Consider the following 111,260-nt stretch of genomic DNA (forward strand, 5'->3'; position numbering starts at 1 on the left):
AATGAGGGTCCGCTTGGCCTGCTGAACGGCCTTCTCCACGGCGTGCATCTGCTGCGCGATGTCGAGGCACGGACGCTCCGCCTCGATCATCGCAATGATGCTCTTGAGATGTCCTTCAGCGCGCTTGAGGCGCTTGACGATGTCGGGGTGAGAGGCATGAAGGTCGGCATGAGTCATTGCAGGAAGCTATCCCCCGGGGAGGATAGGGCAAGCGCCATCATCTCGCCACCGAATCGCGGGAAAGGTGCTCTTAACCATTGCGGGGGTATCGCTGGCACTATGGTCAACCGTCTTCAAAGCGTCGCGCTGCGCGTCGTCATCGCCTGTGCGATGGCGTTGTCGCTTATGCTGGCGCCGCCGACGGGATCAATGTCCCATGATCCGTTCACGGTTGCGCAGGCCGAGGCCGAACGCCATCAGGCGCTTTCCGCAGAAATTGCAGAACACGGACATTCCCATGACGATGGCTGGAGCGATGAGGCCCACTCGGGCCATCTCCACGGTCATGATGCGTCGGACCATCTGCACGACACGCCGGGCGACCCACCCGCAACGCCGGCCATGCTTATCGCCGTCAGCGAGAGCTGGGATGTCGCGAGCTTCTACGATATTCTCCCATTGCAGATATTCGAACTGGATCGACCGCCACGCGCCTGAGCGATAGCCCGGCCTCGGAAAACCAAGGCTCGTTCTTCCTCAATGCGGATATTGATCCATGACACGACCACCTTCTCGGGGTGGCGGTCGAACGCTTCCGGCGTTCGCTCCCCACCTCACGACCGGGCTCATCGCGCTCGGCTTGATGCTCGCCTTCGCGTCCTCGGCGCTGGCCCACGCGGTCACCGCCGGCGACCAGGGCTACATCCAGGAAATCAGCGGGGTGAATCTCATTCCGTTTATCTATCTGGGGGCCAAGCACATGGTCACCGGCTACGACCACATCCTGTTCCTGCTCGGCGTGATCTTCTTCCTTTACCGGATGCAGCACATCGCCATTTACGTGACGCTGTTTGCCATCGGTCATTCGACGACCATGCTTCTCGGCGTCTACTTCAACATCGGCATCAACAGCTACATCATCGATGCCATCATCGGCCTGTCGGTCGTCTACAAGGCGCTCGACAATATGGGCGCCTACCAGCGCTGGTTCGGCTTTCAGCCAAACACCAAGGCTGCGACGCTGATCTTCGGTCTGTTCCACGGCTTCGGACTGTCGACCAAGATTTTGGAATACGACATCGCTCCCGATGGCCTTGTTCCGAACCTCCTGGCTTTCAACGTCGGGGTGGAGATCGGCCAGCTTCTTGCTCTGGGCGCGATCCTGATCGTCATGGGCTTCTGGCGCAGGAGCTCAAGCTTCTTTCGCCATGCCTATACCGCCAACGTCGCCATGATGACCGCCGGCTTCGTGCTCTTCGGCTACCAGGTCGCTGGCTATTTCGTCTCCTGAGACATCTGAAAGGACAATTCCATGTACAACACAGACATGCCCACCCGCGCCGAACTTCCCTCGACGGGCAAACTTCTGCGCTCCACCGCGATCGCCGTCGTCACCGCGGCAGCTCTCCTCGTTACCATCGTGCTTCCGTCCGAATACGGGATTGATCCGACAGGCGTCGGCACCGCTCTCAATCTGACCGAGATGGGCGAGATCAAGATGCAGCTCGCCGAGGAAGCGGAAGCCGATGCTGCGATGGACGCGGCAAACCGTGCCAATCCGCCTGCGGTCGATACTGATTCTTCGATGCGCACCGAAACCACCACGGTTGCCCCGGTCGTCGCCCCTGTCGCTCCGCCGCCGCCACCGGCACCACCGGCACCCGAGCGCCAGTCCAGCATCCTCGGCACGATCGGCGCGCTGATCGTCTCGCCCGCCGCAGCGCAGGAGCAGCGCCAGGATGAGATGACCATCGTCCTCCAGCCTGGCGAGGGCGCGGAGATCAAGCTGACGATGGTCGAAGGTGAGGTTGCGGCCTTCGCATGGGCCGTCTCAGAAGGCGGCACCGTGAACTACGACACGCATGGTGATGGCAGTGGGCAAAACATCAGCTACGAAAAGGGTCGCAGCGTTGCCGCCGACGACGGTCAGCTTCAGGCGGCCTTCACCGGAAAGCACGGCTGGTTCTGGCGCAATCGTGGCGATGCACCCATATCGCTGACCTTGCGCACCAGCGGGACCTACACCGCCATCGAGCGGCTGGTCTAACCAAAATTGCGGTGGCGCCTGATCGACGCGCCGCCGCATTCTCAACCGAAAAGGACCTGCAGGATCAGCTTCGGCTTCTTCAAGGCCCCATAATTCCATGCGGTTCTGGCCGCAACGGGAGTTTCTGCAATGGCGATAAAGGGTCGATTTCGGCGGGCAGCTGCATCAAATGCGCCATGACCGCTTCGAAGAGGCAATGTGCGATCGTTGCCGATCAATTTGGGTGTTTGATACGCGGGAAATCCGGACGCTCACTCTGCCGCTTCTGCATAATGTGCGTTCGTGGAACGGTATGCGAGATAGTATGGTGGGCCGCAATATTCACTCGAAAGCAGATCAATCATGAGAATTTTCCAGTCAGCATTTTTGACTGTCTTCGTCTTCAGCCTTGCGATGCCGGCCCAGGGGCAGTCACTTCCATCTGGCGTACTCGGCAGTTGGGACATCTCGGCCGAGGGCTGTCGCACTCCTGGGATTTCGATGACTCAGATCGATGTCACAGTCGACAAGATCGAGATGTATGCTGGCAATGCGATTGTCAGAACGGTAGATCGATCCGGTCAGGTGACTTTTGTTGCTGCGGACTTCCTACAAACCGAAGGGGCCGTTGCTCTTGGAGAGCGGGAACGATCATATTTTCGATTTACCCAACGTGATGGAGCGGACCGCCTGAACTTCGTATGGAAGGACGTTCAGACCGTGGATCTCGTCCGTTGCGACGACATCAACGCCGGGTTCGAGGAAGCAATCGCCGAACGAAATTCTGCGGAGATAGTCAGTCATTTTGACCGGATTTTGCCCATACCGACCGGTCTTTGGGTCGTCGCCGGAAACGATTGCGATAGGCCGGCCAACGCATCGTGGCGCAGCTATGACGGGCAAGGTCTTTATGGCGCACGGAGCCGACGTTGCCGCATCGACAGCGTTTCCAGCGAAGGCAGCCGTTATGTCATCGAGCAGATTTGTTCTGCCACATACGACGGCAGCGAGACGAAGCACCGGGACACAATCGACATACAAGCACCAAAGCGTTTCGGCCTCATAGAAGACGGGGAATTGACGACACAGGACTTCAACTGGTGCGGGCCGCGCCTGCGGCCGTGATAGGCCGGTGGTGTGGCGGCCAAGAGGTGAAAAACCCGACTGTTCGTTCTTGGCCAGCGAACGGAAGCGGAAGTTGAAAGGGGGCAACATCTAATGAGCCAGAAAACCAGTAAGGCGGAAACGCCGGTGTGTCAGATGAACAACCTGACGGGTAGCTGGCCTTCAAGATTTATCGGGCTATAGCGTAAAATCGACGGTTTTGCATGTCGATTGGTGGGTTTGCGGTGATCGGCGGCAACATCGTACCATAGAAGGCAATCGTCGGTTATGGCGGGCCGAGACCAACGAAACTGAGAACTACATCTACGCTATAGCCCTCTGACTCTGGCTGGTGTTGGGGCCAGGTGAGGGGGATTGCCGCCTATTCGCCTTTGGCCAACGGAGGCGGAAAAGCAGCCATCCAGGTAGTCTATCGACTTCGACCGCAATGCGCCCCCATCCCGGTCATTCTTCACCCGCGTGCGCTATACTGAAAGCGGCCGTTTGCTTGGTGCACCCGCGAGCGTGTGCGACCGAGCGGAAAGTGGAGATCGTCCTTAAAACCGGCCCGGTGGCAAGCCGCGCTTTGCTGCATCGTCGGTGCCTGCGTCGCCTCATTTCTTCAGTTTCCTTTGCGGACGCGCCGCTTCCGCCGTGATCTTCGCGGTTTTAAGATCCTCTATCAACTCCTCGAGCTCAGCGAGGTGCGCAATGAATTCATCGGGCTTGGGCACCGGCACCGTATCGGATGCGGGATTGTCATGACTGTGCGTGTTTCCGACCACGCGATGATGTCTTTGATCGGCTCGTTCGCCATTGCCCCCACGTTGCTCTCAACTATGCTTCGAAGCGGCGTAGCTCACCACTTCGAATTTCATTAACCGGTTGATCTCGAGCTATTGCCGGCAGCATGGAAAGCAGATGTGCGCCTGACCACGGGCAGCTTCCAGACGACTATCGGCTGAAAGCCGACAGTCAACAAGCGGCCCCCCATACATCGGCAGGAAATCGGTTCCTAAGCACGGTTGCTAGACCGCTAGACCGGACGCGAATGACCAGAAAGCGGTGGCAAGACGACTGTCGGCTTTTGGACAGACTTGTCGCGATAACAGACATTTTCCCTTGCGGGATCAGCTCGTGTTATCAATGATCAAGCATGATCGTGTTTACCGATCATGATGCCTACATTGCTGCGGCGCCGGAAGCTCTCCGACCACTCCTTAAGCTCGTGCGGGCGCGGTTGGCTCTAACTCTTCCCGACGCTGACGAGGTAATTCAGTATGGCATGCCCGGCTTCTGCTCCGCAGGCTTGGTGATCGCAGGCTATGCCGCATTCAGCAAGCAGTGCGGTCTGTATGTTAGCAAGGGCGCCATCAGCACACATTTGGACGAGGTCGCGGCGGCCGGGCTCAAAGCATCGAAGACCGGTGTCACATTCTCACCAGCAAAACCGATCCCCAACGAATTGATTGCATCACTCGCCCTAGCTTCGCGAAAGGAACTAGGCGTCTGAACCTCCATTCCGCCGGGTCCGGTGAGAGGTGGCTTGCTCTCTTTGCGGTTTGACTCCCCTAGCTCGTCCGCGTCGCATTGCCCAAGTATGGCTTCATTGTCCTCAGTGCACGTGCTTCTGCGTTGTTGGCGGGCTTTCCATCTTCTTGGTCTATCCAACTCCAAGCAAGGGCGCCCCTACGGGTCAGATCTTGACCATCGGGTGTGCTCGCGAATTCTTGCATTTCATTGGGAGCACATCAGCGTCGCCAGCGAGATACAGCGAAAGAGCGCGCAAGGACTCTTCCCATCCAACACCTGCAGCGGCGGGACCGTAGGTTTCCCAATGGTCGTTGGGCAGAACATGGTGACTCACGCGGAGCATAGTCCATTTCTTGTTAGCAGGAACAAGATCGACATCGACGCGGCTGACATCTCCCTGATACTCCCAAGTGATCGCGAGGCGTCGGTCTGGTTCGCATTCCAGGATCGTGCCCTCGGTGCTGCTTCTTGTCAGTGTATACCTGCCCCCAGGTGCTAGACTAGCCGCTAACCGGCGAACGATTGGGGACGCCCTCGGGCAAAATCTCTGGGACGGTGAAGAACACGCCGTCCATAGTGGGATTCGGCGTCGGGGTGATTGACGTCTGCGGCGATCCGGCGACACCGGTCAGGAGCTGGATGCGAGCCAGCATCGCGAAATCCTCATGCACCGTGTTGTGGCAGTGATTGACGTAGGCACCGCCGTACTCGCCGAATTGCACCTGGAACGTAACGCTCCCGCTTTCACCGAGGCGCCAGACGTCCTTGCGGGCGAGATGCTCGGTGGCCGGGAAGGGCGCACCCTTTCGAGACATGGTCACGCCCTCTTCGAAATGCAAATGGATCGGGTGGTCCCATCCACCGCCGCTATTCACGTAGGTCCAGTGCTCGACGTCACCTGCCTGCGGAATCACCAACGATATGCGGTTGGCATTGAAGGAATGTGCCGCTTCCCCATTGATCTTGACCGTCCAGGGAAAAGAGGAGGTTTCCGGACAGTCTGGCGTGCATTGGTTATCGGAGCCTCGGGAGTCACCACCGCCCGATCGCCCGAATTGCACCACACGTGTACGTACCGGCGGTACGATAGGGATCTGTTCGGTCAGCGTTGTTGGCACCAAGCTGCGATCCGGCGTGGTAGAGCGATGGATGAAGCCGGGCACGTCGACGCTCTCCAACGATCCGACGATCCGGAACTCCATGAAAGGACCCACGACCGGGTCAGTCCGGTCGCCGCGTAGCGCCTTGGCGAGTGACAACTCCTTGTCGGGTCCGCGCCCGTTCTTGTGATGAAGTGTATTTACGAAGTTGAGCTTGTCGCCAATACGAAATTGGGAGAAGTCAACGACTATATCGTAACGCTCCGCTATGCCCTGCTTATCGAGCGAGGTCAGCGTGATTGGGTGAACGAACAGATTGCCGTCGTTGGCAATCTGCTTGATCGGCACGGCACGGCCATGAGCATCGACTAACGCAATCTTCCAAAAGCGCGATATACTCGCGTTGAGAATGCGAAACCGGTATTTGCGAGGCAACACTGACATGAACGGCGCATATGACCCGTTGACGATGGGCATATCGCCGAGTGTTCCGTCAGTGTTGAATATGTCAAAGAACAGCTGACCCTCGGCGTCAAAGCAGGCATCCCAGACGATGAGATTTACGTCGAAGTCCGTATTGCCCCAGTCGAGTAAAACACCACTTGGCAGCCGTAGATTAACGCCGTCTGCCAGCTCCTCATTGCCTCGATCAGGGCCGCTAGACATGTTGATTGCGCCGAGGTTGCCTTTGTAGACGTTCTCCGCCGTGAAGAAAAAGCGGTGGTCGTGCGCCCACATCGAACCCTGGATTTCGCGGAAGTCACCCTTGACGTTTACGAGACCGCCATTGCCGTCTGGCCCTGAGGCACGCCTGTCAGTCGCCTGGGTGTTAATACGGTCAGCCCGAGCCAGCGTGGTGCTCCAACGGTAGTCATAGAATGTGCCTGGAAAATGGTGCACATTTGCCGCTCCGTCGCTCTCAGCGCCATTATGCGCATTATGGAAATGCAACTGCGTCTCGTTGCGACCGAAGCCGTGGTTCTGAGACCGATCGATGGGAAGATTGTTGTAGATGCGCGTAAGTATCGGTTCGCCGTAGCGCGCCTTTATAAGGAAAGGAGGCAGCCGGCCCGCCGCGTTGCGACCGGAACCGTAACACCAGAAGCTGTCTGGATCTTGATACGGCAAAAGCTCGTGACATCGAGTATCGCCGCCTGTCTCGCCGATGGTCATGATGTAGCCGACCTCAGGGAAATATTCGTCCCAGCGTTGATGCGCAAAAGTCTCCCCTGGTGGTCTGCCCTCTATCGGTACCCGGCCCGTCAGAGGGTTACGGAAAGGTGAATTCTTCGGATCAAGCGAGAAGTCAGTGTGATAGGAGAGGCGACGTGCCGGGAGCTCATTAAGGCTCCTCGGGAATTTTGCAACGAACCCGCGACCGTCCTGGGAGTAGCTGCGCTCCAGTGGGATCGGCTGCTGTAGGTTGCAGCGATACAACTCCGTTGTGAATTTCTTGGCGCCATACAGTGGGCTGCGGGGTATTCCGGTCGGCACCTGCGCATAGGCACTCTGCGCGAATGGGCTGAGCCCGTTCTTTAGCGCCAGGGCGCCCGTGGCCGTGAATATTCCCCAACGGATCAGGTCGCGCCGCGACACCTGCTCCTGACCGAGCGCAAGAACAATTTCAGCTCGATTTCGCCGAGCCCTCTCTGCTTCGAGTTGTCGAATACGTGAAGCACCATCCGTTATAAACATTGCGTCGCCCCTCGCTTAGTTTCGATAGAGACTTCACGATAATTAATATCTTATATTGGTGATCTTTTGTGGTCATGCGCTTAAATATTGAGCGGGTCAATTCGTAAAACTACTTACGGCTGCAGCAAAATATCTAGTTCATCACTTTCGCTCAGAAGACCGCGCCATGTTGGGAGAGTGAGGCGCGAGCCGACTGCTGTCTGAGCGCGTAAGCAAACCTCAGTTTTGTCCGGGATGGGCGCGCTTTTTATAAGCATGCCGAAGTCGAGCCAGCGATATGCGTCTTGGGGATACGCGGTCACGGCGTGTTCAGGCGGCGTCAGGATATTCTATCGCGGATGCCGGCGCCGACGGGTTCGCCGAGGGCGTTAGAAGCCTGGGCGGGCCTGCAAGCCGATTTTTATAGCGTAGCGTATCGGCCCGGCAGAAATAATGCTGCTCAGGACATGAACGTTGTCGGCCAATCGCGACATTGCCCGGAACTCGATGACAAACAAATCAAATACCAGATCCCTGAAGCTGAGTGGAGCGATCCACGTCCACACGCGGATCGCTCCACCAAATGGACTTTATTAGGCTTTTTTCCTGCGACGGCCGGACGCGGTTTGGCGATCTGATCTGTCTCACGTTCGCGCCAGTTTATCACATCTGCGACCTGCGAGAGCATTCGCCACTTGTCTGGATCTGGGTGAATCTCGGAGGCAACTCGATCGACTTATCGAAAAGGTCGACCATTATTGATCACTTAAATGGTGGTGGTCGTTTCGCCCGGACCACTTCCCAGACTTTTGCGAGTTCTTCGATCGATGAAAAATGCTCCATCTTTCGACCTTCAGTGAATACCGAGGCAAGATCGAAGTTGCGGATAACGCCGAGTCGTCGCTCGCCGAGCGGGCGACCGACGGAACTTTGACGGCGCACAGCCAGTGTCGGTCCCGTCCACTCCGCCGTATCGTTGATCGCTGCGATGTCCGCCGCAGCTGCACGCGTGGGGATGGTCATATAAATCCTCTGACCGAGAAATTTGGAAAGGCGGCAGACTGCCGCCTTCACGTTGATCGTTAGAGCGACGGCATGATGAGCAGCGCGGCAGTTGAGATGATCGCAGCCATCAGAACAAGGACGCACGCCAGTTTCACGTCCTGCGTCCGCCCGCTCACTGCGTCTGCGTTTCAGCCGGGATCGGGGCGATCGCGTCCATAGGGGCGGTTACATACCAAAGATATCCGAAGGCTACTGCAGCAAGGATAAGAATGCCGCCCATGATGTTTCGCTGATTTTCCGGCGTTTGAACTTGGGTCATTGGATGTCGCCTTTGATAATGGAAGTTGTGCCGCTCGCTTTCACGACGGTTTAGACTTCACTGTTCTAGGCTAGGTGGCGGCGCGATGATGTTGTGCGGCTGACCGGTCAACGCTTTTGCCGAGGTATTTGCCAGTCGGCTGGAGTCCTAACACACTATCGCTATCGGGAGAGATCAATTCGTTCGGCTGCGGATTGCAGCGATGCGTCCAGCCGCTGTCGACCTTCTTGACCTTCAGCATAAATTGCGGCGACGATGCTCCATCGGGCCAAACTACTCGCGCCCTCGGTCGCTCCGGTGCGGACGATGGGCGTCGGCTAGTCGGGGAAGCTGCCGGGCAGGGGCGGAAGATTACTCGTCTGGTCGCGCATGGTGCGAGCAAGCTCAATGATTGCCGCCTAGCCCTATGCCATTGAGTCGAGGTTGCACATGGCGGCGAGGACGCCTAAATTTCATATCAACAGCCAGTAGCAGCCGGCGGACAGTCATTACGAACAGAGTGAACGCGAGCAAGATGGCTTTCTTGGACCACACGCCGCCGATGTCGTTGGTGGCAACATACTCCAGATTCGCAAAGGTTATGTCGTCAGCGTCCTCGCCCTCGCAAGCGGCTGCACACCATGCTTCCAATGCGGATGACTTGCCAGCAGGTTCGCATGTAAGTGTTCGACGATCTCGGGTCGCCGGCAGGCCACGGCTGGCGCCGGCCCGTCCGCCAAGCGGTAGTTGATGAGCAAGCACGTCTGGGACAGGACGAATTGAGCAACGAACAAAGCCGGATGATTTTCCAGATGGGGCGAGTGCCTGCCAAGGTGGCCAGACGGCGTGATCAACTACGAAAAAGACGGAAGCGTTGCTGCCGATGACGGTAAGCTCCACGCGGCCTTCACCGTCCAGCAGGGCTGGTTCTAGCACAGTCGTGGAGATGCTCCATGTCACTGACCTTGCTCATCAGCGGGACCTGTTCGACAATCGAACGGCTGGTTTAACCATAGGCGGTGTGGCAGGGTCGGCTGCAGCGTTGATGTTGACGGTGTAGAACAGAACGGCAGGTTTACGGCCGCCACGTGAGCATCTGGGACGGCGACAATGAGGTCGCTTCTTTCCGTTCTTGGTCTGCAAGAAGGATCGAGTTGGCCGCAGATTCGACGGTTCTCATTCCCGCTTGACGGAGACGCGGTGATCGGCGGCGAAAGCGCACCTCCGAGGACAATCGGCGGCTAATGGCGGGCCATGCGAGATAGCGATGAGAACTATGTCTACTCCATAGCCCTCTATCCCTCTCCTAAATAGCGACGTCTGCTTTCCACCCCATTTTTGGTCATTCAAGACTAGCTGGGGAATCTTCGAATGCAGCCATTCGCTTAGGAGGTGACAACAACGAATCCAAAGACCGGCGACGAGCACCTACCAACTACCCACTGACGATCCTATTCCATGCGCTTGGGGGCGTCATAAATAATAGTCTTCCCTCCACGGATCGCTCCCCCGTCAGTCACCGCCCTTGTCGTCGCCCCGGCTGTGATCCAAGACGACAAGATCGGGTAGCCGGTGCTCAAAGACATCGAATGGATGCATGCCGTCCGCAACAAACGCATCAATCATCGCCTCGCGCTCAGGATCGCTGCGCCAGTGGCCCTGCGGAAATTCGAGCAGCGGGCTCACCGTGACGGCCTCATAGGCGACGCTCAGCGAACCGAGCTGAAACTCGATCATCTTGGTAACCAGCGCCTCATCGGCATGTTCGGCATAGGTCCGCAGCACATGCTGGATCAGAGCTAGGTCGCCATCGGAACGCCGTAGTAGCCGCTCGAGCGTGCGAAAATTGATCACCCTGGTGCTCTCGGCACCGAAGAACATGCCGGCATTGTCGGAGGTGATGATCAGATGCTCGATTCCGACGACAACGCCCTTGAAGTGCGGATGGCCTTCCTTCGGCAGCATCCGCGAGAGAAAACGCATGCCGTCCTCGGTTTGGATGAAGCGCTTCAGCACCTCCACCTGCCGGAAGGCCTTGGACACGCTGTCCTTGTTGAGCACCTTGAGCTGATCCTTCGCCCAGCGCGGCGGCACCGGGCATTTCAGCTCGCACACGAACATCATATAGCCGAGCGTCGGCTCGACCGAGATTACAAGGAGGTCGATATCCGGCAACGACGCGTCGAATTCGCGCAGCGACACTTCGCTGTGGCAGATGAAGCCCTCCGCCTCCCACGCCGACTTGACGCGTCGGACGAACGCGCTGCCGATCTCGTTGCTGACTTGCTCGAGGAAGGCGTTCGGGCGCCGCTGGGCGATGACGCGCAGCACGTTCACCAGCCCCTCCGCGATCGCGAAATGATGCGGCCGCATGACGATCCTGCCATCCGGCTCCCCCTCCCGCATCAGCGAGAAATAGCTCGCATCGACCCGTCCTGCCGTCGCGTCGCGGTCGTACACCATGTCCTTCAGGATCTTTCGCGCGGTATCAGGGCCGATGCCCAGATCCTCCTCGATCCCGTGGAGCAGATCTGTTTCCGGCATGTAGACGGCGCCGACTGCGTCCTGCGCGCGCGCAAAATAGCGGTGGTATAGCGCCTTCATCAGCAGCATTCGGTAGACGCTCAGGAACTGCTCGTAGGTGTATCCACCCAGATCGATCTGGCTGTCGGGCGATATCAGGGAAAAATAGGCAGCGAGCTTGAGATCAGCCTCTTCGCGCATCAGCGGCTCGGCCGTTTCCAGATTGGACGTGACTACGCCCTCCGGCTCATCCTTGAGCAGGCGCAGGATCTCTTCCGAGTGGTTGAAGTCGCGGAAATAATGCTTCGACCCGAGCAACTGATCATTGTGTACCGTGAAAAACTGCCGCGGGATCGATTTGTCCGCGAACCGAATCTCGACCCGTCCGTCCTGAAACGACCAACTCATCGCGCCGGCAACATTGTACGAGTAATACAGGTACTCGCGGATCATGTAGAAATGCGACGCGAAGACGAGGTCCTCCATCATCTGCCTCTGGTCGGTCTCGCGTTCGATATCCGACGCGGCACCGTCCTCGCCCGAAACGAAGCGGTCCGCGAGTATCGAATAGCCGCGATCAATGTAGCCCACCTCATCGATACCCTTCTTGAAGGCGCCGATCTCGTGAAGCTCCGACGCGAGTCGGAGCGCGCTGGTGCCCGACCAGCCTCGCGTTGGAAGCGCGTCAAGCGCCGCATCCAGCTGGCGCTCGAAATCCTGCACCTGCTTTTTCAGTTCCCGGTCCATCATCGCCCAGCTTCGTGTTGGTCGCGCGCTAGGTTTACATGCACGCAGTCATGAAGGTCCCGCACTTCAGGTTCCGGGCGGTGACATGCCGAGCCCTTCGTAGATGCCCTTTAACTTGGCCCAAGCCGCATCGAGCATGGGCTTTGCGGCGTCACGGCTATAGCTGTAGTCATCGTTGGTCGCGTTTGTGCGAACAACGAGACACCACTCGCCCTTCGCAATGACGTGTGAGCTATTCCTCCGGCATTTGCGCTGGCGCTGTGCCTGCTCAATCTTCACGTCGATCAGAATGTCCCTGACTTTAGCCATCCTTCTTCCCCTTCAGGGCGTCGCGCACACTGTCTCCCAGCATGTCGAGCGCAGCCAGTGCGTCCTCGTTGTCGCCTGCGTCAGGCGCCTTACGGCTCCCAGATTTGATGCCGAGATGTTCGTTGATCGCCTTGTTCAGCAGCGACGTAACGGCAGCCCGGTTATCACGCCCTGCGACGGTCTTATCGCGCTGGCCGACTTCTCGGCCGGCGGGCGAGAGTTTCAGATCCTTGAGAATGCGGGCGACGACGGAGCCCGTGCGTTCGGAGAGCCGCTTGCGCGCGCCAACCCGCCGCGCCTGCGGCTGCACCGGAAGGTCGCCCGCACTGCTGACTTGGGACAGCTCTTCCTGCTTTCGGCGCAGCGTCTCCCTGAGCTTGTCCTTCGCGATGACGTCGCGCAGGCGCAGGCCCGCGCCGATCTCATGTTCCAGCATCTCTTCCAGAACGCGATCATCTTCTGGATCAAGGAACGACCGATTGATGAACGAGCCGACGATCTCGTTATCGACCAGCATCCCGATGTCGAAGCGACGAGGCTCTCCCGATCCGTCGCCATCGCCATTCTCGTCACCGGCCTCCAGCCACTTCTTGACCATCGCCTGGTCATCGAAATCGAGTTCGCGGAAATCGTCCCAATGGGCGTCGGTGTTCAAGCCCACATGGGAGACCACGAAGGCGTGGTTGTCCGGGTGGTCGGGCTTCGTCTCATGGACGACGCGCATCACGCGCCCAACGAACTGGATGTAGGGCGACAAGCTTGCGAACGGCCGGAAGATGGCCGCCACGCTCAGGGGCGGATGATCAAAGCCTTCGCCGAGCATCTGCACCTGCACGATGCAATCGAGCTTGCCGCTGCGCAGATCGGCAAGAACCGCGTCCTGCTTGTCTCGATCCATCTCACCGTAGATTTCGGCCGCCTTCAGGCCCCGCTCTTCATACAGCCCGCGCACCTGGCGGGCATGGTCGACTGAACAGGCGACGGCGATGATCTGGTGGCGGAAACCGCTGCGCTCACGCAGCTCCTGGAGGTATTTGATGCTGGCGTCGACGATGTGGCGATTGCAGTCCGGCGCCAACGCGACACCACGTCGAAACCATGCATGTTCCCGCAAGGCCATCACCTCCTCCAAGGTGTGCCGTTTCGTATCGTCGCGGTAGGTGAAGGACAGCTCTGAAGGCGCGACGTTCCGGGAGTGGATTTGCTTGATGTACCCCTTCACCATCGCCCGGGTGAAGGGGTAGCGATAGATCACTTTGCCGACCGGCCGCGTTCCGTCACCCCGGAACGGCGTCGCCGTCAAGCTGACGACCTTGGCGTTCGGAAAACGATCGAAGACCTTCGCCCAGCTCGGGGCCACGTTGTGGTGGCCCTCGTCGATCATGATCATGTCGAAATAGTTCGGTGGAAACTGCGGGAGCCAGCGATCGGCCGCGCTGGCCAATTGGTGGATGTTGGTCACGACGAATTGGCTCGCGTTGCAGTCGTGGAGATTGGCGTCGACGCCATCCAAGACAGCCCGGAATGGACCCGCCGAAAAATCGTGGAGCGCCCCCGTTCTCCGCCAGAAATTCTTCGGGTTGCTGATGTCGAGCGACTCCGCGACGCCCGACCGGATCGTCAAATTCGGTGTGATGACGAGCGCGCGGCCTTTGGCGACGCCGAAGGGCAATGTCGCAATGACGCCGGTCTTTCCGCACCCGACAGGAATCTGCAGGATCACCGGCTCGTTCGAGGCTTCGAAGTGGGTCCGTACTGCCCGGTGGGCGCCCTGCTGCGGCTCGCGGATCTTGGGGTTCGCCTCAATGTCCGCGGTGAGGGTCTGAAACATGTGGTTTGGCTCGTCGGCGGCCTGTTCAGCTCGCCGATACTCGAGCCGGAAGGGTTCAAGATCGGGTCGCCGATAGAAGCGATAGCCGCTTCCCGGACGACGCACCGGCTTGAGCTTGTCGGAGGCATCCCACCGTCGAAGCGTGTCCTTCGAGACGCCGACATACTCGGCGGCCTCGGCAAGGGTTAGGAAATCAGGGGCATCATTCTGTGACATGCTGCAACCTTATGCAAAACTATGCATTCAGTCAAGCTTTTGGGCAACGCTTCTCGCGCACTTGGGAGCTTCGGATGCCAATAATGACGCTGCCATAAATCTCTTGCGCTCATACAATATTTTGTATAAATCTATCGTGGCCCCGCAGGCGGCGTTCCGGGGGGAGCCTGCAAGGAACACTTTTCGTCATGCAGGTTCAGGTTCGAAAGCTCGAAGGCAGTTGGGATCTCGGTTACGCGCTCCACAAGCATACGCTGTCGAGCGTCTACCTAGGCGACGACGAATACGGCCACCCTCGATTTGACACGACGCGCTCAGAGCCCGGCGAGGCGCTATTCCAAATTAAATATCGAGCCGATTGGAATCAGGTGCAGCCACTCGCAGCGCAAGTGCAGCAATCCTTGCTGCCGTTGTTCGGCAAGATCGGCCTGATTATCCCGATGCCCGCCTCAACGGTGCGTGCGCGCCAGCCAGTCAATGAGATCGCCAACGAACTCGGCAAACTGACGAAAACGCCAGTGTTCGACGACATCATCGTCAAGGCGCCCGCGCCCGAAGGCAGCTCGCAGCTCAAGAACCTGCACGGCCGCGAGGCGAAGGACGCCGCATTGGAGGGACGGTTCAGCATCAACCCGTCCATCACCAATGAAGGGTGCTGGAACGCGCTTGTCCTTGACGATCTCTTTGACACGGGCGCCACGATGGACGCCGTCTGCAAAACGCTGCGCACGTACAAGAAGATCAACCACGTCTACGCCGCTTCGATCACATGGAAGTAATGCCATGACCACTGTCTTCATCGCCGGATCAATCTCCATCAACCGCCTACATGAGAAGGTGGCGGATAGGATCAACAAGATCGTGTCTTCAGACTTCAACGTCGTGGTCGGAGACGCCGATGGTGCCGATACCTCAATTCAGGAATGCCTCCAGCGGTACCAAGCCGGAAAGGTGACCGTGTATTGCACCGGGGACTCGCCCCGAAACAATGTCGCAGAATGGCCGGTCCATAGGGTCGTCTCGAAGGCGAAGGCGGGCACGCGCGCCTATTTTACCGCCAAAGACCTGGAGATGGCGCGCCACAGCGACTATGGCCTCATGGTCTGGGATTGCAAAAGCACCGGCACACTCAGCAATGTCATCGAGCTTCTTCGAGAAAAGAAGAAGTCCGTGGTCTTCGTGAACAAGAACAAGGATTTTGTCACCATATCGGACAAGGACGGCTTGGAGCGCCTTGTCGCCTTCATGTCGGATCATGCTCGCGCAAAGGCAGAAGAGAAGATTGGCCTCACCGCGAAGATCGCCAACATCGCCCACGAACAATTCTCGCTGGACATCGGTGCGAACAGCGAATTTTCAGCAAGCCCGGTGAAGGATCTGGAGCCGTCAGCACCAGCCGAGGCGAGCCCGGAGCAGACCGAGAGCGTAAAGTTACGCGCGGCGCTCATGACGGCGCTCAAAGAGCATATTTCCCGCGCGCATCTCAGCCAGTCTCAAGCGGCCAAAGTCTTTGGGGTGACCCAGCCGCGGATCTCAGACCTTACGCGTGGCAAGGTCGACCTGTTCGGCCTCGACGCCTTGGTTAACATGGCCGCTACGGCGGGCTTGCGCGTGGAGATGCACGTTCGCGAACCTCGCGTCACTGTCGGCTGACACTGTTCGAGTCGGTTAGTAATGTTAGTCTGGGTGCTTCTGGGTTGCTCAGAAAGTGAGAGTAATCCGATATAACCCACTGCTCTGCCTAATGTTAAGGCATGTTGTCCTGTGTCGAGGGATGCTTTTTGAGCAAATCTATTGGATCAACGCCAAGCACATTGGCGAGCGCTTCGACGGTCTCCAGCGTTGCGTTTCTACGCCCAGCTTCAGCACCGCTTAGATAGGCTCGCGCTAGTCCGGCCTTTGCCGCCAGCTCTTCTTGCGACATGCCCTGTCCGCGTCTGATGCGCTGAAGGTTGATCCCAAAACTCGATTTAAGGCTCATCGGACACAAAAGTAGCATCTCTTCCTTTAATGCAACGCACTATAGTGTAGATTTTAGCGGCAGGGGGGTCTATGGTTCTAAGCCAGCGACGCGTGAAGATTGGTCAGGACGTGCGTGCTGGCCGATGGCTAAACCTCACGACAGGAGTGGCAGCGTGAATCTGAGACTGGCAGGATACGCGTGCCTTCGATGTGAAAGTCGGTTCCCGGCAGAGCTTTCAGTCGATTCCACGGGCTGTCCCAATTGTCGTGCCGTTGCGCCGGCAAACCTATTTCCAGTCAGTTCTCCTGACGTGCTGGACAGCGCCCCAGCGAAAAAGTCGGCGGTGGCTGCCGCTTCATCGCTGTGGCGGTATGCGGACGCACTTCCTGTAGAGAGCCACGAGTCTGTGAGTCTGGGGGAGGGATTGACGCCGCTTCTTCATCTTGAGCGCATGGGACGGCATTTTGGACTTGAACGCCTGTTCGTCAAGGATGAGGGACGAAATCCCACCTGGTCGCACAAGGATCGGTTCTCGACGGTCATGGTGTCATACGCGCGATTGATGAACGCGAAGGTCGTGGCAACGGCCTCGTCAGGAAATGCCGGCGCCTCGCTTGCCGCCTACGCGGCGGCGGCGGGTATCGGCTGCGTTGTCTCGACCTTCGCCGCGACATCGGGAGCGATGGTCTCTCAGGCAAGGAGATATGGTGCCACCGTGATACCGTTCGAATCCAAACGAGATCGTTGGTCATTTCTTGCCGAGGGAGCCAAGCGACATGATTGGCTGATTGCCTCCCCCTACCATGCTCCCGTTGTCGGCAGTCATCCCATCGGGGTCGCCGGCTACAAGACCCTGGCCTACGAGATTGTCGATCAACTGGGCGGCCCGCCGGATTGGTGCATTCTGCCTGTCTGCTACGGGGACGCGCTGATCGGCCTCTGGCATGGGTTCAAGGAACTCAAACAATCCGGAAGACTGGATCGACTTCCCAAATTGGCTGCGGCCGAAGTCTATGGCTCTCTTGGCCAGGCTCTGAAAGTGAAGTCGGATGTCCTTGTCGACTGCCCGATGCCGTTCGAAACGCTTGCGGTATCGATCGGGACGCAGCGAAGCACATTTCAGGCTTTGCATGCCTTGCGTCAGTCGGGCGGTGTCGCTGTTTCCGTCGTCAATGAAGAGCTTCTGGACATGCAGGGCCAGCTTGCGCGTCGGGAAGGTTTATTTGTCGAACTGACGTCGGCCGCGCCCCTTGTTGCGATGCAGAAGCTGATCGGCGATGGCGTCATCCGGTCGGATGAGCGGGTGGTCGCCATTGCGACTGCCAGCGGTTTAAAAGATATGGATCTGTCGGGGGGGTCGACAAAGACGCCTGTCAAACCGTTCCCTTCAATCGGCGCCGCGCTAGCTCATGTGGAAGAACGGGGCGTTTGACGGTGGACTGTATCGTTGCGCATGACGTCTTCAAGAGACCGACGCGCCCATGGGAAACAGGTCCAATCTGCCTCACTCCCTGCAGTAATCTCTGATATCGGCGTGGGCGCATCCAACGTTGCGCTGGTCCATTCCGGATGGTTGTCGAGCCAAGCCTCACTGAACACCGTGTCGATGTGACGATAACCCTCATCGGGCATGATGATTGCGACGCGCGCACCCGGGTGCGCGTTGCCGATCCATTGACCGACAAGACCTGCAGCACCGCTGGTTGGTCCGACGAATAACCCGTAGCGACGAAGGAGATGGTGGCAATGCTGCCAGGCTGGATAAGCGCCAACCCAGTGGATCTCATCCACCAGTTCGTGTCGTACATTGGCGGGCAGGACGCTGTTACCAAGGCCTCGAAGCAGGCGCTTTCCGACTGGATGACCAAAGAGCACGCTGCGGTGTGTGTCGACTGCCGCGATCTGAAGTCCTGGAAAAATAGCGCGTAAAAAGTGGCCGGTACCGCAAAGCGACCCACCCGTGCCAATACAGCCGACCAGCCAGTCGATCTGTCCCATCGCCTTGGTGAGCTGTTCCGCCAGACGTGCATAAGCCAGCCAATTCCCATCACTGTCATACTGGCGTGTCCAGTAGACGGCTGGGTCTTCCCGGACCAGACCACTGATTGCCTCGAGGCGTCCTGTCTGGTTGCCGTCCCCTCTTGGATCATCAACCGCGATGACCTTGGCTCCCAGCAGTTGCAAGCGATGCTGATACTTCGCATCGATCAAACTCGAGGCGGTGACAAGCGTAAGACGATAGTCTCGCGCAGCGGCCAACAATGCGACTGCCATGCCAAATGTACCCGATGTCGTTTCGACAATACGGCCACCCGGTCGCAGGTCCCTTTGACGCGCTGCCCGATCGAGAATGTATCGGGCCGGCATCAATTTCATGATTGGAAACGATGCGGCCAACACACTCTTCGATAAATTGTAAAGACGGGGCGTTTCCAGATCACGAAAATAGTCAGCATCAACGGTCATCGAAGTTGTGCTCCGCAGAGATCGAGAGCTGTTCGACGTCGGTGAATCCGGCGTTCTGGATGTCCAGTGCGATTGCCGAAAGACGGGCGTTCAGTTTCGGTTGACTGGCATCCATCATGATTCCGAAAAGGCTTCCGCTGTGGGAGACCTGCAGCCCGCTGGCGCCGTGCCGGTCAGCCACTTCCTGCGCTCTGCTGAAGCCATTTTTTGCCAAGTGTTGCTGACTGATCCGTGCACTCAATGACGCAGCTCGACCCAACAGCATCGGATCCTGGTACAGTACTGCGCGCCTGACCGCGCTGAGGGCGCAGCGAAAAGCTTGAATCTCGTCCGCGTTGTACCGGGCTCTCGAAAGGGCGGTGGTGCTGATGGGCGAGGCGTCGCTGGACTTGAAACTAATCAGCGCGAGCGGAGGCAGGTCTCCGCCGAGGTACTCCAGAACGATCCCATCACGGTGCGCGAACAAGACGCTGGTCTCTTCGAACGCTATCGCATCGGATGCGCGTTCCGCCGCCACAGCGATCTCACTTGCTATCGTCGCTGATGCGGTGCGGCCGAACGCATCGAACACTGCCTTTACGGCTGCAACGACGTCCGCGCTGGAGGAGCCGTATCCATGTCCGATGGGGATATCGCTACGAATTTCCAAAGAACCGCCGTGGACGTTCAAATTCAATTTCTGAAGCGCGAGTTCCGCCGCTCGCGCCGCCTTGTGACGATCGGTCGGCTGAACGCGCACACCGATTTGGGAGTCGGGCTTGAAGGTCGCAAAGGCGTGTTTGGAGCGCAGAGGCAGGCTCACCAGCGCCCGTCTGAGAGATCCATCATGCCATTCGAACGCTCCCTGGATCAGTTCACCGTGATGTGCGCAAGCATAGGCTGAGCCAGCGACTTGGCCATCCGGCCGTTGGTTGATCGTTAAAGATGAGCTTTGAGCCTTCATGACCAAGGTGGTTCCGAAACGTCAGCAGGAAACAAGCTTGGCAAGAATGCAGATGGTCGTCACTTCATGGATTTATGTATTGTCCACCCCACCCGAATTTGATCTTTGGATTTACGAATTCGCCTTCCACAAGCGACGCTTCTACACTGGTGAGTGATTGCTCCATGTAGTGGTGCCTGCTCTGGATGAAGGAGAGGCAGTGTGAAAACTGAAGGTCCCACCACCCGTTACTTTCCCCTGTCTTTCCCGTCGGTGGACCTAAAGGTCTGCGAACGGTTCATCCCAGACTACTTTGCCGGGGGAGCTGTGGCAGCGAGGCTCAACCGGCCAAAAACGACGGCCGCACGCACGTGCTTCGAAGAAAATTAGATCTTCGTTGCGATGACGCGGATTTCGACAGCTGTAGACATTCGCCAATTGCGGTACTTCGTGGTCGCGGCCGAACAGTGCAGCTTTCGCAAAGCGGCCGATTACATGCGTGTTCAGGCATCGTCGGTCAGTCGAGGGATCAGGGACCTTGAAGATGAAATTGGTGCTTCATTGTTTCAGCGGTGTTGCAGCGGCGTGACGCTGACGGAGGCCGGAAAAAGCTTCCTGGAGGGAGCAACGCAAGTCCTCGCAATCATCGAACGTGAAGCGCAGCAGGTGTCTCGGGTGGGACGAGGCGAGAAGGGTCGCATAAGGATCGGCGTCTTCGCATCGTTATCGTCTCAGTTTCTCAATGATCTGATCGAGACTTACGCGACGCTTTATGAAGATGTGGAACTCGAGTTCATTGACGGCGTACCGGAGCGGCACGTCGCTGGTATCAGGCAGGGCAGTCTGGATGTCGCGTTTTTGCCCGGTACGAATGATTGGGTCGAATGTGCCTGCGTTCATCTCTGGTCAGAACGCATGTTCGTCGTCTTACCCGTTGATCACCCACTGCGGCGAAAAAGGCAGGTGAGTTGGCACGATTTAAAGTCTGAGATCTTCCTCGTGAACGAAATCGGGCCATGGACGATGTTCGAAAAGCATGTCGTGCGCCGTTTCGTGGAACTTGGCTATCAGCCGAATGTCCGTCTGCATTCGGTCGATCGGGAAAACTTGCTGCCACTCGTGGCTCTGGGTCATGGCCTCTGTGTCACACCGGAATCCGTGACAAGGCTGCGGAGGCCACGGCTTATATACCGCCCGATCTGCCAGGAAATCATTGCGTTCAGAGCCGTATGGTCGCCCAGAAACGATAACCCGGCTTTGCGAAGACTCCTCAGTCTGTCTAGAGCGAAAGCGGTTTGACGTTTCTTCCTGTTCGCCCAACGTCGACGGTCAATGAACCAATTTGTGATCGGGAAGACGACCACGCAGTCACATTGCGGATCTCTATACGTCTGTGCTGAACCGAGCAAACTCGACGCGATGCGTTTCCTCGGAGACCGCGAATGGTGACAGTGGCCATGATGGCATTCGTCAAAGCTGGTTTGCAGCACTGTCAAAACTGACGAGATGGTAGCCATCGTCGGGCGTCTTTCAGAAGCTCAGTTGCTGCCAAACCTCCAAACCGGGATGCCAAGCTTCTTCGCTTTGTCCGCGAGGTTGTCCTGGATGCCGGTGCCGGGAAAGACGATGACCCCGATCGGCACTACGTCCAGCATCTGATCGTTGCGCTTGAACGGGGCGGAGCGGCCGTGCTTGGTCCAGTCGGGGGCAAAACCGATCTGCGCGACGCCGCGGTGGTCGGCCCAGCGGGCAGCGATCTTCTCAGCCCCTTTCGGAGACTTGCCGTGCATTAGCACCATGTCAGGGTGCTTCGCGAGGACTTGGTCGAGCTTGGCCCAGATCAGTTGGTGGTTGTTGAAGTCGAGCCCGCCGGTCAGCGCGATCTTCGGCCCGGCGGGCAGCAGCACCTCGCGATCGGCGCGCTTGCGTGCGGCGATGAAGTCGCGGCTGTCGATCATCGCAGAGGTGAGCTGGCGATGGTTGACGCGTGAGCCATGGCGGGGAAACCAGTTCGAGCCGGTCGTCTTGCGGTAGAGGTCGGCGCCAGTGTCGCGGAAAAGTTCGAGGGCGTCGCGGCGTTCGATGAGCCGCTGTCCTGTGGCGATCAGCGCTTCGAGCTGCACGGCCTTCACCTCGGAGCCATCCTGTTCACGCTGTCCTTGCTTTTGGGCCTGCTCGTTGTCATCGAGTGTGCGTTCGACCCGTTCGACGGCGCGGTGGAAGGTGTTGACCGTTGACCACAGCAGGTCGTCGAGATCTGCGTCGAGGCCGGTATCGGCCATGGTGGCAATCAGCGCGTCGAAGATGTCGGCGACGGCGCCGGTGATCACGCGATCTTCCGGGATCGGTCGAGGATCGGGTTCATCGTCGCGGGGATGGAAGCCGTAGAGTTGAAGCTCGGTCAGAACGTGGTCGGTGGGAGAAGAGATGTGGTCGGGCTCAAATTCGTCATGCTCGCTCATGGGAAGCTCCGTTCGCTGAACCGCTTGCCATCGCGGCCTTCATGGCGACGAAGCCGTCGGACGGGCTGGACTGGCACCCGGAGCGTAGCGAGGGGCCGCAGCGTGAGCGAAGGACCGCAGGGGCCGGTTATTTTGTCTCGCGATGGAAAGGCCCGAGCCGGGTCCCCGCGCGGCTTTACCGCGTGGGGTGGAACGGGCCGCCGGAAAATAGTCGGCCACAAGGTTGCCTGGATGGTCCGTCTGATGGCCGATCGCCCTCTGGAAGGCCGGGGCGCGGTTCTCTGGCGAAACGGTCATCCCATGTGCGAGCGTGTTGATCGAAATGATCGACCGACCGCCACCTGCCTCCGTCCCGGTAAGGCTGCATGCTCCACGAAGCGTGCGACGTCCTGGGGCGCGATCTGGACACGGATGGCCGCCCGAAGCGCCGCCAGCCCCAGCAGCCGGAGGTCTTCATTGAAGTCGCCAAGCGTCGGAGACAGGATGACCGCATCGATGCCCGCGTCCTGCGCGCGGGTCATCAAGGTCGTCACTGCTGCATCGCCGGCGGGATCGTCATCACGCGCGACATACAGCCGGTGCAGGGTGTCGGGGAACTTGATGGCGGCGAGATGCGCCGCCGACAGCGCGGCCGCCATCGGCATGGTCGGCAGGACGCAACGCAGCGACAGCATGGTCTCGACGCCTTCGCCGGCCGCCATAACCGAGCCCGGCAGTCCGAAGCGCAGGGCAGACCCGAGGAGATTGCCCATCGCCCGTCTCGGTGTCTCGACTGGCGCCTTGCCCAGGGTCGCCCCGTTGAGGCCGTTGGGGTCAAGCCAGGTGCGATGTGCGCCAGTGAGCTCGCCATTGAGATCCGTGACGGCAGCGATCATCGCCGGCCAGATCTCGGTCGGGGAATGCTCATCGGGGCGGAAGAAGCAGCGGGGATGGAAGCGCAGCGATCCGGTTTCGTGCAAAGACGTAATGCCGCGTGCGCGCAGATACGTCTCGGCCAGGGTACCCTTGATCGGCTGCGCCATCGCGAAGAGACGCCTCGCGGCTTCAGGCGATCCCATTGGCGCCGCGGACTTCCTGCCTCGCCGCGGTTCTCGAACCGGCTCTGGATGCGAGCGGCTCAGGAAGCGCCGCGCTTCCTCGGCCACCTGCCTGAAGTCGAGCAGGCCGCAGGTTTCGCGAATGACATCGAGCAGATCGCCATGCTCGCCGGTCGCGGCGTCGGTCCATTTCCCGGCAGCACCTTTGCCGGACATTGGTCCCTCAAGCCGCACGAACATCGAGCGGCCTGGGGTGTTGCGAACGTCGCCAACCAGCCAGTAACCTCCCTGCCTTGTACCTTTGGACAGATAGTTCCGGCACACGGCTTCGGCGTGGCCGGCGAGGCGAGCGGCGAGATCGGATGCGTCAAAGCTGGCCATCACGCGGCCTCCCGTTCGGATATCCGCGTGACCGGATGGCGCTCCATCACCTTGGCCAGGACAGTAACGCCGGTCGCGTCGGTGGGCACGAATATCCGGAGCCCGCAGCAGATGATCTCGTGGAAGAGGCCGTGGGACCAAAAACGATCGCGCATTGTGGCGAGGAACTCCGATAGCCGCTCCAAGAGCGCCTGATCGTTCTGCGACAGATCGGCCTTCCATGCGTCCTGGCCCGTCGCGAGCGCAGGGGAGGAGAATATGGTTTGGATGGGACGGGCATTCGTCGGCGAGAGCGTGAGCTTGGTGAAGGCTATGTCGCGCGATGGGGAAAAGACGATCTTCCTGATTATGCTGGACATCACTGGTCTCCGCGACGGGCGGCCGAGAGCCTCTCTCTCGACCTCCAACCCGTCGCAAAAATCAGCGCAGCCCGCTTTCTCTTCGCAACCGACGAGCCGGAAGGTTTAAAGCCAGAGAGACGGGACTACGCCGATGTTGAAGCGAGAGTGAGAGGTCAGGCCGCCTGACGTGCGGCCTTGGGTTCAGTGGCAATTGCCTGACCCGGTTCGACGGCGTTCGGTGCAAAGGACAGCAACCAGTCCGCAGCCTTGCTCGCCTGGCTTGCTGCACGGACGATGGCGCGATTGTTCTCACGTAGGACCTCAGCCCAGGAACCGATGTAGTCTGCGTGACGGACGGTCGGGACAATGCCGAGGGCTGCGCAGCAGAAGGCCGAGGTGATCTCGGCGACCAGCTCCTCAAACGCGTATTTCTTGGAGCCGAACGATCCAGTGAGGTCACGTCCCAGCCGATGCGCCGCGCCGCTGGCATGGGCGCATTCATGCAGCGCCGTGCGATGCCAGTTGATTGGCTCGAAGAAGGCCTGGGGCGGCGGAACCATCACATGGTCGGAGTCCGGGGCGTAGTAGGCCCGGTTGCCGCCGATGCGAAAGTCGATTCCGCTTGCTCGGATCAGCGCCTCGACCGTGGGCTCGATCAGCCCGAGTTCGGGCGCCGGCCCGGCGGCTGCGAGGTCCTCGGGCAGGCCGTCGCACTGCGCGACGTTGAAGACCGTGAAGCGCTTCAGGAATGGGATCGACTGCGTTTCGTCGCCTGTCTCTCGGGCACGCCGGCGTTCATCGCCCGGCACGAATTGGTCGGCATAGACGACGGTGGTGCCGCGCTCGCCCTTCCGGACATTTCCACCCAGCGACAAGGCCTGGCGGAATGTGAGCCAACCTTGGCTCGGAAAACCATTGGAGATCACCGCTCCCCAGAGGATCAGCACATTGACGCCCGAATAACCGCGTCTGGTTGCGGCGTTGGTTGGCATGGCCAGCGGGGCCTTGGCTGCGGCGGTCCCCCATGGCTGGACCCAGGGCAACCGCCTCGCGTCCAGTTCGGCAAGGATTTTGCCGGTGATTTCGTCATACAGGTTCGTCCGATTGGTGTTCGGCCGGTCGCGTGGATCAAGTTTCGACATCGCGGTTCTCCGCGACGGGCGCCGGGAGCCTTTCTCCCAGCCCTCAACCCGTCACGAAACACCCGGCCTACTTTCACTCTAGGGAGCGGCGGCTTCACCAGTGTTGGGCGACGATGACAACGCTCCATAAAAAGCGCGCGCTATAGCGCCAGCGCCCGTTTGAGATCGTCATGATCGAAGGCGCTGGCCATCCGGGCTATTTCGGCCGGACGTGCGCCGACCGTCCTGGCCGTGTCGCGCCAAGTCGCGGTTACCGTTGCGACATCTTTGATGATTGCGCGGGCCTGAGCGAGCGTGAGCGCGAAGTACTCTGATGCCTTCTCTAAAAGATCGAGCGAGCAGGTACCCTCGTCGAGATCGATGTTTGTCGTAAGGACGCGCGCCTTGAGGTCTGCGGGCACCGGATTAAGGTCGTAAGCGGGCGAGAGCGACCATCCAGCCTTGCCGAGCCAAAGAAATCCATGGTTGCGCAGATGATCGTCGACATTAGAGATCAGGACGTTGAAGACGACGCGCCGATAGAGCGCGTGAGCGTCGGTCTTACCCTTAGCGCCATGCCTGGCGAGCGCATCGACGATCTCCGGATAGCTGCCCCGATCGCCATCCTTGGCGCCCATCATTGCCATGGCTGAAAGAAAGGGGATGCGGACCGGGCCATCCCGGTCGAATCGTCTTGAAAGCATCACCGACTTGCCGGCGATTTCGACCAGTTGGTGTTGTGGTGTGACTATGCTGGCTTGTCCAGCCAGTCGCAGCGCGATCTCCTCCCAGGTTTCAATGCTATATTCGTCCGTCTCTTTCGGAAACTTGGCGATGGAGAGATGGTCATGGTGATCGATGATCGACGCTTTCGGTCGCGCGCCCCCGAGAGACGAACCAGGTGCGAAGATGAGTTGAAGATCTTCGTCTGTTTCCTCGTCTCGCAGGATACGCTCGGTGATCTGAAGCAAACGGCCAAGTTCCATCATCGCCGGCACGCCGTCCCTGATCGGCGCCTGGAAGGTCTCATCGCCAACCCGTCGAAACCGGAGGGCGCCGAGTCGGGTCTGATCTGCAACTCCGAGCAAGTAGTCGCTTTCCGCGAGCGTGCGAATGGCGCGGCTCTCATGATCGGCGAGGCGACGCTCGGCGCGCTGCATGAGGCGCCGGCCCCAGGTGTCCGGCGCCGAGTCGCCTATCGAACCAAAGGTCGCGAGGCCAGCAGGCGGAGCAAAGGCCCCGCGCGTCAGCGCAAGCGCCGGCTCCAGCGAAAAGCGATCGGGATCCTCCAGCCATGCGCGGTCGTACTCAAAGAGAATGGTCTCCGTTCCGCGGACACGATTGCTCCTGGCCAATCCAATTGAGCGTGTGCGGCCGTGCAGATCGATGTGAACTTCGAAGTCAGTCATCCGAAGACGATCCGGTTGGCCGCTTGATATGAACATGCTTGGGCAGGTCGGCACTGGCCAGCACCTGTCCGACACTGTCGTTGCTGATGTCGGCGACCCGGCCTAGCTCTTCAAGCAAGCCAAGGGCTTGAAGGACGCCTGCATAGATGCCGATGCTGACACTGGTGTCTCCAGCTTCGATCTTTTGCAGGGTTGAGCGGGAGGTAAAGGCACGCTCCGCCACTACCGCCATCGGCAGTTTGCGGCGGCGGCGGGCATCTCGGATATCCGCCCCGAGTTTGCGCAGAACGCGGCGCACAGCCGCTGGAGGAGTATGGGGAGTGGGCATTGTCACCTTCGCACTACAGATCCGGAAAATATGTAGCACGAAGATTACATTTTATCCAGAGTCGGTCACGGTCTCTCCGAGACGATCTGTGATGGCACCACGCAGTTTCACGTCGCGCTTAAGACACGTACACCGAAGCTGCATCGCAATTTCAACTCGGCAAATTGTTGGTCACGACCAGATCCGTGTCGAGAAGGCGCGCCATACTGGCCAGGCGCGCCTTGCGATCCAACGCATAGGTCATCCGCCTGAACTGAACGCCGTTCAGCAGGCCTTGAATGTACCCTGCAACTGTGTCGGCGGCCGTGATCAGTGCTGTGTCAACGTTGTGGATGTAACGGCTTGTAATGGTCCCTTGTGCGTGACCAAGCAGCGCCGCCACAGTGGACTCGGTAAATCCGAGATCGTTGGCGATGCTCGCAAAGCTGTGCCGAAGCACATGCGGGGTGATATCGGCCAATGGGGAGTCACCAAGGATCTTATTCCAGTGCTTCGGAAAACCAATAAGCGGTTTGCCAGCGATGGTGCCCTCGAAGACCGGACCAGCGAGGGCGTCCGAGCCCCGCTGCTCCAACAGGTCGACAACGGGTAGTCCGACTGGCCGCACCGAGGCGCCTTCCTTGCTGTCCCGGAGCCGAAGACAGCTGTTCTCGGTGTCCACCTCGCGCCAGTCGAGGTCGATGATTTCACCTCGTCGGCAGCCGGTTAAGGCGATCGCACGGGCAATCGCGGCGGCGGTCGCAAGCTGATCATCAGCGGACGCCTTCCGGAGCAACTGACCAAGAATCCGGTATTCCGCTTCGGATAGACGGCGACTACGCTTCTGATAGGCGGCTTTTCTGATCCCGTGTGCGGGATTGATCTCAATAATTCCGTTCTCGCGCGCGTATGTCAGAAGGGCTCCGAGAAATCCAACCGTCCGCGTACCGGTGCCGATGCCTCCCCGGACGATTGCTCGGCCGCGCTGACATGTCTTCTGATTTGCTCTTGTTTTCCCTGACGCGACATCACGCATGAAGCGCGTAATGTCGGCAGGGGTGAGGTCCTTCACGCGGCGTGTCCCTAGCAACGGTATAATGTGCCGTCTGATCCGCCCCTCGTCAGTGTAGATCGTTGACGCTTTTTTGGGTCGTCGCCCTTTGCCAAGGATCAAGCCAGCCTTCGCGTCATCGATGTAAAGCGTGCACAGTTCCTTGACGGTGATTGCTTTGTGATCGAGCTGCTTCTCCTCGGCGGGGTTGGCTCCGTCCGCTATGCGGCCAAGGAGAACACGCGCTTCCTTGCGCGCCGTTTCCGGCGTCCAAACGCCATGCGGACCTATTGTGAACCGGCGGGTGCGGCCCTTCGCTCGATATTGGAGGACATAACTGCGCTTGCCTGTCGCGAACACGCGCAGTCCGAAACCGGACAAATCATCATCCCAGACAATGTAGTCGTTCGCCCTGATTTCGAGTTGGTCGACTGTGCGCTTATTGAGTTTCGGCATCTCGAACATCCCCAGGTTTGACGCCACGCAGGCGTTTTTCACGGAAGCACCACGGAAGCAGTCAAGAGGAAACTTTGACGAATTATTGGATACGCGCTTCGGCTAGGCAAGCAAGAAAATTCAATCTACGTAGTAGGTTATCGGGCTTTCTTCGTAAAAAAGAAACGCTGGCAAAAACCTTCCGGACACGCTCCGAAGGCAGAGGTCACAAGTTCGAATCTTGTCGGGTGCACCAATCGTTCCCAAAACCGTGATGCTGTCGCTACTTCAGTGGTTCGCGCTGGTTTGCGACATCGGCGCAACGTATTTGGCGTTCGCAAGTTCTCCACGGCAGACCTTCGCCCCTGTCGCTTCTGGAGACGACGATGACCGATCGAACGCTTGAGCAGATTTCAAAGACGATGCGCGACATCGATTTCACGATGTTGTTCACGCGCACGGAGAATGGTGCGCTGGCCGGGCGGCCGATGAGCAACAACCGGGATGTGGAATTCCAAGGTGACAGCTATTTCTTCACCTATGATTCGACACGAACCGTTTCGGATATCGAAAGTGACCCCAAGGTCTCCATGTCGCTTCAAGGGTCCGCAGGGTGGCTTGGCAAGCCGCCGATTTTCATCGCGATCGAGGGGACAGCCGAACTCATCCGCGACAAGAACGCCTTCGAGGAGCATTGGACGAAAGATCTGGAGCGCTGGTTCGAGAAAGGCGTCGATACGCCGGGCATGGTCCTGATCAAGGTGCACGCCGATCGTATTCATTACTGGGACGGTGAGGAAGAAGGCGACATCATCGTCTGAGGCGTGCAGCGCGCGATCCGAACGCGCTGGCGGCGCCTCAAAACGCCTTCAGCCACCCCAGACCGTCCTCTGTCCGCCCGCAAGGCTTGTATTCCGCGCCGAACGGGCGGTCGTAACCGGCGTCGGCAAGCGCCTTCAACAACCAGGAAAAATCGATCTCGCCGTGGTCGGGCTCGGTGCGGTCGGGAACGGCGGCAAACTGGATGTGGCCGATTTTGGGTAGGTGATGCGTCAGCCGCGTCAGGAGATCGCCGCCCACGATCTGCATGTGGTAGCAATCGGCCATGATGCGGAGATTGGGCGCGCCGACGCGGTCGATGATCCTCGCAGCGTGCGCTATGTCCGTCAGAAAATAGCCGGGCACGTCGCGTGCGTTGAGCGGCTCGATGAGAATGCCGATGCCATGGGCGTCAGCCGCCGTGCAGGCATAGGCGAGGTTGTCGGCGAAAGTACGCTCGGCGGTCTCGCCTTCTGCGCGCCCGGCCATGACATGGACGTTCTGTGCTCCGATTGCCCGCGCGTACGCGATCGCTTCGTCGATGGCAGCGCGCGCAGCGGTCTCGCGGCCGGGCAATGCGGCGAGGCCGAATTCGCCCTTGTCCAGATCGCCGCGCACCGTATTCAGCCCGAGGACGGGGAGCCCAGTTTCGTTGAGAGCCGCGCGCAGGTCTGCGGCAGGCGTCGCATAGGGCCAGTGCAGTTCAACGGCTTTAAAACCCGCACGGCTTGCCGCGCGCACCGCATCCGGCAATGCGTATTCGGTGAAGAGGAAGCCGAGATTGGCGGAAAAGGCGATGGGCATCGTGCAGCCCTCAATCCCACTCGACGTCGAACGTGTCGACGATGTCGCGAATTTCACTGTCGTTGAGCAGGCGCGGGTTCATGCCACGCGTCAGCAGCGCCAGGCGGGCGGTCTCCTCCAGCTCTTCCATCGCGTAGACGGCGGCCTCGAGGTCCTTGGCGGCGACGACCGGGCCATGATTGGCGAGCAGCACGGCGCTGCGCTTGCCGGCGAGGCCGCGGATCGCCGCGCCCATGGCGGCGTCGCCGGGACGGAAATAGGGAAGTAGTCTCACCTTGCCGAGCCGCATGATCGAATAGGGCGTCAACGGCGGCAGCACGTTGTCCGGGTCCGTCTCCGGCAGCATGGAAAGCGCGACCGAGTGGCTTGAATGGAGATGCACGACCGCGCCGGTCTTTGCGCCGCGCGTTTCATAGAAGGCAATGTGCAGCGCCATTTCCTTTGTGGGTTGATCGCCGGAAACGAGCGTTCCGGACGCGTCGAAGTGAGAAAGCCGCGCCGGATCGAGCCGCCCCATGGAGCTGCCGGTCGGTGTCACCAGCAAGCCACCGTCGGCGAGCCGCATGGAGATGTTGCCCGATGCGCCGCCGGTCAAGCCGCGTTCGAAAAGCGATCGCGCCAGCGTGCAGACGAGTTCGCGCGCTTTCACCTCCTCGCTGCTCATGTTTGTGCCCCCAACGCCGTAACCGCTTTGTCAAAGAAGTTGTCCGCACCGAAATTGCCGGATTTCAGCGCCACCGCAAGCGGCTTTCCGGTGACGCGCATGGCCGGAACGCCGGGGTCGATCTCTGGGCCGATCTGCAGCGCTTCGATGCCGAGCCCACGCACCACCGCGCCCGAGGTCTCGCCGCCGGCTGACACGATGCGGGTGAAGCCCGTTGCGGCGAGTGCACCGGCCAGATCGGAAAAAAGCGTCTCGATCGCATGGGCCAGCGGCTCGGTGCCATAGCGTGATTGAGCGGCTTTCACGGTTGCGGGATCGGCGGACGAATAGACCAGCGGTACGGCATCGCGATGCTTTTCGACGAAGTGCACCAATGCGTCGACATCGACGCTGCTATCCATGACCGCGTCGGCGGTCACCTCGAAGGACAGGTGCGCCTGCCGGTATCGCTCGACCTGGCGTCGCGTGGCGTTGGAACAGGAGCCAGAGAGCACGACTGCCGGACCGTCGACGCCTTCCCATGCCTCTCGTGCATCCGCCAGAAGACCGCGTTGGCGGAAATTGCCGGGCAGTCCGGTCGCGATACCGGAGCCTCCGGTCAGAAGTGGGATATTGTGCGCCGCCGCACCGATGGCTGTGAGGTCGTCGTCGGTCAGCGCGTCGACGACGATCAGGCGATGGCCGGCTTGGTCTTCACGGGTAAGGGCCGCGGCGATCGTTTCCGCGCCTCCCGCAACTTGCCCATAGGCCACATGGCCGACGCTGCCCTTGACCTGCAGGCCGAGCCAACGGCGGATATCGGGATCGGTCATCGGTGTCAGTGGATGGTTTTCCATGCCGGATTCGCTCAGCAGTCGGTCCTGCACGAACAGGTGTCCCTGATAGAGCGTGCGTCCGGCACCGGGGAAGGCCGGGCAGACGATGACCTTGCGGGCGCCCAGCCGATCGGCCAGCGCCTCGGCGACCGGACCGATATTGCCCTCAGGTGTCGAATCGAATGTCGAGCAGTATTTGAACAGAAACTGCGTGCAGCCCTGCCGCTGAAGCCATTCCAGTGCTTGCAGGGATTCTTCGATGGCCTCCTCGACCGGGATGCTGCGCGTCTTAAGCGCGACGACGCCGGCTTCGACGTCCGCTCCGGCATCGGCCTGCGGCAGTCCGCAATATTGCGTCGTGCGCATGCCGTTCTTGACGAGCGTGTTGGCGAGGTCGGAAGAGCCGGTGAAATCGTCGCCGATGCAGCCGAGCAGCATGGTCAGTCCTTCGTCGTCTTATCGGGCAGGGCGATCCCACCTTCTTGTGCATAGAGCTTGGCAACGGCCACATCGCCAATCCGGCCAAGACCCTGTTCCTTGGCTTGCGCAAACCGGGCAAAGGCGGCATCGGCGAGCGTCACCGACAGCCCTGTCGCCTGAGCCATGTCGCGCACGATGCCGAGATCCTTGACGAAGATGTCGACGGCCGAATGCGGCCGGTAATCGCCGTCGGCGATGTAGGGTGCGCGGTTCTGGAACATCCAGGAGGAGCCCGCCGAACGGGAGATCACCTCGATCATGCGGTGCGGATCGATCCCCTGGCCGATGCCGAATGCCATCGCTTCAGCCGTCGAGACCACGTGGATGCCGGCGAGCAGCTGGTTGACGATCTTCATCGCCGAACCTGGGCCTGCCTTGTCGCCGAGCTCGAAAACGGTCTCCGCCATGGCGTCGAGTGCTGGGCGGGCGCGGTCGAATGCTTCCGCGCTGCCGGCGGCCATGATGGAAAGCTTGCCTTCCGCTGCCCGGGCCGACCCACCGGAGATCGGCGCATCGAGATAATGAATGCCGCATTCCGCCAGTCGCGCCTCGAAGTCGATAGCGTGCTCTGGTGCGAAAGTCGCGCAGGATATGACGACGGCGCCTTGCCTCAGGCGCTTCGCAATGCCGTCATCACCGAACAGGATCGCCTCCGTTTGCGCCGCATTGACGACGACCAGAACGGCGATATCGGCCTCACTTGCCGCATCGCCAAGAGCCGCCGTCCTGCCACCTTCGGCGGCAAAGCGCGCCATCGCATCGGCGTCGATGTCGTGGCCGCAGACCTCATGGCCGGCGCGCAGGAGCGATTGCCCCATGCCGAAGCCCATGGCGCCGAGGCCGACCAGAAGCACGCGGCTCATGCGGACAGCTCGATCTGTTCGTCCGCGATGTGCGCGTCGAGGATCGCGTCAAACGACATGTCGGGCGTGAAGCCGAGTTCGAGGGCGCGGCGCGCATCGAAGGCTTTTGGCCAGGTGGAGATGATGGCGTCGATCGCCGCGTCCGGCTCGTGGCGAATGCGCGCCACGGCGGCATCACCTGCCACGCGGCGTAGCGCCTCGATCTCCTCCGCGACCGTTGCCGTGACGCCAGGCATGGTGAGGTTGCGGCGCGTGCCGATCGTGTCAGCTGCAATGTCGCCGGCATGGACCAGGAAGCCGATCGCGGCGCGGGGGCTCGCAAACCAGTGCCGCACATCCGGCGAAACAGGCAGCACGGCGTCTTCGCCCACCAGCGGTTCTCGCAGGATGCTGGAGAAGAAGCCCGAGGCGGCCGCGTTCGGCTTGCCGGGTCGGATGCAGATGGTCGGCAGGCGGATACCGATGCCATCCATGAAACCGCGGCGCGTGTAATCTGCCAAAAGCAATTCGCCGATCGCCTTTTGCGTGCCGTAGCTCGACATCGGCGTCAGCACCTGGTCGTCGCCGATCACATCGGGCAGAGGCGCGCCGAAGACGGCGAGCGAAGAGGAGAACACCACGCGCGGGCAGTATCCTGTCCTGAGATGCTCTTGCCGGATCGCCTCGAACAGATGGCGGGTGCCGTCGAGATTGATGCGGTAACCCTTGTCGAAATCGCGCTCCGCCTCACCAGAAACAATGGCCGCCAGATGGTAGATGATCGCCGGGCGGCTCGCGATGAGCGCGTCTGCCGCACCGGGTGCCGTCAGGTCACCGGTTCTAGTGGTGACCTCTATCGCAGCCTCGATGGTCGGCGCCTCGACCACATCAAAAAGCGTGAGGGCATCGAGTTGCGTGCCGCCAATCGCGCCCTTGGCTGCAAGCGCTTTTGCCAGCCTGAGGCCCAGCATGCCGGCTCCGCCGATGATGAGGCATTCGCCCATGTCGATCGCACTCCAGAAAAAGCAAAGGAAGGCTGCCCGATAGAACAGCCTTCCCGTTCAAACATTATCAGATGCAGCGGCCGCCATCGACTTCCAGGCAGACGCCTGTGATGAATTCGGCTTCGTCGGAGGCGAGGAAGCCACAGGCTTTCGCGATATCGAGCGGGCGCGAGAGGCGGCCGAGCGGAATGCCGGCAATGACCTTGGCGCGGGTCTCGGGCGTGTCGTCACCCGGCAGAAAATGGTCGGTGAGCCCCGTTTCACCCATCACCGGATTGACGCCGCAGACGCGGATTTTCCGATCGGCGAGTTCGACGGCCATCGACTTGGTGATCGCGATCGCAGCACCCTTCGAGCCGTTGTACCAGACGAGGCCCGGACGCGGACGCACACCGGCGGTGGATGCGATGTTGATGATGACGCCGCCGCCGTTTTTTTCGAGCACGGGCACGCCGTGGATGGCGGCATGGTAGAGCGACTTGACGTTGACCGCATAGACCTTGTCGAAAGTGGCCTCGTCCACGTTCAGCATCGACTGGTTCTTGTGCGTCGTGCCCGCATTGTTGACGATGATGTCGAGCTTGCCGAAGCGCTCCACGGCCGCGTCGATCATCGCTTTGGTGTCGTCGCTCTTCGTCACGTCGGCGGTGAAGGCGGAGGCGTTCTCGCCGATGGCGGCAGCGACTGTCTCGGCAGCGTCGGCGCGAATATCGACCGCGAGCACCTTGGCGCCCTCCTGGGCGAAATAGTGCGCGATGCCTTCGCCATAACCACCGCCGGCTCCGGTGATAAGTGCGACTTTGTCTTTCAGTTTCATGATGGTCTCCTCGAGAATGTCGTCGCGATGGTCAGCGATAGAAAAGTTCTACAAGTCCCAGCGAGATGAAGGGGACGTAGGTGACGAGCAGCACGCAGCCCATGACGACCAGCACCATGGGCACCAAGGGCGGGATGATCGTTTGCAGGGATATGCGGGCGACGGCGCAGGCGGCGAAAAGATTGACCCCCACCGGTGGCGTGATCATGCCGAGCGCCAGGTTGACGACGATGATCAGCCCGAAATGGACCGGATCGACACCGTAGGCGATTGCGATCGGGGCAAGCAGCGGTGCGAGCACCAGGATCGCCGCCGATGTCTCGATGAACATCCCGACCATGAACAGGAAAACGTTGACCGCAAGCAGGAAGCTCCACTTGTCGGTGAACATCTCCTGCACCCATTCTGCCACGATCGAGGGCAGGCCGCTTCTCGTGATGAGGAAGGAGAAGAGGCCCGCACCGGCAATGATGATCATGATGACGGTGGACGAGATCGCCGACGAGCGCAGCGCTTCGTGGATCTTGCGGAATGTCAGCACGCGATAGACGAACATGCCGACGACCAGGGCATAGACCACGGCCACGGCCGAGGCTTCGGTCGGCGTGAAGACGCCGCCATAGATGCCGCCAAGCACGATGAAGGGCATCAGGATCGCCCAGAAGGACCGGCGCAGCGCGCGGAAGAAGGGTTGGCTGTCGAGGCCGTCTTCCTTGCCGTAGCCTTTGATGCGGCAGAGGACGAGCAGATAGATGAAGAGCGCTGCGGCAACAAGAAGCCCAGGTCCGATGCCGGCGAGGAAGAGCTGGCCGATCGATGTCTCGGTTGCGACACCATAGAGGATGAGCGGGATCGACGGCGGAATGAGTACGCCAAGCTCCGCCGACGAAGCCTGGACGGCAGCTGCCGTGCCGACGGGATAGCCATGCCTCACCATGGCCGGGATCAGGATGACGCCGATCGCGAAGGTCGTGGCGACGGAAGAGCCTGAGACCGAGGCGAAGATCATGCAGGTGATGACGCAGGTGCAGGCAAGCCCGCCCTGGATGCCGCCCACCATCGACTTTGCGAGATCAACGAGGCGTTCGGAGATGCCGCCCGCTGCCATGAGATTGCCGGACAGGATGAAGAGCGGCACTGCGAGCAGCGGAAAGGAATCGAGGCTGGTGAAGACGCGTTGCGCCACCAGGAGCAGCGGTACCGTGGAAAAGAAATGGATACCGAAGGCGCTCGCAAGCACCAGCGAAACGCCGATCGGGACCGCCAGCGCAAAGAGCGTGATCAGCGAAAAGGCGAGGGCGGCGTTCATATCGCGCTCTCCACATCCTTGAGCTCGCTCTTGGTTGTGGTGTCGGCTTCATTCCAGACTTCGATGAACCGGGCGATGACGCCGAGCGTTGCCAATGCCGAGCCCACGGGAAGCGCGGCATAGACCCAGGCGATCGTCACTTGCAGGCCGGCCAGGTTCTGGCTGCGCACCCGCATCGTCATGCCCCAGCCGTACCAGATGAGGATGGCCAGGAAGATCAGCGAGGCGATGAGGATCACGACGTAGAGCACGCGCCGGAATGCATTCGGGCTGACATCGACGAGAAAATCGACCGCGATCATCGTGCCCTGGCGAAACGCTGCGGCGAAGCCCAGAAAAACCATCCAGATCATCGCCGAACGTGCAGCGACTTCCGACCAAGCGGAGGGGTGGCCGAACACGAAGCGGGTGACGACCTGATAGAAGGCCAGTGCCACGACGATCGCGAGCGCGAGGATCGCAAGCTCCAGCGCGACGCGCGTCAGCCGCCGCTCGACTGCGAGAAACCACTGCATGGGACAAGCTCCGTGAGGAACGGCCGCGTGAGCGGCCGTTCGCACATCGTTTCGATGTCGAGGACTATTCCTGCGCGGCCTGGATGCGCGTCAGCATCTCGTCGCCATACTGGCCGACGAAGGTGTCGTAGGCAGGCGAGACCGCTTCGCGGAATGCTGCCTGGTCGACCTCTTCGATCACTTCCATGCCGCGTTCGCGCAGCATCGCGACGCCGGTCTGCTCGTCTTCCTCGACCTTTGCCCGGGTCGCGGCGACAGCCGTATCGGCAGCTTCCTCGAACCATGCCTTTTCTTCATCCGACAGCGAGTCCCACAGGCTCGGCGACGCGATGATGATGGCCGGCGAATAGACGTGGCCGGTCAGCGTGAGGTGGTCCTGGACTTCCCACATATTGGCGGAGGTGATGATCGGGATCGGATTTTCCTGCCCGTCGATCACGCGCTGCTGCAGGGCTGCGAAGACTTCCGGAAACGCCATCGGCGTCGGCGATGCGCCGGCAGCCGAGAATGCTTCCATGTGCACGCTGTTTTCCATGGTGCGGATCTTCAGACCGTTGAGGTCTTCCGGCGCATCGATCGCGCGGCTGGAATTGGTGATGTGGCGGAAGCCGTTTTCGCTCCAGGCGAGCGCGACGAGCCCTTGCGCATTCACGGCCTCGAGAAGCTCGTCACCGATCTCGCCATCGAGGATCGAACGCGCCGCGGCGTAATCCTTGAAGAGGAAGGGCAGGTCGAGCACCAGCGTTTCAGGCGCGAAGTTGCCCAGCGGGCCGGTCGAGGAATAGACGAGCTCGACTGAGCCGATCTGCAGGCCTTCGATCATGTCGCGCTCACCGCCAAGCGCGCCCGCGGCCTGTTCGCGGATTTCGAACTTTCCGTCCGACAATTCGGCCAGTTTCTCACCGAAGGCCTGGACGCCGACGCTGTAGTGCGAGCCTTGTGCGGTGGTATGCGCGAAATTCAAGGTTGTCTGGGCAAGGGCGCTCCCGGCCACCCCGGCAGACAAGGCGAATACGGCAGCAGCCGTAATGGTGCGAAAACGAAACATGGTTCTCCTCCCTCAGTTTCGGTCATCACTGGCTTCGACATTGACCTTGAACCCATTTCCAGTCAACCTGTTTTACAACTTTCTAACGGTGTGCCGCCGTGGGGATTTCAGGTGTCAGGTCACCTGTGCCGGGTCGCGGGCTTGACCGTAACCACCGATCGGGAAATTCCTGTTTCAGGAGCAAGACCTTTTTCATGCCGAGCAAAACCGCCGATATCGTCGTTTCCGATCTTCCCAGCAATAAAGGCGAGCGGCTTTCGGAACGGGTCTATGAAAACCTGTTCCACGCGATCGTGACGGGCATGATCGCGGCCGGTGCAAAGCTTCCGTCGGAGAACGAGTTGGCGCGTCAGTTCGAGGTGTCGCGCCCGGTATTGCGCGAGGCCCTGGATAAGCTGCGCGACGACGGGCTGATTTCGTCGGTGCGCGGATCGGGCAATTACGTGCTGAACGCGCTCGGCTCGCGGGTCGACGACGTGCCGAGCGACGAGGCGGACCGCGACGCGCTGCAGCGGATCGGCGACCTTCTGGCCGGCATCGAGCTGCGCATGATCGTCGAGCCACAGGCCGCCTATCTCGCAGCAAAACGTCGGGGACCATCCGATATCGAAAGCATGCGGGCGGCGCTCGATCGGTTCGATCAGGCGATGAAGCAGAATGCCATTCTGCACCATCACGACTATGCGTTTCACGAGGCTATCGCGACAGCCACGTGCAATGCGCGCATCGTCCAGACGCTGAAATCGCTCGAATACGACGTCACGCGATCGGTCAATCTCATGCGCTTCCTGGTGCAATTCCAGCCCTTCATCCGCAACGAAGCGGTGAGGGACGAGCATGAGGAGATTTTCCGGCACATCGAGGCCGGCGCGGCCACAAAGGCCAAGCGCGCCATGCGCAACCACATCGAGCATGCGCGCATCCGCATGATGAGCAACCGGCCGGGCTTCTAGGATCATTGGGATCGACAAAAAAGGCGCCGCAGCCGGAGCTGCGACGCCGTCCCGGGAGGGACTATGCTTGTCGTCCTCAACCGTGCTTGAGGACGACCGTCTTGATGGTGGTGAAGCTGATCATGCCTTCGAAGGCCTTTTCGCGGCCATAGCCGGATCGCTTCATGCCGCCGAAGGGCAGCTCGATGCCGCCGCCGGCGCCGTAGTTGTTGACGAAGACCTGGCCCGCCTCGATGGCGTTGGCGCAGCGCATCTGCCGTCCACCATCCCGCGTCCAGACTGACGCCGTCAGGCCGTAGGGTGTCGCATTGGCAATGCGGATGGCGTCTTTTTCATCGTCGAACGGGAAGGCGGCGAGAACCGGGCCAAAAACCTCGTCCTGGCCGATCCGGCTTTCGGGCGCTGCGCCATCGAGCAGCATCGGCGGGTAGAAGAACCCTCCTTCAGGTGCATTCTCGGCCATGCTGGCGGAGGCGACGACCTTGGCCCCGTCGGCAAGTGCGGCGTCGACCAGTGACGTGACCCGCTCCAGCTGTTTAGCGCTGATGATGGGGCCGCAGTCGAGATCATCGACACCTGCGCCCACCTTCAGCGCCGAGAAGCGCTCCGAAAGCCTCGCCAGAACCTCGTCATAGATCGAGCGTTCGATCAGTACGCGGCTGCCGGCGGCGCAGGTCTGGCCCGCATTCTGGATGATCGCGTTGACGATGACGGGCAGCGCTTCGTCCAGATCGGCATCGGCGAAGATCACTTGAGGCGACTTGCCCCCAAGTTCGAGCGTCACCTGCACATGGTTTTCCGCAGCCGCCTTGGCGACAGCTGTTCCCGTCTGTGGCGAGCCGGTGAAGGAGATGTGGTTGATGCCCGGATGAGCGGCGAGCGCCGCGCCGGCCTCGGTGCCAAGCCCGCAAACGACATTCAACGCCCCTGCGGGCAGGCCGGCTTCGAGTGCCAGTTCCGAGATCCGAAGCGGCGTGAGGCAGGCGTCTTCGGCCGGTTTGACGACGCAGGCATTGCCCGCTGCAAGTGCGCCGCCGACCGAGCGGCCGTAAATCTGCGAAGGGTAGTTCCAGGGGATGATGTGCGCCGTCACGCCGTGCGGCACGCGCAAGGCCAGAACCGTCATGCCCTTGCTGTAGGGGATCGTCTCGCCATGGTGCTTGTCGGCGGCCGACCCGTAATACTCGAAATAGCGGGCAGTCGCGGTGATGTCGGCGCGCGCCTGCTTCATCGGCTTGCCGGTATCGCGCGATTCAAGCGCTGCCAGCTCCTCGAAATTCTCGATGATCAGCGCCGAGATCTTCATCAGGATGCGGCCGCGTTCCAGCGCCGATTTCGCGCCCCATTCCCCTTCGAAAGCGCTGCGCGCAGCATCGATGGCACGATCGACTTCGGCGGCGCCGCCCCTTGGAATACGGGCAAAAACCTTGCCGGTCGACGGGTCGAGCACGTCGATGCCGCCCGCAGTCGCGCGGTCGATGGTTTCACCGTTGATGAGATGGCCATAGGCCGTGACGGATGTCTGATCCAGCATCGGGCTGGCCTCCTCGTTCGTGGTCCTCCCGGCCGAGCGCCTTAAAGCGCTTCATCGATGCATCGGATCCACGCGTTCCGTGCCATCTGCCGACGCAGCAAAACTATCGGCGCCTGCGCCGATCAGTCAATTGGCTTTACAAATTTCTCGCTACCGACCTCAGTGGTGGCGGTAGAGCGCCGCCGATCGATTGAGGTGACCGCGCATGGCGTCAGCCGCGCCATCCGCTTCTCCGGCAGCGAGACGATCGACTATCGCGGCATGTTCCCGCAAGGTGGTTTCTTCCTGACCCGACCAGATCAGCAGGTCGGTGTGATAGGTGAACAGCCAGTTCAGCATCGCGTCACCGACGGCGGCAAAGATCGGGTTGCCGGCCATGCGGGTGATCTTGGCATGGAAGGCGATGTCGGCGCGAATGAACGCCTTCGGGTCATCGATCTTGCTGCGCTGCTTCTCGATGAGATCGGTCAGTTCGGCGATGTCTTCGGCCGTTGCATTCTGCGCCGCGATGCGCACCATGCCGAGTTCGAAAAGGCGCCGTGCCTCCTTGAGGTGCTCGAGATTGTCGGGGGAGGCCGAAAGCAGCAGCCTCGCCACCGCATCCATCTGCCGGAACGCGATATCGGCCGACAAGGCGCTGACTCTCGACCGCTCTCCGTGGGATATCGTGATGAGGCCCATGGTCTGCATGGACTGCAGCGCCTCGCGCACGGCAGGTCGACCAACGCCAAAGCGCTCCATCAGTTCGCGCTCCGAAGGCATCGGATCGCCGGCTCCCATTTCCCCACGCACGATCATTTCACGCAAGCGTTCGAATACCTGGTCGGAGAGCTTGCGGCGCACGATCCGGTCGTCAATCGCTTTGAGGTCGCTTAGCTTTTCCATCGTGATCAACGCGTCTCGAATGTTGCTTCAGCCGATACTTGCAGCGGATTTCTGCGGTCGTCCATCCGCGGCCAGGACAGTGTCAGGTGATCCGGCGAATGCTCTCGGTGATTTCGTGGGTCTCGAACACGCCGAGCCAGTCGTCGCGCATGAGGCGCGGCTTGCCGTTCACGATCGCCTTGTTGCAGGCATCGGAGAAGACGCCATCGACTTCTTCCATGACGACAGCCGCGAGAATGTTCAGGTGCCCAAGCAGGAAATCGCGTGCTGCCACCCGGTCGACGCCGCGGCGCACCACCTCGTCCATCGCATCCTTCATCACGACCAGAAGCGTCGCGCACACGGTCTCCGACAGGCCGGGCTCCAGCAGCGCCATCTGCTCGACGGTCACGCGATGGGACCGCAGGATCGGCTGGAAGATCGTCTTGGCGATCTCTTCGCCGATGGCAAAATGCTCTTCCGGGCCCTGCATCAGCGCGCTGACAATCGCCTGGCGCGCTGCAATGCCGCCGAAATAATCGCGCTTGGCCGCAAGATCGGTTTCATCGTTGAAGATCGGCGGATGGCAGGGATGGGTGACGAAATAGGTGACGTCCGCGCGCTCGGGGAAATGCCCGGCAAAGGGAGCCGCGGCATCGAGCGCGATCACGATCGTGCCGGGCGCGACCTTGGGCACGATATCGGCGCCGACCTTCCGGATCGCCGTGTCCGGCACAGCCAGGATTACGGCTTTCGCATCCTTCAACGCCTCATCGACGGCGACGCAGTCTGCGCCGACCTCATCCTTCAGCCGCTTTTGGCCGATTTCGCTGACTTCGACATGGGCAACGTCATAACGCGACCCTTTCAGGTTGCGCGACAGACGCACTCCCATTTTCCCACCGGCGCCGATCAAAGCGATTTTCATGCTACTTGCCTCCCTCATTCGTGCCGGACGATTGCAAAGGAAAGAGCATGTTGTCAACTGGTATGATGAGATGATATTGCCTCTCGTCGTCAGGGGAGAGCGTTAGCAATGGCGCGATTGTTCGCAGAGTACGAGGTCGAGAGCCCGGTCGGGCTCGAAAGGGCCGCGCGCGTCATTGCGGGCGAACAGTCCTGCGGCACCTTCATGCGGCTACCGGGCGAGACCGATGATCTCAGAAGCCGCGCCGGTGCCAATGTCGAGGACGTCATTGTCGACGAGGTGCGGGACAAGCCATCGCTGCCGGTGCGGAAACCGGGCACAGCCTATGAGCGCGGGCGCATCGTTCTGTCCTGGCCTCTCGCCAATATGGGCCCGTCGCTTACCAACACGCTCGCGACGGTCGCCGGCAATCTGTTCGAGCTCGCCGAAGTCTCCGCCATCCGGCTGACCGACGTCACGTTTCCCGACGCGTTCGCCGATGCGTGTCCGGGGCCGGCGTTCGGCGTCGAGGGCACGCAGCGGCTCGCCGACGTGTCCGACCGGCCGATGATCGGTACCATCATCAAGCCGAGCGTCGGCCTTTCTCCGGATGAGACGGCGGCGCTCGTGCAACAGCTCTGCGATGGCGGCATCGATTTCATCAAGGACGACGAACTGCAGGCGAACGGGCCCCACTGCCCGCTTGCCGAGCGGGTGAGGGCCGTGATGGACGTGATCAACGCTCATGCGGAAAAGACCGGCAAGAAGGTTATGTACGCGTTCAACATCACCGACGAAGTCGATGAGATGAAACGCAATGCCGATCTGGTGCTGGCGCAAGGCGGCACCTGCCTGATGGTCAGCCTTCATTCCATTGGCCTTGCGGGTCTCGGCGCGATCCGGCGGCATTCGCAACTGCCGCTGCACTGCCACCGCAATGGCTGGGGGCTGTTCCAGCGCTCGCCCGACATCGGTCTGTCCTACCGCGCCTGGCAGAAGTTTTGGCGGCTTGCGGGGGCGGACCACCTGCACGTCAACGGGCTCGGCAACAAGTTCAGCGAGAGCGACGACAGCGTCATCGATTCCGCCCGCGCCGTAGCCGAGCCGATGTTTTGCGGCAAGCGGGCAAGTTTTGCGGCGATGCCGGTGTTTTCGTCGGGCCAGACGGCGGTTCAGATCGAGCCGACCTACAGGGCGATCGGCACCACCGGCTTCATCTACTGCGGCGGCGGCGGCATCATGGGGCATCCGGGCGGCGTCGCCGGCGGTGTCGAGAGCCTGCGTCAGGCGGCAGAGGCAGCGGTCAAGGGCATTTCCGCCGCCGACTATGCGCGGGATCACAGGGAACTCGCCGATGCTCTGAAGGTCTTCGGAGACCGCTTCGGATGAGCGGCGCGCCGCTGATCAGCTTCTACGGCGATGACTTCACTGGCTCCACCGACGCCATGGAGGCGCTGTCTTCGAATGGCATTGAAACGGTGCTCTTCACGCGCGTGCCAAACGCCGAAGAGTTTGCCCCTTTCGCCCATTGCCGGGCCGTTGGCCTCGCCGGAACCAGTCGCAGCCAGAGCCCCATTTGGATGGATCGGGAGCTGCGGGATGCGCTTTTCTGGTTGAAATCGCTGAACGCTGCGCACTGCCATTACAAGGTCTGCTCGACCTTCGACAGCGCGCCGCACCAGGGCCCGATCGGCCGCGCGCTGGAAATCGGCCTCGATATCTTCGACCAGGACATGGCGGCGATCATCGTCGGCGTGCCGCAGCTGCGCCGCTACACCTTCTTCGGACACCTTTTCGCAGGCTATCGCGACGCGGTCTATCGCATCGATCGCCACCCGGTGATGAGCCGCCATCCCGCGACACCGATGCGGGAGGCCGATCTCGTGCTTCATCTCGCGGGACAGACCGAGTTGCCGCTCGCGCGGACTGGCGGCACCGAAGCCACGCCGGCAAGCCTTGCTGCACTTCGCGACGAGGGCATTCGGGGCGTGCTGCTCGACGTGCACGATCTTGCGACACAACGGGCGGCCGGCGAGCTCATCCTTGCCGGGGAGGGCGGGCTTGGCCCCTTCATCATTGGATCGTCCGGCGTCGATTACGCCTTGATCGCCGCTTGGCGGGCCCGCGGCGTGCTTTCGCCGGAACTGCCTTCATTCGAGCCGCTTCAGCGCGAGGCGCGCATTGCCGTCGTTTCCGGCAGCTGCTCGCCGACCACCGAACGGCAGATCCGGACGGCTGCGCACGCCGGCTTCCTGCCCATCGAGGTCGATTACCGCGCCATCGCCTCCGGCATGAACGCGGATGCCGTCATCGATGCTGCGCTGTCTCGGGCGCTGCCCGCCCTGGAGGCTGGACAGAGCCCGATCCTGCACACGGCACTTGGCCCCGACACCACCGTGTCGATCGACGCTGCCGAGAACGACGCGGTGGGACGCGCTCTCGGTCACATGCTCGATCAGATCATCGCCCGAACAGGCCTCGCGCGGGTGGCGGTGGCGGGTGGCGACACATCGAGTCACGCCCTCTCGCAACTCGGCATCTTCGCCCTGACGCTTCGCCACCCCATCACCCAATCCCCCGGCTCCCCCGTCTGCCTCGCCCATCGCTACACGGGCGGCACGATCGAAATGACGCTGAAGGGCGGCCAGATCGGCAACGACGACTATCTAGTGAGGATCCGGGACGGCATGGTTGGGTGAGGGGCGCTTGTGGTATCGCGTCTGGCCATTCGGCCATCGTCCCGTTGATCGACAGGCTGTCATCCGCATCGATTAGAAAGAGAGCAGCCTCAACTTTTTATGGCTCAATTCCGCAACCGCGCACTTTCTTCGCAGCTGCCATAATTTGACGATGTCCTTGTGAAAGACGCATATTGGGTTTCAGGAAGCGCGAGATTCGAGAGACGGCGAGTGGTCAGGATTGGGGCGGATTGGGAAGAGCGACGGGGGCGCCGCTTGCGTGCGACCGATTTTGCCGCCTATGCGCTGCTGCTTCTCGCCTTGCTCGGCTATGCCTGCCTTCCGTCGAAGCCGTCGAACGGCATCGAAATCGCCGAGCGGCTCGCCCCGGTTTCCCTGTCGGCCGCTCTCTCTGCCGATCTGACCCAGAAATACCGCATCCCCAAGCAAGAGCAGGAATATCGCGCCCGTAGCGTCAGCTTCGACGCAATCGCAGCCGAGACGGCCGATGTGCCGTCCTCTGCCCTGGCGCGGGTAGTGACGCTGGTGCTGCCGGAGATCGAGACAGCGATCGTGCGGATCGGGCCGACTCCTGCCGGCAGCGAGCAGGCACGCGTCACGCCGGCGGCGAGGGGCCCCCCTTCGATCGTCTGAGCCTTGCCAAGCGTCCAACGACGCTGCCGGCTTGGCCTCTCTCTTCGAATGGCACATGAAACGTGCATGCAGGAGCCAAGGACCCTCGCTTTTACGCGGTGGTTGCAACCGTTAGGCTTCCTGTACGATGCGTTCAATTGCCCCACTTCAAGCGTCAGTTCCGGTAAGTCTCCATGTGGTCTAGTGAATGGCTCATCCTGCTCGTCGGTCTTCCGTTTCTCGGAAGCCTGCTGACGGCTTTGTTGCCGAGCCATTCGCGCAGTGCGGCCAACTGGCTGGCCGGTGCCATGGCCCTTGCCTGTTTCGGCATTGCGATCAGTGCTTATTCGGCAGTGACCGATGGCATGGTGGTGCGCCATCAGGTGGAGTGGGTACCGCATCTTGGTCTCTCGCTCACGCTGCGGCTCGATGGCTTCGCCTGGATGTTCTCCATGCTGATCACGGGCATCGGCGCCCTCGTGATCCTTTATGCGCGCTACTACATGTCGCCCAAGGATCCGGTCGTTCGCTTCTACGCCCTTCTGCTGGCGTTCATGGGGGCGATGCAGGGGCTCGTGGTTTCCGGCAACATCATCCTGCTCGCGGTGTTCTGGGAGTTGACGAGCATCTTCTCGTTCCTCCTGATCGGCTACTGGCACCATAACCAGGCGGCGCGCGATGGTGCGCGCATGGCGCTGACGATCACCGGAGCGGGCGGTCTGTGCCTGCTGGCCGGCATGGTGCTGCTCGGCCAGATCGTCGGCAGCTACGATCTTGATGTGGTGCTGCAGTCCGGCGACCTGATCCGCGCGAGCGATCTCTATCTGCCGACCTTGCTCCTCATCCTCGCCGGCGCGCTGACGAAGAGCGCGCAGTTTCCGTTCCATTTCTGGCTGCCGAATGCGATGGCCGCGCCGACACCGGTTTCGGCCTATCTCCACTCCGCGACGATGGTCAAGGCGGGCGTCTTCCTGCTCACGCGGTTCTGGCCGGTGCTTTCCGGCACCGATGCGTGGTTCTTCATCGTCGGCTTCGCCGGCCTCAGCACGCTTTTGATCGGTGCCTACTTCGCCATTTTCCAGCATGATCTCAAAGGCCTGCTCGCCTATTCGACCATCAGCCATCTCGGTCTGGTCACGACGTTGCTTAGCCTGGGAAGCCCGCTCGCGGCCGTTGCGGCCATCTTCCACATGGTCAATCACGCGACCTTCAAGGCGTCGCTCTTCATGGCGGCCGGCATCATCGACCACGAGGCCGGAACCCGCGACATGCGGCGATTGAGCGGGCTCTTCAGTTTCCTGCCGATCACTGCGACGCTCGCCATGGTCGCAAGCGCGGCCATGGCCGGGGTGCCGCTTCTCAACGGCTTCCTGTCGAAGGAAATGTTCTTTGCCGAAACGCTCGAGCAGCACCGTGCATCGGTACTCGACACGCTGACGCCCTATGTGGCGACCATTGCCGCAGCATTCGCCGTTACCTATTCCATCCGCCTGATCCACACGGTCTTCTTCGGCCCGCGCGCAAGCGACCTGCCCAAGGTTCCGCACGAGCCGCCGCGCTGGATGCGATTGCCGATCGAGCTTCTCGTCCTGGCCTGCCTCGTCGTCGGCACCATTCCGGGCCTGAGCATCGGCTCCTATCTCGACACGGCGGTGGTATCGGTGCTGGGCGATGCGACGCCTGTTTACAGCCTGTCGATCTGGCACGGCTTCAACCTGCCCTTAGCGATGAGCATAGTCGCTCTCTTGGGCGGCATCGTTCTCTACATGGCGCTGAAATCCTATCTCGACCGGTGCGAAGAGGGGCCGCCGATTTTCCGTCGCCTCAAGGGGCAGCGCATCTTCGAGCGCATTCTCGTCGCCGTCAGCTGGCGCTGGGCGCGTGTGGCGGAGCGCTTTTTGGGCACGCGGCGGCTTCAACCGCAGCTGCGGCTGATCGTGGTGGCGGCAATTCTTGCCGGTGTGTGGGCCATGTGGGGTGCGCGGCATCTCGCGCCGCAACTGACCATCTCCGGCGTCGACCCGGTTCTCGCCATGATGTGGCTGGTCGGCGGAGGCTGTGCCGTTGCCGCCGCCTACCAGGCAAAATTCCACCGGCTCGCCGCGCTCATCTTTCTGGGCGTTGCGGGCCTCGTCACCTGCATCACCTTCGTCTGGCTCTCGGCCCCCGATCTTGGTGTGACGCAGCTTCTGGTGGAGATCGTCACCACCGTGCTCATCCTTCTCGGGCTTCGCTGGCTGCCGAAGCGCGACGATCAGATAGAGCGGCATGGCTTCTGGGTTCGGCTGCGGCGCGGGCGCGACTTCTTCATCGCTGTCATCGCCGGTGCGGGGATGGCGCTGCTCGCCTATTACATGATGATGACGCCGCTGCCGCCGTCGGTCGGAGACTACTACCTGCAGCACGCCTATAGCGAAGGAGGCGGCACCAACGTCGTCAACGTCATCCTCGTCGATTTCCGCGGCTTCGATACGCTCGGCGAGATCGTCGTGCTGGCCGTCGTCGCGCTGACGGTATTTGCACTGCTGCGCCGTTTCCGGCCGGCGGAGGACAATTCCGAACTGCCGTACCAGCAGCGCGAACAGAACGAATATGACAGCATCCAGCGCGATCGCGAGGTGGGCGAGACGCTGAAAGACTACCTGCTCGTGCCGTCGGTCATCATGCGCTGGATGTTCGCCGCAATCACGCTTCTAGCGGCATACCTGTTCCTGCGCGGTCACGATCTGCCGGGCGGCGGCTTTGCGGCAGGCGTCGCGATGGCGATCGGCTTCCTTCTGCAGTATCTCGCTGGTGGCACGCGCTGGGTGGAAGAGCGCCTGCGCATTCGGCCAGTGCAGTGGATCGGCTTCGGGTTGCTTGCGGCGACGGCGACGGGTCTCGGCTCGCTCACCGTGGGCTACCCGTTCCTGACATCCTATTTCCAGTATACGGAGATCCCCTTCATCGGCGGCGTACCAACGGCTTCGGCTCTGTTCTTCGATCTCGGCGTCTTCAGCCTTGTGGTCGGTGCGACTGTCCTGATGCTCGTCGCCATCGCCCACCAGTCGCTCCGTGCACCGAAAGCGCGGCCAGATCGGGCGGTGGCCGAGCGGACTGCGGTCGAGCAGGGAGAAAGCTGATGGAATTCGTCATTGCATTCGCCATCGGCGTGCTCGGTGCTTCGGGCGTCTGGCTCATCCTGCGGCCGCGGACCTATCAGGTCGTCATGGGGCTCGCGCTTCTGTCCTATGGCGTCAACCTCTTCATCTTCGGCATGGGCCGGCTGCGGGTCAACGCGCCGCCCGTGCTGCCTGGCGGTGACGCCATCGATCCGGCCGCTTTCACCGATCCGCTTCCGCAGGCGTTGGTTCTCACCGCGATCGTCATCAGCTTTGCCACGACCGCGCTGTTTCTGGTGGTGCTGATCGCTTCACGGGGCCTCACCGGAACGGACCATGTGGATGGCCGGGAGGGCGAGCGATGACCGGTCAGTTCCCTCAATTGATCGTCGCACCGATCATCCTGCCCTTGATCGTGGGCGCCTTGCTGCTGTTCTTCGACGACCGCGAACGGCGGCTGAAGACGTCGCTTGCGATCCTGTCGGTCCTGGCCCAGCTTGCGATCGGGCTTACCCTTCTGTTCAGGGTCCACTGGTCGGACGACGCGACGGCGCTTGTCTACCTGCTGGGCAACTGGCCCGCACCGATCGCGATCAACCTGATCGCCGACCGGCTGTCGAGCATCATGCTGGTGCTTGGCTCGCTGCTCGCGATCCCGGCGCTCGTATTCGCCACCGCCCGCTGGGACAAGGCGGGACCGCACTTCCATTCGATGTTCCAGTTCATGCTGGTCGGCATCAATGGAGCCTTCCTGACGGGTGACCTGTTCAACCTGTTCGTTTTCTTCGAAGTGATGCTGGCCGCGTCCTACGGGCTCGTGCTGCACGGGTCGGGACCGGCGCGCGTGAAGGCGGGGCTGCACTACATCGCCATCAATCTCGCTGCGTCGCTCGTTTTCCTGATCGGCATCGCGATGGTGTTCGGCGCGACCGGCAGCTTGAACATGGCCGAGATCTCCATGCGCGCCGCGGAGATCGAGGGATTTGCGACGCCTGGTCTGCATGTCGGGCTCTCGATGCTTGGTCTCGCCTTCCTGGTGAAAGCGGCGATGTGGCCGCTCGGGAACTGGCTGGTTCCGGCATATTCCGCATCTGCGGGACCGGTCGCAGCCATCATGGCGATCCTCAGCAAGGTCGGGATCTATGCCCTGATCCGTCTGTCGCTTCTGGTGCCGGCGGAAGGCGAGGTCTTCGGATCGCTCGTCATCTTCATCGGCGGTGCCGCCACGCTCGTCTTCGCATCGATCGGTCTTCTGGCCACGCAATCGATCCGCACGGCGACGGCCTATCTCGTCATGGTTTCTTCCGGCACCATCCTCGCGACGCTTGGTCTCTCAGAACCCGCGAGCACGACTGGCGCGCTCTATTACCTCGTGACCTCCACGCTTGCGACAGGTGCGCTCTTCCTGCTTGCCGAGTTGCTGGAGCGGGACCAGGATCCATTGTCGGCGATGTTGTCCGTCACGATGGAAGCCTTTGGCGAGAACAGCCAGTTCGTCGATCCGGAAGAGGAGGTGGGTCGACCGATGCCGCAGGCGGCCGCGGTGCTCGGCGCCGGCTTTGGTATCCTCGCCATGGTCCTGATTGGCCTGCCGCCGCTTGCAGGATTCCTTGCCAAATTCGCGATCCTGCATTCTGTCATCGGGCCGGGTGCAGAGGCGATGTCGGAGGCGGTGACGATGCGTCTTGGGCTAGCGGCCTTGCTCATCTTCTCGGGGCTGACGGCGCTGATCGCGCTGTCTCGCGCAGGCATCCGAACCTTCTGGGCGCCGGTCGAGCCGTTCATGCCACGGGTCTCCATCGTTGAGGTGGCGCCGGTGCTGTTCCTCCTCGTCGTGATCGTGCTTCTCTCGGTCTATGCCGGACCCGCGGTAGACCTGATGGCGGCCACAGCCAATGATCTCCACATTCCCAACGGCTATCTCGATGCCGTGCTCGGTGCCGAACGCGTGCCCCCATACGCTGGAGGTGAAGAATGAGCAGAATCTTCCCTTATCCGGTCATGACGCTTGGCCTGTTCGTCATGTGGATCGCGCTTGCCGGGGCAACGCCCGGTCATACGGTGCTGGCATTTATCGTGAGCACGGGCAGCGCGCTTACCTTGAAGGCGCTCGGTGAAAAGAGCACCCGGGTCAAGCGCGTCGACGCCATCGTCACGCTTGCAAGCGTGGTCTTCGTGGACATCCTGCGGTCCAACTATGATGTCGCCCGGCTCATCCTGTTCGGCAAAAGGCTCGACCGCAAATCCGGCTTCATGACGGTGCCGATCCGCCTCAAGAACCCGTCCTCGCTCGCGGTGTTGTCCATCGTGCTCACAAGCACGCCGGGAACCGCTTGGCTCGACTACAATGCCGCGCAAGGCACGCTGATCATCCACGTCTTCGACCTCAAGGATGAATCGCATTGGCTGGATCTCATCTCCAACCGGTATGAGCGGCTCCTCCTGGAGATATTCGAATGAGCGTTGTCATTCTCACGGTCGCGGTCTGGTTTTCGCAGATCATCCTCGCCTTGGCGATGATGCTGGTGGCCTACCGGCTCTTCATCGGTCCGCGCGCGCAGGACCGCATTCTCGCACTCGACATGCTCTATGTCTGCGCCATGCTGCAATTGCTGGTCTTCGGCGTGCGCACCGGCAACGCGATCTTCTTCGAAGCGGCGCTCATCATCGGCATGCTGGGCTTCGTCGCAACCGTGTCGCTCGCCAAGTTCCTGATGCGCGGGGAGGTCATCGAATGACGGTCGATCTCGTCGAATATCCGCTCTGGGCTGCGATCCTGGTTTCAAGCTTCCTGGTCATCGGATCGCTCCTGACGCTGATCGGCGCCATCGGCATGGTGCGGCTCAAGAGTTTCTATGATCGCATCCATGCCCCGACGCTGGCGACCAGCTGGGGCACGGGAGGCATGGCGGTCGGCTCGATGATCTTCTTTCTGGTGGGCGGGGGCCGCCCCCTGGTCCACGAATTGCTGCTCGCCGCCTTCGTCACGATCACCACGCCTGTCACGCTGATGATGCTCGGCCGCGCCGCTATCTATCGCGACCGTTCGAGCGCGCGTCCGGGGATTCCACCCGTGGGCCGACGCGTCGATCTCAACTTAAGCGATAAGCCTTCGGAAGGGGAGGTGAGCTAACGCTCGCCGGCCGTCACAGCGCGCGTTCTTTTCTCATCTGCGCGATCACCGCATCGAGCTCGCGGATCAGTGAGGACAGGGCTTCGCGCTGTTCGGCTTCGGTGCTTTCAGCCTCGAGGGTCGCTTCCATCTCAGACGCACGTCGGCTGAGGTGGTCGAACCCGAAGAAGCCGCCTGCACCAGCGATCCCATGAGCGAGCTTTGCGATCTCACGGTGCTGAATGTGGGACGTGACGGGGTGGCTTTTGGCGATGGTGTTTAGGGCATTCCGGTCGCTGTGCAAACGCTCGATGAACCGCTCTTTCAAAGCATCCAAGGATCGAACCACCGCAAGCTCCTTGCTCTTAAAAGCACTTCGCATGGAGATGCAAGGTACTTTAGCAAAAAATGAACTGTCGAGTGGTGGAACGCCCCAATGCCTTTGCGGTTGCAGCAGACTTTTCCGGTGCAGTTCAAAAAAAAGTGCGCAAGGCCGTTTGCGGGCGGCCTTGCGCAGGAGGAGAAGCTCTAGATGTTGCCGGCGCTGAGTTCCTTGGCGATGTGATCGGCCTGGCGGATTGCCAGTGCCACGATTGTCAGGGTCGGGTTTTCAGCAGCGCCCGTCGTGAATTGCGAACCGTCCGAGATGAACAGGTTCGGGATGTCGTGGGTCTGGCCCCACTTGTTGACCACGCCGTCCCGCGCATTCTCCGACATGCGGTTGGTGCCGAGATTGTGCGTGGAGGGGTACGGCGGCGTCGGGAAAGCCCGGGTCGCACCAACCGCCTTGTACATCTCGATCCCCTGTTTGTAGGCATGATCGCGCATGGCCACATCGTTCGGGTGGTCTGAGAAATGTACGTTCGGAGCCGGCAGGCCGTACTGGTCCTTCACCTCCGAATTGAGGGTGATGCGGTTCGTTTCCTGCGGCATGTCCTCGCCCACGATCCACATACCGGCCATGTTTTCGTACTGGTCGAGCGCGGAGGTGAACGAACGGCCCCAGCCGCCCGGATCGAGGAAGGCAGCCATGAAGGGCAGGCCGAGCGACAGGGTTTCCAGCTCGTAGCCGCCGACGAAGCCGCGCGACGGATCGTGGCGCGCCTCGTCCTGGACGATCCCGGCCATCGTCGTGCCGCGCCACATACGCACGGGCTTGTCGAAGACGGCATAGACCGAACCTGTGACGTGGCGCATGTAGTTGCGGCCCACCTGGCCGGACGAGTTGGCAAGGCCATCCGGGAACATGTTTGAGGCCGAGTTCAAAAGCAGACGCGGGCTTTCGATCGTGTTGCCGGCAACGGCGACCAGACGGGCCTTCTGCAGGTGCTGGTTTCCGTCCTTGTCGGCATAGACCACGCCTGTGACCTTGCCACTGTCGTCATGCTCGATCTTGATGACGTGCGACCGGTCGCGGACTTCGAGGTTGCCGGTGGCTTCACCGGCCGGGATTTCGGTATAGGCGGCCGACCATTTGGCGCCCCATTTGCAGCCCTGGAAGCAGAAGCCGGTCTGCTGGCAGGGGATGCGATCGCCGTCATCACGGGTCTGGATCGCCATGCGGCCGGTGTGGACTTCCTTGTAGCCGATCGCGAGAGCGCCTTTTTCGAAAACCTTGTAATTGTTGTTGCCGGGCAGGCCGGGACGGTTGCCGGTGCGGGTAACGCCGAGCTTTTCTTCCGCCTGGTCGTACCACGGCGCCATCTCGTCGGCGTCGATCGGCCAATCGAGCAGGTTCGCCCCGTCGACGCGGCCATAATTGGTCAGCGCCTTCCATTCATGCGGCTGGAAGCGCAGCGACGCGCCGGCCCAGTGAATGGTGGTGCCGCCGACCGCCTTCACGATCCAGGCCGGCAGGCCTGAAAAGTCCCTGGCGACGCGCCAGTCGCCGCTGGTCGTGCGGGCATCGAGCCAGGAGAGCTGGCCGAAGGCATCCCACTCGTCGTTGAGATAATCTTCCGGCAAATGACGTCCGCCGGCTTCCAGCGCGACGACCTTGACGCCCTTCTGGGCGAGTTCGTTTGCGAGCACGCCGCCGCCGGCGCCCGTACCCACGATGACGACGACGGAATCGTCGTTGAGATCAAATTTGGCAACCATGGTGCGCCTCCTCCCTACAGCCAGTTGATGTCGTCAAAGCCGCGCGACACGTAGCCGCCCTGGCTGTAGGACTCGCCCTCGTAACCGAAGAGCGGCCATACTTCCTTCTGGTTGTAGAGACCGGTGACGAGCCCGCCGCGGATCTTCTGGAAGAAGGCACTCTCCTCCATGCCCTGGAGGACTTCGACGCGGTCGCTTTCCCAGCCGATCGACAGATAGTCTGCATGGCCCTTGCCGCGTGCGGCGGCATCGAGCGCGGCGATGCCGTCCTCGATTTCCTGGGCGCTGTCAGCGGTGTCGTAGCCCTTGACGGCGGTTGCGTAGAAATGGTCGGCGAGGTGGTCGTGCGGGTAGATGTCACGTGCCATCTGAATCAATGTGGCCATGCTTTCGGGCTTCACCGCCGTCGTTTCCATGGCCCATGCGGCACCGTTGCCGGCGACGAAGTCTGCGCCGACGACGAATGTCGCGCCGACAGCCACGGAGCGAGCGAGAAGCTCGCGCCGGGTCATGCCGGTTTTCGATAATGTCTCAGTCATGTCAGTCCTCCCTCAAAATTCTGGCTGACGGTCCGAGGCTCCACTCCTCGTCGCGGCAGCCGGCGAATGCGCGGCGCTACAGGTAGCGACCGCCGCGTTTCAGCACTTCGATCTGGTATCCATCCGGATCGGCAATGAAAAAGAAGCGTGCGATGACCTCGCCGGCGGGCGCGAAATCGACCAGCTTGCGGGGCGAGAGGCCCGCATCGGTCAAGCGCTTGTGCTCGGCGTCCAGGTCGTCGACCGAAAAGGCGAGGTGGCCGTAGCCGTCGCCCAGATTGTAGGGCTCGGTGCGGCCCTTGTTGACGGTCAGTTCAAGCTCGAAACCGGTCTCGTCATTCGACATGTAGACCAGCGTGAAGCTTTCGAAATCAAGACGATCGGCCACCTTCAGCCCGAAGGCCTGATCGTAAAATGCTACGGACCGCGCCTCATCGAGTACGCGGATCATGCTGTGTATGGCTTTAGCCACTCTGGCTTCCCTCCTTCTTCCGATTCAATGATCGAAGTCTGGAAGGAGGGACGACCCATCAGGTAGTAGAATGCTACTACGCTGCGGTTTTTAAGCTGCCGCGGCTGCCTTGGTCTGCATCGGGGTGCGCCGATCCATTTCGATCAGGCACGCGCAGCGCAGCAGGGACGTGAAATTCTCCGGCTCGCCACGCAGCTCGAGGACCTCCGAATGCAGTTTCGATACGAAAGCCGGCGTTGTCGATCCATCGCGCGCGGCGATTTCGTCGATGATGGCCCAGAAGGCACGTTCAAGCCGGATGCTGGTGCTCTGGCCGTTTAACCGAAGCCTGCGCGTCACATATTCGTAGCGCGTTGGCTCCTGGCCCGCAAAAACCTGGCACATGATATTCCTCCCGCAAATGGCTCACCTGGCTGAAGGTGAGTTGCGTTGATGTTAGCGCCAAACCCGAGCGCGCACGACTCCGCCATTGGTGCATGTACGATCAAAACGGACGCGACATTCTTTCCGCGCGCTTTCGTCAGGTGAGGGACGGAAATCGAGGGCGTATGCGGCTGCGGCAAGCGCGCGTCATTGCGGGCTTCTGCAAATGCCTCTCAAATTCATTTAAATATATGATTTCTATTGACATTTTCTCCCGCGCTTTTTACTTCGGGGCCATCGGGGAGTAGCCACCAAGCGATTGGGGGCGCGTCAACACGATCGCCCTCATGGCGTGGCGCGTTCAGCCGGCAATGCCGGCCCGGCAAGACCGTGGGTATGACTGACCGTTGGCGGACGGGCGGCCCGTTCCCCCGATTTTCGATCCGTCTCCGGTCCTGCAAATGTCTCCAGCAGCTGTTTTCTTTCTGTCGGTCTCCATGTCGATCGATGCCTTTGCTGTCGCGGTAGGGCGAGGTACCGTGCTTGATCGCGCCCAACTGGGGCGTGCGCTGCGTATCGGGGCCGTGTTTGGTCTGGTCGAGGCGCTGACGCCGTTTCTCGGCTGGCTTGCCGGCATCGCTGCCAGTGACTGGGTGGCCCATGTGGATCACTGGCTGGCCTTCGGCCTGCTCGGACTGGTCGGCATCCACATGATCCACAATGCCTTCAGCCAGGAAGAAGGTGAGGGCGCCGAGCGCGCGGCCTCCGGCTCGTCGCTCGTCTTGCTCGCGACAGCCTTCGGGACAAGCCTCGACGCCATGGCCGTCGGGCTGTCGCTCGCCTTCATCGATGTGGACCTTGCCGGGATCCTGGTCGTCTCCGCCGGCATCGGCATGGCGACCTTCGTGATGTCAACGGCCGGCGTGCTGCTCGGCAAGGCGATCGGCAACCAATTCGGCCGCTATGCCGAAATGGCTGCCGGTGTCGTGCTCTGCGCGCTCGGCACGATGATCCTCATCGACCACATCGGCTAGACGCTCGGCCTAACGTCCTCGGCCAAACGCGATGAAGGGCGGGTTGGCGAAGGGGGCCGTGAAGCCTTGCGGGTCGTCCTCGCATCGTTCGGGGCGCTTGCCATAGGTAAGGGGCGTGACTTCATCGGCAAGCGTTGTCCGTCCACCGGCCGCACGCAGCACGGCATCGCCGGCCGCCGTGTCCCATTCCATGGTGCGGGAAAACCGCGGGTAGATATCGGCCTTGCCTTCCGCAAGCAGGCAGAACTTTAGTGACGAGCCGATGCTGACGCAGTTCGTGATATCGCGACGGGCGAGATAGGCGTTGGTGTCCGGATCGCGATGCGACCGGCTCGCCACCGCGACAGGATCGTCGCGGGTTGACGTCGCCCTCAGCTGCGTCGTCCGCTCGGCTTTGTCATCTACATGATAGGCGCCTGCGTCGGAGCCGTAATAGGTCTGCCCAAGAGCCGGCGCGACGACCACGCCCACCGTGGGACAACCATGTTCGATCAGGGCGATGTTGACGGTGAATTCCGCGCGACCGGACACGAATTCTCGCGTGCCGTCCAAAGGATCGACGAGAAAGAACCGTTGCCCGAGGTCCGTCGGCAGAACGCCTGCAGCCGCGGCCTCTTCGGCGACAATCGGGATCTGGGGAAAATGCGCGCGCAGGTCCGCCAGGATCAGCAATTCTGCAGCCGTATCGGCCTCGGTCACGGGCGAGCCATCGGATTTGCTGCGGATTTCGTAGCCCTGCGCAAAGATGCTGACCAGAACCGTACCTGCCGCCTGCGCAGCCTCTCGCATGATGGCAAGCACCGCCGCGTGATCGATTTCCGTCGTCTCACCCATGGGGCACCAGGCCCCGGTTCTTCAGGTGATCGACGACCTCGTCGGCCAGTGCCTCGGCGCCGGTGAGGGCCGTCTTGAGGTGAATGTCCGGAGAAGAGGGTGCTTCATAAGGCGAATCGAGGCCGGTGAAGTTTGAGAGTTCACCGGCAAGCGCTCTGCGGTAGAGGCCTTTCGGGTCACGGCGCGCACATTCCTCAAATGACGTGTCGACGAAAATCTCGATGAACTCGCCATCGGCCATGCGCGCCCTTGCCGCCTCGCGTTCCGATCCGAACGGAGAGATGAAGGCGACGAGCACGATCAGTCCGGCGTCGCTCATCAGTCGCGCGACCTCGCTCACCCGCCGCATGTTTTCTACGCGGTCGGATGCGGAAAATCCAAGGTCGCTGCTCAAGCCGTGGCGAAGATTGTCGCCGTCGAGCAGGAAGGTCTTGATGCCGGCCGCGTGCAGCCGAACCTGCACCAAATTGGCGATGGTCGATTTGCCCGATGCGGACAGGCCCGTGAACCAGAGAACCGCGGGCTTCTGCCCCATCAACCGCGCATGATCCGTTCGATTGAGCGTGGTTTTCTGCCACTGGATGACGTTGCTCCGCAGCGGAATGTCCTCAGCCATGCGTCTTCACTCCCCCTCATTCTGCCCGCCGGACGGAACCGCACTCGCGCCGGCCGTCGCCTTTTTCAGCAGGGCGACAAGGCTTGCGCGCTCCTCCGCGCTCAGCCCTTCCAACATCCGCTCCTGGACCTTCTGGACCGCAGGCATCATCGCCTCCAGAAGGTCTCGACCTTTTTCGGTCAGGTAAAGTTCGCGCGCCCGCCGGTCCTTTTCGCTGACTTCGCGCCTGATCAGGGCCTTTGTCAGCAGCCGGTCGACTACCCCGCCGATCGTAACGCGATCATAGGCGATCAGGCTCGACAGCGTCGCCTGGTCGATGCCTTCGTTCCGGGCGATCGCATAGATCGCCGCGAACTGAACCGGCGTCAGGTCGAAGCCGGCCGTCTGTGCTTCCTGCAGGAAAGTCGCGACGGAAATCTGGTTCATGCGCCGGATCAGGTGACCCGGCATTTCGTAAAGAGCCATCATCGCTGTGTTCGCTCTGCCTGCAATCTCATCCCACCGTGCATAACAGTCTCATCCGAAGGGACAAGTAATCAGCGGCAAGGATTGGCTCGCTGTGCACGTCATGCACCAAAAATCCTGCCCCATGATGGTCTTATGCTGTTGGCAGGGCGCTCAGTGCCTGCTTATGTCCAACGACGAGCGCGGGCATTGGGAGTACCGCGCCAGGGAGGATATGGACTATGACACGGACCACACGCATTCGCAGCATGCTCGCCGGCGGCCTCGTCGCCTGTAGCGCGCTTCTTTCGGCAGGCATCGCCTCAGCACAGGAAGTGACGCTGCGGCTGCACCAGTTCCTGCCCGAGCAGGCGAACGTGCCGGCCTACGTGCTGAAGCCGTGGATCGAGCGCGTTCAGGAAGCGTCCGACGGCCGCATCGCGATCGAGATGTATTCGGCGATGGCACTCGGTGGTACGCCTCCGCAGCTCATCGACCAGGCGCGTGACGGCGTGGTGGACATCGTCTGGACGCTGCCTGGCTCCACGCCCGGCCGATTCCCACAGGCGGAAGTGTTCGAACTGCCGTTCTTCTCCTCCGACGCCGAAGCAACGTCGCGCGCTTATTGGCAGCTGTTCGAAGAGAACATGCAGGACACCGACTTTGCCGGCATCAAGATCCTCGGCACCTGGGTGCATGGCCCGGGCCTCGTCCATGTAAAGGGCGACGGTGTCCGTTCGCTTGAAGACATGGCGGACCTGAAGCTGCGCGCGCCGACCCGCATGATCACGCAGCTCCTCGAGCAGATGGGTGCCGCGCCGATCGGTATGCCGGTTCCGGCCATTCCGGAGTCCCTTTCGAAGGGCGTCATCGACGGCGCGGTCGTGCCGTGGGAAGTGACGCCGTCGCTGCGTCTTTCGGAACTCGTCGACAGCCACACGGAGTTCGCCGGCACGCAGGCGTTCTACGTCGCGACCTTCGTGCTAGCCATGAACCAGGCGAAGTATGACAGCCTGCCGGACGACCTGAAGGCCGTCATCGACGAGAACAGCGGGCTGGAATTCTCCGCACTCGCCGGCAAGACCATGCAGGAATATGATGCACCGGCGCGCGCGATTGCCGAGGAAGCCGGCAATGAGATCATCGTTCTGGACGAGGCAGAGGTCGCACGTTGGGTCGAGGCTTCGCAGCCTGTCGTCGACAGCTGGATCGCCGAGATGGACGGCCGCGGCCTGGACGGCCAGGCGATCGTCGATCGTGCCCGCACGCTGATCGAAGAAGCCACGCAGTAAGAAACGGCGATGTTCGCTGGCGCGTCTTTCGGCGCGCCAGCTTCCACTCCGGCATGAGATGCGACGCTTTGGCTGGCCAAACTGCTTGCAGCCGATGGTCACGCCGTTATGTTGCACAACCATGCACGATTTTCTCACTGTCAAGGAAGTTGCCGACCTTCTGAGGATCAAGGAGCGCAAGCTCTATGACCTGACCTCGGAAGGCGTTCTGCCGGTTACCAAGGTGACGGGAAAGCTGATCTTCCCGCGCGATGCGCTGATGGCGTGGCTGCGAAAGAACACCGATTACGGCGCGGAACTATCAGCACTGCGCGACCACCCAGCCGTGGTCGCGGGTAGCCACGACCCGCTGCTCGATTGGGCGCTGCGTGCTTCCGGCAGTGAGCTTGCGACCTACTACGACGGCTCGGCCGACGGGCTGAAGCGCATGAATGCGGGGCAGGCGGTTGCGGCCGGCATCCATTTTCACCGGACGCCCGAGCAGGAAGCGGGCTCAAATGCCAATGAACGCCGCATCTCGCTCGACATGCACCACGAACCGGTCGTGCTCGTCGAATGGGCCAAGCGCAGCCAGGGCCTGATCATCAAGCCCGAGCACGAAGCCGCCATCCGGTCCATCGCCGACATCGCCGGGCGACGCGTGGTCTTTCGTCAGGAGGGTGCCGGCAGCCAGGATCTGTTCCAGTTGCTGCTCGCCGAGGCGGGTTTCAGCCCCGGCCAGTTCACCCTTTTGCCCGATGTGGCGCGCAACCAGACGGATCTCGCCCAATCGGTCGCGCAGGGCGACGCGGATCTCGGCTTCGGCATTGCGGCCGTCGCACGCCAGCACAAGCTCGCCTTCGTGCCAATCACCGAAGAGCGGTTCGATCTGCTCGCCTGGCGGAGGGATTTCTGCGGGCCGAGCCTGCAGAAACTCTTCGCCTTCACCCGCACATCTCAGTTTCAAGAACGGGCGGAACAGCTTAGCGGATATGATGTTTCCCAAACGGGCACCATTCACTACAACGGCCCGTGATCGGCCTTCGGCCGATCAACTTTCGTTGCGGTCGGCGTCCGGGAAGAACAACTGCTGGCCGTCGATCTTGTAGTCCTCGATCGCCTGCTGGCCCGCGTCCGAAAGCATCCAGTCGATGAAGGTCTGGCCGGCTTCTGCCTTGACGTTTTCGCAGTGCTCGGGGCTGACGAGGATGATGCCGTAGGGGTTGAACATCGCCTCGTCGCCTTCGACGGCAACGGTGTATTCGCCCTTGTTGCCGTAGTTGATCCACGTCGCGCGGTCGGTCAGCACGTAGCCGCCCATGCCGATACCGGTATTGAGCGTCTCTCCCATGCCGGAGCCGGTTTCGCGGTACCAGCTGCCGCTGACGGCTGCGACATCGATACCGGCCACTTCCCAAAGCTCCAGTTCCTTGCTGTGCGTGCCGGAATCGTCGCCGCGCGATGCAAATATGGCTTCGCTTTCAGCGATCTTGGTGAGCGCATCGACCACGTCGGTCGAACCGGAGACGCCGGCGGGATCAGCGGCAGGGCCGACGATGACGAAGTCGTTGTACATCAGCGGTTCGCGCGAAACGCCATAGCCAGCCTCGACGAAGGCTTCTTCCTGCGCCGTTGCGTGCACCAGCAGAACGTCGCCATCACAGTTCTCGGCGTTGTTGATCGCCTGGCCGGTGCCGACGGCAACGACGCGAACCTCGATACCTGCTTCTTCCTGAAAGATCGGCAGCAGATGGTCGTAAAGGCCGGAGGCTTCCGTCGATGTCGTCGACTGGACGATGATGAAATTGTCTTCCTGGGCAAGCGCCGGTGCAGCGGCAAGCGTGAAGGCCACGCCCGCGGATAGCAGTGTCAGTCTGGTCATGGGTCGTTTCTCCCGTTGGATTTTTCGTGTCGGTTAGAGAAGAATTTCGCCGGCCGCGAAGGCGCGCGCTTCCGGCGTCTTCGGGCGATCGAAAAAGTCGGCGGTGCGGCCAGCCTCGATGATCCGGCCGCGATGCATCAAAAGCACGCGCTCGGAGAGCCGCCGCGCCTGCGCCATGTCGTGGGTGACGAGCACGATGATCGTGCCGGCCTTCGCAGCGGCGCCGATCATCTCCTCGATGCGCAGCGTCGAGGCGGGATCGAGGCTCGCCGTCGGCTCGTCCAGGAAAAGGATTTCAGGCTTGAGCGCCAGCGCCCGGGCCATGGCGAGACGTTGCTTTTCGCCGCCGGAGAGAAGGCGCGCCGAGGTATCGGCAATGGCGGAGAGGCCCGCATGGTCGAGCGCTTCGTGCGCGAGCGCCTGGGCGTCGCGGGTGCCGTGGCCGGCCTGCTTCAGCGCGTAGATCACGTTGGCGATCGCCGAACGGCGAAACAGCACGGGATGCTGCAACAGCATGCCGACCTTGCGGTAGCCGTCGCGCGAGGGCGTCGAGCCGTTCCAGGAAACGTCACCACGGTCCGGCTTCTGCAACCCGGCAAGCGTCTTGATTAGCATGGACTTGCCGGCGCCATTGGGGCCGAGAATGGCGGTCACGGCATCACCGCCGAAGACGATCCGTTCGACGTCGAGCAGCAGCCTGCCGCTCCGCTCGATCTTGAGATTGTCGCCCGAAACGGGGGTGGCGGAAAGCGCCTTGGTATCAGTGCGGTCAAGCATAGGCGACGCGCTCCGCAGTTCCGCGAAGCGCGAAGACCAGGCTGTTCACGGCAATGGCGATCGAAACCAGGATGATGCCGAGCCCGAGCGCGAGCGCCAGATTGCCCTTCGCGGTTTCCAGCGCGATCGTCGTCGTCATGACGCGGGTGACGTGGTTGATGTTGCCGCCGACGATGATGACTGCGCCGACCTCAGCGATCGCGCGGCCGAAGCCGGCGAGCAGCGCGGTCATCAGCGAGAATCGCCCCTCCCACAGAAGCGTCACCAGCCGCTGGCCGCTGGTCAGGCCGAAAAGGGTCATCTGCTGGTGGTATTCGTCGTTCAAATCCTCGATCGTCTGCCGCGCGAGCGCTGCGATGATGGGCGTGATCAGCAGTGACTGCGCGATGATCATCGCAGTGGGCGTGTACAGCAGTTGCAGCGGCCCGAGCACTCCGGAATTCGACAGCAGCAGATAGACGATCAGGCCAACCACGACCGGTGGCAGGCCCATAAGCGCAGTGATGGCGACAACGATGGCGGTGCGGCCCGGAAATCGTGACACCGCAAGAAAAGCGCCGAGCGGCAGGCCGATGATCGCTGCGACGACGACGGCCGACAGACTCACCTGGAGGGAGAGGAACACGATGGCGCGCAGATCGGCATCGAAGGATGCGATCAGCCGAAAGGCTTCGCCAAACGCGTCTGCGAAACTTTGCATTTTGTGTTATTTTGTCCGTTAATCTGACCCAAGCCGGACAATATGGGATGAAAAGCGCAGGCGCAACGCCAATCGCCGCTTTTCACAGCGCGGCCGACATCGTGCCGCAGGCACAATCTGCGGCTGCAGCGGGCTTTGTCGGAAGAACTGCGGCGAAAGTCTTAGGATGTGGGCGGCTTAGAGCGCGGCGAGAGAAAAGCCGTGTGCATAGGGGTCGCGATCGTCGATGAAGATCGTGTTGAGCCCGGTGACGCGCGCCCAGCCGCCGATGGACGGAATGATCGCCGGCTTGCCGCCGACGGTGGTCTCACTCTCCACGCGGCCGTGGAATAGAGAGCCGATGATCGATTCGTGGATGAAATCGTCGCCCGCTTTCAACTGACCTTTTGCCGCCCAGTGCGCCATGCGCGCCGAGGTGCCCGTGCCGCATGGCGATCGGTCGATCGCGGCTTCGCCGTAGAACACGGCGTTGCGCGCATGCGCTTTTGGATCGCGCGCCGCCCCGGCCCACAGCACGTGGCGCAGGCCCTTGATGTCGGCATGTTCCGGGTGCTGAAACGCGTATTTGGCGTTCAGCGCTGCGCGGAGGCGCGGACTCCACGTCAACAGGTCCTGCACGGACACGTCGGCAACATCGGAAAATGCGGCCTGCGGCTCCACGATGGCGTAGAAATTGCCACCATAGGCAACATCCACTGTGATCTCGCCGAGACCCTCGACGTCCGCGGTCAGGGCCTCGGCATGGAGGAAGGACGCGACATTAGTGATGCGTACTTCCTCAACATAATCACCCTCCTGCCGGTAGGTTGCGGTGACGAGGCCCGCCGGCGTGTCGAGCTTCACGATGCCTGGTGTCTTCGGCTTGACGAGCCCATGCTCGATCATCGTCGTGACCGTACCGATGGTGCCGTGGCCGCACATGGGCAAACAACCGGACGTTTCGATGAACAGGATCGCGACGTCGCAGTCCTCCCGTGTCGGTGGATAGAGGATCGAGCCGGACATGATGTCGTGGCCGCGCGGTTCGAACATCAGCCCGGTGCGGATCCAGTCATATTCGGCGATGAAATGCGCGCGCCGCTCCAGCATGGTTGCGCCCTGAAGCTGCGGCCCCCGCCCGCAACGACGCGAACGGGATTGCCGCAGGTGTGACCGTCGATGCAGAAGAAGGAGTGGCGCGCCATGGGAATGCTTTCAGAACCGGTCCGGTGAATAGGGCTCAAGCGAGATTTCCGTCTCGCGGTCGAGTGCGATGTCGGCCACGAGCTTTGCGGTTGCCGCCGATTGCGTCAGGCCAAGGTGGCCGTGGCCGAACGCGTGGATCACGCGGGGAACGCGGTGCGATCGGCCGATGGCGGGCAGGGAATCGGGCAAGGAGGGTCGAAAGCCCATCCATTCTGTCCCACCCATGGGGTTCAGTTCCGGAAGAAACCGTGCCGCCTTCGCCAGCATCGTCTTGGAGCGCTGGAAGTTCGGCGGGCAGTCGAGCCCCGCCAGTTCCACCGCGCCGCCGACGCGCACTGCCTGGCCGAGCGGCGAGACCACGAAGCCATGGTCGTCGAAGATGATCTGACAGTTGAGATCGAACGCCGATTTGGGCAGCGTCGTGTTGTAGCCGCGCTCCGTTTCGAGCGGGATCCGGTCGCCGATCAAGGCAGCCAGCCGATGCGACCAGGCGCCGGCCGCAATCACCACCTGCGCGGCGAGCAGTGAGCGCCCATCGGTGAAGGAGAGGCGGACGCCCGCATCTTCGACGGCCATCCGTTCGATGTCGGCGATTTCCAGATGGACGCCTTGGGCAAAGGCGCGTTCGCCAAGCGCGACGACATAGGCTTTCGGGTCGGCGACGTTCGACCAGCCGGCCACGTAGGTGCCGTGGCGAAAGGTTTGCGCGATGCCCGGCTGGATCGCGTCTATGCCGGCGCGGTCGAGATGGCGGTGGCTGATGCCGTATTCGGTGCGCCGATCCCAGCCGCGCGCGGCCGAATTGAAGCTGCGCTCTGTGTCGTAAAGATGCAGTGCGCCGCGTGCGACGATCATGTGCTTCAGGCCGGTGCGCTCCAGAAGCTTCTCCGTCTCGGCCTCGGCCACACGCATCAAGGCCGCCTGCGCCGCGATGCTGCGCTCGAAGTTCTTGCTGCTGCCTGCTTTGAAGAACCGCCACAGCCATGGCGCGATTGTCGGCAGATAGGCGGGCGGTAGCGAGAGCGGCCCGGTCGGGTCCATCAGCCAGAACGGCGCCTTCAGCATGATGCCCGGCGATGCGAGCGGCAGAATGTCGGAAAAGGCGAATGCACCGGCATTGCCAGCGCTGGTCTCTGCCGAAATGCCTTTGCGGTCGATCAGCGCAACCGTGAGACCGCGCTCTGCAAGATAGAGCGCGGTCGTCGTTCCGATCACGCCGGCGCCGATGACGGCGATATCGTATCGGCCGGCATTCATGGGGTCAGGCCGCGATTTCCAGTGTGGGGAGGCTCGGGCGCGTTTCGATCGCAGCGCGGATGACGCGCTCGACCTCGGCCCGGCGCTCGCCGGCAAGCGGCAGCCGGGGCCCGCGGACCCGCTCGGTCGACTTGATCGCCAGCGCCTCGGCCAGCTTGATGTTCTGGACGAGATAGGTCGAGACATCGAGATCGAGCAGCGGGCGGAACCAGCGGTAGATCGCAAGCGCCTCGTCGCGACGACCTGCCTGCATCAACTGCCAGATGGCGACGGTTTCCTTCGGGAAGGCGACGACGAGGCCTGCCACCCAGCCCGTTGCGCCGACCGAAAGCGCCTCGAAGGCCAGATTGTCGACGCCGGTCAGCACGGCGTAACGATCGCCCAGATGATTGATGATCTCGGTGGTTCGGCGGATATCGTCGGAAGATTCCTTGATCGCGACGAAACGGGCATCGTCGGCAAGGTCGGCCATCAATTGCGGAGTCACGTCAACGCGGTAGGCGACCCGGTTCGAGTAGATCATCACCGGCAGATCGCCGGCAGCTGCGATGGCGCGCAGATTGGCTTCTGTCTCGCGCGCATCGGTATGATAGATCGGGCTCGGAACGACCATCAGGCCGTCCGCGCCGGCCTGTGCAGCCTTCTTCGCCATGGCGCACGCCGCCGTTGTCGATGCTTCCGCAACCGTCACAAGGACGGGGCGCTTGCCGGCTGCCGCCTTGGCGGTGCGATAAACGTCGATGCGCTCTTCCTGCGTCAGCATTGGGCCTTCGCCGAGCGATCCGGCGACGATCAGGCCATCGACGCCTGCGTCGATCTGCAGGCCGAAGCAGCGCTCCATCTCCGCATGATCGAGGCTGTCATCCTCCTTGAACTTCGTTGTTACGGCGGGAAGGATGCCACTCCACATGATCAGACTCCGGTGCTTCGAGCGTTTCGGTTCCGGCAGAAAATCCCAAAGCTTGATCAGTGGCAAGAGGCCGACCCTGCAGCGCCGCCCGCGATTCCAGGCGGCTCCACACCGGTTTCAAAGCTTTCCGTTTCATGGGCGGCAAAATGACGTTCAAGACGGTGGATTGACCCGTCAAAGCGCCTTCAATCGGCGTTTTTCTCTATTGACCTCATCGACCCATTGGCGATCTTAATAGCTGATATTGCAGACGACGATCGGCGGTGGTGGGAGCCTCGATCGATCGAACGGCAGAGCCGACGGGACAAGTCGGCCAGAGGGGTACATCACAGTGGAATATTTCGTTCAGCAGTTGATCAACGGGCTGACGCTGGGCTCCATCTATGGGCTCATCGCGATCGGTTACACGATGGTCTACGGCATCATCGGCATGATCAATTTCGCCCATGGAGATATCTTCATGGTCGGTTCGTTCATCGCCATGATCCTCATCGTCGCGCTTGGCATCACGGCCGGGGCAGGCTTCATCGTGCTCATCCTGGCGCTCATGCTCGTGCTCTTGATGGCGATGCTCTTCACGTCGGCATGGGGCTGGACGGTGGAGCGGATCGCCTACCGGCCGCTTCGGGGATCCTTCCGCCTTGCGCCGCTGATCACCGCGATCGGCATGTCGATCGTGCTGCAGAACTTCGTGCAGATCGTGCAGGGCGCCCGCGTCAAGCCGCTGCCGCCGCTGGTGTCCGGCGGCTACACGATCATGGACGGCAACAATTTCGATGTTCAGATCTCCAACATCCAGATCCTGATTCTGGTGACCACGGTCGTGCTGATGGGTGTCTTCACCTACATCATCAACAAGACCGCGCTTGGCCGCTCGCTGCGCGCCTGCGAGCAGGATCGCAAGATGGCCGCGCTCGTCGGCATCAATGTCGATCGCACGATCTCGCTGACCTTCGTGCTCGGCGCTGCGCTCGCAGCCGTCGCGGGCTTCATGTACCTGCTCTATTACGGGGTGATCGATTTCTACATCGGCTTCATCGCCGGCGTTAAGGCCTTCACGGCAGCCGTTCTCGGCGGCATCGGCTCTTTGCCGGGTGCCATGCTTGGCGGCATTCTGATCGGCCTGATCGAGACCTTCTGGTCTGGCTATTTCTCCGTGGAATACAAGGACGTTGCTGCCTTCTTCATTCTGGCCGCCGTGTTGATCTTCCTGCCGTCGGGCCTGCTCGGCAAACCCGAAGTCGAGAAGGTCTGACATGGCTGCCTTGAACGCGGCTCCTGCCGCCGAAGAAAACATCGTGGTGGCTTCTCTCAAGGACGCCATCCTCGCCGGGGTTCTCGCCCTCATCCTGTTCTCCATTATCGTCGGTCTTCGCACCGACGCCGGTGCCGGCGGTCTGCGGATCACGACCGAGTGGGACCGCGTGCTCTGGATGGCCGCAGCCACGGCCGTTGGCCGGTTCTTGCTCAACATCTTCTTCTGGAAACGTGCCGGCGGCCCCAAGGGCCTCTCCGACGTGCTGCCGGATTTCAACAAGGCCGGCCATGTCTCGCGGTTCCTGGGCCCGCTGATGCTCGGCATCGCCGTCACGCTGCCCTTCATCGTCATGGTGCTGGTCCCGGGCCAAAGCCGCTACTATGTCGACCTCGGCGTGCTGGTGCTCACCTATGTGATGCTCGGCTGGGGTCTCAACATCGTCGTCGGTCTCGCTGGCCTGCTCGATCTTGGCTACGTCGCATTCTATGCAGTCGGCGCCTATTCCTACGCGCTGCTTTCCCAGTACTTCGATCTCGGCTTCTGGGTGTGCCTTCCGCTTGCGGGCATCCTCGCTGCATTTTGGGGCATCATTCTCGGCTTTCCGGTACTGCGGCTTCGCGGCGATTATCTCGCGATCGTGACGTTGGCATTCGGTGAAATCATTCGCATCGTGCTGTTGAACTGGTTTGAGCTGACCAACGGGCCGAATGGCATCACGCAGATCCCGCGTCCGACCTTCTTCGGCCTGGATTTCACGCGGGACGAGGGTGGCTTTGCGGACTTCTTCGGCCTCGAATACGCCGCGATACACCGCATCATCTTCCTCTATTATATCATCTTGGTGCTCGCGCTCATCACCAACTGGGTCACGCTCAGGCTGCGCAAGCTGCCGATCGGCCGTGCTTGGGAAGCCTTGCGTGAAGACGAAATTGCCTGCCGCTCGCTCGGCATCAACACAACCAATACCAAGCTTTCGGCCTTTGCGATCGGCGCGATGTTCGGCGGGTTCGCCGGCGCGTTCTTTGCCACGCGCCAGGGCTTCATCTCGCCGGAAAGCTTCACCTTCCTGGAATCGGCGATCATCCTCGCCATCGTGGTTCTCGGCGGTCTCGGCAGTCAGATGGGCGTCGTCTTCGCCTCGCTGGTGATGATCGGCGGCTTCGAGATGTTCCGAAATCTCGAGGAATTCCGCGTCCTCGTCTTCGGCCTGCTGATGGTGCTGATCATGATCTGGAAGCCGCGCGGCCTGGTGTCGACGCGCAACCCCACGGTCTTCCTGAAGGAACGAAAAGCGGTCTCTGCCGATCTTGTGAGCCAGGGGGAGGGGCACTGACATGAGCCTGCAACCCTTATCTCCCACGCCTGCATCTGCAGGCGCTTCCCGGCAGACGCTACGCAATTGGGAAACCGATGTCGTCGTGCGCGTCGAACATCTGACCATGCGCTTCGGTGGCCTGGTCGCCGTCGACAATCTGTCCTTCGATGTCGGGCGCGGTGACATCACTTCACTCATCGGCCCAAATGGTGCCGGCAAGACGACCGTGTTCAACTGCCTGACCGGCTTCTACAAGCCGACCGAAGGCCGGATGATCATGGCGCACACGCCGTCTGCCTTCGCCAATCTGGAGGCGCGGACGCAGGAAGGGCGGCGCTATTTCGCCGATGACGGTCTCTATCTCCTCGAGCGCATGCCCGACATGGAGATTGCGGCCATCGGGAAGGTTGCTCGCACCTTCCAGAACATCCGCCTTTTCGGCGGCATGACGCTTCTCGAAAACCTGATGGTCGCGCAGCACAACGCGCTGATCGTCGCGTCCGGCTACACGTTCGGCGGCATCTTCGGTCTGCCGTCATACCGAAAGGGCGAGCGCGAGGCGATCGACCTGGCCAAATACTGGCTGGAGAAGACCAATCTCATCGACCGCGCCGACGATCCCGCTGCCGATCTGCCCTATGGGGATCAGCGCCGGCTGGAGATCGCGCGCGCCATGTGCACGCGCCCAAAGGTTTTGTGCCTCGACGAGCCGGCGGCCGGCCTGAACCCGAAGGAGTCCAGCGAGCTCAACACGCTTCTGCGCCAGATCCGCGACGACGAAGGCATTTCGGTGCTGCTTATCGAGCATGACATGAGCGTCGTGATGGAGATTTCCGACCATGTCGTCGTCCTCGACTATGGCCGCAAGATTTCCGACGGCGCGCCGCAGGACGTGCGCTCCGACCCGAAGGTCATCGCCGCCTATCTCGGCGTCGACGACGAAGAGGTCGACGCCGTGGAAGCCGAAGTCGGGCAGGAAACGGCCGAGCGCGGTGGGGGCCATGTGCAGGTTGTCGATGCCGAAGCGGCGCAAACCCTGCAGGAATTGTCGGCTCGCAGTGTTTCCAAGGATCCGAAGGGAGACGGCCGATGAGCATGGCAAGCATCAGCGACCCGATGGCCGTTCCCGCCAGCGAGCCGGTTCTCGCCGTGCGTGGCGTTCATACCTATTACGGCGCCATCCATGCCCTGAAGGGCGTCGACATCGACATCATGGATGGTGAAATCGTCAGCCTTATCGGCGCCAATGGCGCCGGCAAGTCTACGTTGATGATGACGATCTGCGGAAATCCGCAGGCGCGGCATGGCAATGTGATCTATCGGGGCGAGGACATCACCCGCGTTCCCACCCACGAGATCATGCGCAAGGGCATCGCCCAGTCGCCGGAAGGACGCCGCATCTTTCCGCGCATGACCGTGCGGGAAAACCTGCAAATGGGGGCCGGCATTACCGACATGACCCATTTCGAGAGCGATCTGGAACGGATGTACACGTTGTTCCCGCGGCTGAAGGATCGGCAGGGACAGCGCGGTGGCACGCTTTCGGGCGGCGAGCAGCAGATGCTGGCTATCGCGCGTGCACTTATGAGCCGACCGAAGCTGCTTCTGCTGGACGAACCGTCGCTCGGGCTCGCACCGCTGATCGTGCGGCAGATCTTCAACGCCATCCGCGATCTGAACCAGTCGGAGGGACTGACGGTCTTCCTGGTCGAACAGAACGCCTATCATGCGCTGAAGCTCGCCCACCGCGGCTATGTCATGGTCAACGGTAAGATCTCGATCACCGGCACCGGCAAGGAACTGCTGGCGAGCCCGGAAATCCAGGCTGCCTATCTGGAAGGGGGAGCGCATTGATGGACGTGCTCTGGGACAATTCGCTCGTCGCCTTCATCGTCGTCACGCTGTTTCTGGGTGGTGGTGCCGCCTGGATGACCGGGCGGGCCATGGCCAAGACCTGGCAGCCCATCTGGCTGCTCGTCTTCTATTGCTTCCTCGTGTCGCTCGCGGTCCGCTTCCTAAACTTCGCGCTCTACGACGGCGAGTTGCTGACGCTCTATTATTTCCTCATCCACTTCGCGATCATCGTTGTGATCGGCCTCGTCGGGCACCGCTTTTTTCGCGCCCGGCAGATGGTGCGCCAATACACGTGGATCAATGAGCAGGCGGGTCCACTCGCCTGGAAGGTGAAGCAGGGTTCGTGATCGAAATTTTCGGGAGTTTTCCCGATTGCCTTTGCCGGCAAAGGGAATAGCATCCGAAATAAGCCGGAACACAGGGATGTTTCGGGAGCGGAACGGGGGCGTGTGCTCCGCCGCAAAACACCAGAGGGAGACTAACGAATGAAGAAAGTTCTGATGACGGGCGTGGCCGCTTCCGCGCTTTTTGCAACTGCCGGTATGGCTTCGGCCGATATCGTCATCGCGACCGCTGGTCCGATGACCGGACAGTATGCGTCGTTCGGCGCACAGATGCAGGCCGGTGCCGAAATGGCCGTAGCCGACATCAATGCCGCTGGCGGCGTTCTCGGCGAACAGCTCGTGCTTGAAGTCGGAGATGACGCCTGCGACGCCCGTCAGGCCGTTTCGGTCGCCAACCAGCTCGTCGGCGAAGGCGCGGTCTTTGTGGCCGGCCATTTCTGCTCCGGCTCTTCGATCCCGGCCAGCGCCGTCTATGACGAAGAAGGCGTGATCCAGATTTCGCCGGCCTCCACCAACCCAGCCTTCACGGATGAGCGTCCCGGTCCCGGCATTTTCCGTACTTGCGGCCGTGACGACCAGCAGGGCGAGATTGCCGGCCAGTTCCTGATGGAAAACTTCCCGGATGCCAAGGTCGCGTTCATTCACGACAACACCGCATACGGCAAGGGTCTCGCAGACCAGACAATGGCGTTTTATGAGCAGGCAGGGGGCGAGCCGGCTCTCTATCAGGCTTACACCGCCGGTGAGCAGGACTACACCGCGCTCGTCACGCGCCTGAAGAACGAAGGCATCAACGTGCTCTACGTTGGCGGCTACCACACCGAAGCCGGCCTGATGAAGCGTCAGATGGCGGATCAGGGCATGGATACGGTGCTCGTATCCGGCGACGCACTCGTCACCGACGAATACTGGTCGATCACGGGCGATGCCGGTGAAGGCACGCTCATGACCTTCTCCCCGGATCCGCGCCTCAACGAAGAAGCCGCTCCGGTTGTCGCGAAGTTCGAAGAAGCTGGCATCAACCCGGAAGGCTACACGCTCTACACCTACGCTGCGATCCAGGCTTGGGCCGCTGCCGTTGAAGAAGCCGGCTCGACCGATTTCGACGGTGTGGTCGAAGCCCTGAACGCAGGGACCTTCCAGACCGTTCTCGGCGAACTCGACTTCGACGACAAGGGCGACGTGACGCTGCCCGGCTACGTCATGTATGAGTGGACCGGCGGCGAGTACGGCTACTACGAAGAAGCCGCTGCTCAGTAAGCCTGCGATTGGTGCGATGGGCAGGTTTATGCCCGATCCATCGCCTATAAAACAAAAAGCCCGCTGCGAACGATCGCAGCGGGCTTTTGACTGTCAGAGCATCATGCTCGTCTTAAAGGCGATTGCGGAACCGACCGCTGTCGATCTCGCGCATGCGCATTTCCAAGTCGACGATCGAGGTCGAGCCATTGAGATAGGCTGATTCCCGGTCGCGCCACGGATCTTCGCTGATGAGCTTGATGAAACGGCGTGTCATGTTCTTCATGGTTTTCTTCCTTCTTCTTGTTGTTGACCATGAAATAGTCTTCCATGCTGCAATGCACAACCGACATTGCGGCATGCGAGCCATGCGGCGCCTGCACATGGCTGTGCGGCACAAGCATCACCACAATTCAGCCGCAACCATTGAGCAATAAAGGCTTTCCCGCGCCATTGGCGTGTTCATCGACGAGCCATCAGATGCGTCTTGCCGCACGAATGTTGATCATCCTTCTCTGTGGCAGCGCACTGACCGCCTGCGCGACGAGCGGGCAGGAGACTGCCGGCCGGCAGTCCACGAAACAGACCGCTGCCGTCGCCCCGCAATCGGATCTCGATCGGCTCATCGCCTCCCATGCTTCGGCATATGGCGTGCCGGAATCGCTCATTCGGCGTGTCGTGGCCCGCGAGAGCAATTACAATCCGGCAGCACGCAACGGCCCCAATCTCGGTCTCATGCAGATCCGGCACGACACGGCACGCACCATGGGCTATCGCGGCGAACCCGCAGGCCTGCTCGATGCCGACACCAATCTTCGCTATGCGGTGAAGTATCTGCGCGGCGCCTATATCGTCGCCGACCGCAATGAAGATCGCGCGATCGCCCTCTATCAGCGCGGCTATTATTACGACGCCAAGCGCCGTGGGCTTCTCGTGGAGACGGGGCTGCGCGCTTCGTGATTTCAGTGTTTCCTGGTCGAGGCATGGACTTGCCGTTTCTCTCCCATATGTGATGCCCATGACCATGAAAAACACTGCACGTTTGAACGCGCTTCGCGGCGTCGTCCTTCTCTCATGCCTTTCCATCTCGGCGCTGGCGCATGGCCAGGATGCTGGGTCCGAGCCGTCGGCCGATGTGGAAGCCGTTGCACCCGCCGCCATTGTGTCCCTTGTCGAAGCGCGGGAAGCCGCTATCCAGGCGGCGGATGCGCTGGAAGGTCTTCACACCCTGATCGTCGCGCGCGATGGCGAGGTCTGGATCGAAGAAGGCTTCGAGGGGCGCTCGGTCACGACTCCGACCAACATCAAGTCGGCTTCCAAGTCGATCGTGTCCGCGATGGTTGGCATAGCGATTGACAAGGGCCTGCTCGAAGGCGTCGATCAGCCAATCGCGCCGCTGCTCGAGGACAAGATTCCCGATGATGCCGATCCGCGCATCAGAGAGATCACGATCGGCCATCTCCTGTCGATGCAGGCCGGTCTCGGCCGCACATCCGGCGAAAACTATGGTCGCTGGATTGCGAGCTCCGACTGGGTCCGTGCCGCATTGGCCGAACCCTTTGCCGATGATCCCGGCGGGCGGATGCTCTATTCCACGGGCAGCACCCATCTTCTCTCCGCCATCCTGATGCGCGTCGGCGAGGCTGACACGATGGAACTTGCCAATGATTGGCTCGGCATGGACGGCGTCTTCCGCGTGACCGACTGGGAACGCGATCCGCAGGGCATTCCGCTTGGCGGCAACCAGATGGCGGTGTCGCCCCGGTCGCTGCTGGCTTTCGGCGAGATGTACCGCAATGGCGGTATCGGGCCCGACGGCAAGCGCGTCGTGTCGCAGCAGTGGATCGACCAATCGTGGGAGCGCCGCACCAGCTCCGTCTTCTCGGGCGAGGCCTATGGCTACAGCTGGTTCCTGAGGGACATGGCGGGCGTCGATTGTTTCTACGCCTGGGGCTATGGCGGCCAGATGCTCTACATTCTGCCGGAGCTCGAGATGACGGTCGTCGTCACATCGGCGGAAAACAGGCCGTCCGCACGCTCCGGCTATCGCGACGACCTGCATGCGCTGGTGGAGGACCGGCTCGTGCGTCCGGTGCTGGAGGCCAGTGGAAGTTAACCAGTCTTAACGGTTGCAACCTTTGGCCGTGTTGCATTGCACAGTCAGTTGAAGCACCTTGCCTTTGTGGGGCGGGCGGCGGAGTCGCATGACCCCCGGGGGCCGACATTTTGCCGAGGGAACGCGATGACGACTGACACCCTGAAGACTGAAATCATCCGTCACATTGCTGAATACAGCGACGCGAATGCCGACGACATCACGGGGTCGTCGATGGTGGACGATCTCGGTATCCACTCTTTGGAGTTGGCCGAGCTCGTCATGGAACTGGAAGAGAAGTACGACATCGAGATCGAGACCGACAGCGTGGAGTCCTGGAACTCGCTGAAGACGGTGGACGATATCGTGGCGGCCGTGCGCGCCATGCTGACCGCCAAGGCGATGTAATTGCGCGGCGATCGCTGTCGTGAGTGAAGCAGCGGGCGCCCCTAAGGCGCCCGCATCTTTTTGTTCTCCTCAGAAGTCCATGTCGCCACCTGCAGGCATGGCAGGGGCGCGGTCCTTCTTGGGCTTCTCAGCTATCATCGCTTCGGTGGTTACGAGCAGGCCTGCGACGGACGCGGCATCCTGCAGCGCCGTGCGCACGACCTTTGCCGGGTCGATCACGCCGGCCTTGTAGAGATCGCCATATTCGCCAGTCTGCGCGTTCCAGCCGAAGCCGAAATCCGCCTGTTCACGGATCTTGCCGACGATGATCGAGCCTTCGGCACCGGCGTTTTCCGCGATCTGGCGGGCAGGAGCTTCCACGGCGCGGCGAACGATATCGACGCCCATCTTCTGATCGGGATTGGCAACTTCGAGCGTGTCGAGCACCTTGGCTGCGCGCAGCAGCGCCACGCCGCCGCCTGGCAAGATGCCTTCCTCGACGGCTGCGCGCGTTGCGTGCATGGCGTCGTCGACGCGGTCCTTCTTCTCCTTCACCTCGATCTCGGTCGAGCCGCCGACGCGCAGGACCGCGACGCCACCGGCAAGCTTAGCCAAGCGCTCCTGCAGCTTCTCGCGGTCATAGTCCGAAGTGGTTTCCTCGATCTGGGCGCGGATCTGCGCAACCCGGCTGTCGATCTCCGTCCGCGAGCCGGCGCCGTCCACGATCGTCGTGTCTTCCTTAGAGATGACGACCTTCTTGGCGCGGCCCAGCATCTCCAGCGTCACGTTCTCGAGCTTGATGCCGAGATCCTCGGAGATTGCCGTGCCACCGGTCAGGATGGCGATATCCTGCAGCATGGCCTTGCGGCGGTCGCCGAAGCCCGGAGCCTTGACGGCTGCGATCTTGAGGCCGCCGCGCAGCTTGTTGACGACGAGCGTCGCAAGGGCTTCGCCTTCGACGTCTTCCGCGATGATCACGAGCGGCTTGCCCGACTGGACGACGGCTTCGAGAACCGGGAGCATCGCCTGGAGATTCGAGAGCTTCTTCTCGTGGATGAGGATAAAGGGATCCTCAAGCTCAGCCCGCATCTTGTCCTGGTTGGTGACGAAGTAGGGCGAGAGATAACCCCGGTCGAACTGCATGCCCTCGACGACTTCCAGTTCGGTGTCGAGCGACTTGGCTTCCTCGACCGTGATGACGCCTTCATTGCCGACCCGCTCCATGGCTTCTGCCAGGAACTGGCCGATTTCGGTGTCGCCATTGGCCGAAATGGTGCCGACCTGCGCGATCTCGGAGTTGTTCTCGATCTTGCGGGCGTTGCGCTTCAGTTCGGCGACGACGGCGTCGACGGCCTGGTCGATTCCGCGCTTCAGGTCCATCGGGTTCATGCCCGACGTGACGGCCTTGGCGCCCTCGCGCACGATGGCCTGGGCCAGAACGGTTGCGGTGGTGGTGCCGTCACCAGCGAGATCGTTGGTCTTGGAGGCCACTTCGCGCACCATCTGCGCGCCCATGTTCTCGAACTTGTCTTCGAGTTCGATCTCCTTGGCGACCGACACGCCGTCCTTGGTGATGCGTGGTGCGCCGAAGGACTTTTCGATGACGACGTTGCGCCCCTTGGGGCCGAGCGTCACCTTCACCGCATCCGCGAGAATATCGACGCCACGCAGCATGCGCGTGCGGGCATCGGCATGGAATTTCACTTCTTTTGCAGCCATTTCTTCAATCCCTCAAAAACAGCCTTGATCGTTTGGATCCGCAGGTCTTTCAGGCGGCCTTGCGGGCAGCTTCTTCAGCCACCAGCACGCCCATGATGTCGGCTTCCTTCATGATCAGAAGGTCTTCGCCACCAACCTTGATCTCGGTGCCGGACCATTTGCCGAAGAGAACGCGGTCGCCGACCTTCACGTCGAGCGGCTGGATCTGGCCGTTGTCGGCACGTGCGCCCGGCCCGACCGCCAGCACTTCGCCCTCCTGGGGCTTTTCCTTGGCCGTATCGGGAATGATGATGCCGCCGGATGTGCGCTCATCGGCTTCGATGCGGCGGACAACGATCCGGTCATGGAGTGGACGGAACTTCATCGTGTTTTCCTCCTGGGACAAACATGCAGGTTCAAGCTCCTCCGGCGGGACGCCGGGTCGGCAGTCCCGCCGTGGCACGGCCCTTTGAGGCGCCGCGCGGCAGGCGATTTGGTGGCGTGCCAAATCCTCTTCAAGAGGGGCACGCAAAAAAATCAGCACTCGCTTTCACTTGCTGCTAACATACTGAATCGATGATGTTTTCGGCAGTCCTTGCCAAGAATTCCATCTGGACGGGAAGCGCGAAGCAGAGCACACTTTTGCAATCGGATGACAGCCATGATGAGGACGAGCATGCAGTCAGCATTCGAAAAGCAGATGTCGGGCTATGGCCTGACCACCGCCCATATTCTCTACCGCCTTCCAGACCATCCTTCCCTTCTCCAGACCTACATCTGGCAGGAATACGATCTCGCTCCCGAGTTTCCCGAGATGCGCGGCTTTCTCAAATTCTGGGAAACGACGCTCGAAGGGCTGCTGCACTCGGTGCGATACACCCATCAAAGGCTGATCGCTCCGCGCGAGTGGCGAACGGTCAACGGCGAATTCATTCTGCACTAGGCGGCGATTGCGTCTGGAAGAACAGCCTCAGGCCTCGGTGGCGTCGCCGATCGGGGCTGCGAGGATCTTGTCGATGCGTCGACCGTCGAGGTCGACCACCTCAAAGCGCCAGCCTTGCGCCTCGAAATGCTCGCCGGCTTCCGGGATATAGCCGAAAGACTCCAGCACGAACCCTGCCAGCGTCGCGAAATCGCCCCGGTCGATGGAGACGCCAGCGAGCACCCGGTCGACGTCGTCGATCGGCATCGCGCCATCGAGCAGCCATGAACCATCGTCGCGCTGAACCGCGTAAGGCAGATCCTCGCCCTCGCGCTCGGGCAGGTCGCCCGCGATCGCAACGAGGATATCGGTCGGCGTGATGACGCCTTCGAAGGAGCCATATTCGTCGATGACGATCGCCATGTGGATCGGCGAGTCCCGGAAGCGCTCCTGCAGCTTCAGCACGCTCATCGTTTCGTTGACGTAGAGCGGTGTCGCGATGGCTGCCTCGATCTCCGCGTGGGTCGGCGCACGGCCGAGCGCGACGAGCGACTTCACGTGCAGGATGCCCATGACATCGTCGACGTCACCGCGGCAGACCGGGAAGCGGGAGTAGCCGCTTTCGGTGATTTCCCGCATGATGGTCTCGATCGGGTCTTCGATCGACAGCCAGACGGTGTCGGGACGGGGCACCATGATGGTGCGCACGTCCCGGTCGGCCAGGCGCAGAACGCCGTCGATCATGTCGCGCTCGGCATGCTCGAAAACACCGGTCTTGGCGCCTTCAGCAATAAGCGCCTTCACTTCCTCTTCCGTAACCGTCGCTTCTTCGCTCGGCTTGATCCCGAGGAGCTTCAGGAGCGTTTCGGTCGACAGGCGCAGGAACCAGACGATCGGGGCTGCGATCACCGCAAGAATTGTCATCGGACCAGAAACGAAGCTCGAAATGGCTTCCGAGTGATTGAGCGCGATGCGCTTGGGGACCAATTCGCCGACGATCAGCGACAGATAGGTGGTGATCGCAACGACGATCGTGAAGGAAATCGCGAACGCGCTTTCTTCGATGAAGGATACTTCGCGCAGCACATTTGCAAGCGGATCTGCGAATGTCGCGCCGCTGTACGCACCGGCGACGATGCCTATGAGCGTAATTCCGATTTGGACGGTGGAAAGGAAGCCCGTCGGGTCTTCGGCAAGCTTGAGTGCACGGCGGGCCCCCTTGCTGCCATTGTCGGCCATCTGTTCCAGGCGGATCTTGCGGGAAGAAACGAGCGCCATTTCGGACATCGCGAAAAACCCGTTGAGCAGGATCAACAGGAACACGATCAGCAATTGCAGGTACATTAGTGGGGTTGCCGGCTGTCCGGCTCCTCTGATTTGCAGCGTTGCCGGCAAGAGGGCCCGCCGCTGTCCCGTCACGATTTACGGGTTCTGCCTGTGATGTGCAACTGCCTCTGCCGCATGAAAGCGCGGTCGAAACTTCACGAAGCCTGTCTGCAGGCATCAACAACTGTCATCGCTGAAGCGTTTCTTCCCGGTCGCATTTCGGTTAAAGAGGGCGGCCTGCGTCGCCGTGGCCAATGAGCCGGCGCGCCGTTTTCTATCGGAGACTACCATGGATACCCGCGTCGACGCGCTTGCCGTCGAGCAGACAGCCATTCGTCCTGGTCTGACCTGGTTCGGTCATGCGCGCGCCAGCATGCTGCTTGCGACGCCGCTCATCGGCGCCCAGCTCGGCCACATGGCGATCAATATCAGCGACACGGTGATGGTGGGCTGGCTCGGCGCGACGGAGCTCGCCGCCACGGTGCTGGCGACGCAGGGGTTCTTCCTCGTCTTCATCTTCGGTGTCGGCTTTGCCCAGGCCGTGATGCCCGTTGCGGCGAACGCCGAAGGCCGAGGCGACATCCGCGGCGTGCGACGATCGGTGCGTATGGGGCTTTGGGTGCTAATGCTCTTTGCCGCGCTCGTCATGCTGCCCCTGTGGCATACCGAAGCGATCCTGCTCTCGCTCGGCCAGGAGCCGGCCATCGCCGCGCTGGCAGGCGAATACATGCGCGTTGCGCAGTGGGCCATGTTCCCGGCGCTGATCATGATGGGCCTGCGGTCTTATCTGGCCGTCGTCGGCAAGGCACATGTGCTGATGTGGGCCACCTTCGTCGGCGTCTTCCTCAATATCGGGCTGAACTACCTCTTCATCTTCGGCAATTTCGGCTTTCCAGCGCTCGGCATCGTCGGCGCGGCGGTCGCTTCGCTGGGTACCAATCTGTTCGGGGCCGCGTGGCTCTTCTGGTACACGAGCAGCAAGGATGTGCTGAAGAAGTACGAGCTTTACGTCCGCTTCTGGCGTCCCGACTGGCCGGCATTCTTCGACGTGGTGCGCCTCGGCTGGCCGATCGGGCTGACGATCATTGCCGAGGCAGGGCTCTTTGCGGCTTCGTCCATCATGGTCGGCTGGCTCGGCACGATTCCGCTCGCCGCACACGGCATTGCACTGCAGCTCGCCTCCATCGCGTTCATGATCCCGCTCGGGCTTTCCAGCGCGGTCACCGTCAGGGTAGGCGTTGCCCATGGCCAACGCGACTGGACGGGACTGCAGCGTGCGGGATGGTCGGGCGTCATCTTGGCTGCAGCGATCGGGTTTGTCGCAGCGACGACCTTCCTTCTGATCCCGGACGTGTTGGTTGGCTTCTACATGGACGAGACCAATCCGAACGCCGCCGAAGTGATCGCCTTTGCGGTGCCGCTGCTCTACGTGGCCGCGGCCTTCCAGATCGTCGATGGCATCCAGGCTGTGGCAGCGGGCAATCTGCGCGGCTTGAAGGACACGCGCATGCCGATGATCATCGCGATCGTCAGCTATTGGGTGATCGGTCTGCCGGCAGCCTATGTCTTCGGATTCCCGCTCGGTTTCGGGGCCATGGGCATCTGGTTCGGGCTGGCGGCCGGACTGACTGTTGCCGCCGTTTTCCTGTCCTTGCGCTTCAGCAAACGCGAACAGCTCGGGCTCATCGATTAAAGCCCGAGCGCACAATTTGCATGCAGTGAGCCCCTGCGCTCAGAAATTACGCATGACGCCGTTGCGCATGGACTAGCGTTGGGTAAACTGCGCGGCGCATGCTCCAACTCAGCCCCAACACTTTGCCGGTCGCACATACGGTGCCCACGCTCCAGCGCGCGCGGGGCGATGGCCGCATCGCCGTGAAAAGCGCAGGCGGGATCAATCGCCTGGCGGTGCTCTATCAGGATGGTTGCGCCAAGATTCGGTTGCCGCGGGCAGCTCCCGGAGCGCCGCTGGAGGCGGTGCTCATCAACACCGCCGGCGGCTTGACGGGCGGGGACCGCATGAACTGGTCGATCGCGGTCGGAGAGGGCGCCGGGGCAAGTGTGACCACGCAAGCCTGCGAACGCATCTACAAGACGACGGGTCCCGCCGCGCGCGTCGAAACCCGCGTCGAAATCGCCGCTGAGGGCAGCCTCGCTTTCCTGCCGCAGGAAACGATCCTCTTCGACCGTTCGTCCTTCGAGCGCTCGTTGTCGGCCGATCTTGTTGCGAGCGCCCGGCTCCTTGTGGTCGAGCCGCTCGTTTTCGGCCGCCAGGCGATGGGCGAGGACGTGCTGGCGGCACATTATCGCGACCGTTGGCGCATTCGGGTCAATGGACGGCTCGTGCATGGCGAAGACGTGGCGATGGACGGTGATGTGCAAGCGCTTCTCGGCCACCGCGCCGTTGCAAACGGAGCACGCGCGATTGCGACCGTGCTGGTCATCGGAAGCGACGTCGAGACGCAGCTCGATGGGGTGCGTAAAGTTATCGGTGACGACGGCGGAGCCAGTGCCTGGCGTGTCGGCGGACATGGCAAACTTCTTGCCCGTATCATCGCACCGGGCAGCTACGAGCTGCGCAAACGGCTGATACGGCTGATCGCCCTGCTTAATGGACGGGCAGGCCTGCCCAAAATATGGACGACATGAGCCGCTTTCGAGGCTTGAGGATTGGATCGACATGAATTTGACGCCGCGCGAAAAGGACAAACTGCTGATCTCGATGGCCGCGATCGTCGCGCGCCGTCGATTGGAGCGGGGCGTGAAGCTGAACTACCCGGAGGCGATCGCGCTGATCACGGATTTCGTGGTGGAGGGAGCGCGCGATGGCCGTCCCGTGGCGGAGCTGATGGAAGCGGGTGCCGGCGTCATCACGCGGGAACAGGTCATGGAAGGCATCGCCGAAATGATCCACGACGTGCAGGTCGAGGCGACGTTCCCGGACGGCACCAAGCTCGTCACCGTCCACCAGCCCATCCGCTAGGAGCCGCGCTCATGATCCCAGGTGAAATCATCACGGCCGCAGGTGACATCGAGCTGAATGCCGGTGCGGAAACCACCACGATCACGGTGGCGAATACAGGCGACCGGCCCGTCCAGGTCGGCAGCCACTATCATTTCTTCGAAGCCAATCCGGCGCTTCAGTTCGACCGGGACAAGGCGCGCGGAATGCACCTCGATATCGCCGCGGGAACGGCTGTGCGGTTCGAGCCAGGACAAATGCGTGATGTGACGCTGGTGCCGATTTCCGGCAACCGCACCATCTATGGCTTTCGCCAAGAGATCATGGGCAAGCTTTGATTGCCCATGCGCTCCAGTTGCCGTCGCCGCAATTATTGCGGCTGAGTGGTCGGTTCTTCGGTGTCGGCCGGCGCATCGGCATCAGCCGGCGTTTCGCTTTCGGCCGGCATCGCAGCGTCGTCTTCGGCAGGTGCTTCGTCGCTGTCTTCGATGGTCTCGTCGCTGACGCCCGAGTTCGGCGCGACGCCGCGTACGAAGATCGTGGCATCCGGCTCATCGAGCAGAATCGACACGACGTCGGCGATGTTCACCCGCTGCGAGGAGAGCGCGTTATAGAAGATCGCGCTGCCTTCCAGGCCGTTCTGAAGTTCGTCGATCCGCTCGGCGTTTTCCGTGACCGCCTCTTCAAGTTCGGCCGGCGCGCCGCCGTCGATCATGTCGCTCAGATAGACGACGTCGATGCGCTCCATGTTGGTGATGATCTTCACCCGATCCACGCTTTCAGGCAGGTTCTCGATGGACATCATCAGGTCTTCGAGCCGCTCGGCAGCGCGCGTGCCTTCAACGGAAATCTCGGAGTCCGCGATGCTCTCGGACGGGTCCTGGGTGTCAAAGCTCTGCGCCAGAACCGGACCAGAGAAGGCAAGTGCTCCGGCGAGTACCGTCGCCGCCAAAAGCCTGCCCGTGTGCGAGACACCGCCATGCGCGTTTCGTCTGCTCGTCGTGGTCACGTTTTCCATCCTGACAAAGATTGCTGTGGCTATTCGAAATGCGCCGAAGGCGCTCGCCGCGCTCATAGCCCAGTTCGGGGTTCGATGTCGAACGTGATTGTTCTCGCTTCGCTTTTCAATATGCATCCAGGGAAACATTGCCATGCCCGCCAGGATTGACCGCGCTTCCTATGCCGACATGTTCGGCCCGACAGTCGGCGACAAGGTGCGCCTGGCCGATACCGAACTGTTCATCGAGGTGGAGGCAGACCATACGATCTACGGCGAGGAGGTGAAGTTCGGTGGCGGCAAGGTCATCCGCGACGGGATGGGCCAAAGCCAGGTGGCGCGCGCGGATGGCGCGGTCGACACGGTCATCACGAATGCTCTCATCGTCGATTATACAGGCATCTACAAAGCCGACATCGGGCTGAAGAGCGGCACGATCGCCGCCATCGGCAAGGCCGGTAACCCCGATACGCAGCCCGGCGTCACCATCATCGTCGGTCCGGGAACGGAAGTGATCGCCGGCGAAGGCAAGATCGTCACGGCAGGCGGCTTTGATTCCCACATCCACTTCATCTGCCCGCAGCAGATCGAGGAAGCCCTGATGTCGGGGCTGACGACGATGCTCGGTGGCGGCACCGGTCCCGCCCATGGTACGCTCGCCACCACCTGCACGCCGGGGCCATGGCATATCGGCCGGATGATCCAGTCATTCGATGCCTTCCCAATGAACATCGGCATTTCCGGCAAGGGCAATGCCTCGCTGCCCAAGGCATTGGAGGAGATGGTGCTCGGTGGCGCCTGCGCGCTGAAGCTGCATGAAGACTGGGGCACGACGCCGGCGGCGATCGACTGCTGCCTGTCGGTGGCCGATGCGTTCGACGTGCAGGTGATGATCCACACCGACACGCTCAATGAAAGCGGCTTCGTGGAATCCACGGTCGAAGCGCTGAAAGGCCGCACCATCCACGCGTTTCATACCGAGGGGGCAGGTGGCGGCCACGCGCCTGACATCATCCGCGTCTGCGGGCTGGAAAACGTCATCCCGTCTTCCACCAACCCGACCCGGCCCTACACGGTCAACACCATTGCCGAGCATCTCGACATGCTGATGGTGTGCCACCATCTCTCGCCGTCCATTCCGGAGGATGTGGCCTTCGCCGAAAGCCGGATCCGCAAGGAGACGATCGCTGCCGAAGACATTCTGCACGATCTCGGCGCCTTTTCGATCATTGCCTCCGACAGCCAGGCCATGGGGCGCGTCGGTGAAGTGATCATCCGCACTTGGCAGACGGCCGACAAGATGAAGCGGCAGCGCGGAAGGCTCGCCGGCGAAACCGGCGACAACGACAATGCGCGGGTGAAGCGCTACATCGCGAAATATACGATCAACCCCGCCATCGCCCACGGCATCAGCAAGCACATCGGCTCGATCGAGGTCGGCAAGCGCGCCGATCTCGTCGTCTGGGATCCGGCATTCTTCGGGGTGAAGCCCGCCATGGTGCTGCTCGGCGGCACGATCGCCGCCGCGCCCATGGGCGATCCCAACGCCTCCATTCCGACACCGCAACCGGTGCACTACCGGCCGATGTTCGGCGGATATGGCGGCGGTCCGGCCGCCTCATCGGTCACGTTCGTATCGCAGGCGGCGCTTGATGACGGGCTGCAGAACCGGCTCGGCGTTACAAAAGGCATGCTGGCCGTGGAGAACACCCGCGGTGGCATTTCGAAGCGCTCCATGAAGCTCAACGATGCGCTGCCGCATGTGGAAGTGGACCCGGAAACCTATGAGGTGCGCGCGGATGGGGAACTTCTGACCTGCGAGCCCGCGACCGTGCTGCCGATGACCCAGCGCTATTTCCTCTTCTGACCAAATGCCGCATTCCTGACTTCGATCAATGAGGAACCTCATCAGCCGCATCACGTTGGCCTTCCATTCAATCACGGAGGTCGAACATGAGCGGAATCAATCTCAAGCACGATGGCTGGGTCGTCGTGGCCGACGGAGAGAAGGCGCTGTTCCTGCGCAATGAGGGCGATGCGGAACACCCCAACCTCCAGGTTTTCCGGGAGATGGAACAGGACAATCCGCCCACGCGCGAGCAGGGCACGGATCGCCCCGGTCGCGTGCATGAATCGGCCGGACCCGGCCGTTCGAGCGTCGAGACAACCGATTGGCAGCAATTGGGCAAGGAGCGGTTCGCGAAGGAGATCGCAGAGCGCCTCTACAAATACGCCCATGCCGATCGCTTCGATAAGTTGATCCTGGTCGCACCACCCAAGGTCCTCGGAGAGATGCGTGAAGCGATGCATCAGGAGGTGCTCGATCGCATCATCAGCGAAATCCCGAAAACGCTGACAAATCACTCGATCGACAAAATCGAAAATCTGCTTCTGCACTAGCTGCGTACTGTCTTTGAGAGCAACAACGCCGCGGCTGAGGAAGCGTCATGAAATTCGTTTGGGTCTACCTCGTCGCGGCGGTCGTCTTTCTGACGATCGACGCCATCTGGCTCGGCTATGTGGCGCGCGATTTCTATAAGGATCGCCTTGGATCGCTGCTGCTCGAACGCCCCCGGTTCGGCATTGCCGCGGGTTTTTATGCCATCTTCGTCATCGGCCTGATCTATTTCGCGATCGCGCCTGGTCTCAATGCAGAGAGCTTCGGCCTGACCGTGTTCAACGCGTTCCTCTTCGGTCTCTTCTGCTACATGACTTACGACGCGACGAACCTCTCCACCATCAAGGGTTTCGATACCACGGTCGCAGTGGTCGACACGCTGTGGGGCGCCACGCTCAGTGCCTTTACCGCCGGCGTCACCTATTTCGTCGTCCGCGCCTTCTCGCTTTGGCACGGATGATGCATCTTCTGTCCCGGTAGCAATGACTGGGATCGAAGATGGAAAGAGCAAGTTCAGTCCTCAAAAAGGGCGAGTGGTCGGGCGAGGCTCGTGACAGCGTGACGCTTGACGAGACCGCGCGGAACCGGCGGCGTCTCCGGCTTGCGAGCGATGGCGGCATGGAGTTTCTTCTCGATCTTCCCCATGCGGTGCTGCTGCGCGATGGCGATGGGCTGCAACTGACCGGCGGTGCGGTGATCGTCGTGCGATCCAAGCTGGAAGAGCTCTATGAGGTTCGGGCCCAGGAGCCTTCGGCGCAGGCGCTCTTGCGGCTTGCCTGGCACATCGGCAACCGCCATCTTCCGTCCCAGATATTCGACGACCGCATCCTGATCCGGCGCGACCACGTCATCCGGCAGATGCTCGAAGGCTTGGGCGCGGTCGTGATGGACGTCAGCGCTCCTTTCGATCCGGAAGGCGGCGCCTATGACGGTGCTGAGACCGGGCATGACCACCATCATGGCCATCGCGAGCACGGCTCAGGCCACGGCCATTCCCATTCGCATGATCGGCACCATCACGACCATGACCATCACTGAGGCGCAGGACCAGCGACGCAGCCTGATGCGGCTGATGGCTTGGCTTTCGCCTGCCTTTCCAACGGGCAGCTTCAGCTACAGTTACGGGCTGGAATCCGCCGTCGACGCCGGCGCTATCGCCAGCGGCGATCATCTTGAGAACTGGCTGTCCGATCTCGTCGCGCATGGATCTGGCTGGAACGACATGGTGCTGGTTGCGCAGGCCTGGCGGTCCTGCGCCGATGCCGGGCTGATCGATGAGCTCGGAGACCTTGCCGAGGCTTTGGCCGGGTCTGCCGAACGCCATCTGGAAACCATGGCGCAAGGTGCTGCCTTTCTCGACGCCGCCGGGGCGCGCGCGTCGATTGCCGCTGTCGATCATGGCGAGTTGCCGGGCGAGCTTGCCTATCCCGTCGCCGTCGGTCTGGTCGCCGGTCGGGAAGGCGTGCCGCTTGCCGACACGCTGACGGCCTTCGCCCATGCCTTCGTCTCCAACCTCATTCAGGCGGCACTCCGGCTTGCGCCGATCGGTCAGCGGGAAGGCGTGCGGGTGCTGGCCTCGCTTGAGCCATTGATCGCCGCAACGGCGGAACGCGCGACAGAGGCCGGCCTCGATGATCTCGGCTCCTGCACGTTCAGATCCGAAATCATGTCACTTAGACACGAAACTCTGCATTCAAGGCTCTTTCGATCATGACTCACTCCCTGCACGGTCCGCTTCGCGTCGGCATCGGTGGCCCCGTTGGTTCGGGCAAGACCACGCTGACCGAAAAGCTCTGCAAGGCGATGGCGGCGGAGTATTCCGTCGGCGTCGTCACAAACGATATCTATACCCGCGAAGATGCCATGGCGCTGGTGCGGATGCAGGCGCTGCCGGAGGACCGCATCATCGGCGTGGAGACCGGCGGCTGCCCGCATACGGCGATCCGCGAAGATGCCTCGATCAACCTGCGGGCCATCGCCGAGCTCAACCGGCGGCATCCCGATCTCGACGTCGTCTTCATCGAATCCGGTGGCGACAATCTCGCAGCGACCTTTTCGCCCGATCTTGCGGATCTGACGCTCTACGTCATTTCGGTGTGCCAGGGCGGCGACATTCCGCGAAAGGGCGGACCGGCGATCACGCGCTCGGATCTGCTCATCGTGAACAAGACCGACCTTGCGCCCTATGTGGGTGTTGATCTCGAGCAGATGGATGAAGACTGCCGGCGCAGTCGCAACGAGCGACCATACGTCTTCACCGATCTCAGTCGAGCGAAAGGCTTGGACGACATCATCGCCATGCTGGAGCGAGAAGGTGGGCTCACGCGTCGGGTAGCGGCCGAATGACGTGTCAATCGGCCTGTTCGAGGCCTTCATAGTTCGGCAGGTGCTGAAAGGCCTGCCGCAGTGCCTCCGACCATCCGTCCGAAATCGCCTGATAGTACGGATCGGAAGCGAGAAGCCGCTTTTCTGCGCCCCGCTTAAGCGAACCTGTCTCATAGGTCTGCATGTCGAGCGGCAGCCCGACCGAAAGGTTCGATTTCAGTGTGGAATCGAACGACACGATGAGAAGCTTGGCTGCTTCCTCGAAGCTCATGTCGGGGTCGTAGGCGCGAACGAGGATCGGCTTGCCGTATTTATGCTCGCCGATCTGAAAGAACGGATTGTCGTCGGTTGCCTCAATGAAATTGCCTTCCGGATAGATCAGGTACATCCGGCTCTCGCCGCCTGCGATCTGACCTCCGAGGATGAAGGTCGCGCCGAAGCTCGATTCACTCTTGAAGCCGCCACCAACCGCAATTTCGCGGATCACGGAACGAACCGTATCCCCAACGAGCTTTGCCGCCTGGAACATGGACGGCACTTCGTAGATGTCGGGATCGCGCTCGCCGGCGGTCTTGTGCCGTTCTTCCAGCATGCTGACGACGGTTTGCGTCGTTGCGAGATTGCCGGCCGAAAGCAGGGTGATCAGCCGGTCGCCCTTGCGCTCCCAAGTGTACATCTTCTTGAACGAAGACACGTTGTCGACCCCGGCATTGGTCCGGGTATCGGACATGAACATCAAGCCACGCCTGAGCCGAAGACCGACACAGTAGGTCATCGCTTACTTCACCCCGCCATCAGATTGCCGGCCACCCCCGGCCGTGTTCGTCACCCTATACGCGCCGCAGCGCGACTCAGATGCATCCGAATTTCGCGATCTGAATTACTGCTCCACCGTTATGGCCACGGCAAGCGTCTCGGTGGAATTTCCATGGCGGATACCGGAAACCGGAGACACGTCGACGAAATCGAGCCCAGTGGCAATGCGGATGTAGCGCTCGTCCGGCGAGATGCCATTGGCCGCGTCGAAGCCGACCCAGCCCAGTCCCTCGACGAAAGCTTCGGCCCAAGCGTGCGTCGCCACCTGCTCGGTACGGTCGTCCATCAAGAGATAGCCGGAGACGTAGCGCGATGGAAAATCGAGGTAACGCGCGGCGCTCAGGAAGATATGGCTATGGTCCTGGCAAACGCCGCTGCCGTTCTCGAGCGCTTCCTCTGCGGTCGTCTGGGCGTCCGTGGTGCCGATTTCGTAGGCTACCCTGTCGCTGATTGTCGCCATCAAGCCATGCAACCGCTCCAGCGGGTCCTTGCCCGGGATCGCGCGTGCCAAGTCCCGGATAGGCTTGCCGGCGCGTGTCAGGTGGGTGTCACGCAGATAGAGCCAAAGCGGCGCGAAGCCCACATGCGGGCCCGAGACGCCGTTCACGTCTTCCGTCACCACCTCGCCATGGGCGATGATCCGGATCATGTGCGGATCGCCTTCGGCCGACAGAAGCTGCGTCAGATTGCCGAAATGGTCGTCATAGGTGACCTCGACGCGGGCGCCCTCGATATCGGTCTGCCAGTTGACGACGGTTTGCCCGCGTCCGGAGCGCGGCGTCAGCCGCAGGCGCTGAAGCGCGTAGTAGATAGGGATATTGTAATTGTATTCGGTCGAGTGGCTGACGCGGATTTGCATGATCAATAGAACCTGTAGGCTTCCGCGATCTCTTGGCCGAGACGGCTGTTGCGTCGGATGAAATCTTCCAGAAACTGGTGGAGCCCGCCGTCGATGATGGCGCGGATATCGCGGTTGCGCAGCGTCTCCAATATTTCGAGCGCCGTGTCGTGCGCATTGTGCCGGGTGCCGTATTCGGTTTCAAGATAGCCGAGATTGTTGGTGATTTTCTCGTGGCAATAGGCGAGCGAACGCGGCATGCGCCCGTTCAGGATCAGGAAGTCGGCGATGTTCGTCGGGTTGAGATCGGATTCGTAGACCCAACCGTAGGATCGGTGCGCCGAGACCGACCGCAGGATCGACACCCACTGGACGTTGTCCAACGACGAGCCGACATAGGTGACCGCCGGCAGAAGCAGGTAGTATTTGACGTCGAGAATGCGGGCGGTGTTGTCGGCGCGTTCGATGAAGGTACCGATGCGAGAGAAGTTAAAAATTTCGTTGCGCAGCATCGTGCCGTGAAAGGCGCCGCGGATCAGTCCCGTGCGCTGCTTGATCAGGTCGAGCACGCTCGGCAGATCCGCATCCTTGACGCGCCGCGCCAGCCGCGAGGTCAGGTCGATCCAGCACTCATTGGTGCTTTCCCACGCTTCACGGGTGAGGGCGGTGCGCACCATGCGGGCGTTGGAGCGCGCGCTATTTATCACCGACAGCACGCTCGACGAGTTGCGCTCGTCGCGCAGCATGAAATCGATCGCGTCGGGACCCGTCACGTTCTCGTAATGCTGGAGAAAATTGGCTTCGACACCGGCGCTTTTCAGCACCGAGGTCCATTCGTCGTCCGAGCCCTGCGTGCCGGTCAGCGACATGCGCACGCCCGCATCGATCAGGCGAGCGGTGTTTTCGGCGCGTTCGATGTAGCGGAACATCCAGAACAGGCCGTTGGCTGTGCGTCCAAGCATCATCGCATCAATCCTCCAGCACCCAAGTATCCTTGGTGCCTCCGCCCTGGCTGGAGTTGACGACGAGCGAGCCTGCCTTCAGCGCGACGCGCGTGAGCCCGCCGGGAATGATCTGGATGCGGTTCGGCGATACGAGAACGAAGGGCCGCAGGTCGACGTGGCGCGGTGCCACGCCCTTCTTGACGAGGATCGGCACGGTAGAGAGCGACAGGGTGGGCTGGGCGATGTAATTGCCCGGCCGCGACTTGAGCTTGGCGGCGAATGCGCTGATTTCCTTTTTCGACGCTGTCGGCCCGACGAGCATGCCGTAGCCGCCGGAGCCGTGCACTTCCTTGACAACCAGGTCGGCCAGATTGTCGAGAACGTATTTCAGCGTGTCCGGCTCGGAGCAGCGGTAAGTCGGGACGTTTTCGAGCAGAGGCTTGCGCCCCGTATAGAACTCCACGATTTCCGGCATGTAGGAATAGATCGCCTTGTCGTCGGCGATGCCTGTGCCGGGGGCATTGGCGATCGTGATGTTGCCGGCGCGGTAGACATCCATGATCCCGGCAACGCCGAGTGCCGATTCCGGCCGGAAGGTGAGGGGGTCGAGGAAGTCGTCGTCGACACGGCGATAAAGCACGTCGATCGGCTTGTAGCCCTGGGTGGTGCGCATGGCGACGCGACCGCCGATAACCCTGAGGTCGGGGCCTTCCACCAGTTCCACGCCCATCTGGTCGGCGAGGAAGGCGTGTTCGTAATAGGCGGAATTAAAGATCCCCGGCGTCAGAACTGCGACGCGAGGCTTGTCGGCGCAGCCGGGCGGTGCGGATGCCTCCAGGCTTTGGCGCAACAGCATCGGGTAGTTTTCGACCGGGCGCACGCGGACCCGGTGAAACAATTCCGGGAACATCTGCATCATCGTTTCCCGGTTCTCCAGCATGTAGGAAACGCCGGACGGCGTGCGGGCATTGTCTTCCAGAACGTAGAATTCGTCCTGGCCTGTGCGCACGATGTCGGTGCCGATGATGTGCGTGTAGACGCCGCCGGGCGGCCGCATGCCGATCATTTCCGGCAGGAAGGCGACGTTGCGCTCGATCAGATGGCGAGGCACGCGGCCGGCGCGGATGATCTCCTGCTTGTGGTAGATGTCGTCAAGAAATGCGTTGAGGGCTGCGACGCGCTGTTCGATCCCCTGAGCGAGCTTTCGCCATTCGCGGCCGGAGATCACCCGGGGGACGATATCGAAGGGAATGATGCGCTCAGCGGCTTCTTCCTTGCCGTAGACGGCGAAGGTGATGCCGGTCTTGCGGAAGATGGCCTCGGCGTCACGCGACTTTGTCAGCAGTCTGGCGTGATCCTGCTCGCCGTACCAGGACATATACTCCGAATAGGGCCCGCGGGGCCGGTTGTCGGCGTCGAGCATTTCGTCGAACGGCAAATCAAAGCTCCCTCTTTTTAGTCATGAAAGAGCAAAGCGGGAGGCTTTGCAAGCGGCTGCGGGCGTCGGCAAAACAATGCCTTAAGCTGAGGCGTGGTTGCACAAGCTTTGATCATGCTTTGACAGGTTGCGCCAGCGCGCGTAACGGTCGACGCGAATTTCTGCCTGCGAGCCGCACTCCCCATGACAATCGAACGCATCGCTCCCGCGCTTTTCGTGCTGCTTTGGTCCACGGGGTGGATCGTTGCGCGTTATGCGGCACCGCACGCCGATCCGCTGTTCTTTCTGTGCCTGCGCTACGTGTCCGCCGCCGCAGTCTTCGTGGTGTTCTGCATGATCGTTCGGGCCCAGTGGCCGCAGACCCGCGCGCAGTGGTGGCACGCAACGTTTTCGGGCGTGCTCCTGCATGCGATCTATCTCGGCGGTGTCTGGTGGGCGATCGCGCATGGCGTGCCGACAGCACTTTCGGGGCTCATCGCCGCACTCCAACCCTTGCTCACGGCCACAGTCGCGCCTTTCGTCGTCGGTGAGCGCCTGTCGGGGAGCCAGAAGCTCGGCATCGGTCTCGGTCTCGTCGGTCTGATGATCGCCATCGTGCCGAATCTGATGGCGCTCGAACCGGAACAGATCGCAGCCGCCACGGTGCCGCTCATCGTCAACGTCGTCGCCATGGTCGCGGTCACGGCCGGCACGCTCTACCAGAAGCGCTATCTCCAGACAGGCGACCTGCGCACCATCGCCACGCTGCAGTATTTTGGCGCGTTCGTGGTGACCGCGCCTTTCGTGTTGCTGCTGGAAGACATGCGGATCGTCTGGAACTTCGAAGTCTTCGTCGCGCTCGCATGGTCCGTCTTCGGGCTGTCGCTGCTGGCGATTGCGCTTCTGCTCTACCTCATCAGGCGCGGCCAGGTGTCGAAGGCGGCATCGCTGATCTATCTGGTGCCGCCGACCGTGGCGATTCAAGCGTTCCTCTATTTCGGCGAGGAACTGCCGCTGCCGATGATCATCGGCACATTGGTGGTCGTGCTCGGCGTCTATCTCACGAACCGAAAGCCGAAGGCTCCGGTTACCTGAGACGACCGGCCAAAGAAAAAGGCCGCCGCTGGTTCAGCGACGGCCTTCATCATCTCTGTACGTCAGGGATCAGGCGCTGCGGCGCTGGCCACCCTGCGACGAGCCTTCGCGCTTGCCCTTGCCGACGCGGCGATGCGAACGGCCGCTCGGGCGCTCGCCGTTGCCGGTGCGCTCGGGGCGCTGACCATTGCCACGTCCGCCGCCATTTCCGCGACCAGGACCCTTGCCGCTGCCGCGGGCAGGGCGGGCGTGATCGGCCGGAGCCGTGCCGCTGGCAACCGCGATCGAGATGCCCATCAGCTTCTCGATGTCGCGCAGCAAGCGGATTTCGTCCGGTGCACAGAAGGCGACTGCCATGCCATCGCGGCCGGCACGTGCGGTACGACCGATCCGGTGCACGTAAGCGTCCGGCACTTCCGGCAGCTCGAAATTGTAGACGTGGCTGACGCCGGTGATGTCGATGCCGCGTGCTGCGACGTCGGTTGCCACCAGAACCCGAACCTTGCCGTCCTTGAATTCCTTCAAGGCGCGCTCGCGCTGGTTCTGGCTCTTGTTGCCATGGATCGAGGCGGCCGAGAAACCGGCAGCGACGAGCTGCTTCATCAGCTTTTCAGAACCGTGCTTGGTACGACCGAAGACGAGTGCAAGGCCATCCGGGTTGGCGCGCAGGCACTGGATCAGAAGGTTCGTCTTGGCCGACTTGTCCGTGACGAAATGCACGCTCTGCTCGACCTTGTCGGCAGCCTTGCCGGGAGGCGAGACTTCGACGCGCATCGGGTCGGTGAGGTAGCTGTCGGCGAGATCCGCGATCATCTTCGGCATCGTTGCCGAGAACAAAAGCGTCTGGCGCTTCTTGGGCACGAGCTTCACGATCTTGCGCAGATCATGGATAAAACCGAGATCGAGCATCTGGTCGGCTTCGTCGAGGATGAGGCGGTGCACCTGGTGCAGGCTCAGAGCCTTGCGGTCCACGAGATCGAGCAGGCGGCCGGGGGTGGACACGAGAATGTCGAGGCCACGGTCGAGCATGCGCATCTGGCCGTTGATCGATACGCCACCGACCACGACACCGATCTTGAGCGGCGTGTTCTTGACGAACGCCTTCAGATTGGCGGCGATCTGGTTGACCAGTTCACGTGTCGGCGCAAGAATCAGCGCACGCGTGGCGCGGGGCTCCGGCTTCTTGCCGTCCGAGAGCAGGCCTTCGATCAGCGGCAGGCCGAAGGCAGCCGTCTTGCCGGTGCCCGTCTGAGCGAGGCCGATCAGATCGTGGCCTTTCAGGACGAGTGGGATGGCTTGTGCCTGGATCGGCGTCGGCTGGGTGAAGCCGAGGGCGACGAGCGGCGCAAGTGTCTGCTTGGAAAGACCAAGCGAAGTGAAATCGTTCAAAATACATGCCTTTCAGGCGTGGGCAGCCGCACGCGGAACCGTCTTGGTCCGAATGGCGACTTCAAGAACCCCGCGTGAAATGGGAACTTGGATTGGAAATGCTTTCTTCAGCGCCAGGGCGACGAATGACTTCGCCGTTCTTGGGAACTGCCGCTTTATGAAACCTTGTTGATCGGGTCATGTACCCGAAATGGCGCGCTCACGCTGGCGGCCTAAAGGGAAAGCTGAACCGCATGTCGTCTTTTCCTCGACAAAAGTCAAGACGGGGGAGGTGATCAGCGCTCTGGCGAGAAGCCCCAGTCGAAATTCTCGACCCCTCCTTTCCAGATGCACGCCAATCGCTATGATCGGCCAACTTTTGGGCAGAGACGCCTGAAAGGACAGTCAAAGATAGGACGGACGCACGAACGATGCGCTCCGACAGATTTCAGGGAGAGTGACTACATGTTGCCAGCATTCAAGACGGCGCTCGCCACCGGCGTGGCTGTAGCGAGCCTGACGACGGCAGCCTTGGCGGAGGATTTCAAGATCGGCTTCATCGGCGGCATGACCGGGCCGATCGAAAGCCTGATGCCGCCGATCGTGGCAGGCGCGGAACTGGCCATCGCCCAGATCAACGAGCAGGGCGGTTTTTTCGGTGACGAAAGCCAGGCCTCGCTGGTCATCGGCGACGACGGTTGCGTCGACGCGACGCGTGCATCGGATGCTGCCGACCGTCTCGTCAATGTCGAAAGCGTCAAGGCGATCGTCGGTGCGATGTGCTCGGGCGCAACCGTTGCCGCAGCCAACAACGCGGCCGTTCCGGGCGGCGTCGTCATGATCTCGCCGGCGTCCACTGCGCCGTCGCTGACCACGCTCGAAGACAACGACCTCGTCTTCCGCACCGCGCCTTCAGACGCGTTCCAGGGTGAAGTTCTCGCCAACCTCGTGTTCAACAAGGGCATCACGAGCGTTGCCGTGTCCTACGTGAACAATGACTATGGCACGGGCTTTGCCGATGCCTTCGGCGCTGCATTCGAAGCTGCCGGTGGCCAGGTGCTCGCCTCCGAAGCGCATGAAGACGGCAAGGCCGACTATCGCGCGGAAATCGGCTCTCTGTCGTCCACGGGCGCCGAAGCCCTCGTCGTGCTTGCTTATGTGGATGGCTCGGGCGGCACGCTTATTCGCCAGGCCGTCGAAGGCGGCGACTTCTCTCAGTTCGTCGGCGGTGACGGCATGGTGGGCAACCGCCTTGGCGAGCTCGTCGGTTCCAGCGCCGATGGCATGATCGCGACCCGTCCGGGCTCCCCGGAACTGCCGGGCCGCGCTGCTTATGATGCTGCTGCCGAGGAAGCCGGCTTCGATCCGAGCGCAACCTTCGCCGCGCAGTCCTATGACGCGGCATTCCTGCTCGCACTCGCTCTGCAGAAGAACGGCGGCGAAATGGAAGGCCTCAACACCGCACTTCGCGAGATTGCGACGGAACCGGGCGAAGTCATTCTGCCGGGCGAGTGGGAGAAGGCAGTCGAACTGATCGCAGCCGGTCAGGACATCAACTACGAAGGCGCTTCCGGCAGCCACGAATTCGACGACGCTGGCGATGTGCCCGGCGTGTTCGACGAAATGACGGTCGAGAACGGCGAGTTCGTCGTCGTCGGCCCCGCCACGTAAGTCATTTTTCGCTTACGGATCGACCCGTATCGAAGGGGAGCCTGCGGCTGATGCTGCAGGCTCCCTTCTCGTTTCGGCTGGAGCTTTGGATCTTCTAAAATGCTAAGTTGTGGCATCGGCGCGTAACGCTTTCGAAACCGCGCTCTCGCTAGCTGTTATGGACAGCAGCGGGGGCGAACCATGACGATAAGCTCGGTCGGCAAGGTTGAAGTGGAGCGGCTAGAGGCCGTTCGCGCGCTCAACCTTACCTACACATCCGATTTTCCCGATCTCGACGCCATCACCAGCTTCGCCCGCGAGATATTTGGTGTCAGCGGTGCACTGGTCACCATCGTAGACGAGGATGTCCAGTGGAACATTTCCCGATCCGGCTATGATGATCGCTGGACACCGCGGCTTCATTCGCTCTGCAACGTTACTCTTGCTCAGGGGAGGCAGCTTATTGTTCAGGATCTGAGCCTGGACGCCAGATTCGGCAGCAATCCGCTCGTCCACCAGTCACCCTATCTGCGCTTTTATGCAGGTATTCCGCTCGAGATTGATCCCGGCATCTGCCTCGGCACGCTCTGCCTCATCGATACCGAAACGCGCTCCTTGTCATCGCGTGAAGTGGCACAGCTGGAGCGGCTGGCAACCATTGCGACGGCCTTGCTCAGGCAGCATCGCGACACGGTGCGCGTGGCGCGTCTTTCTATGTCTCTCGCGCAGTCCGCCCGCACGATCGAAGAGCAGTCACATACACTGACGCTGCAAAACCGCATGCTGGACGAAGCCTGCGCGCTCGGTGAAATGGGTGCCTTCAACCACGATCTGTTGACCGATCAGGCCGAATGGAGCGCGATCTTGAAGCGCATCCACGATCTTGACGAACACACGCCGATTGGTTCGACCAGCGATTTCAGCCACATGGCGCGCTTTTATTCCAAGAAGGACTTGAAGCGCTACGTGGTTGCCGTGCGCGAAGCGATGCGCAAGCGTGAGACGCTGGAATTCGAGACCACCCTGCGCACGGCGAAGGGCCGCCGTCGTTGGGTGCGCCTCCGGGTCGATTTCGAGTACGACCAGAATGGCCGGCCCGTGCGCCGTTTCGGCATGATGCAGGATATCACGCGCGAGAAGCGGCTGCTTGGGCGTCTGGATTATCTGGCCAATCGCGATCCGCTGACGGGTCTCTACAACCGCAATTACTTTCTGCGGACCGCGAACCAGCATCTCAAGGATCGCAAGCATCTGACGACGGGTATCGCGATCCTGGATCTCGACGGCTTCAAGGCCATCAATGACAGCTATGGCCACGCTGCCGGCGATGCCTGCCTGCGCGCGATTGCCACGAGACTGCGAAGCCATTGTGGCCCGGACTGGCTTCTCGTGCGGCCCGGCGGTGATGAATTCGCGCTCGTGATTGCCGATGAATGCGATCTAGAAACCTTGAAGGAGCGGCTCGAAGCTTTGAGGCTGGTCATCCAGCAGCCGATCGAATGGAAGGGCATCACGTTCCAGGTATCGGCCTCCATCGGCCTCGCGCCTGCTGAGCCTGGCCGCATGCAGGATGCGCTCGAACTGGTGCAATCGGCCGATCTCGCCGTTTACAAGGCGAAGGCGGCGGGTCGCAATTGCCTCGCCACCTATTCCTCCGATCTGCACGAAGTGGCGCTCCATCGGTTCAACATCATCAGCGAGGCGCGAAGGGCGCTCGACCGCGGCGAGTTCACGCTGTTCTACCAGCCGAAGATCAAGCTCATGGACCGCAGTCTTAGCGGGTTCGAGGCTTTGCTGCGGTGGCGTCAGCCGGATGGCCGTTACGCTGCGCCCGGCGAATATCTGCCCGTCCTCGAAGATGGCGAGATGTCGCGGCGCATCGGCGACTTCGTCATGGACGAGGCGATCCGGCAAGCCTCGCGCTGGCGGGCGAGCGGCTTTGATTTCGGCAACATCGCCATCAATGTTTCATCGAGCCAGTTCATCGGCAGCGGCTTCGTCGACCGACTGATCTCCAGCATGGCCGATGCGGGGCTTGCGCCCGGCGACATTCAAGTCGAGGTGACGGAAGGCGTGCTTCTGTCCACCGGCGCGACCTCGGTCGCTTCGGGCCTCAAGCGGCTGTCGGACCACGGTATCAAGATCGCGTTCGATGACTTCGGCACGGGCTACGCGTCGCTGGTCCATCTGCGCCAGCTCGAATTCGACGTCATCAAGCTGGATATGTCCTTTGTCCGCTCGATGCTGACGTCGCCTGCCGACATGGCAATCGTCGAGGCGGTGCTGACGCTCGCAAGGCGGCTCGGCAAACAGGTCGTGGCTGAAGGTGTCGAGACGGGCACCCAGGCGGAAACCTTGCTCGCCCATGGCTGCCATTACGGGCAGGGTTATCTCTTCAGCCGGCCAAAGCCCGCGGCCGTGGTCGAGGCCGCGTGGCGGGAGTTGCGCGAGGCGGTGTGAGCCGTCCTCAACCTTAGGCCTTGCGCGACAGACGCTCCGGAATGACGCCTTTCGGCGCGAAGCGCAGCACCATGGTGATCGTCAGGCCAATGACGAAAACGCGCATGGCGAGCGCCCGGCTGTTCAGGTCCGCAGGGGCCTGCCAGCCGAAGAGATCGCGCCCGATCGTGCGGATGTAGTCGAAGATGACGAGCGTCACCGGTTCCGACATCGTCCAGATCACGTAGACCAGCAGCGCCCCGAAGATCGCACCGCGATTGTTGCCGGGTCCGCCGAGGATCACCATCACCCAGATCAGGAAGGTGTGGTTGAGGTCGACGAAGCCGTTCGGGTCGAAGATCGTGTTGAAATGGATGAGCGTCGCGCCGCCGATGCCCATCAAGACGCAGCCGAAGACGAAGATCTCGAGCCTGCGCTTGGTCACATCCTTGCCCATGGCGGAGGCTGCGTCTTCATTGTCGCGGATCGCGCGCATCATGCGGCCCCAGGGCGCGTGATAGACGCGCTGCAGCAGCATGTAGACGATGACGAGCATCACTGCCGTCAGGACGAGGTAGCTTGCGCGTGCCGCGGTGAAGCCGACTTCGGCCGCGCCCGGTACCGGCCAGGGCAGGGGCGACACGGTCTGTGTCCCACGCGTCAACCAGTCGGCGTTCTTGAGGAAGGTCTTGATGATCTGCGCGATGCCGAGCGTGGCGATCGCGAGATAATCGGAGCGCAGGCCAAGGCAGATCTTGCCGACCACCCAGGCGATAGCACCGGCAACGATGCCGGCTGCCGCCCAGCCGAAATAGACGGGCAGGCCAAGGCCACCGACGAAGCCGGCTTCCCGTTCGATGTAGCGGGCGGTGGGATCGAGGCTTGCCGAGACCACCAGATAGGCGACGGCGAGCGTCACCAGCGTCAGGAAGGTCACGAGCGGCTTTGGCAGGCCGATCTTGCCCGAACGCGACACGGCGAAGACGGCGGCCGCGCCGATCGCCACCTTCACGAGCACATCGCCGAGCATGGCAGGGCCTTCGGAATCCCAGAACGCCTGGTTGACGGGGAAAGTCACGAAGAGCGAGGCGAAGGCGCCGGCGGCGATGAAGCCCATGATGCCGACATTGAAGAGCCCCGCCGTGCCCCATTGCAGCGAAAGCCCGAAGGCGATCATCGCGTAGCACAGCGCTTCCACCGTCACGCGCAGCGAATATGCTGTGCCCTGGGTGACAAAGATGATGGCAAAGAGAACGCCGAGCCCGGCGAAGAGCAGGAGGTCGCGACGGTTATCGGTCATCACAGCACCCGTCCTTTGAAGATACCGGTCGGCCGGTAGATCAGGATGAGGATCAGAAGGACGAAGGGCACCATCAGCTTGTAGTCCGTGGGCACGATGGCGAGCGAGGCCGGCACTTCGAACGCGTTGTCGGTCCAGCGCGCGATCGGGCGCAGCAGCACCGACCAGTTGAACACGGCGAGCGTCTCGGCGTAGCCGACGACGAAGCCGCCTGCGATCGCGCCATAGGGCTGGCCGATGCCGCCGACGATCGTCGCGGCGAAGATCGGCAGCAGGATGTTGAAGGAGAGATCCGGCTTCAGCGAGACGTCCAGCGCGAGCATCGTGCCGGCAAGTGCCGCAAGTCCACCACCGATGATCCAGGTGGCCCGCACCACGGTCTCGATGGAGATGCCGGTGACCTGCGCCAGCGACGGGTTGTCGGAAACCGCACGCATCGCCTTGCCGAGGCGCGAGCGCGACAGGAAGTAGTGCAGCGCGATCACCGAAATCAGGGTGACGATGAAGAGCGCCAGCTGCGGCTCCGTCACCGTGATCATCTGGTTGGCGCCGGGAACTTCGATGCGGAAGATGTCTTTCGGCTCGTTGAAATAAAGCTCACGCGAGCTCGGGCCGGCGAACAGGCGAATGAGGCCCTGCAGCATCAAGGTCACGCCGATCGAGGCCATGACCAGCACGATGCCTTTTGCACCGGATCGGCGCAGCGGCTGGTAGAACGTCCGGTCGATGCCGATCGATATGCCGGCGGTGAGGATCATCACGATCGGCAGCACCATCATGGCGATCGGCAGCGGGCCCGCGAAACCCGCGGCGGCGAGTGCTGCGGCCAGAACGTAGGCGATGAAGGCGCCGAGCGTCATCATGTCGCCATGGGCGAAATGGGCAAAGCGCAGAATTCCGAAGATCAGCGTGACGCCGATTGCGCCGAGCGCATAGATCGACCCGATGATGGCACCGGCGAGGATGCCCTTGTTGATGAAGAAGACCAGCTCATTCATTGGTGTCGATCATCCCCCGAGGAAGCTTTTGGCGACTTCCGGATTGTCGAGAAGCGCCCGCCCGGTGTCGGTGTAGGAATTCTGGCCGTTGGCCAGAACGAAGCCCTTGTGGGCGATGGCAAGCGCCTGCTTGGCGTTCTGCTCGACCATGGCGACGGTCACGCCGAGCTTGTTGATGGCGATCACGCGGTCGAAGATTTCCGACATGTACATAGGCGAAAGGCCCGCCGTCGGCTCGTCGAGTAGGATGAGTTTCGGCTCGATCATCAGCGCGCGGCCGAAGGCGACCATCTGGCGCTGGCCACCGGACAATTCGCCGGCTGCCTGCCGCCGCTTGTCCTTCAGCGGCGGGAAAATCTCGTAGACCTCGTCCATCACGCGAGAATAGTCGTCGCGCCGCGTATAGGCGCCCATTTCGAGGTTCTCGTGCACCGTCAGCGTCGCGAAGACATTGTGCTCCTGCGGCACCATCGCGATCTTGTGGGCGGCAAGCTTTTCCGGGCTGATGCCGGTGATGTCGTGCCCGTCGAAATGGATCGAGCCCTCGGTTATGTTCAGCATGCCGAAGATCGCCTTCAGCGTCGTCGACTTGCCGGCCCCGTTCGGGCCGACGATCACGCCGATCTCGCCCGCATCCAGCATCATGTCGATCCCCTTGAGGATCGTCATCTGGCCGTAGCCGGCATGAAGATTGCGGATTTCGAGCAGGCTCATGGACGCGCCTCCACCTGATTGGCGTGGGCGACGGTCGCATTGCCTGTCGGCGAGCCGCCGAAATAGGCCTCGATCACGCGCGGATCGTTCTGGATGTCGGCGATGTGGCCTTGCGTCATCACAGAACCGGCAGCCATGACGATCACCGGATCGCAGAGCCTGGCGATCAGGTCCATGTCGTGCTCGATGACGAAGAAAGTGTAGCCAAGTTCGCGGTTCAGCCGTTCGATATTGGACGCGAGATCGTTCAGGAGCGTGCGGTTGACGCCGGCGGCGATCTCGTCGAGCAGCACGACCTTGGCGTCGGTCATCATCGTGCGGCCGAGTTCCAGGAGCTTCTTCTGGCCGCCCGAGAGATTGCCGGCAAGCTCGGTCTTCACATGGGTGATCTTCAGGAAGTCCAGCACTTCCTCGGCCTTGCGGCGGATCGCTTCTTCCTCGCGGCCGACGCGGACGGGCATGAACCAGGCACCGATCAGGCCTTCGCCTGTCTGGTTGTCCGGCACCATCATGAGGTTCTCAAGCACCGTCATGTTGGAAAATTCGTGCGCAATCTGGAAGGTTCGCAGCAGGCGCCGCTTGTAAAGCGCGTGCGAGGGCAGGCCGGTCACGTCCTCGCCGTCGAACAGGATGGTCCCGCTCGTTGGTTCCAGCGTGCCCGCCACCATGTTGAACAGCGTCGACTTGCCAGCACCGTTCGGACCGATCAGGCCCGTGACGGAGCCTTTCTCGACCGAGAGCGTGCAGTCGTTGACTGCGTGGAAGCCGCCGAAGCGCTTGCTCACGCTTTTCACTTCGATGATCGCTGACATCGTTCCCTGTGGGCGGCCTTGGGCCGCTTCTCGTCGCGGATGCGTCCCCTGTCCGGGACGTCGATGGCGACGCCTCTAGCATCGGGCAATTCGCAATGGAAGGCCGCGAAAACCATGGGCGGCTGCACAAATGCCGCAGATTCTGTTCGCGTGCGGCAAATTCTTGTGCAAACGGGCCCCGAAGGGCCCGCTTGCGGGTTCAATTCACGAAGTTTTCAGATCAGGACGCCGCGTCGCGTGCGGCAGTCAGCCACTCGTCGACCTCAGCGCGGTTCTCTTCGATCCACTCGGCTGCATGGCGAGCGACGTCGTCTTCGCTGTTCTCGCCTTCATACATCTTCGCGTTCTGCGCGAAGACATCGTCCAGCGGCACGGACGCCGCTTCCAGCAGGGCGCGAACGGCCGGGTTCTCTTCAAGGAACTCGGAATTGGCAACCGGAACGAGATCGTTGGCCGGGAAGCCGAGCTGGCAGGGATCGTTCACGCACCCTTCGACGCCGGCCATGGTGGCTGCGTCTTCGAGCCCCTTGGTCGATTCCGGCAGGTCGACTTCCGGCACTTCGATCCAGACGACGTCTTCGCCCGGCTTCAGCACGTTGACGGTCCAGTTCGGCGTCCATGTGTAGAAGAAGATCGGCTCGCCGGCCTCGTAGGCGGCGACTGCATCGGCCATGGAGGCGTTGTAACCGGCCTTCACCGGGTTGACCGTATCGCGCAGGCCGTAAGCGTCGAGATGATGCTCGATGCCGACTTCGCAACCCCAGCCGGGCGGGCAGGCAACGAGATCGGCCTTGCCGTCGCCATCGCGGTCGAAGAGCGCGGCGATCTCCGGATCTTTGAAATCCTCCAGATTGTCGATGCCGTGTTCATCGGCCGTCGCCTTGTCGATCAGGTAGCCTTCAAGTGCGCCACCGGCGGCAACCGTGCCGACTTTTTCGGCGCCCTGCGAGAAGGTCTCCTCGTAGGTGTTGTGCAGCGGGAACCAGCCGTCCACCCACAGGTCCATGTCGCCCTGGGCGACCGACTGGTAGAAGATCGGGTTGTCGAGCGCGCTGGGGCCTGCGACCTCGTAGCCAAGCTCCTCGAGCATCTGCTTGTAGATCTGCGTGTAGAAATAGCCCGTGTCCCAGGTCGGCTGTGCCATGTTGATGGTCACGCCTTCACCGGGCTGCGCATCCTGAGCGCTGGCAACGGTCGTTGCCGCCGCGAAGCAGAGGGCTGCCGCCGCAACGCTGGCAGAGAGGCGGGGCAGGCGTCCGAAAGCTGTCATCTTTGTTCTCCCTTTGGGTTTTGTCGGTCTCCGCTCCTTGTCGCAAGCGGAGGGTTTTCGTGCCGCCCGCAAGAAGGCGGCCGATCTTCGTGGCGGTCAGGCGGGCTTTTCGTCCGCCGCGCGAGCCGCCATCCGCGACGGCTTGAAAAAGCCGCGGAACGTCTGTGCGAGCGAGGGCGTGGCGACTGCCTTGCGCTCGGCGAAGGATTGCGTGATCCGGTCCAGAATGATCGCGAGAATGACGATGCCGATGCCGCCTTCCATCGCGGTTCCGACATCCAGCCGTCCGAGACCCGTGTTGACGGTGAGGCCGAGCCCACCGGCGCCGATAAGCGCTGCAATGACGGCCATGGACAGCGCCATCATCAGCGTCTGATTGAGGCCGGCCATGATGGTGCGCATGGCGAGCGGAAGCTGCACTTCCCACAGAACCTGGGAGGGCGTGGAGCCAAATGCATAGGCCGCTTCGACCAGGTCGGCCCGCACACCGCGAATGCCAAGATTGGTCAGGCGCACGATCGGCGGCAGGGCAAAGATGATCGTGGCGATGACGCCCGGCACCGTGCCAACGCCGAACAGCATCACGATCGGCACCAGATAGACGAAGGGCGGTATCGTCTGCATCACATCGAGGATCGGCCGCAGGATGGCGAGGAACCGATCGCTGCGGGCAGCGAGAATGCCGACCGGCACGCCGATGACGGCGCAGAAGAACACGGCGGTGACGATCATGGCGAGCGTCGTCATGGTCTGCCCCCACACGCCGATCAGGTCGAGGAAGACGAGCGCGAGCGCCGTGAAGATGGCGACCCCGCGGCCGGCCGTACGCCAGGCGATGAAGGCGAGGATTGCCGTGAACACGAGCATCGGCATCGCATTCAGAAATCCGTCCAACCCGTCGAGAACGAAAGAGATTGGCGCCTGAAGCGAGCGGAAAAACGGGCGAAAATTGGGAACGAGCCAGTCCTTGACGGCGGAATCGACCCAGTCGCCGAACGGGATTTCAAAAAGGTCGGATGGGCTGAACATGCTTCAAGCCTCCCACTGTCTTGTGCGCGGTTGAGCCATCTCAGGCGGTTACTGCGCGCTTTGGACCACTCTCATGCTCTTCGCCGCGGACCAGCTGGTGAAAAATGTCACCCGGTTCGACGATACCGATAAAGGCGCCCGTCGCATCCATCACCGCAATGGGACGGCCGGCTGCTGCCTTACCGTAGAGCTCGTGCAGGTGGGCATCGGGCGTCACTGTCTCGAAATGAAGATCGAGATGCTGCGCCAGCCCGCCCGGATTTGAAGCGCCCGAGAGGCCGCGATAAAGGACCTGCCCGCGCAGTCTGCCCCTGTCCGTCACGAACATCGCGTCCACGTTTTCGGCTTCCATGCGGGCCAACGCGTCCGACACCGGGGCATCTATCTCGATGGAAAGCGGCGGGCGTGCGATAGCGGCAACTTCGAACACGCGCGAGCGGTCGATGTCCTGGGTGAAGGCCCGAACGTAATCATCGGCCGGTTCGCCCACGATCTCTTCCGCGGTGCCCACCTGCACGAAGCTGCCATCCTTCATGATGGCGATCTTGTCGCCCAGGATCAGCGCCTCGTTCAGATCGTGGGTGATGAAGATGATCGTCTTCTTCAGGCTGCGTTGCAGTTCCAGAAGCTCCAGCTGCATGTCGCGGCGGATGAGGGGGTCGAGCGCACCGAAGGGCTCGTCCATCAGAAGGATCTCGGGCTCGGTCGCGAGACCTCGGGCCAATCCGACGCGCTGCTGCATGCCGCCGGAGAGCTCCTCGGGATAGCTGTCCGCATAAGCCTCGAGGCCAACCTGGGCCAGCGCCTTCAGTGACCTTTCGCGCCTTTCGGCTGCAGGCAGGCCCTTCACCTTCAGTCCGTAGGCGACATTGTCCACGACCGTCTTGTGGGGAAAGAGGGCGAAGTGCTGGAACACCATCGCGACCTTCTCGCGCCGCACCTTGCGCAGTGTCTCGGCGGAACACGACGCCACGTCGATGCCGTCGATCATCATCTGGCCGCTTGTCGGCGGGATCAATCCGTTGATCATCCGCACGAGCGTGGACTTTCCGGAACCGGAGAGGCCCATCACCACGAAGACCTCACCCTCGGCGACCTCGAAGCTCGCGTCGTTGACGCCGATCGTCTGGCCTGTCTCGGCGTGGATATCCGCCTTGCTGTGGCCCTTGCTCACCATTTCGAAGACCCGATCGGGCTCGCTTCCAAATATCTTGAAGATATTCTTCGCTTCTACTTTGTTCGCCATACCGTCCGTGAAAGCTTTTCCCGTGAGGGACTTCAATACAAGTGGGTGAGACCTCGAATAATGCGCAGTGATGCGAAGTGCAGATCAGCAAGTCGCGGCCTGGCGGAGGCTATAGGGGAGATGTTGGTGCGGAACCTAACGCCTCTATTCCATCCTGGCAACCGGCGGACACGATTTTTATCAATTAGGAACATAATGTTGCAGAAGGCGAGTGGATGCGCCGTGCCGAATGCGGCCTGGGATGTCGCAATCAGGCCAAAAAATGACGCGTGCGTTTCGAACCGCTGCGGTCTCCACTGTTCCGTTCTATGGTTAACGCTTTGTTCAGAGCGGACCGGCATTCTCATCCTTGGGTTGTTGGCGCGGCCGGCTCGATTGTGGGTTGGCAATGGCGGGGGTGGTGCGTGCGGGCTGCTGAGGGTGATCTCGATAGACATGTGATCGAGCGCGGCATCACGCACGTGCCGCAGATCGGTCACCTGATCTACGTCAAGGACGGCCAGATGCGCTATCGCGCGGCCAGTCAGTCCTTCCTCACGTCGATCAACAAATCCGCAATGCCCACCAACGATCCAGCCTTCGGTGAAGACGGCTATGATCGTGAGCGCGATGAGGCCGAGCGCCGTTGCCTCGTGTTCGGCAAGGTCCAGCGGCTGTCGATGGTGTGTCCGGACGGGGTACGGCGCGTGCTCACCCTGACCCGGATCAAATGCACCGACGGGTCGCTGTTCGTCGTCGGCCACGATCCTAGGATTGATCCAATTGCTTTGCTTCAGGATGTCGCTGCAACGTCGGCTCCCGCGTCGGACCGGTCGGGGGAAATGGACGATCTTCGGCAGGTCATCGAGGCGATGCCCATGGCAGTCGTCGTGGTCGACCAGGACCTCACCATCGAGCTGATCAACGGTCGCTTCTTCGACATCTGGCGTCTGGAGCCCGTGCTTCTCTTTGGGCATCCGTTCCGCAAGCTCATGGACCTCAACCGCGACAACGGGATCTATGACGTCGTCGACGATGACTGGGAAAGCTACGTCGCGACCAGAACCGCCGAGATCCGGCAGGGCGCCGTCGCTCCGAGAGAATTCAAGCGGCAGGATGGTGTGGCGCTGATGTATTCGGTGACGCCGCTGTCGAACGGCCGCCGCATGATCGGCTATTACGACATCAGCGAGGTGCGCAAGCACCGGGAACGCGCCGAAGCGATCAACGCCAAGCTCAAGGACACCGTGCGCCTGCTCGACGACGCTGCGGAGGCGATGGCGCAGGGCCTGCTGATCTACGACGCGAACAAGATCCTCTTTACCAACGATCGCTTCTACGAGTTCCTCGATGTCCCGCGCGGACTGGTCGGACCTGGCAAGCCGTGGATGACCTTGATCGACCACTGCGCCGAACGCGGCGACTACGGCGAGGGGGAGGAGGCCGAAAAGGCCAAGGCTTACATTCTCGAGAGTGCCCGGAAAGGACAGTTCCACCAGCTGGAGCGCAAAGGTCGTGACGGCCGTTGGCTCCGCATCGACGGAAAGCCTACGGCTGGCGGGCTTACCGTCGTCACCTATTCCGACATTTCGGAGCTCAAGGAACGGGAAGCGGAACTGCAGCAGCTGGTCATCAAGGCCGAAGCCTCCGATCGGGCGAAGTCCGAATTCCTCGCCAATATGAGCCACGAAATCCGCACGCCGATGAACGGCGTGCTGGGCATGGCAGAACTTCTGTCGAAGACCGAACTCGACACACGCCAGCGCACCTATTGCGACATCGTTATGAAGTCAGGCAACGCGCTCCTGACGATCATCAACGATATCCTCGATTTCTCCAAGATCGAAGCTGGCGCGATCTCGCTCGAGCAGGCTCCATTCAACGCGCGCGATGCGGTCGAAGACGTTGCCGGTCTGCTGGCGAAGGCTGCGGCCGAGAAGGATCTCGAACTGGTGGTGCGCGTCGATGCGGGCGTGCCGGGCATGCTCGTCGGCGATCAGGGCCGGTTCCGCCAGATCGTGATGAACCTGCTTTCCAACGCCATCAAGTTCACCGAGAAAGGCCACGTCCTGATCTCGCTCGCCGGCAGCGCTGTCGACGATAGCGCGAAACTTGTACTGACCATCGAAGATACGGGGCTTGGCATCCCCGCCGACAAGCGCGACAAGATCTTCGAAAAGTTCAGCCAGGTCGATGGATCGTCGACCCGCCGGCACGAGGGTACCGGCCTCGGTCTCGCCATCACGACCCGGATCATCGAACTGATGGGTGGGACGATTTCGCTCGAAAGCGAAGAGGGCCGAGGCTCAACTTTCCGCGTGTTCCTCACGTTGCCCATTGGCGAGACGTTGCAAACGCCTGCGCCGCCGCCGGCGTCGCTTGTCGGCGCGCGCGTTCTGGTGATCGACGACAACCAGGTGAACCGCGATATTCTGAGCGCGCAATTGCAGGATTGGCAATGCGATGGCTGCGCGGCCGTCAGCGGTGCCGAGGGCCTTCAGGTGCTCAAAGCCGCAGCCGCCATGAATGTCGCGGTCGACTGTGTCATCCTCGACCATCACATGCCGGGCATGACCGGGCTCGAAATGGCGGCGGCAGTGCGGCTCGATCCGGCGCTGAAAGTTACGCCGATTATCCTGCTCACCTCGGTCGACGTTGACCCGCGGCGTTCCGACATCCAGCGGCTGGGGCTTGTGTCGGTGCTGACGAAGCCTGCGCGTGAAGCGCACTTGGCGGCGACGCTTGGTGAGGCCCTGGCACGTTCGAGACCAAGCGCTCCGGCACCCGAATTGCGATTGCCGACGGACGTCGTGCAGGAACTGTCAAGCGACCTCGACCAGATAAAGCCCGAGACGATTGCGCCTGCCTTCACGTCGAAACCTGGAGCGCTGTCGCTCGATCTCTGGATCGACAACGAAGGATTGGCCGAATCGGTGGCCGGTATCGGGGCCGCGCTTGCTTTCGACGACGAAGCGAACGATGGCCATGTCGACCGCCAAATCGCGGCCAAGCCGCAATCGTCGGGCAGGCGCCTTGAAGAGCAGGCGGCTCGGCTGGACGTGCTCGTTGCGGAAGACAACGAGGTCAACCAGATTGTTTTCAGCCAGATCCTCGACGATCTCGGTGTCGTCTACCGCATCGTCGGCAATGGCGCGCTGGCGGTTGCCGAATTTGATCGTGCCGTCCCGCGGCTGATCCTGATGGACGTGTCGATGCCGGTGATGAACGGCCATCAGGCGACGCAGGCCATCCGTGCGCGTGAGCGACAGAGCCGCGGCCATGTGCCGATCATCGGTGTCACTGCCCACGCGCTCAAGGGCGATCGGGAGGCCTGCCTGCAGGCGGGGATGGACGATTACATATCCAAGCCGATTAGCCCCGACATGCTGGAACGCAAGATCGGCGAGTGGCTCAAGGATGACGCGAAGGCGGCCGGCTGATATTGCGTTTTACGACGTCCGCGTGCCGGCAAGCATTTCGCGCTTCATGCCGTGGCCGGGAAGCCGATCGACGGTGAAGCCGGCCGCCTGAAGATTGCGTCTCACGAAGCCTGCCGCGGCATAGGTCGCAAATGTCCCACCGGGCTTGGTCTTTTCGAACACGGCGCCGAGAAGATCCGGTGACCACATGTCGGGATTGCGAGCGGGCGCAAAGCCGTCGAGATACCAGGCGTCGGCTGGGCCATCCCAAGCGGTCAGCCGCTCGGCCGCATCGCCAATCAGGAGCTGCAGCCGAACGCCATCGTCGAGATCGACGACGAGATCTTCCAGCGGCTTCGGTTTCGGCCAGACAGCGACGAGGGCCGCGACTTCATCGGCAAGCTCCGGCCAGTTCGCCAGAGCGCGGTTCAAGGTCTCGCCATCAAGCGGGAATTTCTCGAAGGACGTAAAGGTGAGATCTTGGCCCGAGCGGCGCTGCGCTTTCCAGGCTTGCCACGTCGTCAGCATGTTCAGCCCCGTGCCGAAGCCGAGTTCCGCGATGGCGAAGTGGTTTTGCTCCTGCCACCGCTCCAGCAGCCGATTGCCGGCGATGAACACGTGCCGCGTCTCTGCGAGACCATTTTCGCGCGAGTAAAAATGATCGCCAAAACGCGTGGAAAAAGGCATATCGCCCTCATGCCACACGATCGCGTCTTCGCCTTCTTCACCCATCGATCCGCTTCCCGGTCGCGCATTCTTCGTGACGTGCGTAGCGCCGATTGAAGTGCCGATGCAACGGGCTCAGTCAGCTTCCAGCAGCGCTCGGTCGTATGATCTCCTGATCGCGGGCGGCGGTGTCGTCGGTTTGTGGACGGCACGGCTTGCGAGCGCTGCCGGGATGTCGGTCGCCCTAGTGGATGCCGGCGCGATCGGAGCCGGTGCCAGTGGCGGCATTCTCGGCGCACTGATGCCGCATGCGCCGGAGCGCTGGAACGGCAAGAAACAGTTTCAGTTCGAGGCGCTCCTGTCGCTGGAGCCAGCAATCGCCGCGCTCGAGGCGGAGACGGGGCTGTCCACCGGCTACGGCCGCATCGGCCGCCTCATGCCGCTGCTTGACCAGCGTCAGCTGGATCGCGCGCGCGAACGTCAGGACGATGCGGGCCGCAACTGGCAGGGGCGCGATCGGTCCTTTCATTGGACGGTGCATTCGCCCGCAACCGGGAGCGATTGGCTGGCCCCGGCTGCCGCCCCGGCCGGCGTCGTCTTCGACGATCTGAGCGCAAGGCTCGATCCGCGGCGCCTCTGCGCAGCACTGCGCACAAGCCTGGACGCGCGGCCGAATGTGCTCCTGATCGAGCATGATGGCCTGCGGCATTGGCAGGCGGGCAAGGCGGAGCTTGCCAGCGGAGCCATCATACTGGCTGACCGATTGGCGATAACGGCCGGGCACCAGAGCTTTCCACTCCTTGCGTCGCTGTTTCCGCTTCCGACCGAGCTCGGCATGCCCGTCAAAGGGCAGGCGGCGTTGCTCGATGCGCGCTGCGATCCCGGTCATCCGCTCATTTTCGACGATGGCGTCTATATCATTCCCCATGCGGACGGCACGGTTGCGATCGGCAGCACCAGCGAGAACAGCTTCGACGCGCCGTTTTCGACCGATGCTCAGCTGGACGTCTTGCTCGCGCGTGCGTTTGCTCTGTGTCCTTCGCTTGCCGATGCGCCGGTTATCGAACGCTGGGCCGGGCTTCGCCCGCGCGCGATCGGCCGTGATCCGCTAGTCGATTTCGTGCCAGGTGACGCGAACACGGTGATCGCGACGGGCGGCTTCAAGATCACGCTCGGTATTGCCCATGCCATGGCCGAGACGGCGATCAACCGGCTGCTCGGACGGCCGGTCGAATTGCCGGAAAGCTTCTCGATCGATTATCATCTCGCTAAGGCCGCGCGGATAAAGCGCTGAACGGCGCGTCCAGCACGCTGGCAATCGACGCTGCGGGTGATAACGTCCGCGCCGAAGAATGAAGAATCTCACCATGACCACCGAGCCTTACCCCAGAGACATGATCGGCTACGGCCGCACGACGCCCGATCCGCGCTGGCCGGACGGTGCGCGCATCGCCGTCCAGTTCGTCGTCAATTACGAGGAAGGCGGGGAAAACGCGATCATCCATGGCGATGCCGCATCCGAAGCGTTCCTTTCGGAAATCGTCGGCGCGCAGGCCTGGCCCGGCCAGCGCCACATGAACATGGAATCGATCTACGAATACGGCTCCCGCGCTGGTTTCTGGCGGCTGTGGCGTATGTTCAACGAGCGCCGCATGCCGGTCACCGTGTATGGTGTCGCGACAGCGCTTGCGCGCAATCCCGAGGCGGTCGCGGGCATGAAGGAAGCCGGTTGGGAGATTGCATCTCACGGCCTCAAATGGATCGACTACAAGGACTTCACGCTTGACGAGGAGCGCCGCCACCGGGACGAGGCGATCCGCATCCATACCGAGGTCACCGGCGAGCGGCCGCTCGGCTGGTACACGGGTCGATCATCCATCCATTCGACCCAGCTGGCGATGGAGGAGGGTGGCTTTGTCTATTCCTCCGATTCCTACGCGGACGACCTGCCTTATTGGGTCGATGGCCCGACGGGCGATCATCTGATCGTGCCCTATACGCTTGACGCCAACGATATGCGGTTTGCAACGGCGCAAGGGTTCAACACCGGCGAGCAGTTCTACGCTTATCTCAAGGACAGTTTCGACGTGCTCTATGCGGAGGGCGGGCAGGGTGCGGCCAAGATGATGTCGATCGGCCTGCATTGCCGGCTTGTCGGCCGTCCGGGCCGTGCGGCTGCGCTGGCGAGGTTTCTCGACTATGTGGCGGGTCACGACAAGGTGTGGGTCGCGCGCCGGATCGACATTGCGCGCCATTGGCATGCGCATCACAAGAGGCAGCCGCAATGATCGAAAAAGACGCATTCGTCGAGCGCTATGGCGGGATCTTCGAGCATTCACCGTTCGTCGCCGAACGTGGATACGAGCGCCTTGCGTCCGACCAGGCGCTGACGGTCTCCACCGTTCATCTCGCTCTGTGTCAGGCATTTCGCGCGGCA

113 protein-coding genes and 3 pseudogenes (2 of these 116 running past the window's edge) are annotated in these 111,260 nt (G+C 61.6%); 52 read left to right on the forward strand and 64 right to left on the reverse strand.

The features are described 5' to 3' along the window. On the reverse strand, window positions 1–177 hold the 5' portion of the coding sequence (locus D5400_RS09790) for a metal-sensing transcriptional repressor (protein WP_126009842.1). The gene continues 102 nt to the left of window position 1, outside the view; 177 of the gene's 279 nt are visible here — the first part of the coding sequence; the start codon lies at window positions 175–177; its stop codon lies beyond the left edge, outside the window. A 102-nt stretch (window positions 178–279) separates the two neighbouring features. Between D5400_RS09790 and D5400_RS09795 the strand changes: the two genes are divergently transcribed. From D5400_RS09795 to D5400_RS09810, 4 genes are all read left to right on the forward strand, one after another. Continuing rightward, window positions 280–657: a hypothetical protein gene (locus tag D5400_RS09795; RefSeq protein ID WP_126009843.1), complete on the forward strand. Its 378-nt coding sequence runs from the start codon at window positions 280–282 to the stop codon at window positions 655–657. A gap of 58 nt (window positions 658–715) precedes the next feature. Next, window positions 716–1,450, forward strand: coding sequence for a HupE/UreJ family protein (locus tag D5400_RS09800; RefSeq protein WP_126009844.1), 735 nt, complete (start codon window positions 716–718; stop codon window positions 1,448–1,450). 21 nt (window positions 1,451–1,471) lie between these two features. Next, window positions 1,472–2,206 carry a hypothetical protein gene (locus tag D5400_RS09805; RefSeq protein ID WP_126009845.1) on the forward strand — a complete coding sequence of 245 codons (735 nt, stop codon included), beginning with the start codon at window positions 1,472–1,474 and terminating at the stop codon, window positions 2,204–2,206. Between the two features lie 342 nt (window positions 2,207–2,548). Next, the gene (locus D5400_RS09810; RefSeq protein WP_126009846.1) at window positions 2,549–3,310 is read left to right on the forward strand and encodes a hypothetical protein; all 762 of its coding nucleotides are present in this window, start codon (window positions 2,549–2,551) and stop codon (window positions 3,308–3,310) included. Between the two features lie 593 nt (window positions 3,311–3,903). Here the strand turns inward: D5400_RS09810 and D5400_RS21125 are convergent. Further along, entirely contained in the window at window positions 3,904–4,074 is a 171-nt protein-coding gene (locus D5400_RS21125; protein WP_164527740.1) for a hypothetical protein, read from the reverse strand. A 371-nt stretch (window positions 4,075–4,445) separates the two neighbouring features. Between D5400_RS21125 and D5400_RS09815 the strand changes: the two genes are divergently transcribed. Beyond that, complete coding sequence (locus D5400_RS09815) at window positions 4,446–4,802, forward strand: iron chaperone (RefSeq protein ID WP_126009847.1); 357 nt, start codon at window positions 4,446–4,448, stop codon at window positions 4,800–4,802. A gap of 183 nt (window positions 4,803–4,985) precedes the next feature. Here D5400_RS09815 and D5400_RS21850 read toward each other — a convergent pair whose 3' ends face one another. Next, window positions 4,986–5,405 carry an SRPBCC domain-containing protein gene (locus D5400_RS21850; RefSeq protein WP_425364923.1) on the reverse strand — a complete coding sequence of 140 codons (420 nt, stop codon included), beginning with the start codon at window positions 5,403–5,405 and terminating at the stop codon, window positions 4,986–4,988. After that, a complete protein-coding gene (locus tag D5400_RS09825; protein WP_126009849.1) occupies window positions 5,323–7,617 on the reverse strand; it encodes a multicopper oxidase domain-containing protein in 2,295 nt (764 codons plus the stop codon). Before D5400_RS09825 ends, D5400_RS21850 begins: the two co-directional genes overlap by 83 nt. Before the next feature lie 338 nt (window positions 7,618–7,955). Between D5400_RS09825 and D5400_RS09830 the strand changes: the two genes are divergently transcribed. Then, the gene (locus D5400_RS09830; RefSeq protein WP_126009850.1) at window positions 7,956–8,234 is read left to right on the forward strand and encodes a hypothetical protein; all 279 of its coding nucleotides are present in this window, start codon (window positions 7,956–7,958) and stop codon (window positions 8,232–8,234) included. Between the two features lie 124 nt (window positions 8,235–8,358). Here D5400_RS09830 and D5400_RS09835 read toward each other — a convergent pair whose 3' ends face one another. The 6 genes from D5400_RS09835 to D5400_RS09855 form a co-directional block, all read right to left on the reverse strand. Continuing rightward, window positions 8,359–8,670 carry a hypothetical protein gene (locus D5400_RS09835; RefSeq protein ID WP_126009851.1) on the reverse strand — a complete coding sequence of 104 codons (312 nt, stop codon included), beginning with the start codon at window positions 8,668–8,670 and terminating at the stop codon, window positions 8,359–8,361. A gap of 103 nt (window positions 8,671–8,773) precedes the next feature. Next, on the reverse strand, window positions 8,774–8,920 hold the full coding sequence (locus D5400_RS21130; protein ID WP_164527849.1) for a hypothetical protein: 147 nt from the start codon (window positions 8,918–8,920) through the stop codon (window positions 8,774–8,776). Window positions 8,921–9,304: 384 nt separating this feature from the next. Next, window positions 9,305–9,859, reverse strand: coding sequence for a hypothetical protein (locus D5400_RS09840; RefSeq protein ID WP_126009852.1), 555 nt, complete (start codon window positions 9,857–9,859; stop codon window positions 9,305–9,307). Window positions 9,860–10,411: 552 nt separating this feature from the next. Further along, the gene (locus D5400_RS09845; protein WP_126009853.1) at window positions 10,412–12,172 is read right to left on the reverse strand and encodes a hypothetical protein; all 1,761 of its coding nucleotides are present in this window, start codon (window positions 12,170–12,172) and stop codon (window positions 10,412–10,414) included. Window positions 12,173–12,235: 63 nt separating this feature from the next. After that, window positions 12,236–12,478, reverse strand: a complete 243-nt coding sequence (locus tag D5400_RS09850; protein WP_126009854.1) for a hypothetical protein — start codon at window positions 12,476–12,478, stop codon at window positions 12,236–12,238. After that, entirely contained in the window at window positions 12,471–14,525 is a 2,055-nt protein-coding gene (locus D5400_RS09855; protein ID WP_126009855.1) for a DEAD/DEAH box helicase, read from the reverse strand. Before D5400_RS09855 ends, D5400_RS09850 begins: the two co-directional genes overlap by 8 nt. A 188-nt stretch (window positions 14,526–14,713) precedes the next feature. On the opposite strand from D5400_RS09855, the gene D5400_RS09860 reads away from it, so the two are divergent. Continuing rightward, complete coding sequence (locus D5400_RS09860; protein WP_126009856.1) at window positions 14,714–15,304, forward strand: ComF family protein; 591 nt, start codon at window positions 14,714–14,716, stop codon at window positions 15,302–15,304. A gap of 4 nt (window positions 15,305–15,308) precedes the next feature. After that, window positions 15,309–16,178 (forward strand): helix-turn-helix domain-containing protein, encoded by an 870-nt coding sequence (locus tag D5400_RS09865; RefSeq protein ID WP_126009857.1) that lies wholly within the window; start codon window positions 15,309–15,311, stop codon window positions 16,176–16,178. 94 nt (window positions 16,179–16,272) lie between these two features. Here D5400_RS09865 and D5400_RS09870 read toward each other — a convergent pair whose 3' ends face one another. Further along, window positions 16,273–16,524 carry a helix-turn-helix domain-containing protein gene (locus D5400_RS09870; protein ID WP_342635466.1) on the reverse strand — a complete coding sequence of 84 codons (252 nt, stop codon included), beginning with the start codon at window positions 16,522–16,524 and terminating at the stop codon, window positions 16,273–16,275. A 388-nt stretch (window positions 16,525–16,912) separates the two neighbouring features. On the opposite strand from D5400_RS09870, the gene D5400_RS09875 reads away from it, so the two are divergent. After that, window positions 16,913–17,920, forward strand: coding sequence for a pyridoxal-phosphate dependent enzyme (locus D5400_RS09875; RefSeq protein ID WP_245451501.1), 1,008 nt, complete (start codon window positions 16,913–16,915; stop codon window positions 17,918–17,920). Here the strand turns inward: D5400_RS09875 and D5400_RS09880 are convergent. Both D5400_RS09880 and D5400_RS09885 read right to left on the reverse strand, forming a co-directional pair. After that, window positions 17,896–18,954 carry a PLP-dependent cysteine synthase family protein gene (locus tag D5400_RS09880; RefSeq protein WP_126009859.1) on the reverse strand — a complete coding sequence of 353 codons (1,059 nt, stop codon included), beginning with the start codon at window positions 18,952–18,954 and terminating at the stop codon, window positions 17,896–17,898. The two genes, D5400_RS09875 and D5400_RS09880, sit on opposite strands and share 25 nt — an antisense overlap. After that, window positions 18,944–19,897 (reverse strand): GHMP family kinase ATP-binding protein, encoded by a 954-nt coding sequence (locus D5400_RS09885; protein WP_126009860.1) that lies wholly within the window; start codon window positions 19,895–19,897, stop codon window positions 18,944–18,946. Before D5400_RS09885 ends, D5400_RS09880 begins: the two co-directional genes overlap by 11 nt. Here D5400_RS09885 and D5400_RS21135 point away from each other — a divergent pair. Continuing rightward, on the forward strand, window positions 19,896–20,054 hold the full coding sequence (locus D5400_RS21135; protein WP_164527850.1) for a hypothetical protein: 159 nt from the start codon (window positions 19,896–19,898) through the stop codon (window positions 20,052–20,054). The two genes, D5400_RS09885 and D5400_RS21135, sit on opposite strands and share 2 nt — an antisense overlap. Before the next feature lie 224 nt (window positions 20,055–20,278). Next, window positions 20,279–21,175 (forward strand): LysR family transcriptional regulator, encoded by an 897-nt coding sequence (locus D5400_RS09890; RefSeq protein WP_126009861.1) that lies wholly within the window; start codon window positions 20,279–20,281, stop codon window positions 21,173–21,175. Window positions 21,176–21,414: 239 nt separating this feature from the next. Here the strand turns inward: D5400_RS09890 and D5400_RS09895 are convergent, their stop codons facing one another. The 7 genes from D5400_RS09895 to D5400_RS09925 all read right to left on the reverse strand — a co-directional run bounded on the left by D5400_RS09895 (window position 21,415) and on the right by D5400_RS09925 (window position 28,441). Continuing rightward, complete coding sequence (locus D5400_RS09895) at window positions 21,415–22,338, reverse strand: DUF2493 domain-containing protein (RefSeq protein ID WP_126009862.1); 924 nt, start codon at window positions 22,336–22,338, stop codon at window positions 21,415–21,417. A 293-nt stretch (window positions 22,339–22,631) separates the two neighbouring features. Continuing rightward, a complete protein-coding gene (locus tag D5400_RS09900) occupies window positions 22,632–23,756 on the reverse strand; it encodes a DUF7146 domain-containing protein (protein ID WP_126009863.1) in 1,125 nt (374 codons plus the stop codon). Next, on the reverse strand, window positions 23,756–24,115 hold the full coding sequence (locus tag D5400_RS09905; protein ID WP_126009864.1) for a hypothetical protein: 360 nt from the start codon (window positions 24,113–24,115) through the stop codon (window positions 23,756–23,758). The genes D5400_RS09900 and D5400_RS09905 overlap by 1 nt, the downstream gene beginning before the upstream one ends. Window positions 24,116–24,270: 155 nt before the next feature. Beyond that, a complete protein-coding gene (locus D5400_RS09910; protein ID WP_126009865.1) occupies window positions 24,271–25,239 on the reverse strand; it encodes an ArdC family protein in 969 nt (322 codons plus the stop codon). Between the two features lie 140 nt (window positions 25,240–25,379). Next, window positions 25,380–26,627, reverse strand: a complete 1,248-nt coding sequence (locus tag D5400_RS09915; protein WP_126009866.1) for a type II toxin-antitoxin system HipA family toxin — start codon at window positions 26,625–26,627, stop codon at window positions 25,380–25,382. Continuing rightward, on the reverse strand, window positions 26,620–26,955 hold the full coding sequence (locus tag D5400_RS09920; RefSeq protein WP_126009867.1) for a helix-turn-helix domain-containing protein: 336 nt from the start codon (window positions 26,953–26,955) through the stop codon (window positions 26,620–26,622). The genes D5400_RS09915 and D5400_RS09920 overlap by 8 nt, the downstream gene beginning before the upstream one ends. Window positions 26,956–27,106: 151 nt before the next feature. Then, window positions 27,107–28,441 carry a tyrosine-type recombinase/integrase gene (locus tag D5400_RS09925; RefSeq protein WP_126009868.1) on the reverse strand — a complete coding sequence of 445 codons (1,335 nt, stop codon included), beginning with the start codon at window positions 28,439–28,441 and terminating at the stop codon, window positions 27,107–27,109. A gap of 365 nt (window positions 28,442–28,806) precedes the next feature. On the opposite strand from D5400_RS09925, the gene D5400_RS09930 reads away from it, so the two are divergent. Continuing rightward, window positions 28,807–29,241, forward strand: coding sequence for a pyridoxamine 5'-phosphate oxidase family protein (locus D5400_RS09930; protein ID WP_126009869.1), 435 nt, complete (start codon window positions 28,807–28,809; stop codon window positions 29,239–29,241). A 37-nt stretch (window positions 29,242–29,278) separates the two neighbouring features. Here D5400_RS09930 and D5400_RS09935 read toward each other — a convergent pair whose 3' ends face one another. From D5400_RS09935 to D5400_RS09975, 9 genes are all read right to left on the reverse strand, one after another. Then, complete coding sequence (locus tag D5400_RS09935) at window positions 29,279–30,043, reverse strand: hydroxypyruvate isomerase family protein (RefSeq protein WP_126009870.1); 765 nt, start codon at window positions 30,041–30,043, stop codon at window positions 29,279–29,281. 10 nt (window positions 30,044–30,053) lie between these two features. Further along, entirely contained in the window at window positions 30,054–30,707 is a 654-nt protein-coding gene (otnC, locus tag D5400_RS09940; protein WP_126009871.1) for a 3-oxo-tetronate 4-phosphate decarboxylase, read from the reverse strand. Then, complete coding sequence (gene otnK / locus D5400_RS09945; RefSeq protein WP_126009872.1) at window positions 30,704–31,960, reverse strand: 3-oxo-tetronate kinase; 1,257 nt, start codon at window positions 31,958–31,960, stop codon at window positions 30,704–30,706. Before otnK ends, otnC begins: the two co-directional genes overlap by 4 nt. 2 nt (window positions 31,961–31,962) lie before the next feature. Further along, window positions 31,963–32,865, reverse strand: coding sequence for an L-threonate dehydrogenase (gene ltnD / locus D5400_RS09950; protein WP_126009873.1), 903 nt, complete (start codon window positions 32,863–32,865; stop codon window positions 31,963–31,965). Beyond that, window positions 32,862–33,848: a D-erythronate dehydrogenase gene (gene denD, locus D5400_RS09955; protein WP_126009874.1), complete on the reverse strand. Its 987-nt coding sequence runs from the start codon at window positions 33,846–33,848 to the stop codon at window positions 32,862–32,864. Before denD ends, ltnD begins: the two co-directional genes overlap by 4 nt. Window positions 33,849–33,915: 67 nt before the next feature. Further along, the gene (locus D5400_RS09960) at window positions 33,916–34,665 is read right to left on the reverse strand and encodes a glucose 1-dehydrogenase (protein ID WP_126009875.1); all 750 of its coding nucleotides are present in this window, start codon (window positions 34,663–34,665) and stop codon (window positions 33,916–33,918) included. A 31-nt stretch (window positions 34,666–34,696) separates the two neighbouring features. Continuing rightward, window positions 34,697–35,974: a TRAP transporter large permease gene (locus D5400_RS09965; RefSeq protein WP_126009876.1), complete on the reverse strand. Its 1,278-nt coding sequence runs from the start codon at window positions 35,972–35,974 to the stop codon at window positions 34,697–34,699. Continuing rightward, entirely contained in the window at window positions 35,971–36,489 is a 519-nt protein-coding gene (locus D5400_RS09970; RefSeq protein ID WP_126009877.1) for a TRAP transporter small permease, read from the reverse strand. Before D5400_RS09970 ends, D5400_RS09965 begins: the two co-directional genes overlap by 4 nt. A gap of 64 nt (window positions 36,490–36,553) precedes the next feature. Beyond that, the gene (locus D5400_RS09975) at window positions 36,554–37,537 is read right to left on the reverse strand and encodes a TRAP transporter substrate-binding protein (protein ID WP_126009878.1); all 984 of its coding nucleotides are present in this window, start codon (window positions 37,535–37,537) and stop codon (window positions 36,554–36,556) included. A gap of 194 nt (window positions 37,538–37,731) precedes the next feature. Between D5400_RS09975 and D5400_RS09980 the strand changes: the two genes are divergently transcribed. Then, window positions 37,732–38,490 carry a FadR/GntR family transcriptional regulator gene (locus tag D5400_RS09980; RefSeq protein WP_126009879.1) on the forward strand — a complete coding sequence of 253 codons (759 nt, stop codon included), beginning with the start codon at window positions 37,732–37,734 and terminating at the stop codon, window positions 38,488–38,490. Between the two features lie 76 nt (window positions 38,491–38,566). On the opposite strand, the gene D5400_RS09985 is transcribed toward D5400_RS09980, so the two are convergent. The 3 genes from D5400_RS09985 to D5400_RS09995 form a co-directional block, all read right to left on the reverse strand. Next, complete coding sequence (locus tag D5400_RS09985) at window positions 38,567–40,024, reverse strand: aldehyde dehydrogenase family protein (RefSeq protein ID WP_126009880.1); 1,458 nt, start codon at window positions 40,022–40,024, stop codon at window positions 38,567–38,569. A 159-nt stretch (window positions 40,025–40,183) separates the two neighbouring features. Continuing rightward, window positions 40,184–40,909, reverse strand: coding sequence for a transcriptional regulator NanR (gene nanR / locus D5400_RS09990; RefSeq protein WP_126009881.1), 726 nt, complete (start codon window positions 40,907–40,909; stop codon window positions 40,184–40,186). 82 nt (window positions 40,910–40,991) lie between these two features. Beyond that, window positions 40,992–41,816 carry a phosphogluconate dehydrogenase C-terminal domain-containing protein gene (locus D5400_RS09995; protein WP_126009882.1) on the reverse strand — a complete coding sequence of 275 codons (825 nt, stop codon included), beginning with the start codon at window positions 41,814–41,816 and terminating at the stop codon, window positions 40,992–40,994. A gap of 108 nt (window positions 41,817–41,924) precedes the next feature. On the opposite strand from D5400_RS09995, the gene D5400_RS10000 reads away from it, so the two are divergent. The 9 genes from D5400_RS10000 to mnhG all read left to right on the forward strand — a co-directional run bounded on the left by D5400_RS10000 (window position 41,925) and on the right by mnhG (window position 51,340). Next, window positions 41,925–43,184 carry a ribulose-bisphosphate carboxylase large subunit family protein gene (locus D5400_RS10000; RefSeq protein WP_126009883.1) on the forward strand — a complete coding sequence of 420 codons (1,260 nt, stop codon included), beginning with the start codon at window positions 41,925–41,927 and terminating at the stop codon, window positions 43,182–43,184. Further along, a complete protein-coding gene (locus D5400_RS10005; RefSeq protein ID WP_126009884.1) occupies window positions 43,181–44,494 on the forward strand; it encodes a four-carbon acid sugar kinase family protein in 1,314 nt (437 codons plus the stop codon). Before D5400_RS10000 ends, D5400_RS10005 begins: the two co-directional genes overlap by 4 nt. A gap of 255 nt (window positions 44,495–44,749) precedes the next feature. Continuing rightward, window positions 44,750–45,127 carry a hypothetical protein gene (locus D5400_RS10010; protein WP_126009885.1) on the forward strand — a complete coding sequence of 126 codons (378 nt, stop codon included), beginning with the start codon at window positions 44,750–44,752 and terminating at the stop codon, window positions 45,125–45,127. 173 nt (window positions 45,128–45,300) lie between these two features. Beyond that, window positions 45,301–48,228 (forward strand): monovalent cation/H+ antiporter subunit A, encoded by a 2,928-nt coding sequence (locus D5400_RS10015; RefSeq protein WP_126009886.1) that lies wholly within the window; start codon window positions 45,301–45,303, stop codon window positions 48,226–48,228. Next, the gene (locus tag D5400_RS10020) at window positions 48,228–48,572 is read left to right on the forward strand and encodes a Na+/H+ antiporter subunit C (RefSeq protein ID WP_126009887.1); all 345 of its coding nucleotides are present in this window, start codon (window positions 48,228–48,230) and stop codon (window positions 48,570–48,572) included. The genes D5400_RS10015 and D5400_RS10020 overlap by 1 nt, the downstream gene beginning before the upstream one ends. After that, complete coding sequence (locus D5400_RS10025) at window positions 48,569–50,185, forward strand: monovalent cation/H+ antiporter subunit D (protein ID WP_126009888.1); 1,617 nt, start codon at window positions 48,569–48,571, stop codon at window positions 50,183–50,185. The genes D5400_RS10020 and D5400_RS10025 overlap by 4 nt, the downstream gene beginning before the upstream one ends. Continuing rightward, a complete protein-coding gene (locus D5400_RS10030; protein WP_126009889.1) occupies window positions 50,182–50,667 on the forward strand; it encodes a Na+/H+ antiporter subunit E in 486 nt (161 codons plus the stop codon). The genes D5400_RS10025 and D5400_RS10030 overlap by 4 nt, the downstream gene beginning before the upstream one ends. Beyond that, window positions 50,664–50,945, forward strand: a complete 282-nt coding sequence (locus D5400_RS10035; protein WP_126009890.1) for a K+/H+ antiporter subunit F — start codon at window positions 50,664–50,666, stop codon at window positions 50,943–50,945. The genes D5400_RS10030 and D5400_RS10035 overlap by 4 nt, the downstream gene beginning before the upstream one ends. Beyond that, window positions 50,942–51,340, forward strand: coding sequence for a monovalent cation/H(+) antiporter subunit G (gene mnhG, locus D5400_RS10040; protein ID WP_126009891.1), 399 nt, complete (start codon window positions 50,942–50,944; stop codon window positions 51,338–51,340). The genes D5400_RS10035 and mnhG overlap by 4 nt, the downstream gene beginning before the upstream one ends. Window positions 51,341–51,353: 13 nt before the next feature. Here mnhG and D5400_RS10045 read toward each other — a convergent pair whose 3' ends face one another. The 5 genes from D5400_RS10045 to D5400_RS10065 all read right to left on the reverse strand — a co-directional run bounded on the left by D5400_RS10045 (window position 51,354) and on the right by D5400_RS10065 (window position 54,814). After that, window positions 51,354–51,668, reverse strand: a complete 315-nt coding sequence (locus D5400_RS10045) for an Hpt domain-containing protein (RefSeq protein WP_164527852.1) — start codon at window positions 51,666–51,668, stop codon at window positions 51,354–51,356. A gap of 179 nt (window positions 51,669–51,847) precedes the next feature. Further along, entirely contained in the window at window positions 51,848–53,419 is a 1,572-nt protein-coding gene (locus D5400_RS10050; RefSeq protein WP_126009893.1) for a GMC family oxidoreductase, read from the reverse strand. 14 nt (window positions 53,420–53,433) lie between these two features. After that, on the reverse strand, window positions 53,434–53,958 hold the full coding sequence (locus D5400_RS10055) for a Twin-arginine translocation pathway signal (RefSeq protein ID WP_126009894.1): 525 nt from the start codon (window positions 53,956–53,958) through the stop codon (window positions 53,434–53,436). Between the two features lie 76 nt (window positions 53,959–54,034). Further along, window positions 54,035–54,430: a VOC family protein gene (locus D5400_RS10060; RefSeq protein WP_126009895.1), complete on the reverse strand. Its 396-nt coding sequence runs from the start codon at window positions 54,428–54,430 to the stop codon at window positions 54,035–54,037. A 90-nt stretch (window positions 54,431–54,520) separates the two neighbouring features. Continuing rightward, on the reverse strand, window positions 54,521–54,814 hold the full coding sequence (locus D5400_RS10065; RefSeq protein ID WP_126009896.1) for a ribbon-helix-helix domain-containing protein: 294 nt from the start codon (window positions 54,812–54,814) through the stop codon (window positions 54,521–54,523). Window positions 54,815–55,254: 440 nt separating this feature from the next. Between D5400_RS10065 and D5400_RS10070 the strand changes: the two genes are divergently transcribed. Next, window positions 55,255–55,827 (forward strand): manganese efflux pump MntP, encoded by a 573-nt coding sequence (locus D5400_RS10070; protein ID WP_126009897.1) that lies wholly within the window; start codon window positions 55,255–55,257, stop codon window positions 55,825–55,827. Between the two features lie 9 nt (window positions 55,828–55,836). Here D5400_RS10070 and cysQ read toward each other — a convergent pair whose 3' ends face one another. The 3 genes and pseudogenes from cysQ to D5400_RS10085 all read right to left on the reverse strand — a co-directional run bounded on the left by cysQ (window position 55,837) and on the right by D5400_RS10085 (window position 57,745). Then, window positions 55,837–56,661, reverse strand: a complete 825-nt coding sequence (cysQ, locus tag D5400_RS10075) for a 3'(2'),5'-bisphosphate nucleotidase CysQ (protein WP_126009898.1) — start codon at window positions 56,659–56,661, stop codon at window positions 55,837–55,839. Beyond that, window positions 56,654–57,256 (reverse strand): annotated as a pseudogene (gene cysC / locus D5400_RS10080) (adenylyl-sulfate kinase); the annotation flags it as partial. The gene cysQ and the pseudogene cysC, both read right to left, overlap by 8 nt. A gap of 27 nt (window positions 57,257–57,283) precedes the next feature. After that, window positions 57,284–57,745 (reverse strand): MarR family winged helix-turn-helix transcriptional regulator, encoded by a 462-nt coding sequence (locus D5400_RS10085; RefSeq protein WP_245451502.1) that lies wholly within the window; start codon window positions 57,743–57,745, stop codon window positions 57,284–57,286. Between the two features lie 218 nt (window positions 57,746–57,963). Here D5400_RS10085 and D5400_RS10090 point away from each other — a divergent pair, with 218 nt between their 5' ends. Together D5400_RS10090 and D5400_RS10095 are read left to right on the forward strand one after the other, a co-directional pair. Then, window positions 57,964–59,013 carry a TRAP transporter substrate-binding protein gene (locus D5400_RS10090; protein ID WP_126009900.1) on the forward strand — a complete coding sequence of 350 codons (1,050 nt, stop codon included), beginning with the start codon at window positions 57,964–57,966 and terminating at the stop codon, window positions 59,011–59,013. A 94-nt stretch (window positions 59,014–59,107) separates the two neighbouring features. Then, complete coding sequence (locus tag D5400_RS10095; protein WP_245451544.1) at window positions 59,108–60,028, forward strand: helix-turn-helix transcriptional regulator; 921 nt, start codon at window positions 59,108–59,110, stop codon at window positions 60,026–60,028. Window positions 60,029–60,043: 15 nt separating this feature from the next. Here the strand turns inward: D5400_RS10095 and D5400_RS10100 are convergent, their stop codons facing one another. The 6 genes and pseudogenes from D5400_RS10100 to D5400_RS10125 form a co-directional block, all read right to left on the reverse strand. After that, entirely contained in the window at window positions 60,044–60,874 is an 831-nt protein-coding gene (locus D5400_RS10100) for an ABC transporter substrate-binding protein (RefSeq protein WP_126009901.1), read from the reverse strand. Window positions 60,875–60,907: 33 nt separating this feature from the next. Then, window positions 60,908–61,651 carry an energy-coupling factor ABC transporter ATP-binding protein gene (locus tag D5400_RS10105; protein ID WP_126009902.1) on the reverse strand — a complete coding sequence of 248 codons (744 nt, stop codon included), beginning with the start codon at window positions 61,649–61,651 and terminating at the stop codon, window positions 60,908–60,910. Beyond that, window positions 61,644–62,351: an ABC transporter permease gene (locus tag D5400_RS10110; RefSeq protein ID WP_126009903.1), complete on the reverse strand. Its 708-nt coding sequence runs from the start codon at window positions 62,349–62,351 to the stop codon at window positions 61,644–61,646. Before D5400_RS10110 ends, D5400_RS10105 begins: the two co-directional genes overlap by 8 nt. 177 nt (window positions 62,352–62,528) lie before the next feature. Continuing rightward, a pseudogene (locus tag D5400_RS10115) lies at window positions 62,529–63,535 on the reverse strand (4-hydroxyproline epimerase). Between the two features lie 10 nt (window positions 63,536–63,545). Next, the gene (locus D5400_RS10120; protein ID WP_126009904.1) at window positions 63,546–64,793 is read right to left on the reverse strand and encodes an NAD(P)/FAD-dependent oxidoreductase; all 1,248 of its coding nucleotides are present in this window, start codon (window positions 64,791–64,793) and stop codon (window positions 63,546–63,548) included. A gap of 4 nt (window positions 64,794–64,797) precedes the next feature. Next, window positions 64,798–65,703 (reverse strand): dihydrodipicolinate synthase family protein, encoded by a 906-nt coding sequence (locus D5400_RS10125; RefSeq protein WP_126009905.1) that lies wholly within the window; start codon window positions 65,701–65,703, stop codon window positions 64,798–64,800. Between the two features lie 331 nt (window positions 65,704–66,034). Here D5400_RS10125 and D5400_RS10130 point away from each other — a divergent pair, with 331 nt between their 5' ends. The 6 genes from D5400_RS10130 (at window position 66,035) to D5400_RS10155 (ending at window position 71,734) form a co-directional block, all read left to right on the forward strand. Further along, window positions 66,035–66,958 carry an ABC transporter permease subunit gene (locus tag D5400_RS10130; RefSeq protein WP_126009906.1) on the forward strand — a complete coding sequence of 308 codons (924 nt, stop codon included), beginning with the start codon at window positions 66,035–66,037 and terminating at the stop codon, window positions 66,956–66,958. Window position 66,959: 1 nt separating this feature from the next. After that, complete coding sequence (gene livM, locus D5400_RS10135; RefSeq protein WP_126009907.1) at window positions 66,960–68,294, forward strand: high-affinity branched-chain amino acid ABC transporter permease LivM; 1,335 nt, start codon at window positions 66,960–66,962, stop codon at window positions 68,292–68,294. Window positions 68,295–68,400: 106 nt separating this feature from the next. Continuing rightward, complete coding sequence (locus D5400_RS10140) at window positions 68,401–69,369, forward strand: ABC transporter ATP-binding protein (protein WP_245451545.1); 969 nt, start codon at window positions 68,401–68,403, stop codon at window positions 69,367–69,369. Then, window positions 69,366–70,130 (forward strand): ABC transporter ATP-binding protein, encoded by a 765-nt coding sequence (locus tag D5400_RS10145; RefSeq protein ID WP_245451503.1) that lies wholly within the window; start codon window positions 69,366–69,368, stop codon window positions 70,128–70,130. Before D5400_RS10140 ends, D5400_RS10145 begins: the two co-directional genes overlap by 4 nt. Next, entirely contained in the window at window positions 70,130–70,477 is a 348-nt protein-coding gene (locus D5400_RS10150) for a DUF6867 family protein (RefSeq protein WP_126009909.1), read from the forward strand. Before D5400_RS10145 ends, D5400_RS10150 begins: the two co-directional genes overlap by 1 nt. Window positions 70,478–70,615: 138 nt before the next feature. After that, window positions 70,616–71,734, forward strand: coding sequence for a branched-chain amino acid ABC transporter substrate-binding protein (locus D5400_RS10155; protein ID WP_126009910.1), 1,119 nt, complete (start codon window positions 70,616–70,618; stop codon window positions 71,732–71,734). Window positions 71,735–71,846: 112 nt separating this feature from the next. Here D5400_RS10155 and D5400_RS10160 read toward each other — a convergent pair whose 3' ends face one another. Continuing rightward, window positions 71,847–71,999: a DUF3563 family protein gene (locus D5400_RS10160; RefSeq protein WP_126009911.1), complete on the reverse strand. Its 153-nt coding sequence runs from the start codon at window positions 71,997–71,999 to the stop codon at window positions 71,847–71,849. Window positions 72,000–72,274: 275 nt separating this feature from the next. On the opposite strand from D5400_RS10160, the pseudogene D5400_RS21545 reads away from it, so the two are divergent. From D5400_RS21545 to D5400_RS10175, 3 genes and pseudogenes are all read left to right on the forward strand, one after another. Beyond that, window positions 72,275–72,673, forward strand: a pseudogene (locus tag D5400_RS21545) (transglycosylase SLT domain-containing protein); the annotation flags it as partial. A gap of 64 nt (window positions 72,674–72,737) precedes the next feature. After that, window positions 72,738–73,829, forward strand: coding sequence for a serine hydrolase domain-containing protein (locus D5400_RS10170; protein ID WP_126013066.1), 1,092 nt, complete (start codon window positions 72,738–72,740; stop codon window positions 73,827–73,829). Between the two features lie 126 nt (window positions 73,830–73,955). Next, complete coding sequence (locus D5400_RS10175; RefSeq protein WP_126009913.1) at window positions 73,956–74,216, forward strand: acyl carrier protein; 261 nt, start codon at window positions 73,956–73,958, stop codon at window positions 74,214–74,216. A 69-nt stretch (window positions 74,217–74,285) separates the two neighbouring features. Here D5400_RS10175 and groL read toward each other — a convergent pair whose 3' ends face one another. Together groL and D5400_RS10185 are read right to left on the reverse strand one after the other, a co-directional pair. Further along, window positions 74,286–75,914 (reverse strand): chaperonin GroEL, encoded by a 1,629-nt coding sequence (groL, locus tag D5400_RS10180; RefSeq protein WP_126009914.1) that lies wholly within the window; start codon window positions 75,912–75,914, stop codon window positions 74,286–74,288. 49 nt (window positions 75,915–75,963) lie between these two features. Further along, entirely contained in the window at window positions 75,964–76,278 is a 315-nt protein-coding gene (locus tag D5400_RS10185; protein ID WP_126009915.1) for a co-chaperone GroES, read from the reverse strand. A 291-nt stretch (window positions 76,279–76,569) separates the two neighbouring features. On the opposite strand from D5400_RS10185, the gene D5400_RS10190 reads away from it, so the two are divergent. Beyond that, window positions 76,570–76,836, forward strand: a complete 267-nt coding sequence (locus tag D5400_RS10190) for an usg protein (RefSeq protein ID WP_126009916.1) — start codon at window positions 76,570–76,572, stop codon at window positions 76,834–76,836. Between the two features lie 27 nt (window positions 76,837–76,863). Here D5400_RS10190 and D5400_RS10195 read toward each other — a convergent pair whose 3' ends face one another. Then, window positions 76,864–78,159 carry a hemolysin family protein gene (locus tag D5400_RS10195; protein WP_126009917.1) on the reverse strand — a complete coding sequence of 432 codons (1,296 nt, stop codon included), beginning with the start codon at window positions 78,157–78,159 and terminating at the stop codon, window positions 76,864–76,866. 271 nt (window positions 78,160–78,430) lie between these two features. On the opposite strand from D5400_RS10195, the gene D5400_RS10200 reads away from it, so the two are divergent. From D5400_RS10200 to D5400_RS10215, 4 genes are all read left to right on the forward strand, one after another. After that, window positions 78,431–79,834 (forward strand): MATE family efflux transporter, encoded by a 1,404-nt coding sequence (locus D5400_RS10200; RefSeq protein ID WP_126009918.1) that lies wholly within the window; start codon window positions 78,431–78,433, stop codon window positions 79,832–79,834. Window positions 79,835–79,932: 98 nt separating this feature from the next. Next, window positions 79,933–80,790: an urease accessory protein UreD gene (locus D5400_RS10205; protein ID WP_126009919.1), complete on the forward strand. Its 858-nt coding sequence runs from the start codon at window positions 79,933–79,935 to the stop codon at window positions 80,788–80,790. Between the two features lie 31 nt (window positions 80,791–80,821). Next, on the forward strand, window positions 80,822–81,124 hold the full coding sequence (locus tag D5400_RS10210) for an urease subunit gamma (protein WP_126009920.1): 303 nt from the start codon (window positions 80,822–80,824) through the stop codon (window positions 81,122–81,124). Window positions 81,125–81,135: 11 nt separating this feature from the next. Next, entirely contained in the window at window positions 81,136–81,441 is a 306-nt protein-coding gene (locus D5400_RS10215; RefSeq protein WP_126009921.1) for an urease subunit beta, read from the forward strand. Window positions 81,442–81,473: 32 nt separating this feature from the next. On the opposite strand, the gene D5400_RS10220 is transcribed toward D5400_RS10215, so the two are convergent. Next, window positions 81,474–82,112 (reverse strand): hypothetical protein, encoded by a 639-nt coding sequence (locus D5400_RS10220; protein WP_126009922.1) that lies wholly within the window; start codon window positions 82,110–82,112, stop codon window positions 81,474–81,476. 142 nt (window positions 82,113–82,254) lie between these two features. Here D5400_RS10220 and ureC point away from each other — a divergent pair, with 142 nt between their 5' ends. The 6 genes from ureC (at window position 82,255) to ureG (ending at window position 86,844) form a co-directional block, all read left to right on the forward strand. Beyond that, the gene (gene ureC, locus D5400_RS10225) at window positions 82,255–83,967 is read left to right on the forward strand and encodes an urease subunit alpha (protein ID WP_126009923.1); all 1,713 of its coding nucleotides are present in this window, start codon (window positions 82,255–82,257) and stop codon (window positions 83,965–83,967) included. A gap of 86 nt (window positions 83,968–84,053) precedes the next feature. Then, complete coding sequence (locus D5400_RS10230) at window positions 84,054–84,500, forward strand: host attachment family protein (RefSeq protein ID WP_126009924.1); 447 nt, start codon at window positions 84,054–84,056, stop codon at window positions 84,498–84,500. Window positions 84,501–84,547: 47 nt separating this feature from the next. Further along, the gene (locus D5400_RS10235) at window positions 84,548–84,958 is read left to right on the forward strand and encodes a DUF2177 family protein (RefSeq protein ID WP_126009925.1); all 411 of its coding nucleotides are present in this window, start codon (window positions 84,548–84,550) and stop codon (window positions 84,956–84,958) included. A gap of 38 nt (window positions 84,959–84,996) precedes the next feature. Continuing rightward, the gene (locus D5400_RS10240; protein WP_126009926.1) at window positions 84,997–85,536 is read left to right on the forward strand and encodes an urease accessory protein UreE; all 540 of its coding nucleotides are present in this window, start codon (window positions 84,997–84,999) and stop codon (window positions 85,534–85,536) included. Continuing rightward, a complete protein-coding gene (locus D5400_RS10245; RefSeq protein WP_126013069.1) occupies window positions 85,502–86,212 on the forward strand; it encodes an urease accessory protein UreF in 711 nt (236 codons plus the stop codon). Before D5400_RS10240 ends, D5400_RS10245 begins: the two co-directional genes overlap by 35 nt. Continuing rightward, complete coding sequence (gene ureG / locus D5400_RS10250; RefSeq protein WP_126009927.1) at window positions 86,209–86,844, forward strand: urease accessory protein UreG; 636 nt, start codon at window positions 86,209–86,211, stop codon at window positions 86,842–86,844. Before D5400_RS10245 ends, ureG begins: the two co-directional genes overlap by 4 nt. A 4-nt stretch (window positions 86,845–86,848) precedes the next feature. Here the strand turns inward: ureG and D5400_RS10255 are convergent, their stop codons facing one another. From D5400_RS10255 to D5400_RS10270, 4 genes are all read right to left on the reverse strand, one after another. After that, the gene (locus D5400_RS10255) at window positions 86,849–87,598 is read right to left on the reverse strand and encodes a proteasome-type protease (RefSeq protein ID WP_126009928.1); all 750 of its coding nucleotides are present in this window, start codon (window positions 87,596–87,598) and stop codon (window positions 86,849–86,851) included. 105 nt (window positions 87,599–87,703) lie between these two features. Continuing rightward, on the reverse strand, window positions 87,704–88,498 hold the full coding sequence (locus D5400_RS10260; protein ID WP_126009929.1) for a transglutaminase family protein: 795 nt from the start codon (window positions 88,496–88,498) through the stop codon (window positions 87,704–87,706). Between the two features lie 2 nt (window positions 88,499–88,500). Beyond that, window positions 88,501–89,439, reverse strand: coding sequence for an alpha-E domain-containing protein (locus D5400_RS10265; protein WP_126013071.1), 939 nt, complete (start codon window positions 89,437–89,439; stop codon window positions 88,501–88,503). Window positions 89,440–89,446: 7 nt separating this feature from the next. Further along, complete coding sequence (locus D5400_RS10270; protein WP_164528004.1) at window positions 89,447–90,844, reverse strand: circularly permuted type 2 ATP-grasp protein; 1,398 nt, start codon at window positions 90,842–90,844, stop codon at window positions 89,447–89,449. Between the two features lie 198 nt (window positions 90,845–91,042). Between D5400_RS10270 and D5400_RS10275 the strand changes: the two genes are divergently transcribed. Then, entirely contained in the window at window positions 91,043–91,933 is an 891-nt protein-coding gene (locus D5400_RS10275) for a DMT family transporter (protein WP_126009931.1), read from the forward strand. 69 nt (window positions 91,934–92,002) lie between these two features. Here D5400_RS10275 and D5400_RS10280 read toward each other — a convergent pair whose 3' ends face one another. Continuing rightward, a complete protein-coding gene (locus D5400_RS10280; RefSeq protein WP_126009932.1) occupies window positions 92,003–93,322 on the reverse strand; it encodes a DEAD/DEAH box helicase in 1,320 nt (439 codons plus the stop codon). A gap of 444 nt (window positions 93,323–93,766) precedes the next feature. Between D5400_RS10280 and D5400_RS10285 the strand changes: the two genes are divergently transcribed. Further along, window positions 93,767–94,972 carry an ABC transporter substrate-binding protein gene (locus D5400_RS10285; RefSeq protein ID WP_126009933.1) on the forward strand — a complete coding sequence of 402 codons (1,206 nt, stop codon included), beginning with the start codon at window positions 93,767–93,769 and terminating at the stop codon, window positions 94,970–94,972. Between the two features lie 180 nt (window positions 94,973–95,152). Continuing rightward, entirely contained in the window at window positions 95,153–97,411 is a 2,259-nt protein-coding gene (locus D5400_RS10290; RefSeq protein WP_126009934.1) for a putative bifunctional diguanylate cyclase/phosphodiesterase, read from the forward strand. Between the two features lie 13 nt (window positions 97,412–97,424). On the opposite strand, the gene D5400_RS10295 is transcribed toward D5400_RS10290, so the two are convergent. From D5400_RS10295 to D5400_RS10325, 7 genes are all read right to left on the reverse strand, one after another. Continuing rightward, window positions 97,425–98,690, reverse strand: coding sequence for a branched-chain amino acid ABC transporter permease (locus D5400_RS10295; RefSeq protein WP_126009935.1), 1,266 nt, complete (start codon window positions 98,688–98,690; stop codon window positions 97,425–97,427). Beyond that, window positions 98,690–99,688: a branched-chain amino acid ABC transporter permease gene (locus D5400_RS10300; protein WP_126009936.1), complete on the reverse strand. Its 999-nt coding sequence runs from the start codon at window positions 99,686–99,688 to the stop codon at window positions 98,690–98,692. The genes D5400_RS10295 and D5400_RS10300 overlap by 1 nt, the downstream gene beginning before the upstream one ends. 9 nt (window positions 99,689–99,697) lie before the next feature. Next, entirely contained in the window at window positions 99,698–100,402 is a 705-nt protein-coding gene (locus tag D5400_RS10305; protein WP_126009937.1) for an ABC transporter ATP-binding protein, read from the reverse strand. After that, window positions 100,399–101,214 carry an ABC transporter ATP-binding protein gene (locus D5400_RS10310; RefSeq protein ID WP_126009938.1) on the reverse strand — a complete coding sequence of 272 codons (816 nt, stop codon included), beginning with the start codon at window positions 101,212–101,214 and terminating at the stop codon, window positions 100,399–100,401. Before D5400_RS10310 ends, D5400_RS10305 begins: the two co-directional genes overlap by 4 nt. Window positions 101,215–101,434: 220 nt before the next feature. Then, complete coding sequence (gene proX, locus D5400_RS10315) at window positions 101,435–102,484, reverse strand: glycine betaine/L-proline ABC transporter substrate-binding protein ProX (protein ID WP_126009939.1); 1,050 nt, start codon at window positions 102,482–102,484, stop codon at window positions 101,435–101,437. Window positions 102,485–102,580: 96 nt separating this feature from the next. Further along, window positions 102,581–103,513 (reverse strand): ABC transporter permease, encoded by a 933-nt coding sequence (locus D5400_RS10320; RefSeq protein WP_126009940.1) that lies wholly within the window; start codon window positions 103,511–103,513, stop codon window positions 102,581–102,583. A gap of 40 nt (window positions 103,514–103,553) precedes the next feature. After that, a complete protein-coding gene (locus D5400_RS10325) occupies window positions 103,554–104,759 on the reverse strand; it encodes a quaternary amine ABC transporter ATP-binding protein (RefSeq protein ID WP_126009941.1) in 1,206 nt (401 codons plus the stop codon). 404 nt (window positions 104,760–105,163) lie between these two features. On the opposite strand from D5400_RS10325, the gene D5400_RS10330 reads away from it, so the two are divergent. Beyond that, window positions 105,164–108,178, forward strand: coding sequence for a response regulator (locus tag D5400_RS10330; RefSeq protein WP_164527853.1), 3,015 nt, complete (start codon window positions 105,164–105,166; stop codon window positions 108,176–108,178). Between the two features lie 9 nt (window positions 108,179–108,187). On the opposite strand, the gene mnmC2 is transcribed toward D5400_RS10330, so the two are convergent. Then, window positions 108,188–108,889, reverse strand: coding sequence for a tRNA (5-methylaminomethyl-2-thiouridine)(34)-methyltransferase MnmC2 (gene mnmC2 / locus D5400_RS10335; RefSeq protein ID WP_126009943.1), 702 nt, complete (start codon window positions 108,887–108,889; stop codon window positions 108,188–108,190). 58 nt (window positions 108,890–108,947) lie between these two features. On the opposite strand from mnmC2, the gene D5400_RS10340 reads away from it, so the two are divergent. The 3 genes from D5400_RS10340 to uraD all read left to right on the forward strand — a co-directional run. Further along, window positions 108,948–110,117, forward strand: a complete 1,170-nt coding sequence (locus D5400_RS10340) for an NAD(P)/FAD-dependent oxidoreductase (protein ID WP_126009944.1) — start codon at window positions 108,948–108,950, stop codon at window positions 110,115–110,117. A gap of 73 nt (window positions 110,118–110,190) precedes the next feature. Beyond that, window positions 110,191–111,111: an allantoinase PuuE gene (gene puuE / locus D5400_RS10345; protein WP_126009945.1), complete on the forward strand. Its 921-nt coding sequence runs from the start codon at window positions 110,191–110,193 to the stop codon at window positions 111,109–111,111. Next, window positions 111,108–111,260: the beginning of a 2-oxo-4-hydroxy-4-carboxy-5-ureidoimidazoline decarboxylase gene (gene uraD, locus D5400_RS10350; RefSeq protein WP_126009946.1), read on the forward strand. It continues 345 nt past the right edge of the window; 153 of the gene's 498 nt are visible here — the first part of the coding sequence; it begins with the start codon at window positions 111,108–111,110; its stop codon lies off the right edge, out of view. The genes puuE and uraD overlap by 4 nt, the downstream gene beginning before the upstream one ends.

The organism is Georhizobium profundi, from assembly GCF_003952725.1.
Lineage (GTDB): Bacteria > Pseudomonadota > Alphaproteobacteria > Rhizobiales > Rhizobiaceae > Georhizobium > Georhizobium profundi.

What these genes read in the sequence shown, in the direction of transcription:
- D5400_RS09795 (WP_126009843.1), top strand. Translation starts at nt 280, where the DNA reads ATGGTCAACCGTCTTCAAAGCGTCGCGCTGCGCGTCGTCATCGCCTGT.
- D5400_RS09800 (WP_126009844.1), top strand. Translation starts at nt 716, where the DNA reads ATGACACGACCACCTTCTCGGGGTGGCGGTCGAACGCTTCCGGCGTTC.
- D5400_RS09805 (WP_126009845.1), top strand. Translation starts at nt 1,472, where the DNA reads ATGTACAACACAGACATGCCCACCCGCGCCGAACTTCCCTCGACGGGC.
- D5400_RS09810 (WP_126009846.1), top strand. Translation starts at nt 2,549, where the DNA reads ATGAGAATTTTCCAGTCAGCATTTTTGACTGTCTTCGTCTTCAGCCTT.
- D5400_RS09815 (WP_126009847.1), top strand. Translation starts at nt 4,446, where the DNA reads ATGATCGTGTTTACCGATCATGATGCCTACATTGCTGCGGCGCCGGAA.
- D5400_RS09825 (WP_126009849.1), bottom strand. Translation starts at nt 7,617, where the DNA reads ATGTTTATAACGGATGGTGCTTCACGTATTCGACAACTCGAAGCAGAG.
- D5400_RS09830 (WP_126009850.1), top strand. Translation starts at nt 7,956, where the DNA reads ATGCCGGCGCCGACGGGTTCGCCGAGGGCGTTAGAAGCCTGGGCGGGC.
- D5400_RS21130 (WP_164527849.1), bottom strand. Translation starts at nt 8,920, where the DNA reads ATGACCCAAGTTCAAACGCCGGAAAATCAGCGAAACATCATGGGCGGC.
- D5400_RS09845 (WP_126009853.1), bottom strand. Translation starts at nt 12,172, where the DNA reads ATGATGGACCGGGAACTGAAAAAGCAGGTGCAGGATTTCGAGCGCCAG.
- D5400_RS09850 (WP_126009854.1), bottom strand. Translation starts at nt 12,478, where the DNA reads ATGGCTAAAGTCAGGGACATTCTGATCGACGTGAAGATTGAGCAGGCA.
- D5400_RS09855 (WP_126009855.1), bottom strand. Translation starts at nt 14,525, where the DNA reads ATGTCACAGAATGATGCCCCTGATTTCCTAACCCTTGCCGAGGCCGCC.
- D5400_RS09860 (WP_126009856.1), top strand. Translation starts at nt 14,714, where the DNA reads ATGCAGGTTCAGGTTCGAAAGCTCGAAGGCAGTTGGGATCTCGGTTAC.
- D5400_RS09865 (WP_126009857.1), top strand. Translation starts at nt 15,309, where the DNA reads ATGACCACTGTCTTCATCGCCGGATCAATCTCCATCAACCGCCTACAT.
- D5400_RS09870 (WP_342635466.1), bottom strand. Translation starts at nt 16,524, where the DNA reads ATGCTACTTTTGTGTCCGATGAGCCTTAAATCGAGTTTTGGGATCAAC.
- D5400_RS09880 (WP_126009859.1), bottom strand. Translation starts at nt 18,954, where the DNA reads ATGACCGTTGATGCTGACTATTTTCGTGATCTGGAAACGCCCCGTCTT.
- D5400_RS21135 (WP_164527850.1), top strand. Translation starts at nt 19,896, where the DNA reads ATGACCAAGGTGGTTCCGAAACGTCAGCAGGAAACAAGCTTGGCAAGA.
- D5400_RS09885 (WP_126009860.1), bottom strand. Translation starts at nt 19,897, where the DNA reads ATGAAGGCTCAAAGCTCATCTTTAACGATCAACCAACGGCCGGATGGC.
- D5400_RS09890 (WP_126009861.1), top strand. Translation starts at nt 20,279, where the DNA reads ATGACGCGGATTTCGACAGCTGTAGACATTCGCCAATTGCGGTACTTC.
- D5400_RS09895 (WP_126009862.1), bottom strand. Translation starts at nt 22,338, where the DNA reads ATGAGCGAGCATGACGAATTTGAGCCCGACCACATCTCTTCTCCCACC.
- D5400_RS09900 (WP_126009863.1), bottom strand. Translation starts at nt 23,756, where the DNA reads ATGGCCAGCTTTGACGCATCCGATCTCGCCGCTCGCCTCGCCGGCCAC.
- D5400_RS09905 (WP_126009864.1), bottom strand. Translation starts at nt 24,115, where the DNA reads ATGTCCAGCATAATCAGGAAGATCGTCTTTTCCCCATCGCGCGACATA.
- D5400_RS09910 (WP_126009865.1), bottom strand. Translation starts at nt 25,239, where the DNA reads ATGTCGAAACTTGATCCACGCGACCGGCCGAACACCAATCGGACGAAC.
- D5400_RS09915 (WP_126009866.1), bottom strand. Translation starts at nt 26,627, where the DNA reads ATGACTGACTTCGAAGTTCACATCGATCTGCACGGCCGCACACGCTCA.
- D5400_RS09920 (WP_126009867.1), bottom strand. Translation starts at nt 26,955, where the DNA reads ATGCCCACTCCCCATACTCCTCCAGCGGCTGTGCGCCGCGTTCTGCGC.
- D5400_RS09925 (WP_126009868.1), bottom strand. Translation starts at nt 28,441, where the DNA reads ATGCCGAAACTCAATAAGCGCACAGTCGACCAACTCGAAATCAGGGCG.
- D5400_RS09930 (WP_126009869.1), top strand. Translation starts at nt 28,807, where the DNA reads ATGACCGATCGAACGCTTGAGCAGATTTCAAAGACGATGCGCGACATC.
- D5400_RS09935 (WP_126009870.1), bottom strand. Translation starts at nt 30,043, where the DNA reads ATGCCCATCGCCTTTTCCGCCAATCTCGGCTTCCTCTTCACCGAATAC.
- otnC (WP_126009871.1), bottom strand. Translation starts at nt 30,707, where the DNA reads ATGAGCAGCGAGGAGGTGAAAGCGCGCGAACTCGTCTGCACGCTGGCG.
- otnK (WP_126009872.1), bottom strand. Translation starts at nt 31,960, where the DNA reads ATGCTGCTCGGCTGCATCGGCGACGATTTCACCGGCTCTTCCGACCTC.
- ltnD (WP_126009873.1), bottom strand. Translation starts at nt 32,865, where the DNA reads ATGAGCCGCGTGCTTCTGGTCGGCCTCGGCGCCATGGGCTTCGGCATG.
- denD (WP_126009874.1), bottom strand. Translation starts at nt 33,848, where the DNA reads ATGGGCGAATGCCTCATCATCGGCGGAGCCGGCATGCTGGGCCTCAGG.
- D5400_RS09960 (WP_126009875.1), bottom strand. Translation starts at nt 34,665, where the DNA reads ATGAAACTGAAAGACAAAGTCGCACTTATCACCGGAGCCGGCGGTGGT.
- D5400_RS09965 (WP_126009876.1), bottom strand. Translation starts at nt 35,974, where the DNA reads ATGAACGCCGCCCTCGCCTTTTCGCTGATCACGCTCTTTGCGCTGGCG.
- D5400_RS09970 (WP_126009877.1), bottom strand. Translation starts at nt 36,489, where the DNA reads ATGCAGTGGTTTCTCGCAGTCGAGCGGCGGCTGACGCGCGTCGCGCTG.
- D5400_RS09975 (WP_126009878.1), bottom strand. Translation starts at nt 37,537, where the DNA reads ATGTTTCGTTTTCGCACCATTACGGCTGCTGCCGTATTCGCCTTGTCT.
- D5400_RS09980 (WP_126009879.1), top strand. Translation starts at nt 37,732, where the DNA reads ATGCCGAGCAAAACCGCCGATATCGTCGTTTCCGATCTTCCCAGCAAT.
- D5400_RS09985 (WP_126009880.1), bottom strand. Translation starts at nt 40,024, where the DNA reads ATGCTGGATCAGACATCCGTCACGGCCTATGGCCATCTCATCAACGGT.
- nanR (WP_126009881.1), bottom strand. Translation starts at nt 40,909, where the DNA reads ATGGAAAAGCTAAGCGACCTCAAAGCGATTGACGACCGGATCGTGCGC.
- D5400_RS09995 (WP_126009882.1), bottom strand. Translation starts at nt 41,816, where the DNA reads ATGAAAATCGCTTTGATCGGCGCCGGTGGGAAAATGGGAGTGCGTCTG.
- D5400_RS10000 (WP_126009883.1), top strand. Translation starts at nt 41,925, where the DNA reads ATGGCGCGATTGTTCGCAGAGTACGAGGTCGAGAGCCCGGTCGGGCTC.
- D5400_RS10005 (WP_126009884.1), top strand. Translation starts at nt 43,181, where the DNA reads ATGAGCGGCGCGCCGCTGATCAGCTTCTACGGCGATGACTTCACTGGC.
- D5400_RS10015 (WP_126009886.1), top strand. Translation starts at nt 45,301, where the DNA reads ATGTGGTCTAGTGAATGGCTCATCCTGCTCGTCGGTCTTCCGTTTCTC.
- D5400_RS10020 (WP_126009887.1), top strand. Translation starts at nt 48,228, where the DNA reads ATGGAATTCGTCATTGCATTCGCCATCGGCGTGCTCGGTGCTTCGGGC.
- D5400_RS10025 (WP_126009888.1), top strand. Translation starts at nt 48,569, where the DNA reads ATGACCGGTCAGTTCCCTCAATTGATCGTCGCACCGATCATCCTGCCC.
- D5400_RS10030 (WP_126009889.1), top strand. Translation starts at nt 50,182, where the DNA reads ATGAGCAGAATCTTCCCTTATCCGGTCATGACGCTTGGCCTGTTCGTC.
- D5400_RS10035 (WP_126009890.1), top strand. Translation starts at nt 50,664, where the DNA reads ATGAGCGTTGTCATTCTCACGGTCGCGGTCTGGTTTTCGCAGATCATC.
- mnhG (WP_126009891.1), top strand. Translation starts at nt 50,942, where the DNA reads ATGACGGTCGATCTCGTCGAATATCCGCTCTGGGCTGCGATCCTGGTT.
- D5400_RS10050 (WP_126009893.1), bottom strand. Translation starts at nt 53,419, where the DNA reads ATGGTTGCCAAATTTGATCTCAACGACGATTCCGTCGTCGTCATCGTG.
- D5400_RS10055 (WP_126009894.1), bottom strand. Translation starts at nt 53,958, where the DNA reads ATGACTGAGACATTATCGAAAACCGGCATGACCCGGCGCGAGCTTCTC.
- D5400_RS10065 (WP_126009896.1), bottom strand. Translation starts at nt 54,814, where the DNA reads ATGTGCCAGGTTTTTGCGGGCCAGGAGCCAACGCGCTACGAATATGTG.
- D5400_RS10070 (WP_126009897.1), top strand. Translation starts at nt 55,255, where the DNA reads ATGTCTCCAGCAGCTGTTTTCTTTCTGTCGGTCTCCATGTCGATCGAT.
- cysQ (WP_126009898.1), bottom strand. Translation starts at nt 56,661, where the DNA reads ATGGGTGAGACGACGGAAATCGATCACGCGGCGGTGCTTGCCATCATG.
- D5400_RS10085 (WP_245451502.1), bottom strand. Translation starts at nt 57,745, where the DNA reads ATGATGGCTCTTTACGAAATGCCGGGTCACCTGATCCGGCGCATGAAC.
- D5400_RS10090 (WP_126009900.1), top strand. Translation starts at nt 57,964, where the DNA reads ATGACACGGACCACACGCATTCGCAGCATGCTCGCCGGCGGCCTCGTC.
- D5400_RS10095 (WP_245451544.1), top strand. Translation starts at nt 59,108, where the DNA reads ATGGTCACGCCGTTATGTTGCACAACCATGCACGATTTTCTCACTGTC.
- D5400_RS10100 (WP_126009901.1), bottom strand. Translation starts at nt 60,874, where the DNA reads ATGACCAGACTGACACTGCTATCCGCGGGCGTGGCCTTCACGCTTGCC.
- D5400_RS10105 (WP_126009902.1), bottom strand. Translation starts at nt 61,651, where the DNA reads ATGCTTGACCGCACTGATACCAAGGCGCTTTCCGCCACCCCCGTTTCG.
- D5400_RS10110 (WP_126009903.1), bottom strand. Translation starts at nt 62,351, where the DNA reads ATGCAAAGTTTCGCAGACGCGTTTGGCGAAGCCTTTCGGCTGATCGCA.
- D5400_RS10120 (WP_126009904.1), bottom strand. Translation starts at nt 64,793, where the DNA reads ATGAATGCCGGCCGATACGATATCGCCGTCATCGGCGCCGGCGTGATC.
- D5400_RS10125 (WP_126009905.1), bottom strand. Translation starts at nt 65,703, where the DNA reads ATGTGGAGTGGCATCCTTCCCGCCGTAACAACGAAGTTCAAGGAGGAT.
- livM (WP_126009907.1), top strand. Translation starts at nt 66,960, where the DNA reads ATGGCTGCCTTGAACGCGGCTCCTGCCGCCGAAGAAAACATCGTGGTG.
- D5400_RS10140 (WP_245451545.1), top strand. Translation starts at nt 68,401, where the DNA reads ATGCGCTTCGGTGGCCTGGTCGCCGTCGACAATCTGTCCTTCGATGTC.
- D5400_RS10145 (WP_245451503.1), top strand. Translation starts at nt 69,366, where the DNA reads ATGAGCATGGCAAGCATCAGCGACCCGATGGCCGTTCCCGCCAGCGAG.
- D5400_RS10150 (WP_126009909.1), top strand. Translation starts at nt 70,130, where the DNA reads ATGGACGTGCTCTGGGACAATTCGCTCGTCGCCTTCATCGTCGTCACG.
- D5400_RS10155 (WP_126009910.1), top strand. Translation starts at nt 70,616, where the DNA reads ATGAAGAAAGTTCTGATGACGGGCGTGGCCGCTTCCGCGCTTTTTGCA.
- D5400_RS10160 (WP_126009911.1), bottom strand. Translation starts at nt 71,999, where the DNA reads ATGAAGAACATGACACGCCGTTTCATCAAGCTCATCAGCGAAGATCCG.
- D5400_RS10170 (WP_126013066.1), top strand. Translation starts at nt 72,738, where the DNA reads ATGAAAAACACTGCACGTTTGAACGCGCTTCGCGGCGTCGTCCTTCTC.
- D5400_RS10175 (WP_126009913.1), top strand. Translation starts at nt 73,956, where the DNA reads ATGACGACTGACACCCTGAAGACTGAAATCATCCGTCACATTGCTGAA.
- groL (WP_126009914.1), bottom strand. Translation starts at nt 75,914, where the DNA reads ATGGCTGCAAAAGAAGTGAAATTCCATGCCGATGCCCGCACGCGCATG.
- D5400_RS10185 (WP_126009915.1), bottom strand. Translation starts at nt 76,278, where the DNA reads ATGAAGTTCCGTCCACTCCATGACCGGATCGTTGTCCGCCGCATCGAA.
- D5400_RS10190 (WP_126009916.1), top strand. Translation starts at nt 76,570, where the DNA reads ATGCAGTCAGCATTCGAAAAGCAGATGTCGGGCTATGGCCTGACCACC.
- D5400_RS10195 (WP_126009917.1), bottom strand. Translation starts at nt 78,159, where the DNA reads ATGTACCTGCAATTGCTGATCGTGTTCCTGTTGATCCTGCTCAACGGG.
- D5400_RS10200 (WP_126009918.1), top strand. Translation starts at nt 78,431, where the DNA reads ATGGATACCCGCGTCGACGCGCTTGCCGTCGAGCAGACAGCCATTCGT.
- D5400_RS10205 (WP_126009919.1), top strand. Translation starts at nt 79,933, where the DNA reads ATGCTCCAACTCAGCCCCAACACTTTGCCGGTCGCACATACGGTGCCC.
- D5400_RS10210 (WP_126009920.1), top strand. Translation starts at nt 80,822, where the DNA reads ATGAATTTGACGCCGCGCGAAAAGGACAAACTGCTGATCTCGATGGCC.
- D5400_RS10215 (WP_126009921.1), top strand. Translation starts at nt 81,136, where the DNA reads ATGATCCCAGGTGAAATCATCACGGCCGCAGGTGACATCGAGCTGAAT.
- ureC (WP_126009923.1), top strand. Translation starts at nt 82,255, where the DNA reads ATGCCCGCCAGGATTGACCGCGCTTCCTATGCCGACATGTTCGGCCCG.
- D5400_RS10230 (WP_126009924.1), top strand. Translation starts at nt 84,054, where the DNA reads ATGAGCGGAATCAATCTCAAGCACGATGGCTGGGTCGTCGTGGCCGAC.
- D5400_RS10235 (WP_126009925.1), top strand. Translation starts at nt 84,548, where the DNA reads ATGAAATTCGTTTGGGTCTACCTCGTCGCGGCGGTCGTCTTTCTGACG.
- D5400_RS10240 (WP_126009926.1), top strand. Translation starts at nt 84,997, where the DNA reads ATGGAAAGAGCAAGTTCAGTCCTCAAAAAGGGCGAGTGGTCGGGCGAG.
- D5400_RS10245 (WP_126013069.1), top strand. Translation starts at nt 85,502, where the DNA reads ATGATCGGCACCATCACGACCATGACCATCACTGAGGCGCAGGACCAG.
- ureG (WP_126009927.1), top strand. Translation starts at nt 86,209, where the DNA reads ATGACTCACTCCCTGCACGGTCCGCTTCGCGTCGGCATCGGTGGCCCC.
- D5400_RS10255 (WP_126009928.1), bottom strand. Translation starts at nt 87,598, where the DNA reads ATGACCTACTGTGTCGGTCTTCGGCTCAGGCGTGGCTTGATGTTCATG.
- D5400_RS10260 (WP_126009929.1), bottom strand. Translation starts at nt 88,498, where the DNA reads ATGCAAATCCGCGTCAGCCACTCGACCGAATACAATTACAATATCCCT.
- D5400_RS10265 (WP_126013071.1), bottom strand. Translation starts at nt 89,439, where the DNA reads ATGCTTGGACGCACAGCCAACGGCCTGTTCTGGATGTTCCGCTACATC.
- D5400_RS10270 (WP_164528004.1), bottom strand. Translation starts at nt 90,844, where the DNA reads ATGCTCGACGCCGACAACCGGCCCCGCGGGCCCTATTCGGAGTATATG.
- D5400_RS10275 (WP_126009931.1), top strand. Translation starts at nt 91,043, where the DNA reads ATGACAATCGAACGCATCGCTCCCGCGCTTTTCGTGCTGCTTTGGTCC.
- D5400_RS10285 (WP_126009933.1), top strand. Translation starts at nt 93,767, where the DNA reads ATGTTGCCAGCATTCAAGACGGCGCTCGCCACCGGCGTGGCTGTAGCG.
- D5400_RS10290 (WP_126009934.1), top strand. Translation starts at nt 95,153, where the DNA reads ATGACGATAAGCTCGGTCGGCAAGGTTGAAGTGGAGCGGCTAGAGGCC.
- D5400_RS10295 (WP_126009935.1), bottom strand. Translation starts at nt 98,690, where the DNA reads ATGACCGATAACCGTCGCGACCTCCTGCTCTTCGCCGGGCTCGGCGTT.
- D5400_RS10300 (WP_126009936.1), bottom strand. Translation starts at nt 99,688, where the DNA reads ATGAATGAGCTGGTCTTCTTCATCAACAAGGGCATCCTCGCCGGTGCC.
- D5400_RS10305 (WP_126009937.1), bottom strand. Translation starts at nt 100,402, where the DNA reads ATGAGCCTGCTCGAAATCCGCAATCTTCATGCCGGCTACGGCCAGATG.
- D5400_RS10310 (WP_126009938.1), bottom strand. Translation starts at nt 101,214, where the DNA reads ATGTCAGCGATCATCGAAGTGAAAAGCGTGAGCAAGCGCTTCGGCGGC.
- proX (WP_126009939.1), bottom strand. Translation starts at nt 102,484, where the DNA reads ATGACAGCTTTCGGACGCCTGCCCCGCCTCTCTGCCAGCGTTGCGGCG.
- D5400_RS10320 (WP_126009940.1), bottom strand. Translation starts at nt 103,513, where the DNA reads ATGTTCAGCCCATCCGACCTTTTTGAAATCCCGTTCGGCGACTGGGTC.
- D5400_RS10325 (WP_126009941.1), bottom strand. Translation starts at nt 104,759, where the DNA reads ATGGCGAACAAAGTAGAAGCGAAGAATATCTTCAAGATATTTGGAAGC.
- mnmC2 (WP_126009943.1), bottom strand. Translation starts at nt 108,889, where the DNA reads ATGGGTGAAGAAGGCGAAGACGCGATCGTGTGGCATGAGGGCGATATG.
- D5400_RS10340 (WP_126009944.1), top strand. Translation starts at nt 108,948, where the DNA reads ATGCAACGGGCTCAGTCAGCTTCCAGCAGCGCTCGGTCGTATGATCTC.
- puuE (WP_126009945.1), top strand. Translation starts at nt 110,191, where the DNA reads ATGACCACCGAGCCTTACCCCAGAGACATGATCGGCTACGGCCGCACG.